The organism is Phyllobacterium sp. 628 (genome assembly GCF_014189505.1).
Lineage (GTDB): Bacteria > Pseudomonadota > Alphaproteobacteria > Rhizobiales > Rhizobiaceae > Phyllobacterium.
Genome location: NZ_CP050301.1, coordinates 1,953,199 through 2,067,478, shown reverse-complemented (window position 1 = coordinate 2,067,478; position 114,280 = coordinate 1,953,199). Strand labels below are relative to the sequence as shown.

The window sequence follows — 114,280 nt, the reverse complement described above, 5'->3', positions numbered from 1 at the left end:
AGGACGATTGTCCCGGATGGATCGACACGCAAGACGTCGAATGTCGGTACGCCGGGTTTGGCCTGGGCGGCTTCCGCTGGCGGCGTTGCAATAGCAGGCACTTGCTGAGCCGTGGTTGCATCGGCTGGCGCCGGAGCACCCGTTCCAGCAGCCGAAGTTTGCGGCTGGGCAGCAGGATTTGTTGCCGGCTCGGCAGGCTTTGCGGCGGTTGGCGCAGGCGCGTTGCCGCTCGACGTAACAACCGGAGTACCGGGAGCCGGTTTACCCGGGACGAACCCGAGATAGGCAGCAACCAGACCTACGGCGACAACAACCCCAAACCCCAGCAGTGCAAACTTATTCTTGATCATTGATCCCCGACCCTCTTGATGTTTTTGGTCTAGCGTCTTTTCTGCATTGCTACAAGAAAACCCTTTAAATTCAGCCTCATTCTTTGTCTTTATTACAGTAATCCGGCAATTTGCGACTTTTGTCGCATTCTCGCCGGGTTGACGTATCGCAGTCGAGAAGGCACCACTTCCAGAATGAGCAAGATTCGATCCATTTGTGTTTACTGCGGCTCCACGCCGGGGCGCGATCCGATTTACAAACAGAGCGGCAAGGTGCTGGGCAAATCCATCGCCGAGCACGGGCTGGAACTGGTCTATGGCGGCGGTACCAAGGGCATTATGGGCGCCGTGGCAGATGGCGTCATGTCGGCTGGCGGCAAAGTTACCGGCATCATTCCAAAGTTCCTGATGAACAAGGAAGCCACGGAACATGCCTTGGGCCAGCTTTCCGAGCTGGTTGTCACCGAAGACATGCACGAGCGCAAGCATAAGATGTTCGAGCGATCCGATGCGTTTGTCACCTTGCCCGGTGGTATCGGTACGGTCGAAGAAATCGTCGAGATCATGACCTGGGCCCAGCTAGGTCGCCACCGGAAGCCCATGGTTTTTGCCAATATTAACGGGTTCTGGAATCCGATGCTGGCGCTGATCGATCACATGAAGGCGGAAGGCTTCGTCCACACGTCACATTTGGTCAATCCGCTTGTGGTAGAACGTCCGGAAGACATTGTTCCGGCTATCCTTAGCGCAGCAGCGAGTGGCGACCGGGACGGCAACGAAGCGATCATCGAGCGGCTTTAGCCGAGAAGGAACGGGATTTCATGGGTGAAGCTTTAACCTTGGATCCCGTTGCTGACACCAAGCGGTTGCACAATGATGATTTTGTCATTGCCTACAGTTTTCAGGCCGATGGCACGCTGCTGACCGATCAGATAACAGCGGCAAAGACCGCATGGACGTGGAAGAGTTATGCTCTCGCCGATGCGCGGGCGCGCCGGAGCCTGGAAACAGACAAGAGCCTGCCGGAAAATGTGCGCGAGGCGTTTCTGTCTTCCGGCGATCAGTGCCAGATCAGCTATGAAGATGGCTGGCTCTATGGCGAATTGCCGGATTTGCAGCACGAACATTATGGCGATCCGCGCGAACTGGGCTATTTCCGCTTCGCTTTCAGCAAAGACCTGTTCATCAGCGGCCGCCGCCATCCGTTGCAATCCGTTGATGATGTGCGCCAGTCGATTCTGCGCGGCAAGATCAGGCCTACCTCACCGATTGCCCTGTTCAATGCGATCTTCCGCCGGTTTCTCGACCTGCTCAAGGCCGAGATAACACAGCTGTCGGAAACGGTGGATTCCATCGAGGACCATATTGTCGGCGAAAAATGGCAAGGCGAGCGTGAGCGGCTGGTGCCCGTGCGCCGGCAAATTGTGGTCTTTCACCGCTACCTGACCGCTGCGACCAGCCTGTTCCGCCATATCGACCATGCGGACCGTCGGGCCCTGCCAGAAGATCTGGATGATCTGATCGAAGGCCTGTCGATACGCTCTGCCACCCTGCATGCGGAAGGCGAACAATTACAGCAGCGCGCGCGGCTGCTGCAGGATGAACTGCTGGCCAAACTGACGGATCAGTCAAACCGCTTTCTCTACGTGCTTTCGGTGATGACAGCGGTTCTGCTGCCGACAAACGTGATCACCGGTCTGTTTGGTATGAACACGGAAGGCTTGCCGCTTGCCGGTAATATACACGGCTTCACCATCATCGCGCTGATCGCGCTGGTGACATCCGCTTTCGTGTATCTGATCGTGCGCAAGATGGGCGGTTCGGGCCGTTAGGCGACCAGATCCTGAAATTAAGCATAATCAAGTGCGCTGCGCCTTATCTCTCCCCTTGCGGGAGAGAAAGGATTTTCTTGGGTTTAGCTTCTTCGCTAAATCCTTAGAAAATCCAAGAGAGGGGGTAATCTTAGGTGGCATGCAAATCCCCTCTCTGGCGATTTCTAGCACTTAGCAAGAGCTAAGATGCTGAAATCGCTTTCTCCCCCGCAAGGGGGAGATAGAGGTGTGGTCTTTTGCAGCTTAAGTGTTCTGTGCTTTCACCTTGCGCGATTCATGCAGCATGGACCATGTGTAAATGGCCAAAGCTGTCCAGATCAGCGCGAATGCGGCGAACTGAGCATTCGAAAAAGGCTCTTCGAACACAAAGATGGCGCAGAGGAAAACGATAGTCGGAGCAAGATATTGCATCAGGCCAATCGTCGTATAGCGCAGGAGCTTTGCACCGAACGCATAAAGAATAAGCGGGATGGCTGTCGCGGGTCCGGCAAAGAGCAACAGGCCAATATCGTGGCCGCCGCCATTGACGAAGTGGCTTGTTCCTTGCGCGACGGTCCAGAAAATGAAGCCAAGCGAGGGAATGGACAGGATCAACACTTCCAGCATGAAGCCCTGTGTCGGACCAATCGGCAGTGTCTTGCGGAAGAAACCATAGAAACCGAAGCTGAAGGCGAGAACCAGCGAAATCCACGGCAGACCACCGGACGAAATGGTCAGCAGAATAACAGCACCGGCAGCCAGCGCCACGGCGACCATCTGCGCACGGGTCAGCTTTTCCGACAGGAAAATGCTGCCGAGCACCACGTTGACCAGCGGATTGATGTAATAGCCCAGCGCCGTATCAACCGCGTGGTTTGCGCCGATGGCCCAGACATAGGTGCCCCAGTTGATGGTGATCAAGGTCGCAGTCAGGGTTGCCATGGCCAGCATGCGCGGTGTCGTCAAGGCCGTGCGCAGGTCCTTGAACTGACCGAACCACCACAGGACAGCACCGGCAATCGGCACTGACCAGACGATACGGTGCGACACGACTTCCAGCGCGGGCATATAAGCAACAGCTTTCAGGTAGAATGGAAGGATGCCCCAGAGCAGGTAAGCGGACAGCGCGAAGAGAAAACCCTTCTTGCCATCGGACATTGCCGGCTTTGCTTCCGTTACCACTGTACCAGCGCCAAGGCCGCCTTGATTGATGTGTTCGCTCATAGGGCGATGATCTAAGGCCATCCCCCTATGACGTCCATTGAATTCGGCTGATCATTCCATCAAGGTCTTTGATGTTTTCGGGGATTTTCAGCGGAAAACTGACAAAACTCGTCTATTCAGCGGCGATTTTGCCTGCCAAATCACGATTTTTCATCAATTTATAGACGATTGAGTCCATAAGTGCCTGAAATGATGCATCGATGATGTTGTCGGAAACGCCCACTGTCCACCAGCGTACATTGCTGGAATCGGTCGATTCTGATCAGCACGCGGGTGATGGCTTCCGTGCCTCCGTTGAGGATACGCACTTTGAAGTCCGCCAATGAAAGATCGTTGATTTCGTCCTGGTAGCGGCCCATATCCTTGCGGAGCGCCAGATCGAGCGCATTGACCGGACCATGGCCTTCGGCAACCGACATGCGCTGTTCGCCATCAACCTCAACCCGAACCACAGCTTCGGAAACCGTCTTGATATTGCCATTGGCATCAAACCGGCGCTCGACCATGCATCGAAACGATTCAACCTTGAAGAACTCCGGCACAGTGCCGAGCGTCCGGCGCGCCAGAAGCTCGAAACTCGCATCAGCGCCCTCGTAGGCATAGCCTTCGGCTTCGTGTTCCTTCACCAGGGCGATCAGCGTATCGAGACGCGGATCGTTTTTGGCAACGGGTATGCCACGGCGCTCCAACTCGTTGATGAAGTTCGACTTGCCGCCCTGATCCGAGACCATGACCTTGCGCCGGTTACCGACCGTTTCGGGCGGTACATGCTCATAGGTCGCAGGTTCCTTGATCAGCGCCGAGGCATGGATACCCGCCTTGGTGGCAAAAGCCGAGGCGCCGACAAAAGCGCCCTGCGCATTGGGTGCACGGTTGAGCAATTCATCAAAGCTGCGCGACAGACGCGACAGGCCTTTCAGCTTTTCCAAACTGATCCCGGTTTCAAAGCGGCTCGACCATGCGGGCTTGAGTGCCAGCGTCGGGATGATCGTGATGAGATTGGCATTACCGCAGCGCTCGCCGATACCATTCAGCGTTCCCTGCACATGGCGCACGCCAGCGTCAATGGCCGCCAAGGAATTGGCAACCGCCTGCTCCGTATCGTTGTGCGCATGGATACCAAGATGATCGCCGGGTATGACTTTGGTGACAGCACGAACAATTTCAGCCACTTCATGGGGCTGTGTGCCGCCATTGGTATCGCACAGAACCACCCAGCGCGCTCCTGCTGCATAGGCGGTTTTGGCGCAGGCCAGTGCGTATTCCGGATTGGCCTTGTAGCCATCGAAAAAATGCTCGCAATCAACGATGGCTTCCTTACCCGCAGCGACGGCAGCTTTGACCGAAGCGTCGATGGATTCCAGATTTTCCTCATTGGTGCAGCCAAGCGCGACGCGGACGTGGTAATCCCAGCTCTTGCCGACGAAACACACAACATCGGCGTTAGCGTTGATCAGCGTTGCAAGCCCCGGATCGTTGGACGCCGAGACCCCGGCCCGCTTGGTCATGCCGAAAGCGGCGAACTTCGCCCGCTTCGTGCGTTTTTCCGCAAAGAATGCTGTATCAGTGGGATTGGCACCGGGATAGCCGCCCTCGACATAATCAAGGCCAAAGTCATCCAGCAGGTCAGCGATGACTTTCTTGTCCTCGACCGAGAAATCGATGCCGGGCGTCTGCTGACCATCGCGCAGCGTGGTGTCGAAGAGATAAACGCGTTCTTTTTTCACTTGTCCGCCTCCCCCAGCGGCCATGCATCCGTATCATGATCAGGATGCTGATAGGAGACCATCGTCTTTAAAAACTCGATTGATTCAGGATCGGAATCTGATGTGTACCCGGGCAAAGCGTGCAGATCGTCGACATAAGGCAGCTTGTCTTCCATACCCCATTGAACGACAGGCGGCAGTTCTTCCGGATGATCGAAGGTCGCGATGGCCAGCGCCACACCATCCGGCGCTTCATAGGTCAAAGGCGTACCGCAGCTTGCGCAGAAGCCGCGCTGGACGTGATTGGACGAGCGGAAACGCTTCGGCTCGCCCCGCGTCCATTGGAAAAGCGCGTTGCGGACCGAAACCAGCGGCGCAAAGAAATTGCCGAATGCCTTTTGACACATGCGGCAATGACAGATCGACGTGTCCGTCAGCGCGCCTTCAACCCGAAAACGGATCGCACCGCACTGACAGCCACCGGTATAGACGGGCTTGTTGTCAAGACTCATGGCTCTGCCTCCCATTCAGCGCAACACGAACGATATGCTGGCATACGCCCTCGATATCCCGCACAACATCGTCATTCCAGAAGCGCAAGACGGTCCAGCCGTCAGATGCCAAGCGCTCAGTTCTTTTCTGATCATAAATCAATCGATCATCATCACCATGCTGCGAACCATCAAGCTCGACAATCACACGACGTGCAGGACAAGCAAAATCAACGATATAACCCGCGATGGGCATTTGCCTTTTAAAGCTTAGTCCCATCAATCGGTGCGCACGTACCGCATTCCAGAGTTTCAGCTCGGCATCGGTCAATGCCTTGCGCATTGACTTGGCATTGCTGCGCATTTTGCGAGGGATGGGCGCATGTGACGGCATATTGCTCACCCCCCTCTGCCCTGTCGGGCATCTCCCCCCACAAGGGGGGAGATCACATTGGCATTGAATTAACCGCTCGATTTCCAATGTTTCAGAACCAGGCAAAATGGCAATGAAAGCTGATCTCCCCCCTTGTGGGGGAGATGTCCGACAGGACAGAGGGGGTGAAGCAGCGCCAATATCACCGTTTCATCTCCCACGTTGTCACGCGCTCGCCGGTCTGCGGATCCTTGCCGTCCTTCAGTTGGATGCCTTTTTCCAGCAGTTCGTCGCGAATACGATCCGCTTCAGCAAAGCTTTTGGCTGCAAGCAGCGACAGGCGGTCGCTGATCTTTGCGTCAAGCTCAACCTTGAAGGCATCGGACAGATCAGCCGCCGACGGGCCTGCGACATTGACGCCAAGCAAGGCAAATGCAGCACGGTAATCCTCCGGGCTGACTGAACCAGATTTCCGGATTGCAGCCAGCCAGTTGATCAGGCTTGGTGTTGCCAGATCGTCGGACAGGATGGTGATGGCATCATCGGGGATAACACCAATGGGTGCGTCACCGACATATTCGCGCGCCTTGACCAGAATATTCTCGGCTTCCTCAAGCCGGTTGACGGTAAAATCAATCGGTTCGCGGTAGTTGGTCATGAGCATCGCCAGACGCAGCACTTCACCGGGCCATTTGCGATCACCAAAGACTTTCGTCTCCAGCAATTCATTGATCGTGAAGAAGTTGCCCGCGCTCTTGGCCATTTTCTGGCCTTCGACCTGCAGGAAGCCATTGTGCATCCAGATATTGGCCATCCGGTCCGTGCCAAATGCGCAGCATGACTGGGCGATCTCGTTTTCATGGTGCGGAAAGACAAGATCAATGCCGCCGGCATGAATATCGAAGATGTTCTTCATCGGATCGTCGCAATAAAGCCCGCCGCCGAATGGCTCCAGCAGTTTTGCCATCGACATGGCGGAGCATTCGATATGCCAGCCGGGGCGGCCCAATCCTTCAATGCCCGCAGGCGATGGCCAGCCGGGCTCATCCACCTTGGATGGCTTCCACAGAACAAAATCCATCTCATCGCGCTTGTAGGAGGCGACATCCACCCGTGCGCCAGCCAGCATATCATCGGCCGAGCGGCGGGCGAGCAGACCATAGGGCGGCCCCTTGCGCGCATTCATGGCCGATGGCGAAAACAGCACATGACCATCAGCGACATAGGCAACGCCCTGTTCGATAAGACGGTCAATCATGGCGACCATCTCTTTGATGTAATCCGTTGCACGCGGCTGATCCGAAGGCTCAAGATTGCCCAGAGCCTTCACATCCGCCTGAAACTGCGCATTGGTCTTGTCGGTGACCACGCGGATTGCCTCGTTCAAAGGCATATCCGGATAGTCACGCGCCGCGCGGGCGTTGATCTTGTCATCGACGTCGGTGATGTTGCGCACATAGGTCACGCGCTGGTCGCCATAGATGTGACGCAGCAGCCGGAACAGCACATCGAACACGATGACAGGCCGCGCATTGCCGATATGGGCATAGTCATAAACGGTGGGACCGCAGACATACATACGCACGTTTTGGGCGTCGATCGGCACGAAGGTTTCCTTCGTGCGGGTGAGCGTGTTGTAGAGGCTCAGTGTCTGCGGCATGTCTTTGATCTCAAATTTACAGGTTTCAATCGTAAAAACGCATATTATTACGCTGGTCTGGCGACCGGTGCGTTTCACATCTTTGGATCAAATTTTGAGACGAAAACGGCCGGGCCAGCGAAGGGCTAGCTGATAATAATCCGACAGGTAATAATCGTTACGGACGACGTTTTCATGATTGCATTTATGGTTGAGCGGGAGCCGCACGTCAAGCGCCACGTGTCAGCAGACCGGTGTGACAAATTTATCGGTTTTGAATTGGTTAATGCAAATTAACCGGAAAGCCCAAAATCCTCCCGGAAAGTGCCTTTTTCCGGCCCAATTGACCGGGATTCCTGCTTCCCAGATCAACGGGGAATTGTCCCCGCTTACAGGACCGGACAAATGACCAACACTTCCGTAGCGGCCAAAGCCCGCGACACCGTTTTCGCCGATCATCTTGCTGCCCAATACCGCGCGATTGGCCCGGCAGCGGTTCAAGCTGCTGTCATGACCAAGCCACGCCAGCGCCCGCTCATGAACCTCGTTTCAAGCGTTCAGGAAACGGACTAACAGACTGAGAGCTATCCCGGCCATTACCAGGCCGATCAGAACATCAAGAACGCGCCATGCGGCCGGCTTTGCAAAAACCGGCTGCAACAGCCTTGCTCCGTAGCCGAGGCCAAAGAACCAGACGAAGGAGGCCACTGCCGCGCCGCCGCCATAGGCCACACGGTTCACGCCTTCGAAACGCGCCGACAGGCCTCCAAGCAAGACCACCGTATCCAAATAGACATGCGGATTGAGGAACGTGAGTGCGAGAACGGTGGCGATTGCCGCCTTCAGCGACCCCTCACCTGACTTTGCCGCCTGCATGGCTTCCGGCTTGAGCGCACGGCGGAACGCGACCGAGGCATACCAGAACAGGAATGCAGCACCGCCGAGTGTAACAACGGAAATGAGTGTTGGCGACCGGGCGATAAGAGTGCCGAGACCGGCCACACCGGCGGTGATCAACAACGCATCGGACAGAGCGCAAATCAGGCTCAATATGAAAACATGCTGCTGCAGGAGCCCCTGACGCAGGATGAAGGCATTTTGCGCGCCAATGGCGATAATCAGCGAGGCACCAAGAAGGAAACCGGATAGAGTGGCGGAGAACATGGGATAAATCCTGAAATGTCGAGTATGGGCGGAGGGTTATAAATCAGAAGAGTTTCATCTGATCATCAGGCTCCGGCGGCTTTTGCCGCACCGGTTTTTTGGCGTCCTGTAAGCCTTCAGCCACTCTTTCCTGAATATCAGGCCCCATATTGGCAACCTTGTTGACCTTGTCCGAAACGGGAATGGCTTCAAAGAAATCAGCCTGAGCCGGTTTCAGCAGGTCTGCCACGTGGCGCGGCTCCTGTGTCTTGCAATCAAGCCAGCGGCTGAAATCCTTCGGTTCGATGACGACCGGCATACGGTCATGGATCGGGCGCAGCGTTTCATTGGCGCTTGTGGTCAAAATAGCGCCCGTATCCATTTCCGAGCCTTCTGCATTACCCCAGGGCTCGTAAAGCCCGGCGAAGGCAATGACGCCGCCATGTTTGGGTCGAATCCAGAAGGCTTGCGACTTGTTCTTGCCGTCGCGCCGCCATTCATAAAAACCCGAGGCCGGGATCAGCGCGCGGCGGTGGCGCATGGCAGTCTTGAACGATGCTTTCTCGATGGCGGTTTCCGAACGGGCATTGATCATCAATGGATAAGTGCTGGTGTCCTTGACCCAGCCCGGAATGAAACCCCAGCGCACGAGCAGTGCCTGCCGGTCGGGACGGTTGCTGCCGGGCGGCGGCGTTTCGCCCGAGACGATCATCAGGACAGGCTGCGTCGGCGCTATATTGAAACGTGGAGGAAAGTCTTCGAGCTCCATCAAGCCCAGCAAAGCTTCGATTTCTTCCGGTGTTCCGAGAAGGGCAAAACGTCCGCACATGCAATGAGAGCCTGAATTTGATTTTGGAAGGGGCGATCATCCGCATTTGTCATGCCGGGTCAAGATCGAGTTTGCGATCTTCCATAAGCCAAAGAATCTCGCCTTAGAGGAAAATGCGGGTCATACTGGCACTGATTATCTCTCCCCCTGCGGGAGAGAACGGATTTTCTTGGATTTAGCCTCTTCGCTAAATCCTTAGAAAATCCAAGAGAGGGGGTAAACTGGTTTAACGAATTCCCCTCTCTTGCGATTTCTAGCACTTGAGCTTCGCTGCGCTCGCTAAGATGCTGAAATCGCTTTCTCCCCCGCAAGGGGGAGATAACTGGCGGCACCATCGGTCCAACCACCCGCCGTGCCCCTTGTCAAAACGTCAACCGCAACATACCCCTACCAGATGGCACAGATTCCGCTTTCCCCTGATGTTGACGGCGTTTCAGCTGTCTGTATTCGCGACGGGGCATTTTTGCTCGTCGAGCGCGGGCGTGAGCCGTCTAAGGGCTGGCTGGCCTTTCCGGGCGGGCGGCGCGAAGACGGCGAAGCGCCGCAAACAGCAGCCATTCGCGAGCTTTTTGAAGAAACCGGCATCCGGGCGACAGAGGTATCGTATCTCAACACGGTGGTCTTTGATTATTCGACACCGGAATTTCCTGCGCCTAAAGCATACCACCTTGCGGTTTTTCTCGTGCATGATGCGACCGGCGACGCTGTTGCGGCGGACGATGCAGCCGCTGTGCATTGGCTGACACTTAAGGAAATGGCTGCGTTTGACGTGACCGAAAGCGTGCTTGAAATGGCTCATCTGCTGGCAAAGCAGTTTAAAAGTTGAGGGCACAGGGTTTTGCGCCTTGAAGACGCCTTGCTTTCCAGCCACAACCATCGGTAGGGGAATCCACCGTAACAAGGCAAATTCGTGCGCTGCAAAGCATTGATATCCGCATTCGTGCTGGCAATCGCCACTGCTTTACCCGCCTATGCGGTCGATCCCCTGTATGAAACAAAACTCATTCGTCTGGCAGAAGTGATGGGATCCATTCACTCATTGCGTAACCTGTGCGGCGAGAAAAGCAGCCAGTGGCGCGACCGGATGGATTCCCTGCTGGCGGCGGAAAATCCCGACCCTGCCCGGCGGGCGCGGCTGGTGGCCAGCTTCAATAGGGGCTACCGGACTTTTACCGAGACTTATACGACCTGTACGAGCCAGGCGATTGCGGCGATTGACCGCTATCAGATCGAAGGAGAAAGGCTTTCTTCGGAGATCATATCGGGCTATGGAAATTAACCAGGCTTTAACTGTTGAAGCCAAAGGACCGCATTTTAAGCAAAACTTATGGTATTGTTTAGCGGCAGTTTAAGAATTGGCTTCGGCCAAGGATGGTATAATCATGAACATGACATCGGCAGACCTCGATAAGTTGGTTGCAGAAGAAAAAAAGCTGGTTGCGATCGAATATCAGAATGAAGTCTGGGCAGATGGCACGCTTGAGGGCATCGAGCCTGAGATTATGGCGGAAGCTGCATTTACGACCGCGTTGATCGAATTGATCCGCGATAACGGCGAAGTGTCCGCGTTGACCTTGCTTGAGGCGTTGCGTGAACGTATTTCTGCAGGTGAATTTTCCGCGAATCGCGTCCTGCAATAATTTAACTTCCAGGTGATCCTTTATATGCTCGAAAAGCTCGCTTCCGTGATCACCAGAACAGGATTTTTAGCCGCAGCCCTTTGCGTCTGCGCTGTTCCTGCCTATGCAGCCGGAATTGATACGCCGGTTCAGCTGGCGCTAAGCGAGATCAAGAAGGAAGAGCTGCCAAAGGCTGCCGAAACAGCCCCTGCCAAACCCGATGGTGAAAAAGCTCCCGTGGCTGCACCTCCGGCAACACCAGCGCCAGCCGCTTCCGAGACCAAACCAGCGGCAGCACCTGAAAAGCCTGCAGCCCCGGCCGCAACGCCAGATAAGAAAGCACCCGAGGCTCCGGCTGCCAAGCAAGACGACGCTGGTGCACGCAGCAACCCTGCATTGCCCAATGTGCCTGAAGGATCGCCGCCGCCCCATGTCGAATATGACGTCAGCAAGCTGCCCTTCCCGGTGCAGAAAATGCGCGAACTGATCCTTACTGCGGCTAAATCCGGTTCACTGGAAGCCTTGCGGCCATTGATAGGCTCGGGCGACGATATGACCATGCTGTCATTGGCCGATAATACGGACGGCGATCCGATTGCCTACCTCAAAAGCCTTGCCGGTGACACGGAAGGCCAGGAAATCCTCGCGATCGCGGTCGATATCCTGAATTCCGGTTATGTGCATCTCGACGCGGGCACGCCGGACGAGCTCTATGTCTGGCCATATTTCTTCGCCTACCCGCTCGACAAGCTTGATGCCAAGCAGCGTGTTGAACTTTTCCAGATTGTCACCGCCGGTGATTATGACGAGATGAAGCAATTCGGAACCTATGTGTTCTACCGTCTCGGCATTACGCCGAAGGGCCGCTGGCGCTTCTTCGTCAACGGCGATTAAACGGCGCTGCTACCCATATAGCGTGTGGGTGTGACACCAAACACCCGTCTGAACATGGCGATGAACGCACTGATATTGGTGTAGCCAACATCGAGCGCTATGGTGGTTACTGGAACTCCGGAAGCCAAAAGTTCCAAAGCCCGCATCAACCGGGCGCGTTGACGCCATTCCGTAAAGGTAAATCCGGTTTCAATCACAAATTTGCGTGTCAGCGTGCGGACAGGGATACCGGCCCAATCCGCCCACTCCCCGGCCTTTCGCTCATCCAGCAGATTGTCAGCAAAGGTTTGCGCTATGCGCAAAAGCCGTGGATCCATGGGCAGCGGCAAGCCCAGATTCTCCTGCGGCAGGCTGCGAATCTCATCCAGAATGACGCGCGCGATACGATCTTGCGCTGCATTCAGATCATCTCCGCTCCATACGGCAGCCCGGTTCACCGCTTCACGCAACAGCGCCGAACTGCGCAATGTGCAAGGGGATGCCGGAAGATCGGCGCATTCCGATTCTGCCACATAGACACTCCAGCCGAAATACGGCCCATGCGAGCGCAGGGCGTGCTGATGATGCGGCGGTATCCAAACCGCATGAATGGCAGGTACCACCCATTGCCCTTTCGCTGTTCCAAGGGTCAGCAGTCCGGTGCTGGCACCCAGCAATTGGCCGCGGGCATGGGCGTGAAAACCCACCTGCCGGGGAATACCTTCCTTCTGCTTGGCAGCGATAATCATTGGCCCGCTGGCTGACATAGCCCGTTCTGGACTGATCAAGGCGTTCATTTGGCCTCAACACGGTATTCATTGGCTAGGATACGATAGCAGAGCCACCAGTAAACGCATAGTCTGCTCCCATCACGTTCGAAAAGGAGATCATCATGCGTGCTCAAGACATTCTGCCAGACGATATCAATCAAGTTCACATCAACGACGTTCCGGTGCGCAAGGGCACAGTTGGTGCGTTTCTTGCCAATGCGCGGGTCTGGCTCAATCCTGATGCCCCGGCTGAGGATCAGGCTGCGGCCGAACAGGATATTATCGATGCCCTGCCCGCATTGACAGCATTGACAGCATTGGGCGTGTTCGAGTTCCTGTCCATTCGAAACTCCAAACTGAACAACCTCGTGGTCACACATCTCTAAATGATATTGGCGGCTTGCCGCCAATATTCTCCCCTTCTGAAAAAGAATTCAAAAAAATCCGGGGCGATGTCACATTCGGCTTTTCCATCTCGTCTTGTGTGCAGGCAACTGAATGCCAGACAATGGAGATGATGATGAAAGCCAGATTGAACCCATACAATTACGCTGCAACAATGAAGCCAATGTTTGCGATGGAAGAAACCGTCGTGAAAAGCGGGCTGGAACACAGCCTCATAGAGCTGGTGAAAATGCGTGCATCGCAGATCAATGGCTGTGCCTATTGTATTGATATGCATTCGAAAGATGCGATCAAAAGCGGCGAGACCGTCCAGCGTCTGGTCCTGCTTGATGCATGGCAGGAATCACCGCTTTATAGCGACCGTGAACGTGCCGCTCTCGCCTGGACCGAAGTGCTGACACTGGTTGCCGAGACACATGTTCCCGATAGCGACTTCGAGACACTGAAACAGCATTTCACCGAAGAGGAGATCGTCAAGCTCACTATGCTGATCGTGACCATCAACAGTTGGAACCGCATTTCCATCGGTTTCCGCGCTATCCATCCCGTGGAAAAAGCCAGTGCCGCAGCCTGACGCCACAGAAACGTTCAACCGTCTTCGGCCACGGCTGATCCGCATTGCATACCGCATGGTTGGATCGGTCGCCGAGGCGGAAGACATCGTTCAGGAAGGTTTCATTCGCTGGCACCAGACCGACCGGTCGCAGGTGCGCAGCGAGGAGGCCTTCCTTGTGCGCACCATATCGCGGCTTTGCCTTGACCATCTGAAGTCCGCCCGTGTGCGAAGGGAGACCTATGTGGGAAGCTGGCTGCCGGAACCGATCTTTGATCCGAGTGAAGAAGAAGCGGACAGTGATATCACGCTGACGCTGATGATGGCGCTCGAACGTCTCTCGCCGCTCGAGCGGGCTGCATTCCTCCTGCACGATGTGTTCGGGCAGGATTTCAATCAGATTTCAGAGGCCATCGGCCGCGATGCAGCGACCTGCAGGCAGCTTGCCAGCCGGGCCCGTACCCATGTGCAGCAGGCTAAACCACGTTTTCCTGTCTCGGATGAGCATGGCCAGGATATTGCGACAGCCTTCTACAATGCCTCGCGCAACGGTGACATGCAGACGCTGCAGGCTTTGCTCGCCGATGACGTTACGCTTTACACCGATGGCGGCGGTATCCGCTCGTCAGCGATCAACCCGGTCTACACGCTGGATAAGGTGTCACGCTTCTTCGATGGCATTGGCCGGCGGTTGCAATACAAGCTGTCGCCACTCGTGCACCAGGGGCTGATCGATGGTCTCCCCGGTTTTGTGACACGCGAGTCGGACGGCCTGATCCAGACGACGGCACTCGAGATCGAGGACGGCAAGATCAAAGCGATCTACATTGTTCGCAATCCGGAGAAACTTGGGCATCTGGCATTCCCGAATTGAGCGAAGAGCGCTAAACTTGCGCCTCTCCCTCAAACAGCGGAATCAACCATGCCAGAATTGACGATGTATCAGGTCGATGCTTTCACCAGTGCGCTTTTCCGCGGCAATCCGGCAGCTGTGCTCGTTCTTGACGATTGGCTGCCAGAGGCAACGATGCAGAATATCGCAGCCGAGAACAATCTGGCTGAAACCGCGTTTACCCGGCCCAATGGCAAAGGCTGGGACCTGCGCTGGTTTACGCCGGTGCATGAGGCGCCTTTCTGCGGACATGCCACACTGGCGACATCACATGTGCTGGCGCATGAAATGCGTATTGAGGGCCAATTGGTGTTTGAAACGCAGGTTGGCACATTGCGCGTTGACCGCAAAGACGGCGGCTATCAGCTTGATTTCCCTAATTTTCCACCAGAATTGCTCAATGATATTCCAGCACCGCTGACAACGATTTTCGGGACTGGCGATATAAAGGCATTTCGAAATTTCGAGAATATATTTGTCGAGCTTGCCGATGAACAGGCGGTTGTCGACTTCGTTCCCGACCACCCGGAAATTCTGAAGCTCGATCCGCTTAGCCTCGTTGTGACGGCAAAAGGCAATGAACACGATTTTGTTTCGCGCTATTTTGCACCACTTGCCGGTATCCCGGAAGACCCGGTCACTGGCTCTATTCACGCGACGCTGGTGCCCTATTGGGCGGGAAGACTCGGCAAGACCAAGCTTTCGGCATTTCAGCGTTCAAGCCGCGGCGGGCATCTCCTGTGCGGACTGAAAGGCGATCGCGTCCTGATTGCAGGATCGGCGATCACCTTCATGAAGGCGCAGATTTATCTGCCTTGACCGAGGGCTTCACCAAACAGAACCGGCTCGCCCTGTGATGGCGTGACGATTTCGCCATCCCACATGATCTTGCGGCCACGGATGATCGTGCCGACAGGCCAGCCGGTAACAATCTTGCCGTCATAGGGCGTCCAGCCTGCCTTTGAGCCGACCTGTGCATTGGTAATGGTTTCACGCCGCTTCATATCGACAATGGTCAAATCAGCGTCGTAGCCAACGGCGATGCGGCCCTTGTTGGCCATTCCGAACAGGCGGTTGGGACCATGCGAACTCAGATCAACAAACCGCTCGATTGACAGGCGGCCCGCATTCACATGATCGAGCATGATCGGCACCAGCGTCTGCACGCCGGTCATACCGGATGGCGACGCGGGATAGGGTTTCGCCTTCTCTTCCAGAGTGTGTGGGGCGTGATCAGAACCGAGCACATCGACAATCCCCTGCCCGATGCCTTTCCAGACGCCGTCGCGATGGCGCGCATCACGCACCGGCGGGTTCATCTGGATGAGTGTCCCCAGCGTGGCGTACTGGCTGGCATCCAATGTCAGATGGTGCGGTGTCGCCTCACAGCTTGCTACATCCTTGTGCCCCGCAAGAAAATCGATCTCTTCGGCTGTCGAAATATGCAGAACGTGGATGCGTGCACCGGTTTCGCGGGCGATGCGCACCAGCCGCTGGGTGCATTGCAACGCCGCGATTTCATCACGCCAGATAGGATGCGATGAGGGATCATTGGCAACGCGGAAGCTTTCGCGTTCACGCAGGCGGAATTCGTCTTCCGAATGGAAGGCTGCCCGGCGGCGGGTGTTGCGCAGGATGGAGCTGACACCCTCATCATCTTCAACCAGCAAATCACCCGTCGACGAGCCCATGAATACCTTGATACCGGCAGCGCCAGGCAAACGCTCAAGCTCGGCAACATCCTTGGCATTGTCGCGCGTGCCACCCACCCAGAAAGCAAAATCGCAATGCATGCGATGGCGGCCGCGCCGCACCTTGTCTTCCAGTGTTTCGGCTGATGTGGTCAGCGGCTTGGTGTTGGGCATTTCAAAGACGGCGGTAACGCCGCCGAGAACGGCAGAACGTGAACCGCTTTCCAGATCTTCCTTGTGTTCAAGGCCGGGCTCACGGAAATGCACCTGGCTGTCAACAACACCGGGGAGAATGTGCAGGCCAGTCGCATCGATGACTTCACCCGCATCGGCACTGCCAAGGTTACCAATGGCGGCAATCCGCCCATTGGTGATGCCGATATCACGCAGACCCACACCATCCTGATTTACAACCAGTCCACTCCTGAAAATTGTATCAAACGTCTGAGCCATTTGCTTTCCATTCCTGCCTTGCGAACCCTTCACTTGCGGCTTACGTAACAGGGACAGGAAAGGCAAGGGTGATGCGATGCCATCGGCAAACTTAAGCGGAAGAGTGATCCTCGATGTAACCGGCGAGGATGCGGAAAAGTTCCTGCAGAATCTGATTACGACCGATCTCGATACGCTTGATGAAGGCGACCTGAAACCCGGGGCACTGCTCAGCCCGCAAGGCAAGATCCTGTTCGAATTTCTTGTCTCCCGTACGGCAAAGGGCCTGCGGCTAGATACGCTGCAAACATCCGTCGATGACCTTATGAAACGGCTGACGCTCTACAAGCTGCGCGCCAAGGTGCAAATTGCTGTGCAGCCTGAATCACTTATCTGGGTTTCCTGGCAAGATGAGTCAGGTGTTTCAGAAACTGATTCAACCGTCACCGATCGCCGTTTCCCCGATGCATTGAAGGTCAAGCGCCATTATGGCGGCGATACCGGTGTGGATGCCGGAGAAGCCGAATGGATGGCGGTGCGGATTGCCCACGGGGTGGCGGAAGCGCCTTTTGATTACGCGCTTGGCGATGCCTTTCCGCACGATGTCAATCTGGACCAGACCGGCGGCGTTTCCTTCAAGAAGGGTTGTTTCATCGGTCAGGAAGTTGTCTCGCGCATGCAGCACCGTGGTACGGCGCGGCGCCGCATCCTTGTTGTGACTGGCAATAAAAATCTGCCCGATACAGGAACTGCCATTACCGCACAGGATCGCGAGATCGGCATGCTTGGTAGCGTTGTTGGCAGTGCCGGACTGGCGCATGTGCGGATAGACCGTGTGAAAGATGCAACGGATGCAGGCACGCCGATCCTGTCAGGAGATACCGTCCTTGAGCTTGCCATTCCGCCCGAACACCGCTTTACATTTCCCGTGACGACCCAAGAGGCTTAGCCTCAGGGACTGAGGAGCGATATTGACAGTGCCATGGTTCGTGGTTCGACAAGCTCACCATGGGGGAGAATGAGGATTGTAGGGGTATAATCTGCGAAGCTGCCGGTTAGCCTTGCAGCTTCACTCTCCCTCATGGTGAGCTTGTCGAACCACGAACCATACGTCATACAGCTGTAAGCAGCTATTTTCATAAGATTGACCAAGGCTTAGCGGAGATTTCATGCCGAAACCGGCAAAGCCAACCACAAAACAAACAAATGAACTGCGGGCATGGCAGCGCATGCTGTCCGGTCGCAGGCTGGATTTGCTTGATCCTTCGCCCCTCGACATTGAAATTGAAGATATAGCGCAGGGCCTGTCGCGCGTTGCCCGCTGGAATGGCCAGACCGTCGGCGATCACGCCTATTCGGTGGCGCAGCATTCCCTGCTGGTTGAGCATATTTTCGGCATGATTGTACCGGATGCGACGGCTGACCACCGTCTCGCAGCGCTTCTGCATGATGCACCGGAATACGTCATCGGCGACATGATTTCGCCGTTCAAGGCCGTGGTCGGCGGCGATTACAAGAATATCGAGTTGCGATTGCAGCACGCCATTCATCTGCGTTTCGCCCTCGCACCCAATGTTTCACAAGGGCTGCGCAGCCAGATCAAGCGCGCTGATGCCATCGCCGCCTATTTTGAAGCGACACGGCTGGCGGGATTTGCCGAGACGGAAGCAGTGCTTTTCTTTGGCCGTCCACGCGGGATTGATCCGCAGGGGCTCGACTTGACCGCCATGGCGACCCAGAATGCGCAAAATGCCTTTCTGCAGCGTTTCGCTGTATTGGAATCACAACGCGCCAGCAGCCGATAGAGAGCCGATCATGCCGCATATCATCATTTCACCGCTTTCCCGCATCGCTGAAACCGCGACGCGTTCCGGTGCGCGCGATATGGTGACGCTGATCAATATGGGCACACCGGTGGAGCGACCCGGCGAGATTGCGGCCGAACGGCATCTGTTTCTCGGCTTCAACGACATCGTAGAACCAGCCGAAGGCATGACACCGCCCGGCGCTGACCACGTGGAGAGTCTTATCGCCTTTGGCCGAGGCTGGAAGCGCGACACACCCCTGCTCATCCATTGCTATGCGGGCATATCGCGTTCCACCGCTGGGGCCTATATCACTGCACTGGCCCTCAATCCCGAGCTGGACGAAGCTCGGCTGGCACATATTTTGCGGCAGAACGCGCCATCGGCAACACCCAATAGCAGGCTCGTTGCGCTGGCCGATGATATGCTGAGCCGCAAGGGCCGTATGGTCGATGCCATCAAGTCCATCGGCCGGGGTGAAGATGCCTTTGAAGGTACGCCATTCATTTTGCCGCTTGTGGTTTAGCGATGACAGTTACCGGAGCGCCCAATGCGGTTGAAATCAATCTGAGCGCTGCGATTGCCGCAGTGGCAGACAATGACCCTTTGATATTGACGACACCTGCTGGTGACGACGCACAGCGCGATGAATTGCCGTTTGGCCCGTTCAATCCACTGGCGCACCGGACCTTTGAGACCGGTTTGCGCGAATGGGTGGCCGAGCAGACGCCCCTGCGGCTTGGCTATGTTGAACAGCTCTATACGTTCGGTGATCGCGGACGGCATAAAACGGCGGAAGACCGCGATCTGCATATCGTCTCCGTCGGCTATCTCGCACTGACACGCATTACCGACGACACCAAAGAAGCGTTGCGCAAATCCGGCGCGCGCTGGCGCAGCTGGTATTCCTTCCTGCCGTGGGAAGACTGGCGCGGCGGTAAGCCCGCCATGATTGAAGACACCATTCGCCCCGCCCTGTTCAAATGGGCCGAAACCGGCGGCGCACCGGCGCGGCTCAACCGCTTTCGTCTGGCTTTTGGCGATGACGGCATTGCCTGGGATGAAGAGCGGGTGCTGGAGCGGTATGAACTGCTTTATGAGGCCGGTCTGGTGACGGAAGCCATTCGCGACGGGCGGGCCGAACGCCCCGCCCTGTCGGGTCAGCTGGGATTGCCGATGAGCTTCGATCATCGCCGCATTCTGGCGACGGCAATCTCGCGGCTGCGGGCCAAGCTGAAATACCGGCCGGTGATTTTCGAACTGATGCCACCGACCTTCACGCTGACCGCATTGCAGGAAACCGTCGAAGCCATATCCGGCCGGCACCTGCACAAACAGAATTTCCGCCGGCTGGTGGAAGGTACGGAACTGGTCGAACCGACCGGCGCCGAGCAGACACAGGCGCGCGGCAGGCCTGCGGCGCTTTACCGGTTCAGGCACAATATTCTGGAGGAGCGCAGTGTCGCCGGCCTGCGGGTTGGCGGACGCGGATAGGAGACAGCATGACTGACAAACCAAGTGCGCTCAATGCGGATGGCATTTCCGAACCATTCGCTGTCGAGGACGTGCCATGGCAGGAATGGTCCGAAAACAAGCGTTACGGCTCGCGTTTTCGCTATCTTTCCGGCTTTGGCGGAGCTGGCCATGTTGGCGTTGCCATCGAAGAACTGGCGCCCGGCATGGAGTCGACCCTCAACTACTATCATATGCTGGAAGAGGAACAGTCGCTGATTATCGAAGGCGAGATGACCCTGAAACTCGGCGACAAGACCTACCGGGTCAAAGCGGGCGATTATGTCTGCTTTCCGGCAGGGCAGAAGGCTGGGCATTCCTTCTACAATCACAGCGATGCGCCCTGCCGCTTCCTCATGATTGGCGAAAAGAACCCCAATGACGTGATCGTCTATCCCGAGACCGGACGCGTCAGCGTTCGCCTGACCGGTGAAGGCTATGATAAATCAGCAGTCATGGAATATTGGCAAGGCGCGGATAAGGATCGGAAAGACGGAATCTGAGGTTTAATCCTATACGAATGTCGAATTGACCGGCTTTGAGTATTCAAGCAAATTCCTTGTATATTCAAAGTCATACTCGAGAGCTCGGTCATGTTAACCGCCACTCTTCGTTCAAATCGCTGCCCCTCCCATCCGGGCGCGCTTCTTGATGACATCATACCGGCTACCGGAAAGACGAAGGCGCAAATTGCCGAGCTTCTTGGTATATCGCGACAGCACTTTTATGACATTATCGGCGAGCGCAAACCCGTTTCGCCCGCCGTTGCTGCACGGCTTGGTAAGGCTTTTGGCGATGGAGCGGCTGTATGGCTTCGTATGCAGGCTGCCTATGATGCATGGCATGTAGAGCGGGAAGTGGATGTGAGCAATATTCCAACGATCCGCGCTGCGTAGCTTTATTTCAGCGGATACACATGCTCATCGCCGGGGAATGCCCGTGATCTGACGTCATCGGCATAGGCCTTCACCGCCTGATCGATACCAGCGCCGATGCTGCCATATACCTTGACGAATTTGGGCGGCTTCGGATTGTAGCCAAGCATATCCTCAAGCACGAGGATCTGCCCGTCGCATTCGCGCGAGCCGCCGATGCCAATGGTTGAAATGGGTATTTCGCGTGAAATTTCTGCGGCAAGTGGTTCGACAATGCCTTCCAGCACCACGGAAAATGCTCCGGCATCGCTGACTGCCTTCGCATCAGCCTTGATCAGCGGCCAAAGCGCGGTGTCACGGCCTTGCGTCTTGAAACCGCCCAGTGTGTTGACCGATTGCGGCGTCAAACCGATATGCGCCATGACAGGAATACCGCGATCGGCGAGGAAACGGATCGTTTCGGCCATGCGCGCACCGCCTTCGATCTTCACACCGCCACAGCCGGTTTCCTGCATGATACGTGCGGCATTGCGAAACGCCAGCGCAGGGCTTTCCTCATAACTGCCAAAAGGCATGTCGATGATAACCATGGCGCGTTTCGAGCCACGCACAACCGCACGGCCATGCATGATCATCATATCCAGGGAAACACCAAGCGTGGAATCCATTGCATAAAGCACCATGCCGAGACTGTCGCCAACGAGCAGGATATCGCAATGATTATCGGCAATACGCGCCGTGTTGGCGTGGTAAGAGGTAAGCGCAACAATGGGTTCGCCGCCTTTGCGGGCGCGAATCTCGGGCGCAGTCACCCGGCGCATGACGATTTCCTGGCTCATGACGGTTCCTCCTGCTTGTTCTCAGCCGATAACCCGCTGGTCGATCAGCCGCACCTTGCCGAAGCGAACGGTGAGCAGGATAACCACGGGCTGTTTGAACTTGCCAGAGACCGGATCAAGCGTTTGCGCATCGCGAATATCGACAGCTTCTACCTCGCCGCGCTTTTCGGTTTCCAGCATGGTGCGAACCACATTGCGGATCGCGGCCACCGAGCGCTGCCTCTTGGCAACCATGGTTTCGGCTTCCGCCAGGGATTTTGGCAGGATCACAGCCGCCTTGCGGTCTTCAGGGGTCAGCATGGCATTGCGCGATGAACAGGCGACGCCGTCTTCTTCGCGCACTGTCGCAACACCGGTGATCGTGATCGGCATATCGAGATCAATCACCATGCGGCGAATGATGGTCAATTGCTGATAATCTTTTTCACCAAAAAGGCATGATCCGGCTGAACAATATTGAAAAGCTTGGTCACAACCGTGCTGACACCACGAAAATGTCCCGGCCGGATCTTGCCGATCAAGATGCGGGAGAGCATCGGGTTTTCCACGATCGTGTTGGCACCGGCACGATAGATTTCGGCAACCTCCGGGGTGAAGACGTAATCGACACCTTCTGCCTTGAGCTTTGCCAGATCACCCGCCATGTCACGCGGATAGCTGGAAAGATCTTCATTGGGTCCGAACTGCGTCGGATTGACGAAAATCGACACGGCCGTCACGTCGCAGGCGGCGCGGGAATGACGCACCAGCGTCATGTGGCCGATATGCAGATAGCCCATGGTGGGGACCAGACCAATGGTCTTGCCCTGCAGTCGTTCAGCTTTCAGCGCTGTCCGCAATTCGGCGATTGTGGAGATGACTTTCATTTCAGTTCAATATCCAGTCCGATATCCAGCGGCGGCGCTGCCATGGTGATTTTCGAGGTGGAGATATAATCAACACCGGTTTCAGCAATAGCCTTGATCGTGTCCAATGCAATCCCGCCTGATGCTTCAAGCTTTGCCCGGCCAGCATTGATTTTGACCGCCTTTTCAAGCAGTTCCGGGCTCATATTATCAAGCAGAATCACATCGGCATTGACAGAAAGCGCTTCATCGAACTGTTCGAGGCCATCCACTTCCACTTCAATCTTCACGAGGTGCCCGGCATAGGCCTGCGCTGCAAGAATGGCCTTCGCCACACCGCCAGCAACGGCAATGTGGTTGTCCTTGATCAGAATGGCGTCGTCGAGGCCAAACCGGTGGTTGGAACCGCCACCACATTTCACCGCATATTTGGCGAAGGCGCGCATACCCGGAATGGTTTTGCGTATATCGCACACTTTGGCATTGGTGTGAGCGATCAGATCGGCAAACTTGGCCGTATAGGTGGAAATGCCACTGAGGTGCATGAGGAAGTTTAACGCTACCCGCTCGGCTGAGAGAATGGACCGGGCATTGCCTTCGACAATAGCTATGTCTTCACCGGGTTTGACCCGCGCGCCGTCCTTGACCAGGGCCGTGAATTTTACCGCCGGGTTGATCAGCGTGAAGGCCATCCGGGCAAACCCCAAACCGCAAATTATGCCTGCCTCACGGCTGGAAAGAACAGCTTTTGCAACAGCACCCTCCGGCAGTGTGGCATTGCTGGTGATGTCACCTGCCCTGCCGAGATCCTCCAGCAGCGCGTTACGCACAGCATCCTCGATCAGCAGATCTGGCAGGCTGGGCGGAAAGGCGTGTTGCATAGCTTTGGCCTTCTGCGAAACGTTCATATCTTTATTCCTTCCGCCTGCTGTCAGGCTAGTTCCATCATGGCATCGACATAGGTTTGGGCATCGTCCAGCGACAAAAATGTCCGGTGCTGCCAGTCAGGACGTTTTTCAGGATAATCCGTACGGAAATGACCGCCACGGCTTTCCTCGCGCCGCAAGGCACTGACAGCCACCAGCTTTGCCGTTGCGAGAACATTGCGGAAAGCCGGATCGCGGTTGTCTTTTTCCAACGTCAGGATGGTTTTCAACCCATCGACCATGTCATCACGATTGCGGATAACACCAAAACTGGCACTCATGGTCTTGCGCAATGTTGTCATTGCTGCCGTGTCACCTTCAGCCTCCAGATCATCGCGATCGACCGAACCCGACGACCAGTTGTCTACGGGCTTGCCATCGCCTTTACCAAGCTTCGCGGCTATGCGGGCGGAGAAAACCACGGCTTCCAGCAATGAGTTGGATGCCAGCCGGTTTGCGCCATGGGCGCCGGTGGATGTGCATTCACCGCAGGCCCACAGACCGTCAAGCGACGTGCGGCCATCCGCGTCGGTCAGGATACCGCCCATGAAATAATGTGCGGCTGGTATAACCGGGATTGGCTGGGTGACCGGATCGATTCCGGCATCGCGGCAATAGCGATAGACCGTTGGAAATTCCTCGGCAAAACTAGCGCCGACGGCCTTGGTACAATCAAGCCAAGCACCACGCCCGGCCATGACCTCGGCATAGATACCCCGTGCCACCACATCGCGGGGTGCAAGCTCGCCATCCGGATCGATCTTCAGCATGAACCGCTCGCCATCGCGGTTGATCAGCGTTGCACCGTGCCCGCGCAGGGCCTCTGTCGCCAGCGGTGCAGGGTCTTTGTGCACATCAAGCGCGGTGGGGTGGAACTGGACAAACTCCATGTCTGCCATTGTAGCACCGGCACGAGCGGCCATGCCGATACCTTCGCCACGCGCTTCAGACGGATTGGTTGTCACGGCATAGAGATGGCCAATACCACCGGTGGCGATAACAACGGCATGCGATGCAAGCCGGACTTTTTCGCCGCGTCCAGCTTCGGTCCGGGCAATGACGCCGGTGACGGCGCCGTTTTCCGTGGTGATATCCTCAACCACATAGCCTTCAAGCACGCGGATGGACGGCGTATTTTCCACCGTCTTGACCAGAGCCTGCATGATGGCGCGGCCCGCCATATCGCCGCGTACGCGGACAATACGGCTTTCGGAGTGTGCGGCTTCCCGCGATACCTGCAACCTGCCTTCGAGATCACGATCAAACGGCACGCCGTAACCCAGCAGGTCATGGACACGGGCCGCAGCCTCCGACGCCATCAGCCGGGCGATGCTCTCGTCAACAATACCATCCCCCGCACTAACCGTATCGGCAACGTGCTTTTCGATCGTATCGCCTTCCGACACCGCTGCCGCAATACCAGCCTGCGCCCAAGCCGACGAAGCGCCACGCCCGATCGGCGCAGCCGCCAGAACCGTGACAGGACGCGGTGCCAGTTTGAGCGCGCAAAAAAGCCCCGCCAATCCTCCACCGATAATGATAACCGGCTCAATCTGTGCCGAAGCTCCGGAAAATGTAGCATTCATCTGATGTTACCCCCTGTTGCCCGATGAGGCAGTTGGGTTGAAGGTCAGTTCTTCAGGTTCACCATGCGCTCGACAGCCAGCCGTGCCCGTTCGCCAATCAGTGGATCGACGTGGATTTCCTCACGCATGTAAAGCAGGCTCTCGAGGATGTTCGGCAGCGTGATGCGCTTCATGTGCGGGCAGAGATTGCATGGCTTGATGAACTTCACGTCAGGCACTTCGGACTCGATATTCGAAGCCATCGAGCATTCGGTAACAAGGAGTACCTTGGCCGGACGATTGTCTTTCACGTAGTTGATCATGCCGCTCGTGGAACCGGTATAGTCAGCAATGGCAACAACTTCCGGCGGACACTCGGGATGCGCAATGATCTGGATATCCGGATCTGCCGCCCTGTAAGCGAGCAGTTCATCCGCTGTGAAGCGTTCATGCACCTCGCAATGACCCTTCCAGGTCAAAATCTTGACGTCAGTCTGGGCGGCAACGTTCTGCGCCAGAAATTCATCAGGAATGCACAGGACACGATCAACACCGAAGCTTTCCACCACCTGCACCGCGTTGGCCGAGGTGCAGCAGATATCACTTTCAGCCTTCACCTCAGCCGACGTGTTGACATAGGTGACAATCGGCACGCCGGGATAGGTTTCACGCAGCAGGCGCACATCGGCGCCGGTAATAGATTCTGCCAGCGAACAGCCTGCCCGCATATCCGGGATCAGAACGGTTTTCTGCGGATTGAGCAGTTTCGACGTCTCCGCCATGAAATGCACGCCGCATTGGACGATGATTTCAGCGTCAACACGGGTTGCTTCGCGGGCGAGCTGCAGCGAGTCGCCGACGATGTCCGCGACGCAGTGGAAAATCTCGGGCGTCTGGTAGTTATGCGCAAGAATGACGGCATTACGCTGCTTCTTGACGCGATTGATCGCCGCGACATAGGGCGCATAAACCGGCCATTCAATGCGCGGAATATGATGGGCGACACGCTGATAGAGATGCTCGGTTTCAGCTGCCACTTCCGGGGTAAAAGACAGATCCGGCATTTCGAGAACACCAAAACGTTCTGCTGCGGTCTGGCCCGAGATCCGGCCCTTTGTGGCGCGTGCAATGCTGGTCATCGTCTTTTCCTCCTTCGGCAACCTCCTCAGATTGCCTGCTATCGATCATTTATACTCAATATGAGCATATTTACGATCAAAAGAAAAACGGCAAGGCCGTCGGGTAACTACATAGGGGAATATTTCCCCGGCTTCAAGAGGGAGATTTTCAACAATCGGCTAAAGATTAGCGCCGGGGCAGCCGCATCGGAGATCATCCGGCACGCAACTTTGCCCGCTATACAACAGCTGGAGAGTGATCAATCTTCCTGCTTCAAGAGCATTTCCTTGATTGACGTCACAGGCTTAATCAGTAAGTCGTACCCCGGTGACGATAAAAATTCCTGGCTTCCCGATCACGTTTTGCAGGGCTGTCGCCACCGAGACGCGGAGAGCAATTGGTGAATACTTTCGCGTCCATGTCGGACGGACGATCGCAAAAGACCAGCGGACTAATGCGGTCCGAATTGGCACATCCAGCAAGAGTTACGATACCAAGAGCCAGTACTGGCAAGACAAACCGCATGCAATAATCCTTCATTCTTTTATCAAGGGATGCCTGTTGCGTCCCGCGACTCATCAAATGTCTTGAAGAGCCAATTCACATCTATTCAATTGATTGAGACTACAAATAGGATAATCCTCCCCGGCATATAAGGGGGAAGAGGCGATGTCTGCGATTCAGTCGAACACAAAGAAGTCAACGGACATACCGTGGCTGATCATCATTGCCGGTTGTCTCATCGCGCTCATGACGTTTGGTCCGCGATCTGCCATGGGACTGTTTCAGCTGCCGCTCCTTCAGGATAGGGGCTGGGATCGCACGACATTCGGCATGGCCATCGCCCTGCAAAATCTCTTCTGGGGTATCGGGCAGCCATTTTTTGGCGCCATAGCCGACAAATACGGGACATGGCGGGTTTTGCTCATGTCGGCAATTCTCTATAGCGCCGGGCTTATCCTGATGGCATGGGCTACCTCCCCCGGTCTGCTCTATCTTGGCGGCGGCCTGCTTATCGGTCTTGGCATTGCCTCCGGATCGTTCGGGACAATCCTGTCCGCATTTGCACGCAACGTTTCAGCTGAAAAACGCTCGTTCGTCTTTGGTATCGGCACGGCGGCCGGCTCTGCCGGCATGTTCGTTTTTTCGCCACTCAGTCTTGCGCTGATCGACCGCTTCGGCTGGTCTGATGCATTGGTTTATCTTGGCATCGCCATGCTGATCGTCCCGCTCCTTGCCATCCCGTTGCGCGGTAATTCTTCCAGCGGACGGATCAGCGAAGCACAATACAAGCAATCGATGCGCGAAGCTTTGCGGGAGGCACTCGGCCACAAAAGCTACGTGCTGCTGACGACAGGCTTTTTTGTTTGCGGATTTCAGCTGGCGTTCATCACCGCCCATTTCCCCGCCTATATCAACGATATCGGTATCGATGCCCGCTACGCAGTTCTGGCACTTGCCCTGATCGGTTTTTTCAATGTGATCGGTTCGCTGGCCTCCGGCGTTATCAGTCAGCGCTACTCCAAGCCAAAATTTCTCACCTATCTCTATATCGGCCGTTCGGTACTGGTGGCAGCATTTTTGCTCCTGCCGCAGACCGGCACGTCAGTCGTCATTTTTGCCGTTCTGATGGGTTTGATGTGGCTTTCAACCGTGCCGCCAACCAATGCGCTGGTAGCCATCATGTTCGGTACACGTTATCTCGCCATGCTGGGCGGTATCGTGTTCTTTTCACACCAGCTCGGTTCGTTCCTCGGCGTCTGGCTTGGAGGCTATCTCTACGTTCATTTCGGCAGCTACAACCCCGTATGGTGGCTGAGCGTTGTCCTTGGCCTATTCGCTGCAATCGTTCATTGGCCGATTGAGGAGCGGGAGGCGGACCGCCCTCTCCTGCAACCGGCCGAATAATAGCTTATGGCTGCAGGCGCTTACGAATGGGCTCGAATTCCGGCGTTGCCTTGCGCTTGACCGGATCGGGCTCATTGGCATCAATGGCCTCCCAATACTTCCAGTTTACCTTCTGCGAGCCCAACACGTAGTCCATGCCATCCCAGCTATCCTCGCGGAAACTGTAGAAGGCCCAATGCAGTTGGTCCTTGTCGAGCACGGTCAGCACATCATCGAGATAGGTCTTGCAGCCGGCAAGCATGCGCATACAGCCGAATTCGCCTGCAACCATGCGGTTAAGCGGGATGCTGTGCGCTTTGGCCCAATCCACCGGTTGAGCCAGATAATCCGCAACTTTCCTGGCATTCCAGTTCACGGTTGAACCGGCAAACGGCACCTCGCCCGGATAGAGATAAGGCTTCTTGCGCTTGATGTTCGGTGCGCTTGTCGCATCATATGGTTCATACATGTGAAAGCTGTAGAGGACTTTCTCATCATCAAGCGGCTTCGGCCAATAATTGAAGGCGTCCGCAGCCGCATACCAGCCTGCATCGGCCATGACAGGCGTGACCGGATCAACCTTTCTGATCTCAGCGATGACGGTGTTATAAAACGCAATCAGATCGCGTGATCCACCCTGCTGTTTTTTGTACCAAGCCTGAAGGTCGGCTGCACTGGCATGTTCGGCAACGCCGCCCATCTTTTCCGGCGCAGGTTCGTTGATGATATTGTATGCCGCCACCGCCGGATGATCTTTCAGCGCCAGAGCCAGATCATGCCAGAACTGCACGGCTTGCTGCCACTTCGCCTTGTCCTGCCAAAGCCGGTCATCAAATTTGCCGTTGTTGTTTTGCGCCCAGCGCATCGACGGCAGGGAAAGCGGTGCAATGACAACCTTCAGGCCCGCCTTGTCGGCACGATCCAACGCAGCTTTCAGCGTGGCAAGATCCGAGGCCGGAATGCCTTCGTAGTGATCGGCATCGCCCATCAGGAAATCCCGTTTCGCCGGTTTCCACTTATCATAGGAGAGACGCACCCAGCTCGCACCATAGCTTTTCAAAGCATCGAAATAGGCCTGATCCGGCGGCAGGCGATTGAAGCTGTTGCCGCCATGCTGCGGCGTATCCCAGAAACGCATCAGATCAGCGGCATTGGCCGCGCAGGTCATGGTCAGGGATAGAAACAAGGTGGTGGCGATACGCATGGGCACTCCGTAAAATCATTCGGCAATGCGCCGATTGCGCGAGCAACAAGGCAATATTGGGCCAATTTTGGCACTTGCCTGTGACTATAAACAAAAACCGCCGCTTGAGGTTAACAAGCGGCGGGATCATTATCTGGATCAGATAATGTGCGGATCAATCGCGCAAGGCGGCTTCGATTTTGTCCAGTACATCGGCCTTGCCGATGCCCGTCAGAAAAGCCAGCGTGGTAATTACGGGCTTACCGAGATCTTTCGGCAATTGCGTGGTGGAAATCACCAGATCGACATCGTCGATCTGTCCGGCGACTTCTGTTGCCTTGCATTGCCGCGCGTTAAAACGGATCCCGCGTTCCTTCAGTGCATCCTCGACCGCATGGGCGACGACGGTTGACGTGGCGATGCCGGTTCCACAGGCGAAAAGTACGGTTTTCAGTTTGGTCATTGGTTCCCCTTCGTCCAGCAGCTTAACCAAGAAGCCGGGATACGTCTTCAACGGAGTCGGATTGTATCAGCGCGGTGATCGTATCGGCGGATTGAATGGTCAAAGCAATTTCCTGCAGCATTTCGATCTGCTGATCCTTGTCATTCAACGCCATCAGGAACACCACGCTGACCTGAAGTTTTTCGTCCGGATCTTCCATGTTTGAGAAGGCAACCGGTTTGCATAAGGTTGCCATCGCCAGACCTGATTTGAGGACATGTTCCGGGTCCGTATGGGGAATGGCAACATTGTTGTCCAATCCCAGGGGCAAACCGGTCGGCAAAGCCGCCTCCCGGGCCAGAACTGCCGCGGCAAAGCTCGCCTTCACATATCCCAGATCATGCAAACGATCGGACAATATCTGGATGACTTCCTGGTCATTTCCAGCCTCGATCCCGAGGATAATCGCTCCAGGATCGAGGTAACGCATCAAGGCTTGCGCCATTCACTTACTCCAGTCTGTGCCTGTGATCAGGCAGTCTTGTCCGCACTGTCATCGGCACCGGCAGCACGTTCCCAAGCCGCCGTATTGCGATGGTAGGCCCAGAATGCACCGGCGATGATGACGGCAATGACGCCGAGACCAGCCATACCAAGACCCCGAATCGCGGCAATCACCGCATAGGACACCCAGAGGAATCCATCAACGACGCTGGTGATCTGCACTGCATTGGCAGGCATCTTGAAGCCTGACGACTGGGCCGCGCTGGTGAATAGCGGCGCAAGCGCATTGGCAACATAGAAGCCGACAGCCAGCGTAAACGTGCCGACGATGACCATGCGGAAGACATTCCCCTTCAACAGCGGCGCTGTCATGGCGACGATGAAAGGAATAACCGCGAGGTCGGCAAAAAGAATGACGCGGTTGCCCGGCAGGATAATCGACAGGATGATGGCAATCGGCACAAGGATCAGTGACGAGGAAATCGCTGCGGGATGGCCAATCAGGATCGCAGAATCAAGGCCAACCAGCAATTCACGATCACCCGTCCGCTTTTTCACAAAGGCTTGCGCCGCGTCGGAAACCGGCAGCAGGCCTTCCATCAGGATTTTCACCATACGCGGCAAGAGCAGCATCACCGCCGCCAATGTCATGCCGGTCTGCAGGACCTTGCTGAAAACAACACCAAAATCACCGGCATTGTAATAGGCGATGACACCAAGGACGAGACCGATGATCAGGCCGAGAATGACCGGTTCACCAAAGACCCCAAAGCGCTTTTCAAACGTCTCAGTGTTGATCTCGATCTTGTTGATCCCCGGAATGCGGTCGATGATCCAGTTGAGCACAATGGCAATCGGCAGGATTTGTGCTGAAGCCAGATGCGGCACTGAAATGCCCGGAATGCCATAGAACTGCTGCACGGCCTTGGCTGACCAATCGGCGAACAGCAGACAGAGGGCAACCATCAGGGCAGCAACGATCAGGCCGTAAACCAGACTGTCAGTTGCCGCGACGGCCAGCGAGCCGATGAAGGCAAAGTGCCAGAAATTCCATACGTCCACGTTGAGTGTGCGGGTCAGGCGCGTGAGAAGCAGGACGATGTTGACGGCGATACCAATGGGTATAACCCAAAGACCAACCGAGGAGCCGAACGCGATGGCGGCGGCGGAGGGCCAGCCCACATCGACGATGTCGCGCTGGATGCCGGTATTGGTGACAATCGCCTTGGCCACGTCGCCGATTGAAGTCAGCATCAGTCCAAGCACGAGATTGATACCGATAAAGGCAACCCCGATGGTCACCGCAGCACGGAACGCGCGGCCAACCTTGGCGCCAAGGACGACCGCGATAATGAAAATCACGATCGGCAACAGGACCGTTGGCCCCATCGTATCGACGGCAGCCTTCAGGCCCGCCAAGAAACTGTCCATTTCAACCTCCCTAGCGGCCCTTTTGGGCCGCACACCCCTAAACGCGCATGTCGTGCGTCATGCCAATGTTTGACAGGATATGTGGGAAAAACTAGCGGAATATTGGGAAACTCAACCGGAATTCACACTTGTACGCTGCGATTTTGATGTAATTTCGAAATATCCGAGCAAAATTTCATGCGATGCGAAAAAACGCGCAAATCAGGTACTCAGGAAACACTGGGAACAGGCTGTTCCTGCGCATCGCCTGACTGGACCCACCAGCAGTGAAACTCAACGCGCTATTTCCGCATCATCTGCGAAAGATCGCAGATCGCGGCGTGAACGGATTGATGACCCGAGCCCGGCGTCGACAGCGCATGACCGAGATAGGTCCAATTGAGAATTTGCGCCCGGGTTTCCGCCAGAACAGGCTCTATGCCAGATTCTACCAGCAGTTTGCGCAGATAGCTTACCCGTTCGATATCGACTGAATCGACTATTGATTTGGCCAGAGGATCTGCTGTTGCCCATGCCCGGACAGCTACTTCGCGACGCGTATCCGCCAGAAATGCCCGTTCCAGCAATGCCTCAAGCCGATCTGCGTTCGTGTGCCCGATTTCATTGACCACTCCTTCCAGCGCAACAGCGCGCCAATGGCGCAGCACAGCGGTATGAAACGCCGCCACATCGGCAAAATGCCAATAGAAGCTGCCACGGGAGACGTTTAAAACCTTTGCCAGCTTGTCAGCTTTCAGCGCGGTAAAACCTGAAGATTCGAGTGCCGCCAGGCCTGCACTCACCCATTCTGCCGGACCTAAATGATTGTCTGCCATAAACCATACACCACTGCATTGACTCGTTCATCATTGCATCGTTAACTCCACCATACATAAGTGTATGGAGAGCGCAATGCATGACCTGCTTGTTCCTACCGCCGGTATTCTGGCTATGGCTGCTGCCATTATCCATGGAGTTCTTGGAGAAACAAAAATCTTCACCAAGGCACGCATCGAACCTCAATCACTGCGACTATTGATACGGTTGGTCTGGCAATGCAGTGCAGTTGCGTGGTTCAGCTTGGGCGGACTGCTCGTCGCCTCGCCGTGGATCGCGTCGCAAAGTGCCTCGCGCTGGATTATCGCAGCAAGTGCCCTGACATTCGGCTTCGCCGCCATCGCCAATGCCTGGGCCACTCGCGGCCGGCATTTCGGCTGGATCGTCCTGCTGGCCGTGACCGGCCTTTCGCTTGCTGGACTCTAAAAAACCTCAGCCCCGCCGGACAAAGCTATCAAACGGAAAGATCGCGCAGGTTTCGGTGCCGTGGGCGAGAAGTTTGCCGTTCTGATCCCTGAGAAATGCTTCTGACGTCGCCAGCGTTTTGCCGCGATGAACAACTTTGCCTTCGCAGGTCACAACTCCCATGCCGGCAGTCAAAGGCCGGACGAGATTCACTTTAAACTCGACCGTCGTATAGGCTTCGCCGGGTTTCAGGGTGGTCATGACGCAGCACGCCAAGGCAGAATCCATCAAGGTTGCGATCCAGCCGCCATGGATGCCGCCAAGTGGATTGAGGTGCTCCTGCAATGGCTCGCCCTTGAAGATCACCCGGTTCAATTCAGCCTCATACAGATTGAACGAAAGTGTCCGGGAAATGGGCGGCGCGGGATATTCACCGCGCAACATGGCCTGCAACACCTCAAGGCCGCCGCGCGTGGCAAGATCGGCAAGCGGTACCAGACCGATACCACCGGGAAATTCGATGGCTGAAACAGGGGCTGAATTCATGGAAGCACGGGCCTTTCCTCTGCGGCAAGGCCCTGCCCTGCGGTCTTTGATACGGAGCGCGAAACAGCGGTCAGAAAGCCGTCGCGGGATTCCGGCGCTTTGAGTGCGCGCGGCTCCCAGACGTGACGGGTGAAGAAGAAGCTGGTGAGACGAAAGGCATCGACAAGCTCTGTCAGGGATGCGGCACGCACCTTCGAACTGAGCATGAAGGGTGGCATGGCGAGAAGCTTGTCGGCCCATGGTGCACCGGCATCACGCGACACGGCCCGGCCCGACTTCGGCGACACATAGGCGAGATTATCTTCGCTGCCCGTTGCCGCACAGCGCTTCAGATCAAGGCCGAAACCCAATTCCTCCAGCATCATGATCTCAAAGCGCAACAGGAGTTCGCCCGAGATAAGCGGATCTTCGCAATGTTCAAGGATAATGGCGAGCGTTTCGAAGAGGCCCTGATGCGGATCGCGTTCAGGCAGCAGACGCAGGTGGGCGGCCGCCAATTGCAGGGCGTAAAGCCCAACCGGCTGTTCGAACAGCCGCGCTGCCGCAAAGGAAACCGGCTCGATCTGCATCATGCCGAGATGTTCATCGATCCGAGCCCGCCAGATCACATCGACCCGATTTCCCGGCTGCAACAGTGGCTGCATACGACGGGAACGGCCGCCGCGCACCAGCCCCATATGGCGGCCGTGCTCGCGCGTCATCAGCTCGAGAATGGCGCTGGTTTCACCATGCCGTCTCGTGCCGAGGATGATTCCTTCGTCCCGCCATTCCATGAGAGGGAAGGTCGCGCTATCCGTGCGGGAATTCAAGGCCCATTTCGCGGTAACGCTCGGGATCATTGCCCCAATTGTCACGAACCTTGACGAACAGGAACAGGTGAACCTTCTGTTCCAGGATTTCCATCAGTTCCTTGCGGGCAGCCTGGCCGATGGACTTGATCGCCTGACCTTCGTGACCAAGCACAATTTTCTTCTGGCTGTCGCGCTCGACATAGATCACCTGCTGGATGCGGACAGAACCGTCCGGCTTCTCTTCCCAGCTCTCGGTTTCAATCGTCGAGGAATAGGGCAGCTCGTTGTGCAGGCGCAGATACAGCTTTTCCCGGGTGATTTCCGCCGCCAGCATACGCATGGGCATGTCGGAAATCTGGTCCTCCGGGTAATACCATGGACCCTCCGGCAAATTATCGGCAAGATATTTCAGCAAATCTTTGCAGCCGTAGCCCTTCAGAGCCGAAATCATGAACGTCTTGTCGAAATGCATCATTTCATTGGCCCGCTGCGCCAATTCCAGAAGCTTCGGCGCTTCGATACGATCAACCTTGTTGAGAACGAGGATCGCCTTGCGCTTCTTTTCATGGAAAGTGCTGAGGATGGCCTCGGCTTCTTCGTTGATGCCCTCTTCCACGTCGATCAGTACAAGAATGAGATCGGCATCCTTGGCACCGCCCCAAGCGGTCGTCACCATGGCGCGGTCAAGGCGGCGCTTCGGCTTGAAAATACCCGGCGTGTCAACCAGCACCATCTGTGTACGATCGTGAATGACAATGCCGCGCACCAGCGCCCGCGTTGTCTGCACCTTGTGGGTAACGATGGAAACCTTGCTGCCAACGAGCTGGTTAACCAGCGTCGACTTGCCAGCATTGGGTGCGCCAATCAAAGCAATAAAGCCCGAGCGTGTCGGGCCTTCTGGCTGGGTCACCTCCGGTGTCACATCCTGATCGGTCATTTTTGTCCCTCTTCCTGCGTCTTCTCACGGACGCCTTCGCGGTAAAGCAAGGCAACGGCGGCTTCCTGCTCGGCAATACGCTTGGAACGTCCCATGCCGGTTGCAGGCGAAAAGCCTTTTACCTCTACCTTCACCGTAAACTGTGGATCGTGGTCCGGGCCGGTGCGCTCGACCACGCTGTATAAAGGCTGAGCTCCATCCTGCTGATGGGCCCATTCCTGTAATTCTGTTTTGGGATCACGCTGCGCTGAATTGATCTCACGCGAACGGGCATCCCAGTAACGCTGGATGAAAGGTTGCGCCGCTTCCAGCCCGCCGTCCAGATAAATCGTTGCAATCAGTGATTCCACCACGTCGGCACGCAGGCTTTTCAGTCGCTTGTCAGCCAGTCCTTTAACGTCGGAACCGGTGCGAATGAACTCGTGCAGACCAATTTCATCGGCGACTGCCGCACATGTATCGGCATTGACGAGCGAATTCAGCCGCAAGGACAACTCGCCTTCACTGGCTGTCGGATAGACGCGAAACAACATTTCAGCGATGACCAGCCCGAGGACGCGGTCGCCCAGAAACTCAAGCCGCTCATAATCCGATCCAACGGATTGGCGGGCACTGGCATGGGTCAGCGCACGCTCAAGCCGGGCAAGATCGCGAAATGTGTGGCTTGTCTGTTCCTCCAGTCTGCGAACGACATCTGCGGACAGGTTCATGGGCGGCTCATTGGCTCTTCGGGGTGAAAGATGTTCCATTCACACTGTGGAACAGCCGGTCGAAGCGCAATTCCGAAGGCCAGCGCCACAGTTCCAGCGGGCTTGCTTTCCCGGCAATGGAGAAGAAAATGATGTTGGCGCGGCCGATGAAGTTTTCGAATGGCACGTAACCAACGTCAAAGCGGCTGTCGGCGGAATTATCGCGATTGTCACCCATCATGAAATAGTTACCGGCAGGAACCACGAACTCGCGTGTATCATCGCCAAGGCCATTGGGTGTCAGATCAAGCGTGTCATAGGTGACGCCGTTCGGCAGCGTTTCGCGATAGACATCAACAGGACGATTGACCTCGGTGATGTCAGGATTGTTGATCTGCCCGACCTTCACACGCGGCACCGCCACATCGTTGATGTAAAGCACTCCGCCACGCATCTGCACGCGATCACCGGGCAGACCAACCACACGTTTGATGAAGTCCAGCGAGGTATCATTCGGCTTGCGGAATACGGCAACATCGCCGCGCTGCGGCTCGCTGCCCCAAATACGGCCCGAAAACAGGTCAGGAGCGAATGGGATCGAAAACTTGGAAAAACCGTAGGAGAATTTCGACACGAAGAGATAATCGCCTTCAAGCAACGTCGGGCGCATCGAGCCGGACGGAATGTTGAACGGCTGAAACAGCACGGTACGAATAACCAATGCGAGCAGCAGAGCCTGCACGATAACGCTGATTGTCTCGCCGAGACCACCAGATTTCTTCACAACAGATTTGTCGCTCACGCTCGTCATATCTCCAAAATTTGTAACGTGCCCCCTCTTAGCGGCTGAAACCGCAGGGAGCAATGCCGCTTAATGCCGTTTGATTAAGGCTAATCTTCGATTTTGAGGGCTTCAATAATCACGAATGCTTGTGCAAGCGGAAAATCGTCAGTGATGGTCACATGAATGCGCGCGGTGTGGCCAGCTGGCAGAATCGCATCAAGACGCTTTGCAGCACCATTGGTCAGCCGCATGGTCGGCGCACCGCTGGGCAGATTGACAACGCCCATATCGCGCCAGAAAACACCCTGCGCCAAACCTGTGCCCAGCGCCTTGGCGCAGGCTTCTTTGGCTGCAAACCTCTTGGCATAAGATGCGGCACGCAGCTTGCGGCGTTCGGATTTGGCTTTTTCTACCGGCGTATAGACCCGCTCAATGAAGCGATCGCCATGCCGCTCCAAGGTCTTTTCGATACGCCTGATATCGATCAGATCACTGCCTATGCCGATGATCATGAGGTTTCAGCGACTTTTTCCAGACGAAAGCCTGCCTTTCGCCTGTTCTGGAAGCTCGCAACGAGCCAGCGCGTGGGGAAATAGACAACAAGCGCAGCAATCAGGCCGAGCGGAATAGCGCCGATCAACATGGGTTTGACAATCGGACCCCATAATTCGGCAAAATCCAGATGCCGCAACATGTGTCCGAGATGATGCGGGAAAGGCTCATCGCTGGGGCCGCCGCTGAGGACAAAGCGCCCCGCTTCCAGGGTTGCACCCCAGATGAAAGGCAGAAAAAGCGGATTGCCCAGCGTCGTGCCAAGAATAGCGGCAGCGATATTGCCGCCAATGACCCAGGCAATAGCCAAGGCAACCGCGATGTGCACACCGAGAATAGGGATAAACGAGGAAAAGATGCCTGCAGCAAGACCAGCCGCAATGGCATGAGGCGTTGCACGCAAGCGCAGGACGCGTTTGCCGAAATAGCGCAGCGACCGGCCAACGGAGCGGCGGGGCCACAGCGCGACACGCATGCGTTCGCGAAGGCCCGGTTTTGTGCGCCGTTTAAATAGCATTGTCGTCAAGTCCCTCAGCGCGGCAGGCCGATGTATGCGTACAACCGGCCGGGCGCTCTTCTCGAAAGTGGATCAAATATTACGACTACCGGGCTTAACAGGCGGAATTGCGGCAAGCTCGGGAGGCAATTGATCGGCAGGATATGCCGGTACTTCATATTCCGCCAGTGCAATCAGTGGCACGCCGACATTTGTTTTGCCAGCTGACCGGTCGATGATGCATGCAGCGGCCACAACCTCGGCACCGAGTTCCTGCAGGGTCGTCACCGTCTCGCGGATCGACAGGCCTGTGGATACAATATCCTCAACGATGACGACACGTGCGCCCTTGGCAATTTCAAAGCGGCGAAGCCGGAATACACCATTTTCACGCTCGACCCAGATGGCTGGGACGCCAAGATGCCGCGACGTTTCATAGGCCGGGATGATGCCACCGATGGCAGGTCCGACAACATAGTCGATATGGCCGAGACCGGCAGACCGGATCTTGTCAGCAAGCGCGCGGCACACGCGCTCGGTCTTGTCTGCATGCATGAAAACACGGGCTTTTTGCAGGAATGTCGGGCTCCGCAAGCCCGAAGTCAGGATAAAGTGCCCTTCCAGAACGGCACCGGCTTCGCGAAATACATCCAGCACTTCATCAGTGTTCATCTTCAGTCCTTCATTATCCGTTGACGCGCTGCGCATCGCTCACGCATTTGCTTTCCTTGAGTTTCGACAATATCCGGTTGAGATGCTTCAGATCCCAAACCTCCAGATCAACGATCATCTGGGTAAAATCAGGTTCCGTGCGAACCATCGAGAGATTGTGAATATTCGTTTCATTTGCCGCAATGATCTGGGCGATTTCCGCCAATGAGCCCGGCGCATTGATGGCCGAGATGTTGATGCGGGCCGGGAAACGATCACGCCTGCTCTCGTCTATATCCCAGCGCACGTCGATCCAGCGTTCCGGCTGATCGTCATAGGCCATCAGCGCCGATGACTGGATCGGATAGATGGTCATGCCGGAGCCCGGCTGCAGAATACCGACAATGCGGTCGCCCGGCACGGCGCCTTCCGGCGAGAAATGCACCGGCATGTCAGGGCTTGTGCCACGGATCGGAAGAGCCTGCGGCCCACCGGGCTCCCAGCCCTTGCCCTCACTTCCATCGGGCATTTTGAAGATCATGCCTGATGTATTACGGAAATTGACCCACCCCTCCTCACGCTCGCTTGGAGTCGGCTTGGGTTTTGAATCCTGATATTCCGGATAGACCGCCTTCATCACATCAGACGATGGCAATTCACCCCGGCCGACAGCGGCCAGCACATCGTCGATTTCCTTGCGGGCAAGACGTGGCAGGCCCTTCTTCAATTCCTCACGCGAATAGACTTTTCCGGCGCGCTCAAAGGCCCGCTCGAGAATCTGCATGCCGAGGCCGGAATATTGCTTGCGCACGGCAAGCCGTGTGGCACGGCGGATGGCCGCGCGGGCCTTTCCCGTTACAACCACGGATTCCCAGGCGGCAGGCGGCGTCTGCGCCTTGGAGCGGATGATTTCCACCTCATCGCCATTATGCAACTCGGTCATCAGCGGCATGATACGGCCATTGACCTTGGCGCCAACGCAGCTGTCGCCGATGTTCGTATGCACCGCATAGGCAAAATCAATCGGCGTCGCACCGCGCGGCAAGGCGATGAGACGGCCTTTCGGGGTAAAGCAGAAAACCTGATCCTGAAACAGTTCAAGCTTGGTGTGCTCGAGGAACTCTTCCGGATTATCGCCTTCTGCCAGCGCTTCAATGGTCTGCCTCAGCCATGCATAGGCATTGGTTTCAGTCGAAATGACATGCGGATTCTGGGCGCTGCCGCGATCCTTGTAGATTGAATGGGCGGCAACGCCGTATTCGGCAATGTCGTTCATTTCGCGGGTGCGAATCTGCAGTTCAACGCGCTGGCGCGACGGACCGACAATCGTCGTATGGATGGAGCGATAATCGTTCTGCTTCGGCGTCGAGATATAGTCCTTGAACCGGCCGGGAACCATCGACCACGTCGTATGGATGATGCCGAGTGCGTTATAACAGTCTGCAACCGTGTCCACGACGACGCGGAACCCGAAAATATCGGAAAGCTGTTCGAACGAGAGGCCTTTGCTTTCCATCTTGCGGAAAACTGACCAGGCCTTCTTCTGCCGGCTTTTGACACCCGCCTTGATACCGTGTTTCTCAAAGAGGCTCGAAAGGTCCGTCTCGATCTGCGCCAGTGTCGTCCGGTTCTTTTCCAGAAGCTCGGCCAGACGATTCGTCACCGCATTGAAAGCTTCAGGGTTGATATAGCGGAATGCCAGCCCTTCCAGCTCTTCGCGCATGTCCTGCATACCCATGCGGCCAGCGAGCGGCGCATAAATATCCATGGTCTCTTCGGAGATACGCAGGCGTTTATCCGGCGGCACATGGTGCAGCGTGCGCATATTGTGCAGACGGTCAGCCAGTTTGACCAGCAGAACCCGAACGTCATCGGAAATCGCCAGAAGCAGCTTGCGCAGATTTTCGGCCTGCACAGCCTTTTTGGAGACGAGATCGAGCTTCTTCAGCTTGGTCAGACCCTCGACAAGCTTGCCGATATCAGGGCCGAACAGTGTATCGATCTCCTGCCGCGTGGCGGATGTGTCCTCAATCGTGTCATGCAGCAGCGCGATGGCAATCGTTGCCTCGTCGAGGTGCATATCGGTGAGAATCGCGGCGACTTCCAACGGATGCGAGAAATAAGGATCGCCCGAAGCGCGCTTCTGATGGCCATGCTTCTGCATGGCATAGACGTAGGCCTTGTTAAGCAGCGCCTCATTGACGTCAGGCTTGTAACGCTGAACACGCTCAACAAGCTCATACTGACGCATCATGGACGAAAGCCTCCAACCTTAAACATCTAATTATCGGGCGATATATGGTACGCGATATATGGTGATTGCGTTACCAAGACGCAAAAATAATGCGCCGCAGAAAGGCTGCGACGCATCAAATAGCCTGAATGGCAATCAATCGCGCTGAAAGCGCGACATTTGACTTAGTAGTCGTCGCTTTTTTCCGGAGCTACCAAGCCCTCGATACCAGCCAGCAATTCTTCTTCCGACATGCTGTCGAAGGAAACATTGTCGTCCGCATCGGCTTCAGCAACTTCGCCACCTTCGCTGTCACCGGACGTGACCTGCGCCAGCGGTACAGCAACGGCTTCCGGCTCATCCACTTCAACATGCTTCTGCAGCGAGTGGATCAGATCTTCCTTCAGATCACCCGGGGACAATGTTTCGTCTGCGATTTCACGCAGCGCAACAACCGGGTTCTTATCATTGTCGCGATCGATCGTGATCGCCGCACCTTGCGAAATCAGACGCGCACGGTGACTGGCGAGCAAAACCAGTTCAAACCGGTTTTCGACCTTGTCAACGCAATCTTCAACAGTGACGCGGGCCATAGACTGCCCCTTTCATTTTTAACTGAATTAACGGATTAAGCCGGACATAACGCGGTTGCGCAGAAAAAACAAGCAAAAGCCGTCGATCTCCTCGAGATGTCCCAACGTGTCTTTCAAAACCGATCACCATACTTTGAACACTCCTGTCCAAATTTTAGACTAATTTTCCTTCGAGCTATTGGCTTTTGGCCGAACCCGACGTAGTAAATATGCTACTTTCGTATAAGATCAGATCCGGCTTTATTACCTTCAAGCTGATTTGAAATTGAAGCTCACCTTTTTGAAATGGAACCTTATTATGTTTGATCCACGTGAAAAGATCGTCTTGTTTATCGATGGTGCAAATCTCTACGCAGCCTCAAAGGTTTTGGGATTTGATATTGATTACCGCAAGCTTCTCTCAGCTTTTCAAAAGCGGGGTTATTTGCTTCGCGCGTATTACTACACCGCGCTTGTTGAAGACCAGGAATACTCTTCCATTCGTCCGCTGATCGATTGGCTAGACTATAACGGATACAAGGTCGTTACCAAGCCAGCAAAAGAATTCACTGATTCTGCCGGACGCCGTAAGATTAAAGGCAATATGGACATTGAACTTGCTGTCGACGCCATGCAGTTGACCGACACAGTTGACCATTTTGTTATTTTCTCCGGCGACGGAGATTTCCGCTCTCTGGTTGAAGCTTTGCAGCGCAAGGGCCGTAAGGTCAGCGTTGTTTCGACGCTCTCGACCCAGCCACCAATGATTTCTGATGAATTGCGCCGTCAGGCCGACCATTTCATCGATCTGACGTCGTTGCGTTCGGAAATCGGCCGCGAGCCTTCCGAGCGTGCACCGCGCCGGGTTGAAGTCGAAGAAGAACAAGTCGACTATTGATAATCATGGCTGAGCATTGATATGCCGCATGGAAATCCGTGCGGCATTATGCTTTTAAAGCCCTATGAGTGTCGAACCCTCCCGCGATTGCCCCATCTGTCCCCGCCTGCATGATTTCATCGCCGAATGGCGTGTGAAGGAGCCTTCCTGGCATAATGCGCCGGTGCCGACATTTCTGCCTGCGGGCGGGAATCAACTCAGTTCAACTATTGATTGTGGGACTGGCGCCTGGCTTGCGCGGTGCCAACCGGACGGGACGCCCGTTCACCGGCGATTACGCCGGTGACCTGCTCTACGGCACGCTGTCAGAGTTCGGTTTTTCGCGCGGAAGCTTCAAGGCGCGTCCGGATGACGGGCTGGAATTGCTCAATACCGCTATCACCAATGCGGTGCGCTGTGTGCCACCGGAAAACAAACCGGTTGGTGCCGAGATCAACAATTGCAGGCAGTTTCTGACGCCCACAATGCAGCAGTTCAAAAACCTGCACGCCATCGTGACGCTGGGAACGATCGCGCATCAATCGGCGGTGCGCGCCCTGAAACAACCCGTGGCCAAGCACCCGTTCAGCCATGGTGGCCAGTCGGATGTCGGCAATATCCGGATTTTTTCCAGCTATCATTGCTCACGCTACAACACGAATACCGGGCGTTTGACCGAGGCGATGTTCAAGAGCGTGTTTGCCGAGGTGCGCAAGTATCTGGATTCGTTAGCTTAAAAGAGACGCTCTCCCACCGCGCTAATCTCCCTTATGGTGAGCTTGGCACTGATGATCTCTCCCCTTGCGGGAGAGAAAGGATTTTCTTGGATTTAGCCTTTTTGCTAAATCCTTAGAAAATCCAAGAGAGGGGATTTACATGTTATCAAAAATTATCCCCTCTCTGGCGATTTCTAGCACTTAGCTAAGAGGCTAAGATGCTGAAATCGCTTTCTCCCCCGCAAGGGGGAGATAGAGCGGCAACATTTGAACTTAACCGCGGTCGCGCAGCAGGCGAGATTTTTCACGGTTCCAGTCGCGCTGCTTTTCCGTCTCGCGCTTGTCATGCAGCTTCTTGCCGCGTGCAACGGCGAGTTCGAGCTTCGCCTTGCCCTTGTCATTGAAATAGAGCTTGAGCGGGACGACGGTCATGCCTTCACGGTCAACCGACTGGCCCAACCGTGCCATTTCACGTTTGCTGACCAGAAGTTTGCGATGGCGCCGTGGTGCATGGTTGAAACGGTTGGCCTGCAGATATTCCGGAATATAGGAATTGATCAGCCAGAACTCGCCATTCTCGAGGCTGGCATAGCTTTCGGCTATGTTTGACTGGTTGATGCGCAAGGACTTCACTTCCGTCCCTTCCAGCACAATGCCAGCCTCCAGCGTGTCGAGAATCTCGAAATTGAAGCGCGCTCGACGGTTCTCAGCAATAATCTTGCTAACCGTTATGGGTCTTTTGGCAGCTTTGGGCTTGTTCATCAGGATTATATAGTGCTTTCCAACTGATTTTTCAGTTGATCAGCCCCGCATGTTTCATCGCCTGATCGATACGGTCCGCCGTTGCGGCTTCAATCGGGACGAGCGGGGAACGAAGCGAATTGTTCATCTTACCGAGCTTGGCGAGGGCGTATTTCGGGCCTGTCGGATTTGGCTCGATAAACAGTGCCTTGTGGAGCGGCATCAAGCGATCCTGAATCTTCAGCGCAGCGGGATAATCACCACGAAGCGTTGCAGCCTGGAATTCCGCACAAAGACGCGGTGCGATGTTGGAGGTTACGGAAATGCAACCGACGCCGCCATGAGCATTGAAACCAAGCGCAGTTGCGTCTTCGCCCGAGAGCTGGATGAAATCATGTCCACAGGTGATGCGCTGTTCCGAAACACGCTCGATCTTGCCGGTCGCATCCTTGACGCCAGCAATATTCTTGAAATCGTTAGCGAGCTGTCCCATCGTCTCCGGCGTCATGTCGATGACAGAACGGCCCGGAATGTTATAGATGATGATCGGCAGCGAAACAGCTTCGGCGACAGCCTTGTAATGGGCGTAAAGGCCACGCTGGTTCGGCTTGTTGTAATAGGGCGTCACAACGAGGATAGCGTCAGCGCCTGCCTTTTCAGCATGCTCTGCCAGCTCGATAGCCTCGCGGGTGTTGTTAGAACCGGCACCGGCGATAACCGGAACCTTGCCCTTGGCCTCCTCGATGCAAACTTCGACGACACGCTTGTGTTCGGCATGCGAGAGGGTCGGCGATTCGCCGGTAGTGCCAACAGGAACGAAACCGTTTGTGCCTTCGGCAGTCTGCCAGTTCAGGAACGCACGAAAGGCTTTCTCGTCAAACGACCCGTTTTGGTCGAATGGCGTGACGAGAGCGGTGATTGAGCCTTTCAGCATAGTGAACTCCAAGGAAACAAGATTAAATCATGAGCGAACCAGTATGGTGCCGATCATAAGGTGGCGCACCATAGTCGGCCATGCTTCGCCGGGCAAGATGATTTCCTTGATGAAAATCAGCAAAGCAATTGATGTTTCGCTCAAAAGCAACAGGTCATGATAACCTTTCGTTAAGAGTGCCTTCACACGTCCGCCATTATTATCTGATCCAACAGTTCTGGATCGCCGGGGCTGTGGTGTGATCCCTTTCGAATAAATTGGTTACTGTATGCTGAGAACTTCTGTTTTGCGTCATGTTCTTCTCGCGTCATCTTTGCTTATGACGACGGTTGCGCTTGCCCAAAATTCAACGCCGCCAGTACCAACACTGAAACCATTCGCACCCACGCAGACACGCAGCAGCCCCGCAGCGAAGATTCTGGCACGCCCGGATCCGGTAACGACTTCCGGTATTGCTCAGCCGTCAAAACCATCAGCAATTGCCGGCAGCCTGAAAACCGGGCTCGATGCCCTATCCAGCGGTGATGTGCAGCGTGCGCTTGGCATCCGCAATGGGCTGCCTGCCGATGCTCTGGACCGCCATATTCTGACATGGGCCATTGGACTATCCAATGCACCTGGTGTTCCCAGCTCGGAAATTGCCCATGCTGCTGCAGAACTGCCGGGCTGGCCGGGTATGGCAACATTCCGCAGCAATTCGGAGCGGGCACTTTTCAAAGAAAACCCAGCTCCCGCCACCGTAATCAATGCGTTTGGTGGGACACCGCCACAAACCGCCGAAGGCACAATCATTCTTGCCAGAGCCTTTGTTGCGACCGGCAATATGGCCCGTGCGCGTCAGGTCCTCGGGCCTTTCTGGCGAACGAAGAAGCTGGATGATGCGCAGGAAGCTGCGATCCTGAAGGAATTTGCTCAGGTTATTCCGCGCGAAGACCACCTCGTTCGTATGCTGACCATGCTTTACGAAGGCAAGGCAAAGTCTGCCGGCCGCGTTGCCAAGCTCGCCAATGCCGAATCGCTGTATGATGCCTTTGCTGCCGTGCTGCAAAAGTCGCCGGATGCCGCCAAGAAACTGGCTGCCATCAATGGCACATGGCAGTCAAACCCCGCCTATATCTTCGCCAAGGCGCAGTATTTGCGCCGTGCCGAGCGCTTCAAGGAAGCTGCAGACGTGATGGCGACAGCACCGCGCGATGCCGCATCTCTAATCGACCCAGATGCATGGTGGGTGGAGCGGCGCGTGCTGTCGCGCGAACTGCTCGATATTGGCGATGCCAAACGTGCCTACAAGATCGCGGCCACGCATAGCGCGGAAACGCCCGCTGTGGCTGCCGAAGCAGAATTTCATGCCGGCTGGTACGCACTGCGTGCGTTGAAAGACCCGCAGACCGCCCAAAAGCATTTTGCCCGTATTGCAGAAATTTCATCGCGTCCGATGTCGGCTTCACGCGCCTGTTACTGGCTTGGCCGTTCGGCAGAAGCGGGCGCCGGGGGCAATGCGCGCGACTATTATAACCGCGCAGCACGCTATGGCACGACATTCTATGGCCAGTTGGCCGCAGCAAAGCTTGGACAAGCTGCGCTGCAACTGCCCTACCCGCGCCCGAGCGATGCGGATCGCGCCAGATTTTCGCAGCGTGAAGCTGTGCGCGCTATTCAGCGACTGGAAGATACCGGTTACGCGCCGCGCGCCGCTGTTCTCTATGCCAGCCTCAGCCAGGAACTCGACAGTCCGGGCGAACTTGCACTTCTGGCTGTGATGGCAGAGCGCAAGAGCAACCACTTTATGGCCTTGCGCGTCGGCAAGACTGCCGCCCAGCGCGGCATTGATGTCGGGGCGCTCTCACATCCGATCGGTGCCATTCCGGACAATGCGAATATTTCCGGCTCCGGTGCGGCCCTCGCCTATGCCATTGCGCGGCAGGAAAGCGAGTTCAACGTTGGTGCCGTTTCCAGCGCCGGCGCGCGCGGCTTGCTGCAGTTGCTGCCGGGCACTGCGAAGGATGTTGCCAAGCGTGCTGGCATTTCCTATTCGCAGGACAGGCTGACGGGCGACGCGGCTTACAACGCGACACTCGGAGCCCGCTTCCTTGGCGAGCAGATTGCCAAGTTTGACGGTTCCTACGTCCTTACCTTCGCCGGTTATAATGCCGGGCCCAGCCGCGCTAATGAATGGGTCTCCCGTTATGGCGACCCGCGTGGCAAATCTGTCGACGAAGTTGTCGACTGGATCGAACGCATTCCCTACACGGAAACGCGCAACTATGTGCAGCGGGTGATGGAAAACTACGAAGTCTACAAATCCCGGCTTTACGGCAAGGCGCAGATTGAAAGCGATCTGACCGCCGGAAGGCGCTAACTCCCAGCAACAGGACTTTAGATTGGCCGATTCATTTCGCGAGATTCGTTTTGACGCTTCCGATGGCTTGCATCTTTACGGGCGGCTGTACGAACCTGATGTAAAAACAGATAATTTGCCGGTTATCTGCCTGCCTGGGCTTACCCGCAACAGCCGGGATTTTCATGAACTGGCGGTGTTTTTATCCCAGCACCCGCAAACACCACGCCGGGTCATTACCTTCGATTATCGCGGCCGTGGCCAATCCGATTATGATCCTGACTGGTCACATTATAATATCGGCATCGAAGCAGGCGATGTGCTTGCGGGGCTCGCCCACCTCCAGATTGCACGGGCTATCTTTCTCGGAACATCACGCGGTGGACTGATCACGCATATTCTAGCAGCCATAGCGCCGCATGTACTGGCCGGTGTCATATTCAACGATATTGGACCAGAGATCGCCGTCGAAGGATTGCAGCAGATTGGCAGTTACCTGAAGGGCGCGAAGCAACCTCGGAACTGGGCAGATGCAGCTGAACTGCAGCGCTCGGTTCACGGCCCGGCCTTCCCTGCTTTGACCAATGAAGATTGGGACCGGTTTGCCCGCGCCATCTATCGCGAAGACAATGGCACCATCCTGTCGGATTACGATCCAAATCTTTTGAAAACCATGGAAAATGTCGATTTCAGCCAGAAGCTGCCGGATCTTTGGGTGCAATTTGATTTGTTGAAGGATTTGCCGCTTCTGGTTATCCGCGGGGAAAACACCAAACTGCTGGCACAGGAAACCGTCGATGGAATGGCCCGGCGGCACAGCGCCTTGCAAGTGTTCAATGTTGCCGGACAAGGCCACGCCCCGCTTGTGGAAACGGGGCGCTTGCCAGATCTGATCGCAGCCTTTGCCGAAGGCGCGGATATCCGGACCGCTTAACTTTTCCGGGGCCTTTTCACGACAGGTTTGGTCGCCGGCTTTGTTTTCTCGGCCGCATCGGGTGCAGGTTTTGCCAAGGCCGTAGCCTGCTTCATCCAGTTTTCGCGATAAGCCCGTCCTGGAAAACCGATTTCCCGGCTGATCCATGCCGCCTGATCAGCGTCCCAAGCGGCTATCTGATCGAAATGAAAGACGCCAAGGCCAAAAAGCTTTGATTCAATAACATTTCCGATACCCTCGATATCCGATAAATGGTCCGGTTTTCCCCGCCGGGCATTTTTCAATGTGGTGGGGCGATTCTGGGTATCTTCATCTGCCTTGGATACGGTGCCCGTAGACGATTTCGCCGCCGTTTTTCTTGCCGGAGATTTGGTCTTTTCAGCCGGTTCTGCACGTTTTCCATCAACACCATTCACTTTTGCCGCCGCTATTGCGGGCACAGGCTCGGCTGGCGGTATCGGCGTAACGGCTTGTGCCGGCTTGCTCACATCATCATTGGCCGGCGTTGCAACAGCAGCGGCAAGGCGTGCATCCGCCGCGCGCGTCGATTCTTCTGAAGCAGAATCAGTTTTAGGCGACAAACCTTTGAAAACACGCCCTAAAACTGCGCCGATGACAAAGGCGGCCGCAATAAGCAAAAAGGATTGAACGAGAAAGATAATCATGACTTTACCCTCTTACCAGAGATCAGTTCCGCTTCTCGCTGTAGGTTGACCAGCCGACATAAAACCCGACAAGTGCAGCGACCAGCAGGAAAAGCCATAGTTTGCTGACGAGGTATAACATCGGTCACGCTCCCATTATCCAAGCCCGTCACAAACGGGCAAGAGGTTCAGCCTCCACTGCTGACGGGCGAAGGCGTCAGATTTATCTCACCAACTTTACCATTGCCGGGAAGCTGTGTCTTTAGTGCGGAGGTGAGCGATTCATAATCCGCCGCATTCGCGGCCGTTCCGTTCAAGCTGTAGGTTTCGCCTGCAAGACTGGTTTCACCACCAATCAGTTGCGACGCCTGCTGCAAGGCAAAATTGGCAAGATCGAAAAAACCTTGCGGAGCACCACGAGCGACAGCCATTTCATCAATAATATCAATTCCGGGCATGGCATTTTCAGCGGCAGCGAGAAGCCTGGCGCGTGTATCGCCATAGGGAACATTGCCCGACAGAAGAATGCCCTGATCCGACTTTGTAACGACAAAGCTGAAAGGCTGCACCAATGGCAGCAGCGTTGCGGCGTTTTCAACCACGCGAATGCCGAACGTATCGTCAGCAATTTTGAGTGCCGAGGCCAAAGCCTCTTCAGAAGGCGCCACGCCTTTGAGCGTCAGATCGCGGCCTTCAACTTCTATACTGGCCCAGCCATTGTCCACTTCCAGCGCCGTGCTGACCGCTTCGGTCAGTTGTTTGTCCACAGGATCAGCAAGGAACCAGCCTGCAAGCGTCGTGAGGCATGCGATGGTTATCACACCCGGCCAGAACCAGCTTTTGACAATGTGCATGCTTGGCAATTTCCCTCGGCGACAATTGGACAAATGTTGTCTTGCCCCATGTCAGCTGCAAGATCAACACGCGCATGTATCATCCGCCATGAAATGACATCGCATAAAGAAAAACCCGGCAGCTTGCGCTGCCGGGTCTTAAACACCCTAATCCTAAGAAGGATTAGAAGTTACGCTGGAAGCGGATCATCGCACCAAATGCGTCGTCGCTGCCGCCAACTTTGGCTTCGGAGAATGTCTTACGAGCGCCGTCAAACTTGGTGTATGTGATTTCTGGCGTGATGGTGAAGCCAGGAACCAGTTCGTAAGCAACGTTCAAAGTACCAGAATATGTACCTTCTTCTTCGTAAGCGAGCTGTGCGTTAACAGTTGCCTTGTCGGAAACTTTAGCGGACAGACCACCCCAAACAGCCCAGTCACCTTCCCAAGTACCAAACCAGTTGCGCTGGGTACCACGGGCGTCATAGTTGGACTGATATCCACCCATAACGAAGGCTTTAACAGTGTCTGTGAACTTCACGTCCAAACGAACCTTACCAGCCCATTCTTCAACCACTGAGTCGTAACCGACAACACCGGAGATACCGCCCCAAGCCTGCTCGAACTTTGCACCAGCAAGAACGTGTGGCATGTAGTCATCAATGCGGTAGTCGTAGTTGTAGTAGTTGTTGTCCATCTGCTGGCCCTGTTCAGCAGCGATAATCGCTGAGAAACCGTTGCCGCCAGTGAACGTGTAGCTGACCTGATTGCTCTGGCCCGACTGATAGTTGATCACGTCGTCGTTGAAAACGTCGCCAGCATAACCAGTCCACGAACCGAAGAGTTCGTCAGCAGTACCGATACGGAAACCACCGAGTTCGATGTATGCCTGAGGAATCAGGCCACCGCTGTTGGAACCGTTCGTGTAGTTGAAACGTGTTTCGATGTACGAACGCAATGTGCCGAGTTCGGTTTCCGAACGGGCGTCAAAACGAACTGTCGCACGTGTCTGGAAGTTGTATGTGCCATCACCGAGTGGATCGGAACCCTGGTTAACGTGACCGCCGCCATAAACGTCATCGCCACCCTTGATGTCAACGCGCAGATAGCCGCCGATCTTCAAGCAGGTTTCGGTACCAGGGATGTAGAAGAAGCCTGCGCCGTATGCATCGCAAACGCGAACATATTCGACAGCTTCTGGTTCAGCGACGACAACTGCATCGGCAGCGCGTGCGCCAGTTACTGCAACGAGGGCTGCAGCGGAGCCGAGTAGAAGGCTCTTGATGTTCATTTCTGACCTCCAGTCAAAGTTAAAAATGGGTCTGGGCATTCCAATTTGGCTGAAGGACAACCTGTCCCCATCCCCTAAGTCCAAGAAGAAATGCGAACGAACGCCCTTCCTCGAGACCGAACATACTCGCCATCTCATGGGTTTCAACCACGAATGTCGGCATCCACACCTTGCCAGGGCTCTATGCCAACGGCCTGTTGCACAAATGACACGAAATCGCCGCGAGCCCGGCAAAATCTTTACCACTCATTAATATAGGTAACCCGATTTTAATAAAATCAGTCACGCCGATGGCGGAATTGGAATGGCATTTTGGTCTGCAAACTGGCCATGATTGCCGCAATACGGCCTGCGCATGCATCGAATCAACGGGGTTTGCGCCGAATCTCATGGATGATTTGAAATGACCTACTTTTACCTGGTTATTGCCATACTGTTTGAAGTGGCGGCCACATCTGCGCTGAAGCAAGCGGATGGTTTTACGAGACTTTGGCCTTCGCTGATCTGCCTGATCGGTTATGCCCTGGCATTTTACTGTCTATCCATTCCGATCAAAACGATGCCTGTGGGCATCGTTTATGCGATCTGGTCAGGCGCAGGAATTGTTCTCATTGCCGCCATCGGCTGGTTCTGGTTTAAACAACCACTTGATATCCCTGCCATAATTGGGCTGTCGTTCATTATTGCCGGTGTTTTCATCGTCAACTTGTTTTCCAATACCGTCGGACATTGAGCGCGCAACCGTTCTCTATTCACCTATGACCCGCGCTGATTGCGAGCCGCCTCCTGTCAAACTTTGACTGGAGGTCAGAAATGAACATCAAGAGCCTTCTACTCGGCTCCGCTGCAGCCCTCGTTGCAGTAACTGGCGCACGCGCTGCCGATGCAGTTGTCGTCGCTGAACCAGAAGCTGTCGAATATGTTCGCGTTTGCGATGCATACGGCGCAGGCTTCTTCTACATCCCTGGTACCGAAACCTGCCTGAAGATCAGCGGCTATGTGCGCAATGATCTGAAGGGCGGAGACGACGCCGAGAAGGGCATTGCCCGCGGTAAGTGGGCTGATACCAGCCGTGCAACACTTCGTTTCGATGCCCGCTCGGATACCGAGCTCGGTACGTTGAAATCCTATGCGGAAACCCGCTTCGATTACACCGATGGTGCAAGCGCCGTGAAAATCGTTGCCGGTTATATTCAGCTGGGCGGTTTCCAGGTCGGCTTGTCGGATTCGCAATTCAATGCATGGGTTGGTTATGCCGGCGATATCATCAGCGATGATGTTGTGTCCGACGGCCCTTATGAAAACAACCAGATCAGCTACACCTTTACCGGCGGCAACGGGTTTTCAGCCGTGGTGGCTGTTGAACAGGGCAGCGGTGACTACCTCATCGACAATTATGTACCGCATGTGGTTGCGGGTGTGAAAATCGAGCAGGCCTGGGGTGGCATTGCTGTCGTTGGCGCTTATGATTCTGTCATCGACGACTTTGCCGGAAAAGTCCGTCTGGATCTCAAGGCATCGGATGCGCTGTCGTTTTTTGTCATGGGTGGCTACAAAGCTCACGGCGATGTTCCCGGCTATTATGGCTCATGGAATGGTGATTGGGCTGTCTGGGGCGGTGGCGCCTTTAAAGCCTCCGACAAAGCAACTATCAATGCCCAGGTCGCTTACGAAGACGGCGGCAAATACGCAGCAGCTTTGAATGTCGGCTATGAATTGGTTCCAGGCTTCCAGATCAAGCCAGAAATAAATTACACCCACTTCACCGACGATTATGACGGCGTTGAAAAGAAGGACGCTTATCAGGGCATCCTGCGCTTCCAGCGCAATTTCTGATCCTTCGATAACCTGACACATTCCCAACGCCGGTTTTTTCTCCGGCGTTGGTCATTTTATCAAAATCCATTTTTAACAATCAATTTTTAGCGTTCGGCTTTAGCGGCGCACAGACATTTAACGGAGAAAGGATTCCAGCCGGTCGCGGACCGAGGAGATATTGAAATGTTTGGACAGTACCACCGGGGTTTGTTGATTGGTGAGGCCGCACAAGGCTTCAGCAAGCGATGTTGTATTATCCTAAGGTGTAATAGTCCCAGCGATTGCGCTTTTCAGAAAGACGATTACAACTCGTCATATATTTTACCTAAGTATATTTTACTGATTAGAGCGCAATCATTATGACAGTCACACCTTTGGGCATGACACGGCCGGATGCGGACTTTTCCGTTCGTTTTCAATACGATCTCACCTACGCATCGGCAGATCAGGCAAGCCGGCGCCTGGTCCGGGAACATTCTCTTGGCGAATTGACTGCGCAATATATCAGCATCCTCTGGGATGAAGGCTCGCACAAAGGCAACGTGCGGTCATTTCTTGGAGAAATGAGTAAGATGTTGGGTAGCGAGCGTTTCAGTGTCTTTACACAGGAAATGCTCGATTCTGTGATCGGCGAGCTACGCGAACGCGGCAACAGCAATGCAACCATCAATCGAAAAATGGCGGCGTTGAGCAAATTGCTTCGGAAAGCGTGCAAGATGGGCGACATTTACAATTTACCGGAGTTCCGCCGCCAGAAAGAACGTCAGGGTCGAATCCGATTTCTCGAGGCGGAAGAAGAAGCGCGCCTGTTTCTAGCCATCAAGGCGAAATGTGAAGATAGCTATCGGCTGAGTATTTTCCTTGTCGATACGGGCTGCCGCCTTGGCGAAGCCATCGGGTTGAACTGGAATGACCTGCAAGGCACCAAATCGACCTTCTGGCTGACAAAGTCCGGCCGAAGCCGGACGGTTCCCCTGACAAGGCGGGCGTCCGAAGTTGTACAGATCCCGCGCGGGCGGCTGAAAGGCCCCTTCTCCATGCACAAACAGGTGCGGTTTCGCGCCATATGGAACGAGGCCAAGTCTGAAGTGGGCTTGGGTAGCGATGATCAGGTTGTTCCACATATCCTGCGCCATACCTGTGCGTCACGGCTGGTGCGTGGCGGCATCGATATCCGGCGGGTGCAGATGTGGCTGGGGCATCAAACCCTGCAGATGACCATGCGCTACGCCCATCTGGCGACAAATGATCTCGATTCATGCGTTGTCGTTCTGGAACAACATTGAGGCGGCTTCACCGCGGAATGTCCTGCGCGCCATAATGCAGGAATTGCTAAACGTGAGCTATGAGCCAAATGGAAATGCTGGTGACACCCGGAGCTTGTGACAATGGGTTTGGGGCAAAGCTATCAATAGGTACGCGCTTCATCTATCGGCCGAGTCAAAATACGATCTCATTTGCGGACCGGCTTTCTTGCTATGGAAATTCTATCTTTGGTCGACTGTGTACGAATAGATGTTGTCGATGGGCCAAGTCCCATTCGCATGGGCAAAACGGTTCTATTTCCGGTCAAAACACGTGGTTCGACTCACATCGGAAGGCGGATGGAATCAATGGAATGAGAGCTAAGCCCAATCGGCAGGCTCAAGTCTAAGCGCAATGGTGCCGAGTTTTGGCTTTGCATTTACCGATGGGAACGAACTGAGATCAAACTTTGCAGATATTTTGCCAAAATGACAGCAAACTGGCATTTGTTCCCGTTTATTGGCGTTTCGAGGGGGCTCATTTTGCATTTACAGAATTTTCGAAGAACCCGCATAAAGTCCTTGCCAACAAAGGGTTTCATCTTTAGTCAGCGTCCTTGGAGAGGTGGCCGAGTGGTCGAAGGCGCTCCCCTGCTAAGGGAGTAGACCCGTTAAACGGTCTCGAGGGTTCGGATCCCTTCCTCTCCGCCATTCCACAAATGTTTTAATTGTTTGCAGGCGCTTAAACCCATGCTTCGATAGGCGTATGGACTGCTCGCATCTATTGCCTGCCAATGTCAAACGGCAGGATAGTGACAAGCCGCACAGGGCATCTTCTCCGGCGACACATGGTGCACGGCAGCAGCCGAATCAAAACCACACCCATCGAATCGCCGCATCCCATGCCAGCCCGCGCAAATTTGCGGGCAGCGCCAACAAGCGCCTTAAAACACGCATCAAGTTCCACCGTTCTGATGACGCAAAAGGATTCATCGAGCTTGGTTTGGAATCATGCGCGTCGAAGAATATGTCCGACAATTGCAGCCCTGCCGCGCCTCAGTTAGTGTCCCGCGCGCATACAGAATTTGGAGGACGCCATGTCATCGAAACAACGCCCGCCTTATATAGCGCACTGGGCGGAAATCGAAGAACCGGACAATTCACATTACAGGAATGATGATGAATTGCTGGGTATCGGCGCACCTTACGGCAAACATTTCGGTCTCGATGCGTTGGGAATTCATCACGTGCGGCTCTTGCCCGGGCGGCGCACCTCTTTTCCGCATGCGGAGAGTGCTGAAGAAGAGTTTGTCTATGTGATCGAAGGCAAGCCTGAGGTCTGGCTTGACGGTGAATTACATCTCTTGCAACCCGGTGATGGCGTCGGCTTTCCCGCGGGCACCGGCATCGCCCATAGTTTCCTGAACAATACCGATGAGGAAGTACGGCTTCTTGTCGTCGGTGAAACGGCAAAACCCCACAATCGTATTTACTATCCACGCAATCTCGATCGAAAGCCGCTGCGCGACGATTGGTGGGACAATCCGCCCGAACGATTGCTGGGTGAGCATGATGGAATGACTGACAGAGTCCGCGCCGCGAAAAAGGCCAAGCGCGGAATTGTTGAATAATGCTTTATCGGGCTACCCGCCCAAGGTCGCTTCATTCATCCCAGGAACAGGCCGAGGTATAGATCGCAGCAAGACTCTCCACGCCAGCCTGATCGACACCATCAAACCGACCCGGAAGCGGGCTATCCAGATCGAGAACACCAAGAATCCGGCCCTCGTGAAGGAGCGGAACCACAAGCTCGGAACGCGATGCGGCATCGCAGGCGATATGACCGGGAAAGGCTTGAACATCTTCAACAAGAATGGAGCTGCCCTGTGCAACGGCTGATCCACAGACGCCCCTGCCGACGGGAATGCGGACACAGGCTGGCTTGCCCTGAAACGGCCCAACGACAAGTTCGTCTTCGGAATAAAGAAAATAGAAGCCGGCCCAATTGAGATCGGGCATCATCTGAAAAATCAGCGCTGATGTATTGGCAGCATTGGCGATTGCATCACTCTCGCCTTCCAGCAATGCACTGAGCTGACCGGCAAGTTCACGATAAAATTCGGCCTTGTCGGTTTGATCAATGGCTTTTTCCGCAAACATGGAGGTCCCTTTCTTGTCGATCATCGCAGCACCAATTTATGCGCCACCAAACGCTTCTACCGAACCTGAAGCCGTAGACAAAGCCATGATGGCAGACATGGTGCAAAATGATGTCTTGGATATTGTATCCGGCCAGCAAAAGGCTAATAGCTTTTACGAAGCACAGATTGAGGAAAGCCATTGTCCCGAGATGCGTTTCCACCAGAACTCGCTGAAATTACAATCCCGGTTCGAACGGATGAAACAATCGTCTATCAAAATCCCTATCTGACGGTCAAACATATCAGACAGCTTATGCCAGCGGGTAATATTGCATCGTTTTTCCTTCGCGATGAGCCGGACGAGGCAGTTTGCTTGCCTGTCGATAGAGACAAACATTTTATTTTACTCGAGGAATACAGGCCGGGACCAGCACGGTTCCTGATGAAAATACCCGGCGGATGCGTTGATCCGCGCGAAGCACCGACAGATGCTGCACAGCGGGAGGTTCTGGAAGAAGTTGGCTATGGCGGAGAGCTTGTCCACCTCGCGTCGACCTACATTTCGGCCTATTCTAACGCGCGCAAACACATCTACCTAATGCTCAACGCCGTAAAAATTGCCGATCCCGTTCAGGAACCACAAGACCTCGCCCGCACGATTCGGGTGAATTACGAGACATTCGAGGCAATCGTCAGCGAGGGAAATATGACCGATCTGGACGCGGCTCTGGCAGCGCTTCGTTATCTGTCGAATGCCAGCCAAGTCGCAAACTCATCTATCTAGCTGTATTGGTTCGAGCCTTGCTTGAGCTCAGCCGCTGTAGCCGCCAAACCGGCAAGAGCAAAGCGCTGGAAATGTGCAACAATATCATCCTGAACAAGCGGCTCTGGAGAACCCAGTTCCGGCAGAATCTTGGACAGCAATTGCCGGTTTCCAACGAGAAGCAAGGCGAAGGGAGCCATGATGTTGAGCAGGCAGCGTCCAACAGCCGGATCATCGGAAGGCACGCCGAGAATGTTGCCAACGAGCCCGGTAATGACCTCTTTCTTGGGCAGTATTTCCTGATTTAAGAGGACCGGAAAAGCCGGCGACGGCGCCAAAATTTCGCGGCTGAGCACCCGTAATATCCAGTTGGACGATGCCGGAGCAGTAATGGTCCGGGCAATCAGGCCTATCAGGATTTTCAGCTTGTCGACAGGAGCCCCCGGCCCCTCGACCAGCGCAACAAGTTTGTCCAGAGTCAGCAAACGCCGATGCGCTTCGACAAGCACCTCTGCATAGAGACCTTCGATTCCGCCGTAGTAATAATTGACGGCTGCGGAATTGCTCCCTGCCCGCTCGGCAATTTCCTTGCCGGTGGCGCGATCAAAGCCCTTCTCGGCAAAAATTACGCCCGCCGCCTCAAGTATTTGGGCTTTGGTGGAGGCGCCGTCTTCACGCCGGCCGGGAAGTTTTCGAGGAGTTTTGCGTACCATAACAAGACTGTAGCTTAGATTTGAAATGAATGAAAGTTAAAATTGAAATTCAAATTTGACATAATGCATGGACAGCGCCTATGATGCGGGCATGAGCAAGATATTCCGCATTCTCGTCCCGTTGATCATTGTGGCCGCTCTTGGCGGCGGCGCATGGTGGTTTTTTCATCGTCAACCTACTGACGATGCGCTTGTTCTTTATGGCAATGTTGATCTGCGTCAGGCATCCCTTGCTTTCAATGGCGCCGAACGTATCGCTGAAGTGCTGGTTGAGGAGGGCGATATGGTGCGCAAGGGCCAGGTTCTCGCGCGGCTTGATACAAGCCGCCTCGCCCCGCAGGTTGAGCAAGCGGAGGCAACAGTTGCCTCGCAGCAAGCTGCTCTGCTGCAGTTGAAAAACGGCAGCCGCCCCGAAGAAATCGCACAATCCCGCGCCAATCTGGTTTCAGCGCAAGCCGATGCGCTCAACGCCAAGGCACAGTTTGAACGTCAGCGCCTGCTTACAGCCAGCGCCACCGCCAGCAAACAAGATCTCGACACGGCCAAAGCGGCCGCCGCAGTGGCCGATGCCAAAGTGGATGTTGCGCAAAGTGCACTGGCTCTTTCCGTTGCCGGACCGCGCATTGAAGAAATCAGCCAAAGCGAAGCTCAGCTTCGCGGCAGTCAGGCACAGCTCGCGCTTGTCCATCAGCAGTTGATCGATGCGGAACTTCTGGCTCCATTCGATGGCGTGATCCGCTCGCGGTTGATGGAGCCAGGCGAAATGGCAGCCACCAGCAAACCGGTATTTTCGCTGGCCACACGCGGCATCAAGTGGGTTCGCGCCTATGTATCGGAAACCAATCTTGGCCACCTGCGCCCCGGGATGCGCGCAACGATCGCTACTGACAGCTTCCCGGATCAGCCTCTTGATGCCTGGATTGGCTTCATTTCGCCGGTGGCAGAATTCACCCCTAAAAGCGTTGAGACCACAGATTTGCGCACCAGCCTGGTCTATGAGGTTCGGATCTTCGTTGACGACGCCAAAGACGTGTTGCGGCTTGGTATGCCCGCCACCGTCCAGTTGTTGCCCGATGCCGAGCCTCACAAGATTGACGTAAAGCCATGACCGGCGCCGCGCCAGCTTCCCCCGTCACGGCGCGGTCCCTGCACAAGACGTTCCACCGCGATACCGGCGAGATCGTCAAAGCGCTGGATGATGTCTCGTTCGAAGCAAAGCATGGAACGGTAACAGCGCTCGTCGGGCCGGACGGTGCCGGAAAGACGACCATCCTGCGGCTGATGGCCGGACTGATGGCTGCCGATAGCGGCGAGCTTGATGTGCTCGACATCAATGTTGCTGCCGATCCGCAAGCTGTACAGAACCGCATTGGTTATATGCCGCAGAAATTCGGCCTGTATGAAGACCTGAGCGTTCAGCAGAATCTCGATCTTTATGCGGACCTGCATGGCATTACCCATGACCAGCGCAAGGAAATTTATCCCCGGCTGATGGAGATGACCAATCTCGGCCGTTTTACCGAGCGGCTGGCCGGAAAACTCTCAGGCGGCATGAAACAGAAACTCGGCCTCGCCTGCACGCTGGTGCGCTCGCCCGAATTGCTGCTGCTGGACGAACCGACGGTGGGTGTCGATCCCCTGTCGAGGCGTGAGCTTTGGGAAATCGTGCTGAAGCTTGTGCGTGAAGACGGGCTGACAGTGATGGTCAGCACCTCCTATCTCGATGAAGCGGAATTTTGCGACCATGCCGTCGTCATGCATCTGGGCAAAGTTTTGGCACAGGGCAAGCCGGATGACATCACCGCCCATGCCAAAGGCAGCGTTTTTGTTGCCACTCCGCAAAAGGGAATGAATGCCCGCTCGCTGCAGGCCCGGTTGTTCCGGCATGAAGGTGTTGTTGACGCCGTGCCGGAGGCCGGCAAGGTTCGAGTCGTCAAAGACGCCACGTTCAAAGGTGTGATCGAAGTCGATGACAAGCCTGTTGAACTGAAAGCCGCGACAGCACGCTTTGAAGACGGTTTCATGGTGCTGTTCAGCGCAGTCGCAGGGGAAAGCCGTTCAAGCAGTATCGAACTCGCACGATCCGACAGGCCGGGCAACGGCGAAATCTCTGTCGAAGTGCATGATCTTGTTCGCATGTTCGGGGATTTCGCTGCGGTCAATCACGTCAGCTTTCAGGTCAAACGCGGCGAAATATATGGACTTCTTGGCCCGAATGGCGCCGGCAAAAGCACGACATTCAGGATGCTTTGCGGACTCATTCCTGCAACCAGCGGCACATTGCGCGTCGCGGGCGCCGATTTGCGCACAGCCCGGGCCGAGGCACGCGAAAAGCTCGGCTATGTCGCGCAAAAATTCTCGCTCTATGGCGATCTCTCCGTCGATGAGAATCTCGATTTCTTCGCCAGTGCCTACGGGCTGCGCGGCGCTAAAAAGCGCGAACGGATCGACTGGTCCAAGCAGCAATTCGAACTCGGTGAACTGGCGACCCTCCCAAGCGGCCAGCTTCCCGGCGGTTTTAAGCAACGGCTGGCCATGGCGGCGGCACTGTTGCATGAACCGGATATCCTCTTCCTCGATGAAGCCACAAGCGGGGCTGATCCCCTCGCCCGGCGCGAATTCTGGGGCCGGATCACCGCGCTTTCCGAGCAGGGTGTGACCGTGATCGTCACAACGCATTTCATGGAAGAGGCGGAATATTGCGACCGGATCATGATCATGGATGCCGGACGCAATCTTGCCGAGGGAACGCCCGCCGATATTCGCGGCCATGCCCAGGCAAAAGACGGGCGCGAACCCAATATGGAAGATGCCTTTATCGCCATTGTCGAGGAATCCCGCCGCGACCGTGCCGATGAGACCAAGGGCAAAGCGGCATGAACGCTCCCGCCACTCGGCAGCACTATGGCAGCCTGCGGCGCATTCTCGCCCTCGTGCGCAAAGAATCCTGGCAGGTCATCCGCGACCCCAGCAGCATCGCCGTTGGCATCGTGATGCCGATGATGCTGCTCATTCTGTTTGGCTATGGCCTGTCATTTGATCTGAAAAACCTGCCGGTTGCCTTGGTAATGGAGGAAAATTCGGCCGAGGCGCGCGGGGCAGTTTCCGGTTTCGAACTGTCCGAATATTTCAAAACGTATCCGGTAAAAACCATGGCGGAAGCCGACAGGCTTTTGCGCAACAAGACCGTCAGCGGCATTGTGCGCATCCCGCCGCAATTTGCCCGCGACGTTGCGCTCGGTGACGGCGAAATTCAGGTTGTCGTCAACGGCACCGATGCCAATACGGCGCGTATTTCCCTTGCTTATGCGCAAGGTGCCGTGGCCACATGGCTGGCGCGGGAGGCAGCCGAGGGCAAGATTTTAAGTTCGGGTGCTTCGGTCAATGTACAGTCGCGGTTATGGTTCAATGAAGCCAATGAAAGCAGCTATTTCCTTGTGCCGGGGCTTATCGTTCTGGTGATGACACTGATCGGGGCATTGCTGACCGCACTCGTCATGGCGCGTGAATGGGAGCGCGGCACCTTTGAAGCGCTGTTCGTCACACCTGTCCGGCCGGTGGAAATCCTGCTCGGCAAGGTCATTCCGTACTTTGTTCTCGGGATGCTCGGCCTTGCCCTCTCCATCATCGGCAGCCAGATCCTCTTCCACGTGCCTTTGCGCGGATCATTGTGGATACTCGTTATCGTCTCGATGCTCTATCTGATCGTAGCGCTCGGCATTGGCCTGCTTATTTCTTCGGTGACCAAGAGCCAGTTCGTTGCCAGCCAGATAACGGTCGTCGCCACGTTTCTGCCCGCTATGATGCTGTCCGGCTTCATGTTCGATATTCGCAGCATGCCGCCAGTCATCCAGGTCATCACCTATATTTTCCCCGGCCGCTATTTCGTCAGCGTCCTGCAGACGCTGTTTCTGGCGGGCGACATCTGGAGTGTCATCCTGCCCAACGCTGCAGTGCTCGCTGTTATGGCTACGGTGCTGATGACAATCTCGGTCTTCGCCACGCGCAAGAAACTCGGATGAGGCAGCCATGATTCAATCCCTCTTCCGCATCATTGCCCTGATCCGCAAGGAATTGCTGGCAATGCTGAAAGATCCCAAAGCCCGCATTGTGCTGATCCTGCCGCCGATTATGCAATGCCTGATCTTCGGCTATGCAGCGAGCTACGATCTCAACAATGTGCCCTATGCCATTCTCGATCATGATCATAGCGCCGCATCCATTGCACTCGCCGCCAAGCTTGACGGTTCCGGCATTTTTACGCGCGTGGCGACCCTGCACCGAACCAGCGACATTGATGATTATATCAACAATGGCCGGGCGCTCCTCGTCGTTGTGGTTGATCAGGATTTCGAGAAAAACATGATGGCTGGCATACCTGCAAAATTGCAGGTGATCGCGGACGGCCGCAATTCCAACACCGCTGGCACGGCGCAAGGTTATGTCGGCACCATCGTCAACGATTTCACCACCCGCTGGCGCGAGGAGAACGGGCAGGCAGCCAATGCCGGAATCAAGGTGACGACACGTTCCTGGTATAATCCAAGCCTCGAAACCCGCTGGAACATGATCCCCTCCCTGATCGGCACCATCACCATGATGATGACAATGATGCTGACAGCCATGTCCGTAGCGCGTGAACGGGAGGCCGGGACCTTGGATCAGTTGCTAGTGACGCCGTTCCGGCCTTCGGAGATCATGGTTGGCAAAGCCCTGCCCTCGATGATGGTCGGGACAACACAGGCCACGCTAATTCTGCTGGTTGCCCAGCTGTGGTTCCAGATCCCCTTCGCCGGATCCTATCTGATCCTTTATATGGGGCTGGTCCTGTTTCTGGCGGCGGCTGTCGGTATCGGGCTGTTCCTGTCATCGCTGGCCGCGAATATGCAGCAGGCAATGATTTTTTCCTTCGTGCTGCTGATGCCGTTCATGCTGCTGTCGGGCCTCACTGCACCCATCGGCAATATGCCTGATATTCTGCAATATTTCACGCTGATCAATCCACTGCGCTATGCGATCAGCATTACGCATCAGGTCTATCTGGAAGGGGCCGGTGTGCGGCAGCTTTTACCGGAAATGCTGGCGCTTATCGCTATTTCAGCCGTGACACTGCCATTGGCATCGTGGCTCTTCCGCCACCGGCTGGTGTAAAGCAGGCTGCACGATGATTGTGCGTGGTTCGACAAGCTCACCATGAGGGAGATGGATAATTGCAGGGAGCTAGATTCTGCAACGCTGCCGATTGGCTTGCAACCCATCCCTATCCCTCATGGTGAGCTTGTCGAACCACGCACCACAGGGCATGCCAAGCTTTGGGCTCAGCTCGGCCAGCATCGCATGGCGATGTCAATCAGCCGGTAGAGTTCCTCACGCTCGGTTCCACTTGAGGCCTGAACCGCCGTACCTTGGGAAATGGTCATGATAAACCGGGCAATATCTTCGGGATCACAATCGGTTTTCAAATCACCTTCCCGTTTGGCGCGGGCAAAGCGGCGGGCCAGCGCCTTCTGTCCCATCGTGCGCTTTTCAATGATGGTTTTCTGAATTTCCGCTGCCGCATCGCTGCAACCCATTGCCGCATTGATACCCATACACCCGGACGGATTGCAATCGCAGGTCTGCGCATTGGCAAAGCCATGTAGTATATCCATGGCAACGGTGCGCGCGTCGGGCTGCTCCAATGCTTTCCAGAAAAACGCCATGTAATTCTGCTCATAGCGCTCCAGCGCCATGCGAAACAGCTCTTCCTTGTTTCCGAAAGCGCCATAGAGGCTTGGCTTGGTGATTCCCATGCTATCGGTCAGGTCGGTGATGGATGTGCCTTCGTAGCCCTTGCGCCAAAAAAGTTCGAGCGCAGTCTGCAATGCCTCATCAGCATCAAATTCCCTTGGCCGTCCCATAGACAGAACTCCCTAAAAGAATTATACCGACCGGTATAAAATCCAATTGACAGCCGCTGTACCGCAGCCTTATATCACACTTCTATACCGATCGGTATGGATCGTCAACGATCGAATTCAGTTTAGCCACTCCCAATGGCTACACAACCTTCAAAGCAGGATGACCACGATGTCAATCAGCACTTATAGAAGAAAACTCTATGTCGGCGGCTTTATTGTGGCTCTGGCGGCTGCCGGCTCCACCCAGTTGTTCAACCGCAGCGAAAGCCATGCAGAAGCAGCCAAGGCGGCAGCCCCGGTTCAGGCTACGCCGGTTTCCGTCGCGGTCGTCCAGCCCAAGCTTATCACCCAGTGGAGCGAATTCTCGGGACGGCTTGAAGCGATAGATCAGGTGGAACTGCGCTCACGCGTTGCCGGTGCGATCCAGTCGGTGGCTTTCAAGGAAGGCGCTCTGGTCAAACAGGGCGATCTTCTCGTCAAGATCGATCCGGCGCCCTACGAGGCTGAAGTTGCACGGGCGAAAGCCGCTGTCAGCGCTGCCGAATCAAAGCTGTCCTTTGCCAAGAACGAACTGGAACGCGGCAAGCGGCTGATTGATTCCCGTACCGTCTCGCAGAGCGACTATGACCAGCGTATCAATGTCCAGAGCGGCGCCCAGGCAGATCTGCAGGCAGCACAAGCCAGTCTGCAGACAGCGATGCTCAATCTCGGTTACACGGAAATCCGTGCGCCCATCAGCGGCCGCGTTGGCCGGATCGAGATCACAGCAGGCAATCTGATTGCCGCCGGTCCAAGTTCCCCGCTCCTGACCACGCTGGTTTCGATCAGCCCGATCTACGGAAGCTTCGAGGCCAATGAAAACGTGGTGGCACAGGCTTTGGCCGATCTTCCACAGGGGCTCAACAGCCGCGATTTCTCTGATCGTATTCCAGTGACAATGGATGTTTACGGACAGGCCAACGTCAAGGGCAAGTTGCAGCTGATCAACAACAGCGTTGATACGGCCAGCGGCACGGTCAAGGTTCGTGCGGTGTTTGATAATACGGACGGCAAGTTGATGCCGGGCCAGTTTGCTAAACTGCGCATGGGCACAGCCAATGAAAAGCAGGAACTGCTTGTCGATGAAAAGGCTGTCGGCACCGATCAGAACAAGAAGTTCGTCATGGTGGTGAATGACAAGAATATCGCGGAATACCGCGAGATTTCGCTCGGCGCACCGGCTGAAGGTTTGCGGATCGTGACAAGCGGCCTGCAGCCCGAAGAAAAGATTGTCGTCAACGGCTTGCAGCGTATTCGTCCAGGTTCCCTCCTCGCTCCTGAAATGGTGGCCATGGGCGGCGCGGCGCATAATTTGCAGGCGGCGGCAACCGATCAGGCCAAGACGCAACAGTAATCGCATAGAAGCCCCACGACGGGCAGGCGGATAGTGATATGAATATCTCCAATTTCTTCATCGACCGCCCGGTCTTCGCGGGCGTTCTTTCTTTTGTGATTTTCCTTGGTGGCCTTATTGCCCTGACCGCAATGCCGGTTTCGGAATATCCTGATGTTGTGCCCCCATCCATTGTGGTGCGGGCGCAATATCCGGGCGCCAACCCGAAAGTCATCGCTGAAACTGTAGCGACGCCCATTGAAGAACAGATCAACGGCGTCGAAGGCATGCTTTACATGGGCAGCCAGGCAACGACTGACGGCCAGATGACTTTGACCGTGACCTTTGCCATCGGTACAGACCCTGACAAGGCACAGCAGCTGGTGCAGAACCGCGTTTCGCAGGCCGAACCCCGCCTGCCGGAAGAAGTGCGCAGCCTCGGCATCACCACGGTGAAAAGCTCACCCGACCTGATGCTGGTGGTCAATCTGATTTCACCGAACAATCGCTATGACATCACCTATCTGCGCAACTATGCCCTGATCAACATCAAGGACCGACTCGCCCGCATCAATGGTGTTGGCGACGTACAGCTGTTTGGTTCGGGTGACTATTCCATGCGCGTATGGCTCGATCCGCAGAAGACAGCGGAACTTGGCCTTTCGGCAACGGATGTGCTGGCTGAAATCCGCGGACAGAATGTGCAGGCGGCGGCTGGTGTTATTGGCGCCTCGCCCAATCCCAACGGTGTTGACCTGCAATTGTCGGTCAATGCCCAGGGCCGCTTGCAGACCGAGGAAGAATTTGGCGAGATCATCGTCAAAACAGCGCCGAACGGGGCCATCACGCATCTGCGTGACATTGCCCGTATCGAACTCGGCGCAGCGCAATATTCGCTGCGTTCACTCCTCGACAATCAGCCTGCTGTGGCTATCCCCGTGTTCCAGGCACCCGGTTCTAACGCCATCCAGATCGCCGATCAGGTTCGTGCCGTCATGGACGAGATGAAGCTGACCATGCCGGAAGGTGTCAGCTACGAGATCGTCTATGATACGACGCAGTTCGTGCGTGCCTCCATCGAAGCCGTCGTGCATACGCTGCTTGAAGCGGTCGTGCTGGTCGTGCTCGTGGTTATTCTGTTTCTGCAGACATGGCGTGCATCGATCATCCCGTTGATCGCGGTTCCGATTTCGATCGTCGGTACATTTGCCGTCATGCATCTCTTCGGCTTTTCCATCAACGCACTCAGTCTGTTCGGTCTCGTGCTTGCCATCGGCATTGTGGTGGATGACGCGATCGTCGTGGTGGAAAACGTCGAGCGTAACATCGAGAACGGCCTCGCGCCGCGTGCGGCGACCATTCAGGCCATGCGCGAAGTGTCGGGCCCCATCATCGCGATTGCGCTGGTGCTGGTGGCAGTGTTCGTGCCGCTCGCCTTCATTAGCGGTTTGACCGGGCAGTTCTATCGCCAGTTTGCGCTGACGATTGCCATTTCGACGGTCATCTCCGCCTTCAACTCGCTGACCCTGTCTCCTGCCCTCGCCGCCCTGCTCCTGAAAGGGCATGACCAGCCAAAGGATGCATTGACGCGGTTTATGGACAAGACGCTCGGCTGGTTGTTCCGAGGCTTCAACGCCGTGTTCACACGCGGCGCCAATGGTTACAGCAAGGGCGTGCGCACCGTCATCTCGCGCAAGACCGTGATGATGGCGATCTACCTCGTGCTGATCGGCGCGACAGCCTTCATGTTCAAGAGTGTTCCCGGTGGTTTCGTGCCGCCGCAGGACAAGCAATATCTGGTTGGCTTCACGCAGCTGCCGGATGGTGCGACGCTTGACCGTACGGAAGCCGTTGTCCGCCGCATTGGTGATATTGCCTTGAAGATTCCGGGTGTCCAGAGCACCATCGCCTTCCCGGGTCTGTCGATCAACGGCTTCACCAACAGCTCCAATGCCGGCATTGTATTCGTCTCGCTGAAGCCGTTCGAAGAACGCAAGACGCCGGACCTAAGCGCCGGTGCGATTGCCAAATCGTTGAACATGCAGTTGTTCGGCATCAAGGAATCGTTCAGCGCCGTCTTCCCGCCTCCCCCTGTCCAGGGTCTGGGCGCAATCGGTGGCTTCAAGTTCCAGATCGAAGACCGCAATGGTTTGGGCTATCAGGCGCTTGATGATGCAACCAAGGCATTCCTTGCCAAGGCCGCAACTGCACCGGAACTGACGGGGCTGTTCTCCAGTTATCAGATCAATGTTCCGCAGCTCTACGCCGATGTGGACCGTGCCAAGGCACGCCAGCTCAACGTATCGCTGCCCGAGATTTTCAATACGCTGCAGATCTATCTCGGTTCGGTTTACGTCAATGACTTCAACAAGTTTGGCCGCACCTATTCTGTCCGCATGCAGGCAGATTCCGGGTTCAGGGCCAAGGCTGAAGATATTGGCGACCTGAAGGTGCGCTCCGGTTCGGGTGACATGATCCCGCTTTCGGCTTTGCTCAAAGTGACATCGACCGCAGGGCCGGACCGCGCCATGCGCTACAACGGCTTCCTGGCCGCTGACGTGAATGGCAATGCGGCTCCCGGCTATTCCTCCGGTCAGGCACGGGCAGCAGTTGAACGGATTGCCGCCGAGACCTTCCCGGCTGGTATCGGCTATGAATGGACCGAGCTCACCTATCAGGAAATCATCGCGGGCAACTCTGCCTATCTGATTTTCCCGCTATCGATCCTGCTGGTGTTCCTGGTTTTGTCGGCACAGTATGAAAGCCTGTCGCTGCCCCTGTCGATCATCATGATTGTACCTCTTGGCTTGCTGGCCGCCCTTTTCGGCGTCTGGCTGACGGCCGGTGACAACAATGTCTTCACGCAGATCGGTCTCATCGTGCTTGTGGGTCTGTCGGCCAAGAACGCGATCCTGATCGTGGAGTTTGCGCGAGAGCTGGAGTTTGCCGGAGCCACGCCGTTCAAGGCAGTGGTTGATGCCAGCCGGTTGCGTCTGCGCCCGATCCTGATGACGTCTCTGGCGTTCATCATGGGCGTGGTGCCGCTGGTTACATCCACCGGTGCCGGTTCGGAAATGCGCAGCGCCATGGGTGTTGCGGTGTTTGCCGGCATGATTGGCGTGACGTTGTTTGGTCTGTTCATGACACCGGTATTTTACGTGCTGGTGCGTGCGCTGACAGGGAATCGCCCGCTGAAGCATTCCAGCCAAGGCAGCCATTTCGACACGGAACCAAGCCACAATTCTGGCGCAGTTCACCCGGCACCAATGCCAGCGGAATGAAAAAAACGGGTGGCGCATGCATTTTTTCTCGGCATGCGCCTCCCGAATCAACATGCTGAATCAACACTGTTTTTTGTGCATTTCGCCCCACTTGACCGGATGTTCACAGACAAGTTGATCGGTAAAATGCACTTTTTTGAGTGACAATAAGTTTCAAACTGTTACAGTTACGTGACTAGCCGAGTTTCGGCACTGACGAGCATGACCGGGTTTCGCGTTTGGCGAAGGTCGTTTAAATCAGGAGCAGACTTTGACAAGCGTCGCACCAGCAAATGACAACCGCAAGATCAGCGATGGGTTTATCCCTCTCGTCGTGTTTCTCGTCGTGACCGAAATCGCAGCGACTGTGCTGCTAACTCTGCCGAACTGGTATTGAGGCCCGAACCCGCTCAGGCGAATATTTCGCTCCTGCCAGTGCTGGCCGGAGTGGTTATTCTTTTCATGATAGCAGGCGTCTGGATCATCTAAGACGCCCGTTTTCCGGGCATTTTCGCCTGCAACCTCTCCTCCATCAACTATAGTATCAAGCAATTGGGATAACGCAGTGTCGGACACTGTGATATTGTCCCAAGGTGATTTGATATTGCCGTCCGGAACTGAACCGGAGGCATGGAGGGCATGATGAAATTTGTAACGCGTTCAGTGCTGCTTGCCGTTCTTTTTGTTGCCGGGTGCCAGACCATGACACCCGAAGAGCGCCGGGCAATTGATGGTCAGACCTGCTCGTCTTATGGTTTCAAACGGGGCACTGATTCCTTCTCCAAATGCCTCCTCGACCTTGAGCTTGATCGCCGCGCCACCAGCCGTGCCCAGTTCGACGACATGCGATTCAACACTCCGCCGCTGATTATTTACGGCGGCAGGCGCCATTATGGCTGGTGATCCCGATTAGGGGACAGCGCTGTCCCTTGACGGGTTTTCATACTTCACGAAAAGGTCTTGAAAAATCTTCGGCTCGTCAATGCACGGGCCATTCATGAGGGACACAATTAATGCGAAGCCTGTTTCTTGTCGCACTGGTAGCAGTGGGACTGATTGCGACTGACAGTCACGCGCAGCAAGCGCCTTCCGTTGGAGCCGCAACGCCGAATGCCAATACGCAGACTGCGCCGCGCCAACCCGACCAGGACGCGCGGTTGAGACGAAATCGCCCGCCGCGCAAAGCCTATGCGCGCGGGGAAAATCGCATACAGCTGACAGCGGAATACAATAGGCGTGCGCGCGTTTTCGGCCGGGCAAGTGCTGACCGGTGGCTCGCCACCCAGCGCCAGTAAGACGCAAACCTATCTCTGATCAACGCAAAACCCGCCCGGCATGGCCCGGCGGGTTTGTTTATGGATTTGACGGCAGACCTAACGCACCCAAATGACGCGCCGTGTGCGGGTATCCACCAGTGCCGGAGCACCATCCACATACACATAGGCGTAACGCGGTTGCGACGGCACCGGGGCCAAATCAATGTCATCGGGAATGACCGAGCCTGTTGTAACGTCATCGATCGTGACCGCATCAACGGGATTTTTCTCGACATAGGTAATCACGTCATCAGGAACGGCTGCATCGGGATTATCGGATAGATACACGACCTGACGATTTTCCATCGATACGATAACCGGACGGCCTTCCACATAGATGTAACCATATCCCGGACTTTCAGGAATTGGCCGAACCTCTACCGTCTCCGGAACGACATAGCCTTGCGACAATTCCCCATCAATCACGACAGGGTCGGAAGGATGCGCAATGACATAATCACGCGCGGGTTGCGGGACTTCAACAATCACCTTGTCCTGCGCGAATGCAAAACCGCTTGCGGCGATAAATGTCGATGCGGTGAGTATAAGAACCTTGTTCATTGTTCTGCCTCTCTCTGTGTTTCTTTCACGCCCCAATGGGAGGAAAACCCTACCGAAGTGGCTTTGTTCCACCAGAAAGACTTGGAAAGGCTTCTGCGTGGCGTCAAATTACGGTTCAATCTGTCCGGTTTTCACGGCATGTTGTTTTGTAACTTTCCGTGTGCTGTGGCCGTAAAGGATTGTGTGATCAGCGAAAATGAGTGGTGCGATGAAATTTCCGTGGAATGACCGGGCAGGCAAACTGTCGGCCATAAAAATTATTGCGCTGATTGCCGCTTTTATCCCGCTTGTGCTGATCACAACGGGCTACAAGGTGAATATTCTCGGGCCGAGGCCGATCACTGAAGCCATTCACCAGACCGGGGATTGGGCAATCCGGTTTTTCATCATTTCGCTTGCTGTTTCTCCGCTTCGTTACATTACACGCTGGTCAAAACTTATCCTGATCCGGCGCATTCTGGGGCTGACAGCCCTCGCCTATGCCCTCCTGCATTTCACGCTCTATATCGTCGATCAGAACTGGAACCTGCTGCGGGTCGCCGGCGAAATCTGGCTGCGCATCTATTTGCTGATCGGCTTTACGACGTTGCTGGGGCTGATTGCGCTCGGTGTAACCTCCACCGATGCAATGATCCGCAGAATGGGAAAGAACTGGAACAGACTGCATACACTCGCCTATCCGCTGGCGGCGTTGGGCGTGCTGCATTTCTTCATGCAATCGAAAGCGGACGTCACCCAAGCGACGTTGATGGCGGGCTTTTTCATTGCCCTGTTGCTCTATCGCTTTGCCCATGCCCGTGGTTTGCGTCTTTCGTCAGTCTGGACGCTTATAGGTGTGGCGATATTGGCAGCGCTCGGCACCGCACTTGCTGAATATGCCTGGTTTGCATTGGCCACAAAAATTCCGCCCATGCGGGTATTGCTGGCTAATCTGTCCTTCTCCTATTCAATCCGGCCAACGTGGTGGGTTCTTGGCGCAGCGCTGGTTCCCGCCGTGTGGATTGCGATAAAGTCTGTGACAAATCCGGAAAGCCGCAACATCCATCCCGTAACGGCAAAATAAGAGACAGGTTTTGCTTTTCACCGGCGGAAAAACTGATATCGCTGTGGCCATGGAACCGCAGCTTATTCCCCTGATTGAATCGCTCCCTTCGACCGTGCCTTTTGTCGGGCCTGAAACACTCGAGCGCAAGCGCAACCGGCTGTTTCGCGCACGTCTTGGCGCCAATGAGAACGGGTTTGGCCCCGCCCCTTCTGTCATCGCAGCGATGCAGGCAACGGCGCACGAGGTGTGGAAATATTGCGACCCTGAGAATTTTGACCTGAAGACAGCGCTGGCTACCCATCTGGCCGTTGCGCCCCGTAATGTGGTTGTCGGCGAAGGCGTCGATACTTTGCTTGGTCTTGCTGTACGGCAATATGTGCGTGAGGGCACGCCTGTTGTGACCTCACTTGGCGCTTACCCGACTTTCAATTTTCATGTGGCCGGATTTGGCGGACGCTTGGTCACGGTCCCCTATCGAGACGATCATGAGGATCTCGATGCGCTGCTCGATGCTGTGCACCGCGAAAAAGCCCCACTGGTGTATTTTTCCAACCCTGACAACCCGATGGGTACATGGCATGAAGCGGCCGCTATCGAGGCGTTCATCGCTGCGCTGCCCGAAACGACCATGCTGATCCTTGATGAAGCCTATGGCGAGACTGCACCGGCATCAGCCCTGCCTTCGATTGACATCTCCCGGCCCAACGTTTTGCGCATGCGCACATTCTCCAAGGCCTATGGACTGGCGGGGATGCGCTGCGGCTACGCCATCGGCGCGGAAAGCCAGATCACCGCTTTTGACAAGATCCGCAATCATTTCGGCATGAACCGCATGGTGCAGATCGCGGCTCTGGCCGCACTGAAAGATCAGAACTATCTCCAGGAAGTCGTCGCACGCATTATTGCAGGGCGTGTCCGGATTGCCGCCATTGCGGCGCAGAACGGTATGCATGCAATTCCATCTGCCACGAATTTTGTCACGATCGATTGCGGACGCGATGGCGCCTATGCCGCCAATGTTCTCAATGGCCTGATCGAGCGCGATATATTCGTTCGCAAGCCGATGGCGCCTGTGCTCGACCGTTGTATTCGCGTTAGTGTTGGACTCGACCAAGAGCTGGACCTGTTTGAAGAAAAGCTTGCCGAGACTTTGGCTGCGGTGCAATAGAACTGTGCTCACACGCCCCTGATTGGTGCAATGCAGATGGAGAGAACATTGGAAATCAACCGCGTATTTGCGGGCCTTGGCGGCCTGATCGGTGCAGCGGGCATCGCCGCCTATGCAGGAGCGGCGCACAGCGCCAGCCCGCATCTTGGCACGATCGCTCCCATTCTGCTGATCCATGCGCCGGCATTTCTCGCGCTGTCGCTCCTCGCAAAAATCAACCGCGCGGCCTATTTGGGCGGATTGACCCTCCTGCTTGGCCTGATGCTGTTTATCGGCGACCTCGCCTCGCGCGACATTGGCGGCGACCGCCTGTTTCCCGGTGCGGCCCCTATAGGCGGGACGCTGCTCATTGCCGGCTGGCTGCTCATTGCAGCAACGGCGTTTCGAGCACTCGACTTCAGGAAATAAAACTTAACGGGCTGCTCCAGAGGATTGACGCAAGCCGTTTACTCCTTGCCTTTCAGCTTGGCATTGCAAAGTTTGTAATAGCCGCCGCCTTTCTCAATCCAGCGCATGCCGCCCAGCGTGTTGGCGTCTTTATTGACATGATACTGCTCGACGCATGTGTGCATGCGGGCTTTGGCTGGTTTTTCACCGGCAAATTTCTGGGAGATCGATGACGGAAAAGTCATTTTTGCGAAATCGGATTTGTGCTCTGTTTTGGCATCCACCGCATCCTTGACGCCGTCTGCATCCGCCCCGCCGCTTTTCTTTTCACTCATTTTGAGTTCAGATGGCGCTTCTCCCGACGCCTCATCAGCCGCATGGGAGCATTGCTGTTTTCGAAATTCGCTCCAGCTCGTGTCCCCAGCCGTGCCATCTGCTTGTGCAGCTTTATATTTTACGCTGCATTCTTTCATGGACAATGCCTGCGCTGACGTCCCTCCCGTCAGCACAATGATCGCGGCCGCTAGCGCAGGCATGACATGCTTGAATTCTCTACCAACCATGATTTTTTCTCTGAAAAGAAACAAAAACACCACTGAACCAAATGCTTATTGGGGACTGGTAATAAAAAGAATCTAGCGCATCCGGCGGTTCAAGACCATGCGGCCCACCTCATCACTTCGTTTAAGACACCTCGCTTCCAAGTTGCATAAATCAATGCTGAAGATCGAATTTCTCGCTTGAATGAATTGAACGTTCGTTTTATTAACAGTGAATGGCACGCACGATTGGCTCAGATGGCGAAAAGACACAGGCAGCGATTCACCTCGCGGCGCGTCGGCTGATTGCCAAGGTCGGCTACGAGGCCATGTCGATGCGCCAGCTGGCCGAAAAGGTCGGTGTGCAGGCTGCAGCGCTTTATCGTTATCACCCGACCAAGCAGGACCTGCTTTTTGCCGTCATGCGCGATCATATGGACCGGCTGCTGGCCGCATGGAATGCGGAAAGCCAGAGCCTTGCCGATCCGCTGGACAGGCTTGGAGCCTTCATCCGTTTCCACATCCGCTACCACGTGGAGCGCCGGGATGATGTTCACATCGCCAATATGGAACTGCGCAGCCTGCAGAATGACAAGCTTGCCATTCTTGTGGACCTGCGCGCGATCTATGAAAACGAGTTGCGCCTCATTCTCGAAGATGGAGCCAAGGCACGGCAATTTGATATTGATGACATTCCGCTGACCACACGCGCCATCATCGCGATGACCACGGGTGTGAATGTCTGGTTTCGCCCCGATGACAGGCTTACTGTCACGCAGATTGCGGAAAAATACGTCACTATGGGACTGCGCCTTGTTGGCGCCAAGAATTTCGCGACAAAGGACATGGGAGAGTAAAATGTATCACTCAGCTCTGAAGTTTGGACTTTCGGAGGATATCGAAGCGCTGCGTGAGACAGTGCACCGGTTCGCGCAGGAACGTATCGCGCCACTGGCTGCCGAAACCGACCGGACGAACCATTTTCCTATGCATCTCTGGCAGGAAATGGGCGCGCTTGGCCTGCTCGGCATGACTGTGGACCCGGATTTCGGCGGCTCCGGTCTTGGCTATCTGGCCCATGCTGTGGCCGTGGAAGAGATTTCCCGCGCTTCTGCCTCGATCGGCCTGTCCTACGGCGCGCACTCAAATCTTTGTGTCAATCAGATCAACCGCTGGGGTACAGACGAGCAGAAAGCAAAATATCTGCCAAAGCTCTGCTCTGGCGAACATGTCGGCGCACTGGCCATGTCCGAGCCGGGTGCCGGTTCCGATGTCGTGTCGATGAAGCTGCGCGCCGACAAGAAGAATGACCGCTATGTGCTGAATGGCAACAAGATGTGGATCACCAATGGTCCCGACGCCAATACGCTGGTTGTTTATGCCAAGACCGATCTGGCGGCTGGTTCACGCGGCATGACAGCCTTCCTCATCGAGAAAGATTTCAAGGGCTTTTCGACAGCACAAAAACTCGACAAGCTCGGTATGCGCGGCTCCAACACCTGTGAACTGGTGTTCGAGGATTGCGAAGTGCCGTTTGAGAATGTGCTGGGCGAAGAAGGCAAAGGCGTGCGCATTCTGATGTCGGGTCTGGACTACGAACGCGTGGTGCTGGCTGGTGGTCCATTGGGCATTATGGCCGCTTGCCTCGATGTTGTGGTTCCCTACGTGCATGAGCGCAAACAATTCGGCCAGCCCATTGGCGAATTCCAGCTGATGCAGGGCAAGCTTGCCGACATGTACACAACCATGAATGCGTCGCGTGCTTACGTCTATGCGGTGGCGGCTGCCTGTGATCGGGGCGAGACCACGCGCAAGGATGCTGCCGGCTGCATTCTTTACGCGGCGGAAAAAGCCACATGGTGTGCGCTCGAGGCCATTCAAGCGCTGGGCGGCAATGGCTACATCAACGATTATCCGACGGGCCGCCTCCTGCGCGACGCCAAGCTTTACGAGATTGGCGCGGGTACCAGCGAAATCCGGCGCATGCTCATTGGCCGTGAAATGTTCAGCGAGAGTGCGTAACTGCCATATTTTTGGATTATTGCCATAAATCTAGAAAAATGACATAATATCACCTTCCAACCAGAGAAAGGCGTATCATGAACAAGACAAGTAAAACGAAAGGCCTTTCCGAGGAAAAGAGTCCGTTCGCGTATGAGACTTCAGCTCCAAAACGGCACGCCGGTCCAGCGCGGATCACTATTGGCGATGGTGGCCGTCTTGTCATTCCGGCAGAGTTTCGATCTGCCATGAACATAAAGCCGGGTGACAGCATCATGGCGGAAGTTGTTGATGGAGAACTCCACGCCATGACACATGATGTGGCTGTTTTGAGAATGCAGGCTGAAGCACGCAATCAGATCCCCGCCGGAACATCGATGGTGGATGAGTTCATCGCGGAAAAACGGCTTGAGGCGGCGAAAGAGGATGCGGAACTCAAGCAATCTCATGGCAAAGCCACCCAATGAGTATTGCTGTTCTTGATTCATCCGCTTTTCTGGCTCTCGTCTACGGCGAAACCGGAGGCGAGATTGTTGCCGAACGTTGCCGCAACGGCCTCATGAGCACAGTCAATTATTCGGAAGTTTTGACCAAACAGGTCGAACGTTCCCAGCTTGGCGGCGCAGTTACTCGATATGCAAAATTTCTTGAAATCGCGATTGTCGATTTCGACCGGGAACTTGCAGAAGCCACTGCGCAGCTCCGGCGGATCACCAGAGATAGAGGATTATCATTTGGCGACCGCGCATGCCTTGCTCTTGCAATACGCGAGAAAGGGTATGTCCTTACCGCCGATCAAGCCTGGAAGGGCTTGGACGTCGGCTGTGATATTGAAATGATCCGATAGGAGACCGCATGACCGTACTTCAGTCCCAGATCAGCACCACGTCCGAAGCCTTTGCCGCCAATACCGAGCGTATGCGTGCGCTCGTCGCCGATATCCAGGCCAAGGCTGGGCTGGTGACAAAGGGCGGGACTGACGAGGCACGCGAACGGCATACATCGCGAGGCAAGCTCCTGCCGCGTGACCGGCTGGCGCAATTGCTTGATCCCGGCTCGCCGTTTCTCGAGGTTGGCCAGTTCGCCGCCTGGGATATGTATGGCGACAATATCGCCTCCGCTGGTTTGATCGCAGGCATTGGCCGCGTGTCCGGCAAGGAAGTGATGATCGTCGTCAATGACGCCACCGTTAAAGGCGGCACCTATTATCCCCTGACGGTGAAGAAGCATTTGCGGGCGCAGGAAATCGCCATGCAGAACAATCTGCCCTGCATCTATCTGGTCGATTCAGGCGGCGCGAACCTGCCCAATCAGGACGAGGTTTTCCCGGATCGCGAGCATTTCGGCCGCATCTTCTACAATCAGGCCAATATGTCTGCCGCCGGTATTCCGCAGATTGCCGTGGTTATGGGCTCGTGCACGGCAGGCGGTGCCTATGTCCCTGCCATGTCGGAAGAGACCATCATGGTAAAGGGTCAGGCGACGATCTTTCTCGCCGGTCCGCCGCTGGTCAAGGCGGCGACAGGAGAAGAGGTTTCCGCCGAGGATTTGGGCGGTGCAGAAGTGCACACGCGCGAGTCAGGCGTTGCCGATCACTACGCGATGGATGATGCCCATGCGCTCGCCATTGCCCGGCGCATTGTGGGAAACCTGAATCGAAAGAAAGAGATAGGCCTTGATCTTCGTAAAGTGAGTCCGCCGCTTTATGATCCACATGAACTCTATGGCATTGTGCCCACCGATCTGCGCCAGCCCTATGATGTGCGCGAAGTGATCGCCCGTGTGGTGGATGGTTCTGAATTTGACGAGTTCAAGCAGAATTACGGAACGTCGCTCATCACCGGTTTTGCCCATCTCTACGGCATGCCGGTCGGCATTATCGCTAACAATGGCGTGCTGTTTTCGGAAAGCGCGCTGAAGGGCACGCATTTCATTGAACTGTGTACCCAGCGCGGTATTCCGCTGGTATTCCTGCAGAATATTACTGGCTTCATGGTCGGACGCTCTTACGAGGCGCGCGGGATCGCCAAGGATGGGGCAAAACTGGTCACGGCGGTTGCCACTGCGCGCGTCCCGAAAGTCACCATGATTCTCGGTGGCTCCTTTGGTGCGGGCAATTACGGCATGTGCGGCCGTGCATTTTCTCCGCGCTTCCTGTGGATGTGGCCTAATGCCCGCATCTCCGTCATGGGCGGTGAACAGGCGGCAACAGTTCTGGCACTGGTCAAGCGTGAGGGCATCGAGCGCAAAGGGGGTGATTGGCCCGCAGCCGATGAAGCAGCCTTCCGTGCGCCGATTCTTGAAAAATATGAACGCGAAGGCCATCCGCTCTATTCCTCGGCCCGTCTATGGGATGACGGGATCATCGATCCGGCCAAAACCCGCGAGGTTCTCGCGCTTTCGCTTTCCGCCGCCCTGAATGCACCTGTGGAGGACACCAAATTCGGTGTCTTCAGGATGTAAGGAGAAAAATCATGACAAAAATGTTCTCCAGAATCCTCATAGCCAATCGTGGTGAAATTGCCTGCCGGGTGATCCGGACAGCGCAGAAGATGGGTGTAGGCACAGTTGCCGTTTATTCCGATGCAGATGCCAACTCCTTGCATGTGGCAATGGCAGATGAAGCCGTTCACATCGGTGGTTCATCTGTCTCCGACAGCTATTTGCGGGCAGACCGCATTATTGAAGCTGCACTGAAGACCGGGGCTGAAGCTATCCATCCCGGTTACGGATTCCTTTCGGAAAACCCCGGATTTATTGATGCGGTGGTCAAGGCCGGGCTGGTGTTCATCGGACCCTCGGCGGACTCCATCCGCGCCATGGGGCTGAAAGATGCCGCCAAGCGGCTGATGGAAAAGGCGGGCGTGCCTGTCGTCCCCGGCTATCACGGAGAAGCACAGGAACTTGTGGTTCTCGCCTCCAAGGCGCGTGAGATCGGCTATCCCGTTCTGATCAAGGCCCGCGCCGGTGGCGGTGGCAAGGGCATGCGCAAGGTCGATCATCCCGATGATTTCGCCGAAGCTCTCGGCAGTGCGCGGCGCGAAGCCAAGAGTGCTTTCGGGGATGACCGCGTGCTGGTTGAAAAATATGTCTCCAAGCCGCGTCATATCGAAGTGCAGGTGTTTGGCGACAATCACGGCAATGCCGTGCACCTTTACGAGCGCGACTGCTCGCTGCAGCGCCGTCACCAGAAGGTGATCGAAGAAGCCCCTGCCCCTGATATCAGCGCAGAAATGCGCGCGGCGATGACTGACGCTGCCGTGAAGGCAGCCAAGGCCATCAATTATTCCGGCGCAGGCACGATCGAGTTCATCGTTGACGCGACGCAGGGTCTACGGCCGGATGGCTTCTGGTTCATGGAAATGAACACGCGCCTGCAGGTCGAACACCCGGTCACAGAGATGATTACCGGGCTGGATTTGGTCGAATGGCAATTGCGGGTAGCGGCTGGCGAAAAACTGCCCTTGACGCAGGAACAAATTCCGCTGAATGGCCATGCAATCGAGGCACGCCTGTATGCGGAAGACCCGTCAAAGGGCTTTCTACCTGCCATCGGAACGCTGCATCATCTTGCTTTCCCCGTGAGCGTCAAAGAAGGAACGGTGCGCATCGAGACCGGTGTTCGCGCGGGCGATACGATTTCACCGTTCTATGATCCGATGATTGCCAAGGTTGTGGTGCATGCCAACGACCGTGCAAGCGCATTGCGCGCCATGGAAGATGCGCTGCTGCAGACAGAAATTGCTGGCACTGTGACAAACACCGCTTTTCTGGCGGCGCTGATCCGGCATCAGGGGTTTGCGGCAGGTGATGTGGACACAGCACTGATCGACCGCGACCTTGCCGGACTGATCGTTCCAGTGGCAATGCCAGTGGGCGCCAAAGAGCTTGCAGTGCTCTATGCCAGCGGTTTGCTGACCAAGGTCACATCCGACGATCCCTGGACTGCACTGCGCGGTTACGGCCATCATGCGCCGTCGCACTATCCGGTCACGCTTGGGGAAGCCGCCAGTTCGGTACGCTATGGCGTTGCAGTCCTTGATAGTGACCGCTTTGAGATATCCAACTCTAAAGACGCCATGGAACTGCGGGTACGGCAGGACGGCAGCGGCTGGCACATCACCGGCAAGGGCATCAACTTGAAGGCAAAGATTGCGGCAATACCGCAAGGTGTTGCCATCATAGCCAAGGGAACGGTGGCTGTATTCGCGTTTCCCGATCCGTTGCTTCGCGCCGATGAGGCAGGGGCTTCCGGCGACAGACTGACTGCACCCATGCCGGGACTGGTGAAATCGGTTCGTGCCAGCGCAGGTGATACCGTCAAGAAAGGACAGATCCTTCTGGTGCTGGAAGCAATGAAGATGGAGCATTCCATCACTGCTCCGCATGACGGCAGGATCGCAGAGATTGTTGCGGAGGGTGCGCAGGTGAAGGAGAAAACTGCTCTGGTTCGCTTTGAAGACCCTGCGCTGGCAGAGTTGACCAAGAATTGAAGCATAAATGACAAATAGCCGTGCTAGTCATATATTTCCGGGTACCGCCCTGGCCTGAATTCGAAAGCCGGAAGCGTTTCCCGTCGATGTAGAGGAGTTCGACTTATGTCCACCAAATCATTACAGACGATCAAACGCGCACCAACCGCAACACCCAGCGATCTCGGGGCGGATGCGACGCGTGATATTGCAGCAGCCGTCAATGCGCTGCTGGCTGATACGTTTGCACTCTATATGAAGACCAAGAACTTTCACTGGCATATGAGCGGTCCTCATTTCCGCGACTATCATCTGATGCTGGATGAACAGGGCGAACAAATTTTCGACATGACCGACGTTCTTGCCGAACGTGTCCGCAAGATAGGCGGCACGACATTGCGTTCCATCGGGCAGATCTCCGCCCAGCAACGTCTGCTCGACAATGACGCAAATTTCGTCACGCCGGAGGATATGCTGGCTGAACTGCGCGACGATACGAAGAGTTTTATCGGCTATTTGCGACAGGTGCATGAGTTGTGCAGCGAATATAATGACAGCGCCACCACCAGCATCATCGAAAACTACATCGATGAATCCGAACGCCGCCACTGGTTCCTGTTTGAAGCCACACGCACCGGACCGGCTGGAGTTTGATTATCTGAAAAACTTGGGGAGGCTGGTATGATCTCCAGCCTCACCCGGACTTCACATCAGCTGTGTTTGTTAGATCACACCGCTCTAATCATTGGCTTTGGTCATCTTGGCGCGCTTGGCGCGATTTTGAGTGTCGGCAATCAAAGCTTCAACGGCGGAGATATTCAGCGACAGTGTGGCGATTTTTCTCAATGTATTATTATCAGGAAATGCATTGGTCTTTGCAGTCAAGATTATCAACTCTTTCTGAGCATCGCTCAGTTTTGATAATAACTCTCCAAGCTCGTCCTGCATAACTTCCCCGTCATCCTTAAGAATCAGAAATTCCTACAAACCGTTTACTTAACTGATATCCCAGTCTTCGCAACCCCTAAGAGTTGTGAAATATTCTCTGAAAAAGCCAATTTATCTGTATCAACATCATAATTTTCATCTCCAATTTAATCATGGCCATTTCCATTATTTGTTGACAACACAGAGCACGGTCATACTTCTCAGGGAATTTATTTTATAAAACTTTTTCTTGTGAAAATTTCAGTCAATAATTCTTGAGTTATATTTAATGTAGTTCATCTTATATTTTGATTAATTACAACCAAGAACATCTATACAGGGCCACGCTATCTTATACCTGACTGACTGACAGCAAATCCCATATAGCGCCATCAAAATTTGATGGCGGAGATCATATGCGAACGTTCAACAATCTAACCGCTAGGTTGTAATTGTAACAAGTATCTCGTTCTGATTGCGTCAATAATGTGAAATTGTCGAGGGCGGGCCGTGCTTTTCTGCACGGCTGCGCAAATTACCCACGCGATATACGCTTTGCCAGCACCCGGCCTATGCGCTTCAAGCGGTACCAGCGCAACATGGCTTCGACTTGTTCCCGGGTTATCCCGGCATCGCACGGGAGATGCGTATCAGGCTTGTCAGCCAAGAGAGCGAGCTGGCGTGCCTCCTCGTCAGCAATCCGCCAGATTGCGGCAAGCTTTGAAAACAAACGAAGAATGAGCATCGGATAATTCCATGTGACGGCAACCGCGATGCTTGATCAATTGTTGACATACATCAAACGAATAGAAATTATGCCTGTCATTCGAAACTTTAATGACTGGCGCTCCGATGAAACTTCCTCTCGACAGCGATTTGCTGCGTACGTTTCTGGCGGTTGCAACCACCCGCAATGTTACCCGTGCGGCCGAGAAAATTGGCCGAACGCAATCGGCGGTGAGTATCCAGATCAAACGGCTGGAAGAAATTCTGGGAGAAAGTGTTTTCGAACGCGGCTCACGCGGTGTAACGCTAACGGCGCAAGGCCAGGCGCTTCTTGTGAACGCCAATCGCATTGTCGGCTTGCTTGATGAGACCATGGCATCGATCAGAGCCAAGCCGCTTGACGGCCCTGTGCGGATCGGGCTTCCGGAGGAATATGGTTATACGGTCTTGCCGCGCGCGCTCGCGGCCTTTGCCAGCCAGCATCCGCAGGTGCAGGTTACCGTCAAATGCGGTTACTCGGCACAGCAGATGACCGCAATTGATGCAGACGAGCTTGATCTTGCTGTCATTTTTGAACAGGAATCCCCTGCAACCAGCGAAGTCCTCTTTGTTGATCCAACTGTGTGGGTGACGTCGGAAGTCCATTGCGTGCACGAGAATACACCTGTGCCGGTTGCCGTTTACGAGCGATCGGACTGGTGCAAGAAGTTTGCTATCGGTTCGCTGGACAAGAACAAGGTCAATTATCGTCTTGCCTATAGCTGCGATACGGGGGGTGGTTTAAAAATTGCTGCCGTCTCGGGTCTCGCCATAGCACCGCTGGCCCGGAGCAATATTCCGCAGGGTTGCCGCGAATTGACCGAAGCGGAGGGCTTTCCGCCGATTGATTCATCGAATGTCGTACTCATACGCAATCCGCGTAAGAAAAGTCTGGCAATTGATGGCATGGCGAAGGTTATCCGCGATGCATTCCAGCCCATGGGGACAGTGGCCTTATAACGCGGCCCCATGCATGGTTTTAGGTCGTACACTCATAAATCTGATTGAAATGGTATGAGGCCATTTGTTCGGATACAAGGAGCAAAGGCGATGGGAATGTTTATCCATTCTCGAGCCTTTGCGACGCTGTAGCCGGGCAAATGGACCATATCCTCTGGACGCCAAAACGGCTGCAAGCTGCAGTGTCGAGCCGCTCAGCCGGGGGAAAGGCCCCGCCCTTCGCGTCTCTCCTCGCATCTTCTTGCCGTTTCAGGCGCCATTTCAGCCAGATTTATGTGTGTACGACCTAGTGTGACGTCATCCACTCGCGGGCTTCACGCAACGCTGTTGCCAAATCGGATTTGGACATGGACTTCGTCAATTCAGCCCGCAACTCTGCGGCTCGGTCACTGCCTTTGATGGCGGCAATATTAAACCATTTATGGGCGGCGACATGATCAACCGCGCAATCGCGGCCGGTCGCATACATGATGCCCATTTCGAAGAGGATGTCCGTTTCTGCGGCGCCGCCGACATGTCCGGCATCGATATTCTGAAGATCAAAGCGTGCCATTTTACCGTGTCCCTATTTAAACCGATAAGCCCTGTTAGACTTCTGAGAACCGCCTGATTTGTTTGTTTTGGCGTGCTCTTTCGATGCTTTCGAGAATGCCACACAGCTTTGAAATTGCTGTTAAGGGGCATACTTAACTGAAGCCAAACAAAACAAAAACAACTCGTAAACTTCGGAATTCATTAAATATATCGATCCAGCAATTGCAGGCATTTGGGACAAATTTGCCTAAAATGCGATCTTTCAATTTCAAGCCTTTGCTAACCAAAGATCAGTTTCCCGTTGCTCGTCCTGCTAATTTGCGCGGCGGCAAGCACGTGAAAAACCTCGTGCCAAAGTGCAAAATCCCTAGCCGAAGTTGCGCAAAAGGCTTTTATTTATGGTTTTTTTGAATTACGTTTACGTAAGGGACATGCAAACGGGCGAGGAGAGATCCCGTTTGCCGCACAACCCTTATCGGGAGGAACATATGAATCGCAAATTTCTGTTGGCATGCGCCGGCTTCGTACTCATGGCGGGCCCTGCCCTGGCCGAAGAACCAATCGTTGGTTCGTGGAAGCGGCCAACTGGCACGATCATCCAATACTCAGCCTGCGGCGCGGACAAGTATTGCGGCACCGTCTTGACGGGCGAATACAAGGGCAAGTCGATCGGCCAGATGTCCGGCAAAGACGGATCATACAAGGGCCAGGTCAACAAGCTGGATGAAGGCAAGACCTATAATGGCAAGGCCAGCGTCAGCGGCAACACGATGTCATTGTCCGGTTGCGTTCTGGGCGGCCTGATCTGCAAGAGTGAGAGCCTGACCCGTCAATAATTTCGGGCGGCATGCAAACCCGCGTGACCTTGTTGTCTCGCGGGTTTTCATTTGCCGTGTTACAGGTGTTCCGCGACGAGGCTTGCGACCTTTTGGTGGATCGCATTGCGGCTGTCAGCAGTGCCTTTCGGATCATAGAGGTAAACCGTCAGAACGATAGGTTTGCGTTCCGGCGGCCAGATCACCGCTACATCGTTGGCCATGCCGCTATCGCTTGTCCCCGTCTTGTCACCAACCTTCCAATTCTTGGGCAAGCCTGCCCGCAAGCGTTTGTCACCAACCTTGTTACCGATCAGCCAATCCGCCAACTGCCGGCGCGATTGTTCCGACAGGGCAGTGCCAAGCACCGTCTTCTCCATATTCTCGCGCATGGCCGCCGGTGTCGTTGTGTCTCGTGGATCGCCGGGCTTGGCTTCATTCAACTCGGTTTCACGCCGATCCAGCCGGGTAATCTTGTCACCCAGTTCACGGGCATAGGCTGTCAGGCCTTTCGGTCCGCCCAGAGCATCAAGCATGAGATTGCCCGCCGTGTTGTCGCTATAGGTAATGGCTGCTTCGCAAATGGCAGCCAGAGACATCCCCCTCCTCCACATGCTTTTCAGTCACAGGCGAATATTCGACAAGATCAGACTTTTTATACGTGATGACGCGATCCAGCTGTTCTTTCTTCCGATCAACCCGGGAAAGAATGGCCGCAGCGGCGAAGAACTTGAACGTGCTGCACATGGCAAACAGCTCGGTAGCGCGGTAATCAATGCGTTTACCGCTGCCCGTATCGAGCGCCGAGACCCCAAGGCGCGCACCGGTTGCCTTCTCCAGGTCTTTGAACAGGGCTTCGAGATTCTGACCAGCGGCTGGGACGGCCGTTGCTGACCTGATCGACAATGCGAGTGCTGGAACAACCAGCATGGACCCAGCAAGCGCAACGCGGCGCGTAATACGAACTGACATGTCTCATCTCCATCTCCGGCAACATGAATCGCAAGACTGTCCTTGCTGGCGGGCAAACTGATGTTAGATGTGGCGCTTTCCAAGGAAAATTTGTGACCCAAAAAAGTACAAACAGGTAATGTTGACCTATGCCGGGGCTCCGTGTATTTAACTAATAAGTTATTTAACCTTCGTGTTATGCAAATCACGCCAAATGACTTGAGGAGGAAACCATGGTCGCCGCAACGAGCCCAAAGGGTAATGATCGGGAATTGACGATCACGCGAATCGTAGACGCGCCAATCGGCCTCGTGTTTAAAGCATGGAGCCAACCGGAACATATCGTGCGGTGGTGGGGCCCAAAAGATTTTACCTGTCCGAGCTGCGAAATGGATTTCAGGACGGGCGGCGCTTATCGCAATTCCATTCGATCCCCTGATGGCGAAGATGCGTGGATGGTGGGGCTTTATCAGGAAATCATCGAGCCCAGCAGGATCGCCTTCACATTCGCCTGGGAAGACACCGACGGGCAATGCGGGCCGCAATCTCTTGTCACCCTTACGCTCAATGAAGAAGGTAATCGAACCAAGCTTGTCTTCCATCAGGCAGCCTTTGCGACTGTCGAAGACCGCGATTCCCATCAGAACGGATGGACGGAATGCATGGAGCGTCTGGAGGACTACGTGGAACTACTGGCGCGAAACCCTGCTCCATCGCATGCCCAGCAACCCTTGAACTGACTGTTTCGATCAATAACCATACCGGGAGGCGTTATGAAAAAGACTTATCACGGCAGTTGTCACTGCCAGTCCGTGCGCTTTGAGTGCGATATCGACCTGCAGAATGGCACGAGCAAATGCAACTGCTCATCATGTTCCAAAGGCCGGTTCTGGAAAGCCTTTGTCGGGCGCGACGCGATGCGGATTGTTGCCGGTGCAGACAATCTCGCCGAGTACCGTTTCGGCAGCAAGACGATTGCTCACTTCTTTTGCAAAACATGCGGTGTGAAGCCATTTGGCCGGGGCGAGATGGAAGCTATGGGCGGCGTGTTTTATGCGGTGAATCTCGTTTGCCTCGACGACCTGACAACCGAGGAGTTGCTTGCAGCACCGGTGGACTATCAGGATGGGCTTCACAATCAGTGGGAACAGACGCCGTCAGAAACCCGTCATCTCTGACGCAATCATTTAGTGCCATTCAAATCCGTTCGCTCTTGCTGTGTCTTTTATGCAGCAGTGAAGCTTGGTCACTCAGGAGGTTAGACTAAGGTCTAATTGTGAGAGTTACACTATTGAACTAAGGATAAATTGTTTTTTGAAATGCTTCTAATATTGAAACCATTTATCCTGCAACCGCTTGATATTAGTTCTGATATCAGTCGTTTGCGCACATCCTCCAGCGAACGGGGGTAAGCGAAAGTCCAGGGGTGCAGGGAACAAAGCAATGGCTGATTGCTTTGTGTAACTGGGCCATACCAAGCAGTTTATGGCTTGGCCTGAGCGGTTGCAGGACCAATATTATTTTGTTTGAGAATAGTGCAGAATAGCCCAACCTGAAAAGAGCATCAAAGCCCTGAAATACTGAAATGGCCGGAGCGTCTCTCCGGCTATTTCATTTTGGCCAGTCAATGAACCCTGCTGAATTCGCTGGCGTCTGTTTACTGACGCTCAGCTTGCCCCGTGGACGAACAATAATCACCTCTTGAGCACGAGGGGCCGTTCATTGGAGGAAACAGATTGTCGTCGGGTGGTGATTTGATTAGGTCGTACACTCATAAATCTGATTGAAATGGTATGAGGCCATTTGTTCGGATACAAGGAGCAAAGGCGATGGGAATGTTTATCCGTTCTCGAGCCTTTGCGACGCTGTAGCCGGGCAAATGGACCATATCCCTCGGCGCCAAAACGGCTGCAAGCTGCAGTGTCGAGCCGCTCAGTCGGGGGAATAGCCCCGCCCTTCACGTCTCTCCTCGCATCTTCTTGCCGTTTCAGGCGCCATTTCAGCCAGATTTACGAGTTTACGACCTAGAGCGCCTTCTGCCCGAACAGGATTTTCTGAGCTTCCTTGTCATCGGCCAGATTGCGGCGTTCGGCCTTACCAAGCTCACGCCCGCGCTCCACGGCAGGGCGAGCACTGATGGCTTCAAACCAGCGCTTCAGGTTAGGAGAGTCGTTCAAATCCTGCCCCTGATTGGCATAGGAAACAACCCATCCGAACGAAGCCATATCAGCAATGGAATATTCGCCGGCCAGATAATCGCGGCCTTCAAGACGCCGGTTCATTACCCCGTAAAGCCGGTTGACCTCGTTGGTATAGCGGTTGATGCCGTATTCGATCTTTTCCGGAGCATACTGACGGAAATGATGCGCCTGACCAGCCATCGGCCCAAGACCACCCACCTGCCAGAACAGCCATTCTTCAACAGCAACGCGTGTACGTTCGTCCTGTGGGTAGAACTTGCCGAATTTACGGCCGAGATATTGCAGGATAGCACCGGATTCGAACACCGAAATCGGCTCGCCGCCAGGCCCTTCAGGGTCCACGATGGCAGGCATGCGGTTGTTGGGGGCAATCTTGAGGAATGACGGTTCGAACTGTTCGCCCTTGCCGATATTGATCAACTTAAGAACATAGGGAACACCAAGCTCTTCCAGCATAATGGAAATCTTCCAGCCGTTTGGTGTCGGCCAATAATAAAGTTCGATCGGCTTCGTCTGCTTTGTCATGTCATTCTCCTGGAAAGGGGATTCTATCCTGTCAAACATAGGTGTCTAAGGACCGATCACAAGAGCGAAAACTGAATCCTCGCAGCGGATTCAAACCGTGATACCTGACACTTTTTACAGACCTGCAAAGGAATTGAAATTTCTACGCTTTTACCATCTCCCAACTGACATGGGATTTCACTATATTAGGGTGCATGAACAATCGAATCGGAACCAAAAAACCCGTCGCTATCAGCATGCCACCCCATGTTGAACCTGAAGAATACACGGATGCAAAGGCAGCCGTTCAAGCGCTGATCGTGCTGTATGAGCGAAATACGCAGTTTTTGCGGGATAGCTTTGACAAAGTGGCAAAGGGTGAAGTGCGCGATACCACGCATTTTCGCGCCTTTTACCCGGAAGTGCGCTTGACCACATCAAGCTATGCGCAGATCGACTCGCGGCTGGCCTTTGGCCACGTCTCGGCGCCGGGCCAGTATTCGGCGAACATCACCCGCCCGGATCTTTTCGAGAATTATCTGGAAGAGCAGATCAGGCTGCTGATCCGCAATCATGGCGGACCGGTTACCGTACAGGAATCCACCACACCCATTCCCATCCACTTTGCTTTCCTTGAGGGCACCTATGTGGAGTCTTCGGTCGCCGACGCGTTTCAAGTTCCACTGAGGGATATGTTCGACGTGCCGGATTTGAATGCCACTGATGACAGGATCGTCAACGGCGAATATGAGAGCGACGATATTGACGGCATCATGCCGCTATCGCCATTCACTGCCCAGCGTGTTGATTACTCGTTGCACCGGCTATCGCATTACACCGCGACGCGCCCGATGCATTTCCAGAATTATGTTCTCTTCACAAACTATCAGTTTTACATCGACGAGTTCTGCGCACTGGCGCGGCAATTGATGGCCGATGGCGGCGGCGGCTACGAGCGGTTCATTGAACCGGGCAATTTGATCACCGAGGCTGGGCACGATGCTCCGACATCCGGCGTGCCGATTGGCAGGCTGCCGCAAATGCCGGCCTATCATCTTGCCAAGAAGGACAATGCCGGTATCACTATGGTCAATATTGGCGTCGGTCCATCCAATGCCAAGACCATAACCGATCATATTGCCGTCCTGCGCCCGCATGCCTGGCTCATGCTCGGTCACTGTGCTGGTTTGCGCAACACACAGGCACTTGGCGATTATGTCCTTGCCCACGCCTATGTGCGCGAAGATCACGTGCTTGATGATGACTTGCCGGTCTGGGTGCCGATTCCGGCGCTGGCCGAGGTGCAGGTTGCCCTGGAGCAGGCTGTCGCGGAAATTACCGGTCTCGAAGGCTATGATCTTAAACGCATCATGCGTACGGGAACGGTTGCGACCATTGACAATCGCAATTGGGAACTGCGCGACCAGCGCGGTCCGGTGAAACGTTTGTCACAGTCCCGTGCCATAGCGCTTGATATGGAATCCGCGACCATCGCTGCAAATGGCTTCCGTTTCCGTGTGCCTTACGGAACGCTCCTGTGTGTATCAGACAAGCCGCTGCACGGCGAACTGAAACTCCCCGGTATGGCAACTGAATTCTACAAACGGCAGGTTGCCCAGCATTTACAGATCGGCATTCGCGCACTGGAAAAGCTTGCGGAGATGCCACCGGAAAAACTCCACTCGCGCAAGTTGCGAAGCTTCTTTGAAATGGCCTTCCAGTAGAGATTTTAGGCCGTTTTCTGTCATTCAACTGCCAAAAGTGAGAATTTCGGCTGGAAAATACGGGCGAAATATCATATCTTCCTGAAGTGGAGGCGGGCTTTCGCCCACCCCCTTTTCCTAGAAGATGAATCGAACCCGGATGACCAGCGTCCAGCTAGTCCGGGTTCTTTTCATTTCCAGGGTGACACTCAGTGGTAGATACCACATCATTTCACCATCAGGTTTGAGAGCAAGGCCTTTGCCAAGGTCGGGAAGCCCATCGCCCCGATACACCGGCTGGCTCGGTGTATGCTGCTTCGCTCTCAAAACTCAATCGGACAAGAATGCCCGGTTCCAATCGACCCGCAACGCATGCAGAGTTGTATCTCTCTGGCCATCTGCATTTGACGGTTGCTGTCGGAGCCATCTTGATTGCGTCGCAATTCATCGGTTAATGCGTTGGTATGACGACAACGACGAAAACATCCTGGTTGAAGCTTGCCGCCGTGCTTGTGCCGGTTTTGTTATCTGTCCCGCTGGTTCTCGGGTTCTTCGGTTCGGTTCACCCGGTCTTTGATGCCTTCGCGCATTTCCGCATGCATATTGCTGGCTTGATGATTGTCACCGCCCTCCCGGCGCTCTTCCTTGGACTGTGGCGCGAAGGTTTGATGGCCATCGTTTTGGCCGTTATGGCCTTGGCGAGTGTTTTGAGCCCCGCCGCTGCCCCTGCGGCGGCCGAGACGGCCCGTGCCGGCCAGCAATCATCCGTGCCGGGCGCTCCGCCCGAATACAAGCTGCTGCAATTGAACTTGCGCTATGACAATGCCGAACAGGTGGATGTGATCCGTTTAATCGCGGAGCAAACACCTGACGTCATTACCCTGCAGGAAGTTTCAGACAGTTGGCGGCCAAGGCTCAAGGCAATCGAGGCGCGTTATCCCTACAATCTCTATTGCCCGAGTACCAAACGCATAGGCGGTGTCGCCATTCTCTCCCGCCGACCATTTGCACTGGGAACAGCACCGCAGTGCATTGGCAACGCCCTCGTTGGTTTGGCGCGTATCGATTTCGGCGGGCGCAGCGCGCTCATCGCGGCGCTGCATCTCGGATGGCCCTGGCCATTTGAGCAGGCGCAGAACATCGAAGAAATGCGCCCCTATTTTGAACTGTTGCAAGGGCCCATGATTATCGCTGGAGATTTCAACGCTGCACCTTGGAGCCAGACGGTTCGGCAATTATCCGCGATGAGCAAAACACAGTCAGCAGACGGTCTGCGCCCAAGCTGGCTTGTCAACGGCACACTGGCCCGTGCCGCACGGTGGATTGGCCTGCCTCTTGATCATATTCTTGTCTCAAACCGTGTAGCGGGAGCGCGCGTGCAAACACTCGCACCCGTTGGTTCAGATCACTTGCCATTGCTCCTTAAATTCAAGATCACCGGCAACGACGATGGCAACCCTGACTTGCAGACTGTCATGCTGAACTGATTATTCGAGCACGGGCCGCAGGAAGCTCCGCTCATAGCTGATGATGCTACGATTGCTTTTTTCAATTTCAAGCAATTCCTGACATTCCGGATCTTGCGCCATGCGATGGCGATAATCCTCATAGGCCGCAAAGCTTGGAAAGCTGAACATGGCATAAGCGATATTGCTGGCACCCTCGCTGGGCAGGAAATATCCGTGATGATTGCCGCCCAGCCGCGTCACAAGCGCGATCCAGCGGCGGCCATACTCTTCGAACTCCGCTATCTTGTAAGGATCAATGACATATTTCAGATAGCAGGTGATCATCGGAAACTCCTGTGAAGATTATGGCCCCGGATAAACCTTCAAGCTGGTGCGGGCATTGCACCGGCGCAGGTCATTATCCCGAAAGAAAAACCCGGCATTTTGCCGGGCTTTCCTGTTACATATTGGTATAGACCGGCCCCTCGCCGCCCTGAGGCGGTATCCAGTTAATATTCTGGTTCGGGTCCTTGATATCGCAGGTCTTGCAGTGAACGCAGTTCTGGGCACTGATCACGAACTTCGGCCCGGTGCTTTCCTCTACCCACTCATAAACTCCAGCCGGGCAATAGCGCGTGGACGGTCCCGCGTAGATATCATGCTCCGATGACTTCTGCAGAGCCGGATCCTTGACGATCAGATGAACCGGTTCGTTTTCCTCATGATTGGTATTCGACAGGAATACCGAGGACAAACGATCAAAGGTCAACACTCCGTCAGGTTTTGGATAGGCAATCGGCTTGTGCTTGGCTGCGGGTTCGAGCGATGCCGCATCATTCTTGCCATGTTTCCATGTGCCGAACGGTGACCAGCCGCCGAAAATGGTGTTCAGCCACATATCGATGCCGCCGAGCATGATACCGCCGATAGTCCCAAGCTTGGACCACATCGGCTTGACGTTGCGCACGCACTTCAAATCCTTGCCGATCTCGCTCGAACGCCAAGCGTTTTCATAGCCGATAAGCTCATCATTGGCACGCCCGCCCGCCAGTGCTTCCGCCGCATGTTCTGCAGCCAGCATACCCGAGAGCATGGCATTGTGTGAGCCCTTGATACGCGGCACGTTGACGAAACCCGCCGAACAACCGATCAGCACACCGCCTGGGAAGGAAAGCTTCGGGACAGACTGCCAGCCGCCTTCGGTGATCGCACGCGCGCCATAGCCAAGACGTTTGCCGCCTTCAAAGATGCCACGAATGGATGGATGGGTTTTGAAGCGCTGGAATTCCTCGAATGGCGAAAGATAGGGATTCTTGTAGTTGAGGTGCATGACGAAACCGACTGCGACGGTGTTGTCCTCAAGATGATAGAGGAACGATCCGCCGCCTGTCTTCATGTCGAGCGGCCAGCCGAACGAGTGCTGGACCAGTCCCAATTTGTGCTTGGCGGGATCGATCTGCCAGAGCTCTTTCAGGCCGATACCGAACTTCGCCGGTTCCTTGCCCTCGTCGAGCTTGAACTTGCTGATAAGTTGCTTGGCAAGCGATCCGCGCGCGCCTTCGGCGATGAGCGTATATTTGCCGAGGAGTGCCATACCGCGTGTATAGGCTGGACCGTGTGATCCGTCCTTTTCGATGCCCATGTCGCCGGTGGCGACACCGATGACCGCGCCGCTATCATTGTAGAGAACTTCCGACCCGGCAAATCCCGGATAAATCTCGACTCCGAGTTCTTCCGCCTTGGTGCCAAGCCACCGGCAGACATTGCCGAGGGAGACGATGAAATTGCCGTGATTGTTCATCAATGGCGGCATAGCGATATTGGGCAGACGAACCGAGCCAGCCGGTCCGAGAACAAGGAAATGATCCGCCGTTACCGGTGTCTTGAAGGGATGCCCCTCTTCCTCGCGCCAGCCTGGCAACAGCTTGTCTACACCAATCGGATCGACCACCGCGCCGGACAGGATATGGGCACCGACTTCGCCGCCCTTTTCAAGAACGACGACCGAAAGTTCAGGATTGATCTGCTTGAGCCTGATAGCTGCGGAAAGGCCCGAGGGGCCGCCGCCAACAATAACGACATCAAACTCCATGCTCTCGCGCTCTGGAAGTTCGGTTGTCTCGCTCATGAAGTCCTCCTGAATGCTCTGCCCCGCAAACACTTTGGCTGTGTTTTTCCCATTAGTAGCGCAACAATAGCCGTATGACAGAGGGTTGCATCCATACAAGATGCGGCCAATTGCCCTCATCCTACGACCATTGCGCGATTTTATATTTTACCTTGACGTAAACGTCAATAATTTGGAATGCCCTGCGACAGAATTGTTGAGATGCAAACGACGAGATAGAGGGCTCGCAAAGGGTTCCTTACCCTGAGCTTCGCCGTTGGCTCTGGGAAATTCATTTGACCCCCGTGGTGCGTGGTTCGACAAGCTCACCATGGAGATGCAATTAATATACACATTCATCGCGCTGGACGTTGCGAGCAAATCTAACCCTGCGGCTTCCCCCTTCTCCCCTGTTGCGCCTTTACACATTTCGTTCATACTCTCTGCAAATGTATTGTCTCGAATAATAAACTGCTGGGAATTGGGGATAACCAACAAGCGGAGACGAGATGAGGTCACTTCGGATGATCTGGACACTGAGCGGCTTTTTGGCCATCAGCATGATTTTCAATCAATCCTCCGCAGACGAACACAAAATATGGGCCGCAGGACAATATACGTTCTCCGACGAACTTGGCGGATTCACCATTCGCGCCATCAGCGGCAGCGGTACGCAGACCGATCCGTTCACCATCACTGAAGAGTTCAACGATGTCGCTCCGACAACCCTGATCATTCGAACCGACAAGACCACGCAACTCAGCCCTACCACTGAAAATGCCATGCTCTTTCACTTAAGGATTGTTGCGATCAATGGCAGCGGTCATTCGTGGACGGAATTCGGCTTTGAATTGCAGGAACAGCTGGGCAAGGCCAGCGATTATAGCGATGGGCTTTCTTTCTATCAGCCGGGCGACAAGACAGGCATGATCCATTCCAATCTCTTCGCAACCTATGACGATAACTTTGAACCCTATGACCGCATGATCTTCCGCGAAGGAAAAGTTGATCCCAAGGCCAATGCCAGTTTTGATTTTCCAATTGGCGACTTCACGCCCAAGCGGACATTTTATCTGGTGCAGGAGCCGCGCATTCCATCCACCTGACCTTGCAATCACGCCAGCAATTTGCGACTTGAAGCACAGGTCCATTCAAATCCGGGTCAAAGCCGGATTCAAGGAATATCCATTGCCCAACCTGCGCGAACTGTTGCACTTTTATGCCGAGGCCGGTGTTGATACGCCGCTTGAGGATGTGCCGGTTGATCGCTTTGCGGCCGTGGAGCCAGCGCGTGCGCCTGCACAGACTTCCGCTCCAGCCGTCGCAACACGGGCGCCAGCGCCGCAAGCCGAGCGGCCACAGGATGCATCTCCAAACGCGGCCCCAGCATCACCCGCATTGAACAAAACCTCTGTTCCTGATGATACCAAGATTGCGATGGCCCGGCAGCTGGCTTCCAGTGCTTCGACCCTTGAAGAACTGCGCACCCAGCTGGCGGCTTTCGACGGCTGCAATCTCAAATTCACGGCCAAGAATCTTGTCTTCGCCGATGGCAATCCAAATGCTCCGATCATGTTTGTCGGTGAGGCACCCGGTCGCGAAGAAGATCTGGAAGGCGTACCGTTCATCGGCCGCTCCGGCCAGTTGCTCGACCGTATGCTGGCCGCCATCGGCCTCGACCGCACCGGCGTCTATATCGCCAACACCATCCCGTGGCGCCCGCCGGGAAACCGGACGCCAACGCCGCTGGAAACCGAAATTTGCCGGCCGTTTTTTGAACGGCAGATCGAGCTTGCCAATCCAAAGCTGCTGGTCGCGCTTGGCGGTCCGTCGGCCAAGGCGCTGACCCATGCAACTGAAGGCATTTTGCGCTTGCGTGGCAATTGGAAAGTGCACAGGACGGTTTCGGGTATCGAAATTCCTGTTATGCCAACGCTGCATCCCGCTTATCTCCTGCGCAACTCCGCACAGAAGCGCTTTGCCTGGCGCGATTTCATCGCCGTCAAAATGCAGTTGCGCACGCTGACACAGCTATAGGTGCGTGGTTCGACAAGCTCACAATGAGGGAGATGGGTGGCTGTAAAGCCAATGGGGACATTGCAGAATATGGCTCCCTGCAATCCTCTCTCTCCCTCATGGTGAGCTTGTCGAACCACGCACATTCGTGCCGCAAAACTAGAATTGCAATGTCGTAATTTTTGGCTCTAAAGCCTTGCGAACACTGTAGTTTCGGTTGTGAAAACGCAGGGTACCCAAATGTTTCGCCAGCTCTTGCCGATAACGGCGCTATTGACCAGCACCTTCCTGATGCTGACGGCCGGAGGTTTGGCTGGCATTCTGCTGCCCTTGCGCGCCGGAATGGAAGGCTGGTCGCCAACAACCGTTGGCTGGCTCGGCACCGGCTATGCTCTTGCATTCACCGGCGGCTGCATTGTCGTTCCGCGGCTTGTGCGCCGTGTCGGCCATGTCCGGGTGTTTGCGGTGCTTCTGACACTGCTCAGCATGTCGATGTTGATGCATGGTTTGATCATTGATCCATGGGCATGGACGCTGTTCCGCGCACTGGCCGGTTTTTCATTGGCAGGCAGCTACATGGTTATCGAAAGCTGGCTCAACGAGCGCGTGACCAACGCCACACGTGGTATGGTGTTTTCGATTTACATGATTGTCTCGATGATCGGGCTTCTCGTTGGGCAGTACATCCTGCCCTTCGGCAATCCGGCAACGCAGGCCTTGTTCATGATTGGCGCGCTGATTTATGCCGCTGCCCTTGTGCCGACCGCGCTTTCCAATGCGCAGTCGCCGCGCCCGCTCACGCAGGTTTCGCTTGATCTGTCTGGCCTGTACCGCAAGTCGCCAGCCGCCATGATCGGATCGCTGATTGCCGGGATTATCGCAGGCGCATGGAACTTTCTTTCGGCGATTTATGGCCGTGAGATCGGTCTTTCCACCTTTGATATTGCCACGATGATAGCAAGTTCAATGATCGGCGGAGCCATTTTCCAGTATCCCATCGGCCGTATTTCGGATTTCGTTGACCGGCGCTATGTCATGGTGGCTGCAGGAATTGTCGGCGCGGCACTGTCTGTGACGATGATCATTGTTCAGCCGACAACTCCATGGGTCATTTATTCCCTGATGTTTGCTTTCGGCACGGTGCTGTTTCCAATCTATTCGCTCAATGTTGCCCACGCCAATGACTTTGCTGAGCCGAGCGAATTCGTCAAAGTGTCCAGCGGCCTGCTGATTGTCTATGGTATCGGCAGCATGATCGGCCCGCAGATTGCCGGACGTCTGATGGATGTCAGCGGCCCCTCAGGCTTCTTCATGACCATGGCAGGCTGTTATGCCGCCTATGGTGCCTATGCCTTCTGGCGCAGCCTGCGCCGCGCCCGGCAGGTTCCATCCGAACGCCCGGATTTTGTCTACCATCCGCAGGAACGTCCACAGACACCGGAAACCTTGCAGCTCAATCCGGCAATCGGCACCGACGACTGATCAGCCCTGCGGCGTCGATGCCTTGCGTGCCCTCGCCCGGGCAAGGCCCAGCTGGTGTTCACGGTAAATGATGAAAATCCCGGCGCTGATTACAATCACTGCTCCAGTCATCATCTCATTGGATGGCGTATCGCCGAAGAGCAGATAGCCGATCGCGAGCCCAAGCAGCATGGATGTGTATTCGAAAGGCGCGATGGTCGACATATCGGCATGGCGGTAACTTTCGGTCAAAAGAATCTGCGCCACGCCACCCGCTATACCCGCCATAATCAGGAAGGTTGCCTGCATGGGTGTTGGCCAAACCCAGCCAAAGGGCAAGCTAACCAGTGCGATCACACTGGAAGCAATGGAGAAATAGACAACAATGGTCGGCGTACGTTCCGTCTGCACCAGCCGCCGCACCAAAAGCATGGCAATGGCTGCGAGCCCGGCCCCAGTCAACGTTGCCAGAGCACCGATAGCCTGGTCACCGCCAAATTCACTGTCGCCAGTAAAAAAGCTCATACGTGGCCAAAGAATGATCAGCACGCCAATAAGCCCAATGAACACTGCCGTCCATCGATAGAGCCGCACGGTTTCCCGCAGAAAAACAGCACTGCACAGCACCGTGAGCAGCGGTGTTGCGTAGCTGATGGCAATGGCTTCCGGCAAAGGCAGTTTGGTCAGTCCGTAAAAGCTCATGCTCATAGCGCTGACGCCGACAAATCCGCGCCAGAAATGGCTGAAAGGCTCGCTGGTCTTGAACGCCACCTTCAACTGACCTTGCCAAGCGATAAACAGAATGACCGGAAAGATGGCGAAGAAGGAACGGAAGAAAACCAGCTGTCCGGCGGGAACGCCATCCGACGCCTTGAGCAGGCTGGACATACAGACAAAGACGCAGACCGAAGCGACCTTAAGGCCAATTCCGAGCATCACATTGGTGCTGCGCACCTTATCCGCAAGCGGTGGTCCACCGTCTTTCTGGTGAACAATAGTCGTCACGATGGGTATTCCTTGAGGGAGCAGATGACCCGAAGATCGAAGAAACAGGAATTGATATATTTGTATAGGCCGGTTCGCGGATTCGTGCCAGATACCGCGACGATCACGTTGCATGTTTCAAACACAGGTGAAGTGAACAAAAGCAAAGGCATAAAGCAAAAAACCAACCGCTTTTGTTGTGTGCCGGGGCAAAGACGGTTACGGTCCGGCACCACAAAAAGGACAGTTCCCCAATGCGTACCGATACCGGCCAAGTCTTTCATCTCGAAGATTACAAGCCAACCGATTTTCTTATTCCTGAAACCCACCTCGAATTCTCGCTGCATCCCGAGCAGACCATCGTCAAATCGACATTGCACATCGAGCGCCGGCCGGGCGTTGCTGTTGATGCACCGCTTGTCCTTGATGGTGATGAACTGAAGCTTATCGATATCCGTATTGACGGCGTTGCACTGGGTGACAATGCCTATGTCGCAACACCCGACCGTCTGGAAATCAGCGCCCTGCCCGAGAGCGGCACCTTCAAATTGCAGATCACCACGGAAGTTAATCCAACGACCAACCGCCAGCTTACCGGCCTCTACCGGTCGAGCGGTGTTTATTGCACCCAATGTGAAGCTGAAGGTTTCCGCCGTATCACCTATTACTATGACCGGCCCGATCTTCTGTCGGTTTATACGGTGCGCGTTGAGGCCGGAGAAAAAGAAGCGCCGCTGCTTCTAGCCAACGGCAATCCGCAGGAAAAAGGCCCGCTTGCCGATGGCAGGCATTTCGCCGTCTGGCATGATCCGCATCCCAAGCCTGCCTATCTGTTCGCCTTGGTTGCAGGCGATCTTGGTGTGATCACCGACAGTTTCACCACGGCGTCCGGCCGCCATGTTGATCTCGGCATTTATGTCGAGCAGGGCAAGGAGCCCCGCGCCCTCTATGCCATGGATGCGCTCAAGCGTTCGATGAAGTGGGACGAGGACGTGTTCGGGCGCGAATATGATCTTGATGTCTTCAACGTTGTTGCCGTGTCCGATTTCAACATGGGCGCGATGGAGAACAAGGGCCTTAACGTTTTCAACGACAAATACGTGCTGGCCGATCAGCAGACCGCCACTGATACGGATTATGCCGGTATCGAAGCGGTGATCGCGCATGAATATTTCCACAATTGGACAGGAAACAGAATCACTTGCCGTGACTGGTTCCAGCTGTGCCTCAAGGAAGGTCTGACCGTTTATCGCGACCACGAATTCTCAGCCGATATGCGTTCGCGTGCGGTCAAACGCATTGCCGAGGTCAAGGGATTGAAAGCACATCAGTTCCCTGAAGATGCCGGTCCACTCGCCCACCCCGTGCGCCCGCGCCAGTTTCGTGAGATCAACAATTTCTACACGGCAACGGTCTATGAAAAGGGCTCGGAAGTCGTACGGATGATCCATACTATTCTGGGAGCAGAGCTGTTCCGCAAAGGAATGGATCTTTATTTCGAGCGCCATGACGGCGATGCCGCGACGATCGAAGATTTTATCAAGGTGTTCGAAGATGCTTCCGGCGAGGATTTAAGCCAGTTTTCCCTATGGTATGAGCAGGCTGGCACACCCAATCTCGCGATTACCTACGACTATGATCAAGCGACGCAGACTTTCGAGATTGAAATCGAACAGTCGCTGAAGGCCACGCCGGGCCAGTCCTCGAAGAAGCCGATGCATATTCCGGTTCAGTTTGCGCTGCTCGGCACCAAGGGCCGCGAAATCAAGCCGAAGTCGGTCAAGGGCGGCACCGTCAAGGGAGATGTCATTCATCTCTTCAAACGCAAGGAACGGTTGAGCTTTTCCGGCATTACCGAGCGCCCGGTACCATCCTTGCTGCGCGGCTTCTCTGCACCGGTCACATTGACCAGCGAACTGACCCGTTCCGATCTGGCCTTTCTGGCCCGGCATGATGGTGATGCCGTCAATCGCTGGCAGGCCCTCACCCAGCTTCTGACAGCAAAGCTGACCAGCAATGCCAAGCGCGTGCGGGGCGGCAAGCCAGCGACCATTGAAAGTTCGTCAATCAAGCTGCTTGGTGAAATTGCTTTCAACAGCACCTTGGATGAAGCGTTCCGGGCACTGTGCCTGAGCCTGCCTTCCGAAAGCGATATTGCGCGGGAACTCGGAGCAAATATCGATCCCGATGCCATTCTTGGCAGTCGCGAAGCGTTCATTCTGGCCGTGGCCGAGGCACATGCGGCAAAGTTCGCCGAGCTTTATGACGACCTCGATCATACCGGCCCATTCCAGCCGGATGCGGCGAGTGCCGGACGGCGCGCCTTGCGCAATGTTCTGCTCGATTATCTGAGTGTCGCCGAGGGCAATCCAAAGCGCGCGGCCGCTCAGTTCAAGCACGCGGACAATATGACAGACCGCGTTGCTGCGCTTGGTGTCCTCGTCCAGCGCTTCGGTGACAGTGACGCAACAAAGAACGCGTTGAAGGCATTCGAGGCGCAATTTGGCAGCGATCCCCTGGTCATGGACAAATGGTTCATTGTGCAGGCGGCACAACCTGGCGCCGGTGCATTGGCAAGAGTGCGCCAATTGATGACCCATGCGCTGTTCTCGCTCGACAATCCAAACCGCACACGTGCCCTCATCGGCGCGTTCTCCAGCGGCAACCAGACCGGCTTCAACCGCGCCGATGGTGAAGGATATCGCTTCTTTGCAGAAACGATCCTTGTCATCGACAAGAAGAATCCGCAACTGGCTGCCCGGCTTCTGACGGCCATGCGCTCATGGCGTTCATTTGAAGCGGTCCGGCGGGAACATGCGCGGGAGGCTCTGGCCTCCATTGCCACGGTCAAGGGCCTGTCCGCTGACGTGCGGGACATCGTCGAACGGACGCTTGCATAGGCAAATCAGCACTGCTTCGCGCCGGTTTTTGCGTGAAGTTCGACGTCCATTTTGCCGCGATGGCAGCCCCGGCAGGTTATCCACCGGCCGGGGCACAATTTTACCTCCCGGCACGTTTTGTGGGCGATGGAGTCTTTTCAAAGACTTAGCAGAATCAGCTTCCGAATTGATTCATGCCTGCCACAATGATTGCTAAATATTTAACAAAAACACTGGACATGGCGAATCAGTTTTGATTCACTACAGGTGCTTCGGATGTGCGGCGTGGCGAAGCAAACCACTGAATACAAAGACAAATGAGGGGGCCATTCGATGGCAAATGCGGACGCGTATCGCGCGCCGACGGGGAAGGTTTATGCCGAGAAGCGGGAGACTGCGCGGGGGCGCACCCGTCTTTCCGGACATATCAAACTTCTCGCTGACCCTACCTACGGCAAGCTGCTCGCTGCGGAACCATATCTGCGCCGCGCCATTCCGCCACTAATCATCATTTTCCTGCTTATACTGGCAACGGCACGCGCCATGTCGCTCCTGTCCTGGCGCGATGATACGGAACGCACAGCCCGCGCAACCCTCTCGCTCGCCGCAAGCCATATGGCCAGCGTCATCGATAATCGCATGAAGGCCGGTCAGAAGCCTGATGGTGGTGAGCTGCAAAATATCATTGCCGAGATGCGTTCCAATGACCTGATCCCGCAGGGCATGTGGATTGCCATTGCTTCAGATGAATCCAAGATTGTCGCATCGTCCGACGGCGGTGATCGCTGGCGCGATAAAAATCTTGAAAGCTTCGTCGCTGACGGCCAGCCGCTGTTTCTGTTTGGCGAGCGTGCCGGTGTGATGGAAATACGGATGAACGGCATAGCTGCTCTGGCCGCATTCAGCCGTTCGGCCAAAAGCGGCTACTCGGTGTTTGTCATGCATCCGGTCGAGGCCGTCTTCGCCGAATGGCGGCGGATGATCTCGGTCAATGTCACCTTGTTTGCCGGCACAGCCGCAATCATGCTGGTGGTGCTCTACGCCTATTTCAGCCAATCGGCGCGGGCGCAGGATGCGGACGCGCTGTATCAACACACGCAAGCGCGGGTGGATACGGCTCTGGCACGCGGCCGTTGCGGCCTGTGGGACTGGGATATGGCACGCGGCCGTGTCTATTGGTCCCGCTCCATGTATGAAATGCTCGGCTATGAAGCTTATGACGCGATCCTGTCGCTGGGCGATATCTCGTCGATCATTCACGAAGATGACGACAAGCTGTACGGTCTTGCGGCACAGGTTGCAGCAGGCGAGATCAGCCAGATCGACCGTGTATTCCGCATGCGCCACGCCGAAGGCCACTGGGTCTGGATGCGGGTGCGTGCGCAGGTTGCCGATGCCGCCGTTGGCGATGTGCATCTCGTCGGGGTGGCCGTCGATGTCAGCGAACAGCACCGTTTTGCCCAGCAGACCGCACAGGCCGACCAACGCATCCGTGAAGCCATTGAGAGCATTTCCGAGACCTTCGTGCTCTGGGATGCCGACAATCGGCTCGTTATGTCGAACGGCAAATTCAACGAATATTCAGGCCTTGCCAATGAATGTCTGCTGCCGGGTATTGGCAAAGATGAATTGGAGCCGCGTATCCGTGCAGTTGCGTTCGAAAAGCGCATGGCCAATGAACATGGCCGCAATGGCGCACTGACCTTTGAACGCCAATTGGCTGACGGCCGCTGGCTGCAGGTCAATGAGCGCCGCACGCAGGATGGCGGGCTGGTGTCGGTCGGTACCGACATTACACAACTCAAGGTGCACGAAGAACGGCTGGTCGACAGCGAGCGCCGCCTGATGGCGACGATCCACGACCTCAGCCTTGCGCGCAAATCCGAAATTGAGCGCACGCTTGAACTCACTGAACTCAACAGCAAATATGTGGTGGAAAAGGAACGCGCCGAGGCTGCCAATCAAGCCAAATCCGAATTCCTTGCCAATATGTCCCATGAATTGCGCACGCCGCTCAACGCCATTATCGGCTTCTCGGAGATCATGCATTCCGGAACGTTCGGGCCACTCGGTTCCGACCGCTACGAGGAATATGTGCAGGACATTCACACCAGCGGCAACTATCTGCTCAACGTTATCAATGACATTCTCGATATGTCGAAGATCGAAGCCGGTCATTTCTCCCTGGACCGTGAAGAGATCGATCTTTGCCCGCTGATCCGCGAGACGGTGCGTGTCGTCTCGCTGCAGGCACAGGGCAAGGACGTCAAAGTCGAGACCAAGATTGCCGAAAGCGTCACGCTCAATGCGGACCGGCGTGCCATCAAGCAAATCCTGATCAATCTTCTGTCCAATGCGGTGAAGTTTACCGATACTGGCGGGCGTATCTCGGTTCGCGCCCGCAAAGTGTCAGGCGCGCTGGTGTTCACCATCGAGGATACCGGTTGCGGCATCCCCAAATCGGCACTGAAGAAGATCGGACAGCCGTTCGAACAGGTGGAAAACCAGTTCACCAAGTCACATGCAGGTTCCGGGCTTGGGCTTGCCATCTCCCGCTCGCTCACTGAACTGCATGGCGGTGCGCTAAAGATCCGGTCAACGGAAGGTGTCGGAACCATCGTCTCGGTCCGAATCCCGACCCGCAGCATCGGACCGGTTCGCGAAGAATGGCACGTATAGTTTTACCTGCCTGACGATTTGCTCCGTGCGTCCTTCAGCAAGCTCGTGAATGTCTTGCGTACTGCCTTTGGCGTATCTTCCAAATGGGTTTCAACCCGCGCGAGATCAGGCAGATCGCAGGCGCGGCAGAGCAGATCACCCAAGCCGGGTGGAAAATCTTCGCGCGGCGTGTCGCCGTTAAGGCAAAGCCGGATGATTTGTGTCAGGCCGGTATAGAGATTGGCCGCCTCGGCAAGCTGGTCCGTGACGACAGGTTCGGCAAAGCCGGGTTTCAATTTTGCCAAAACCTCAGCGGTTGAATGGGCAATAATCGGCCCATCGACATTGCCCGTCAGCACGGCAAACTGGGCGATGAATTCCAGATCGATAATACCGCCGGGAACCAGCTTCATGTCCCAGGCATCGCGCGGTGGCTTTTCGGTTTCGAGCAATGCGCGCATCTCGGCCACATCCTTGGCAATCTTGGCCGTATCGCGCGGCAAGGCGAGAATGTCAGTGATTTCAGTCTCGATCTCGCCAAAGAACGCCGGATCACCTGCCACCGGCCGGGCGCGAGTCAGCGCCATATGCTCCCACGTCCATGCCTCGCTGCGCTGATACTTGCGAAATGAGTCAATGTGCGTGGCCACTGGCCCTTTGTTCCCCGATGGGCGCAGGCGGAAATCCACTTCGTAGAGTACGCCTTCCGCCGTGGGTGCCGAAAGGGCGGCAATGAGGCGCTGGGTCAACCGCATATAGTATTGCGATGGTGCCAGGCCCTTTTCCCCATCGGATTCATCCGCTTCCTCATCGTGATCATAGAGAAGGATGAGATCAATGTCGGAGCCAGCGGTCAATTCACGGCTGCCAAGCTTGCCCATACCCAAAATAGCAATCCGCCCGCCAGCGACGAGACCATGTTTGCTGGCAAATTCGTTGATGACAGCCGTCAGTGCCCCGTCAATCACCAGATCGGCAAGATCTGAAAAGGCTTTGCCTGCACGCACACCGTCAATCGCGCCGGTCAGCAGCCGGATGCCGATGAGAAACCGATGCTCCGCCGCAAAGATGCGCAGACGGTCGAGAATATCCTCATAGACTTTCGATGGTCCGAGGAAGCTTTCCAGGCGCTCCGCCAGATAGGTACGGGTTGGAATGTCGGCAAAGATCGCCGGGTCCAGCATGCCGTCAAACACATGTGGTTTACGTGTGATGATGTCAGCGAGACGCGGCGCGGCGCCCATGATCAAAACCAGCAGATCAAGCAGGCGCGGATTGGATTGCAGCAGGCTGAACAATTGGATACCCGCAGGCAGCCCCTTGATCATCTCGTCGAAACGCATCAGCGCCTCGTCAGCGCGGCTGGTTGCGCCGAAGGCTTTGAGCAGGACCGGCGTCAATTCGGTCAGGCGTTCGCGCGATTCCGCCGATTGCGTCGCGCGATAGCGGCCGAAATGCCATGTGCGGATGACACGGCAGATATCGCTTGGCCGTTCAAAGCCAAATTTCGCCAGCGTTTCCAGTGTATCAGGATCATCCACGTCGCCGGTAAAAACCAGATTTCCCGCCTCGCCCGCCAGTTCCTGCGCCTGCTCGAACAGAGCGGCATAATGGGTTTCCACCGTCTTTAAGGTTTGGCGGAAATCCTTGGCGAAGGCTTCACCATCGCGATATCCCATCATATGCGCTACGCGCACAAAATTCTCATCGTCTTCCGGCAGCATATGCGTCTGCTCGTCGGCAATCATCTGGATGCGATGTTCAACGTCGCGCAGAAAAGCGTATTTCTCGATCAGCGTGTCGCGCGCCTCTTCGCTGATCCAGCCAAGACCGTTGAGCGCACCGAGCATCTCCACCGTGCGGGAGCCGCGCAATTGCGGGAAGCGGCCACCGGCGATCAGTTGCTGGGTCTGGACGAAGAATTCGATCTCGCGGATGCCACCGCGCCCAAGCTTGACATTGTGTCCGCGCACAGCGATTTCGCCGTGCCCCTTATGGGCGTGGATTTGCCGCTTGATCGAATGCACATCGGCGATGGCCGCGTAGTCGAGATATTTGCGCCAGACGTAAGGCGCGAGTTCAGCCAGCACCTGCTTGCCCGCCGCGATATCGCCAGCGACAGGCCGGGCCTTGATCATCGCCGCGCGTTCCCAGTTCTGCCCCCGCCCTTCGTAATAATTGAGCGCAGCACCAACCGGAATTGCCAGCGGCGTCGAACCCGGATCAGGCCGCAGGCGCAAATCGGTGCGGAAGACATACCCATCCGCTGTGCGGTCTTGCAAAATGCGAACGAGACGGCGCGTTAGCCGCGAAAAAGTTTCAACGCACTCATAAGGATCGGGGATGGCCGGGCTGTGCTCGTCGATAAAGACGATCAGATCAATATCGGAGGAATAATTCAGCTCGAATGCGCCGAACTTGCCCATGGCAAGGATGATCCAGCCCGAGTTTTTCTCCGGGTGTCCGGGATCGGGGAGTTTCAGTTTTCCGGACTCGTGTGCGTCGCGCAGCAGAAACCGTACTGCAGCGCCGACACTTTCTTCGGCCAGCCGCGACAGCCATTTCGTCGTTGCTGTTGTATCAAACACACCGGAGAGATCACCCAGCGCAATAAGAACGTGGCATTCCAGCTTCAACTGCCGCAGCACGGCCATCAGGCCGGTTTCGGTGATGCTCTCGCCTTCAGAACTTGCTGCAATCTCCTGCATCAGCGTTTCAAGCCGCTGCGGCAAAGGCATGACGAGCAATGGCTCGAGGACGGCGGGGCGGCGTGTTAGCACGTTGCGCAAATAGGGCGAGAGATCAAGAACAGCTGACAGGAAGGCTGCCGCAGGTACATTGCTCTTTATAGCGGCGATGCCCGCGCATTCTTTTTCCGCGGCGTTTTCAATGAGATCACTGAGAAAGGCAGCAGCGCTCTTCTTGTCCAGCGGCGTCAGAGAACGCAGATCATGCGCAAAAAACGACGCTTTTTCATTCATTTAGTCTCCTCCCCCACCGGGAAAGCGAGCACAGCACGCAGCCCCGGAGCATTGTCTTGCAATTCCAGAGTGCCACCGTGCAATTTCATCACTGCCTTGGCAAGACTGAGACCCAGTCCTGACCCCGGTTGCGAACGGCTTTCCTCAAGACGCACAAAACGCTCCGTTGCCCGATCAACCTGATCAGGTGGGATGCCCGGACCGTTGTCGGTGACAATGGCCCGGATCATGTGATCCTGCTTTTCCACAGCGAGGGAAATTTCCACCGGCTTTTCAGCACCGCCGGCATATTTGATGGCATTATCGACCAGATTGGAGATGGTCTGGCCGACAAGCTCGCGATTTATCCTGACCGGCGTTGCATCGACGGAACCGAGCGTAAATGTGATGCCTGCATCCTCTGCCGTCGGTTCATACAACTCGAACACATCCTGTACGACGGTCGATAGCGGCAAGAGCTCCATGGTCTCGGACGAATAACCGGATTCAAGCCGGGAGATCATGAGAATAGCGTTGAATGTTCGTATCAGCTGGTCGGAATCGCCGATCATACCGTCGAGCGCCGCCCGATAGGCCTTGGTGGTCTTGGCGTTGGCAAGGGCCGATTCCGCCCGGTTGTGCATGCGCGTCAGCGGGGTTTTCAGATCATGAGCAATGTTATCTGAAACGTGGCGCACACCTTCGTTCAACTCCTGGATACGCGCCAGCATGCCGTTCAGATTGGCCGCAAGGCGGTCGAACTCATCACCGGAACCGCTGACCGGCAGGCGTCCAGCAAGATCGCCGCCCATAATGCGCTGCGAGGCCACTGAAACTTCATCGATGCGGTGGAGCGCCCGCCGCCCAACGAAGAACCAGATCAGAAACGCGCCAATGCCCATAATACCGAGGGCAGCACCAAGAGACCGCCGGACGACCAGCCGAATCTTCTCCGGCTCGCCAAGGTCGCGGCCAACCATGACACGGATACCATTGGGCATGACAATCACACGCGCAATGGCCCTGTGCACCTCGGGGTCGTTGTTTTCGCCGTAACGCTCATAGCTGATCGGCCGTTCGATCCAGCCGTCAGTTTGCAGCACGCCCGCCTCAATGCTTTGAACGTTACCGGCAACAATACGACCAGCGGGATCTGTGACGAGATAGAGATAGGCACCCGGCTGGCGGCCGCGCCGTTCAATGGAACGAACAAGGCCTGCAATGCCGGCTCGCTGATAGGATTGACCAACGCTCTCGATTTCCTCGTTCACAGCCGCTTCGGTCTGCGACGTCAGGAGATTGACCGAGAGGCTGGTCATGTAAAAGACCAGACCGATGGCGCAAACGGTAAAAAGAAGCAGGTAAAGAGCTGACAGCCGGACGGCTGTCATTTTCATCATGGCCGAAAAGCGGTTCATGCATCGATTCCGCCGGCCTTGAGCATATAGCCGGCACCGCGCACCGTGTGCAGCAGAGGTGTTTCAAAACCTTTTTCGATCTTGCCGCGCAGACGCGAGACATGCACATCGATCACATTGGTCTGGGGGTCGAAATGATAGTCCCAGACATGTTCAAGCAGCATGGTGCGGGTAACAACCTGCCCGGAATGACGCATCAGATATTCGAGCAGGCGAAACTCACGCGGCTGGAGAATAATGCCCTGCCCCGCCCGCTTTGCCGTGTGGGACAAACGGTCGAGTTCAAGATCACCAACGCGATAAACCGTTTCGGCCTCTTTCGGGCTGGCCCGGCGCTGCAGAACTTCAATGCGCGCCAGCAGCTCGGAGAATGCATAGGGCTTGGTCAGATAATCGTCGCCACCGGCGCGCAGGCCCGTGACGCGATCATCAACCTGGCCAAGAGCCGACAATATCAGTGCCGGGGTATCGATCCCTTGTGCACGCAATGCAGCAACAACGGAAAGGCCGTCACGCCGCGGCAGCATGCGATCGACGATAAGGGCATCATAGCTGCCCTGTTCGGCCAGCGTATAGCCAGTTTCGCCATCACCAGCAACGTCGGCCGAGTGGCCCGCCTCGGCGAAAGCTTTCTCCAGATAACGGGCCGCTTCGCGGTCATCTTCAATAACGAGAATCTTCATGGCGATATACTAAGCCGGTTTTGAGACAGAGGTAAGCACCATATCAGCGGCGCTTTGCATGGCAGACGGGCAGCAGATCAGTCAATAATCTGCTGCCCTGTCGATTTGGGTTATGACTGCAGCGAAGTGCAATCCAACCCTTCATTATCAGCCTTGACCGATAGGCAGAGCCACGAACCGCGACTGGTCATTGGTCTGGACCTGGAGAAGAACGGCCTTGCGACCACCCTTCTTGGCTTCGGTAATGGCGCTGTCGATATCGCCGCCGCTCTTCACCGGCTTGTTGTTGACCGAGATGATGATGTCGCCGGTCGTAATGCCCTTGTCGGCGGCATCGCCGGAACGGTCAACATCCGTCACAACAACACCCTTGCCGTCATCCGATGGAACAACTGTCAGGCCATAATCATCGAGTGCCGAAGATGGCTCCTGCGACTTGCTGGAGTCGTCGCTCTTGGACGCCTGCTTGTCATCGCCCGGCATGGACTTGATCGACACATTGACCGACTTGGCCTCGCCCTTGCGCCAGACGGTGAGCTCTGCATCCTTGCCCGGGTTGACCGCAGCAATTTTCTTGGCAAGGTCACGCGGATCGGAAACAGTGTCACCATTGACCGCAGTGATCACGTCGCCAGCCTGAATGCCAGCCTTGGCGGCAGGACCGTCAGCCTGAGGTTCGGCAACCAGTGCGCCCTTCTCTTCGGAAAGACCGAGGGATTCGGCAATCTCCTTGCTCACCGGCTGAATCTGCACACCAATCCAGCCGCGCGACACGGTACCTGTCTTGATCAGCTGATCGACAACCAGCTTGGCTGTTGTGGCAGGGATAGCAAAGGCAATACCGACGCTGCCGCCCGATGGCGAATAGATGGCAGTGTTGATGCCGACAACTTCACCGTTCAGATTGAAGGCTGGACCACCGGAATTGCCCTTGTTGACGGCCGCATCAATCTGCAGGAAGTCGTCATAAGGACCGGCACCGATATCGCGGCCGCGAGCCGATATAATACCGGCAGTGACGGTACCGCCGAGGCCGAACGGGTTGCCAACGGCAACGACCCACTGGCCAACGCGCATCTTGTTGTCATCGCCGAAGGAAACATAGGTGAACTTGCGCTTGTCATCGACCTTGAGCACGGCCAGATCCGTCCGCTTGTCCTTGCCGATCAGCTTGGCATCGAGCTCGGTACCATCGTTGAGAACAACGGTGTAGGTGCTGCCGTCTTCGACAACGTGATCATTGGTGACGAGGTAGCCGTCTTCGGAAATGAAGAAGCCTGAACCCTGAGCTGACGGACGGGCACGTTCCGCACGGTTCTGGTGATCGCGCGGACCTTTGCGCTGCTGCATCCCGCGCTGGCCGTTCGGGCCACCAAATTCATAGAAGAAGCGCTTGAGGGGATGATTGTCCGGCAACTGGTCAAAGCCTGGAATGCCCGAACCATCATCGGCGGTCTGCTGAACAGCACTTTTGACGCGAACGCTGACAACCGCTGGGCTGACCTTTTCAACAACATCCGCAAAGCCCGGCTGCTGGGCGCCATCAACGCGAACTGCTTCGGCCTGTGCCGGCGCAATGGCTGCAAGCGGCCCAGTCGCCAGAAATCCTCCGACAAGCGCTGAAGTCAGAAGCGCAGCGGCAATACCCTTACGGTAACGGGAGGATGGACGATTAGTAGACATGAAACTTTCTCCTTGGACGCTCGACCGGAAATCCGATCGCTTTATAACCAACAGTGATACAGATAAGAACGTTACGCCGCCATTTCCGTAACATGACAAATTTGTAAGATAACCCCTCTGGCATTATGAGTCGTCAGTCACTGGAGAAAGCCCAAATGCCAACAAAGCCGCCGCTCGGTTCAACAATGCGTGTGCATCAGCCTTATAAGGGCGTTTATGCATTTTATGACGGCCGGATTGACGGTGTTCGAGCTTACTCCGAAGAACCCAACTGGCTGGATGACGGTGCCTATGCGCTGGGCGTCTGCTCCTATGCCATCGTTTCCGGTGAGGAAGCGCTTGTCTATGACACGAGCATATCCAATCCGCATGCGGCCCTTATCCGCAATGCACTGGAAGAGGCGGGCGGGCGCCACATTCGCGTCGTGCTCAGTCATTGGCATGTGGATCACGTGGCAGGAAACGCAGTCTTTGCCGATTGCGAAATCATCGCCAATGATCTGACTGCACAAGCTCTCATCGACAATAAGGAACGGCTGGAAAACGATACGCCGCCGATTCGGCCTTTGGTCATGCCAAACAGCATTTTTAAGGACCAGCGCAGCCTCATGATCGGAGAAATCGAGGTGGAACTGCGCCATGTCGACATTCACAGCCATGACGGCACGGTGATGATCCTGCCGCATCTGAAGCTGCTGTTTGCCGGAGATGCACTGGAAGAACCGATCACCTACGTGGCCGAGCCCAAGCGGCTTGGAAACCACCTTTTGGATCTTGAACGCATTTCGACCTGGGATATCGAAAAAATCCTGCCCAATCACGGCGCGGAAAACGTTATTATTGCTGGCGGATACGGGCCGGAACTGATTGCGGCAACAGCGCGCTATGTCAGCAAACTCATGCGCCTGCGCAATGAACCCGCACTGGCCGATGACGATTTGCAGACGTTTACAGTGGAGGATTTTCGCTCGGGCGTGCTGACCTACTACGCACCTTATGAGCCAGTACACCGCCAGAACGTGGAGTTCGTTCTCAAGGCGCAGGGCAAATAGCCGAAGCTATTCGTTGGAAGCAGCCAGAATTTTCCTGAGCTGCTTCGTCTCACTGTCCGAGAGCGGGACCGTGTCGACGGGTGATCTGCGACGACGGCGTATAGCGGCGACAATGGCAATTGCGCCACCAATCAGCGCGGCAACCGGAAAGCCCCAAAGCAGAATTGTGCTCAGCATCAATCGGGGCTTCAGCAGCACGAACTCGCCATAACGGGCAACGATGAAATCCAGAACCTGCGTGTCGCTGTCGCCCGCTGTCAGCCGTTCACGCACCAGAACGCGCAAATCCTTGGCGAGATCTGCATTGGAATCGTCAATCGACTGATTCTGACACACCATACAGCGCAACTCGGACGAAATGGTCCGGGCCCGGGTTTCGAGCGCCGGATTGGCCAGCATTTCGTCCGGAGAAACCGCCCGCGCGCTGAAAATACCCAAACCGAGCATCAGCAGCACAAGGAACGAGGCAGAAAAGGAACGCATCATGCCATCGCGCCTTTGGCCTGACGTGGTTTTGGTGCCTTTGCCTTATTGGGAGCGCCAACGCGCAAGCGCCGATCAGCCAGAGACATTGCACCGCCCGCCATCATGACCAGCGCACCGAGCCAGATGAGCGTAACAAATGGCTTCCACCAGATACGCACAACAACCCCGCCATCCTTGGTCGCGTCGCCAAGCGAAATATAAAGCTGGCTGAATACGAACGTTTTGATGCCCGCCTCCGTCGTCTGCATTTTGCGCACAGGATAGAAGCGCTTGGCCGAGATGAGCGTGTCTACTTCACGCGCCGCGCTGTCGAGAATAGTGAATTTGCCCTGATCTTCAGTGAAGTTTGAATCCTTGACCGGATCAATACGGTCGAAACGAAGTGTGTAATCTGAAACTTTGACGGTCTCTCCCGGCTTCATGACCATCACATCTTCCGTCGCAAAAGTCGTAACGGATACGATACCAAGCAATGTCACGCCGAGACCGAAATGAGCAAAGGCTGTGCCGAACACCGATTTTGGCAAACCGGTCAAACGCCTGAGCACAACACTCGACTTCCCTTTGCCAATACCAGCTTTCAGCGAAAGATCAGTCAACGCACCGAGCATCAGCCAGAAAGCCAGACCTATACCGAATGCCGAGAAAACAGCCGTGCCGGATGTTTTGTAAAGCACGACGGCAACGACCAGCAGCGCAATGAAGAACGCCATCATCAGGCGCTGTGCCACGGCAAGGATATCACCGCGTTTCCACGCCAGCAGCGGACCGAATGGCACCGCGGCAAGCAAGGGAATCATCAATGGCCCAAAGGTCAGGTTGAAGAACGGTGCGCCGACGGAAATCTTCTCGCCGGTCAGCGTTTCCAAGAGCAACGGATAGAGCGTTCCAATCAGAACAGTTGCGGCGGCGGTCGTCAGGAACAGGTTATTGAAAACCAGCGCACCCTCGCGGGAGATCGGCTGGAACAGGCCGCCGGGTGCCAGCGTCTGTGCACGCCGGGCAAACAGAGCCAGCGATCCACCAATGAAAAACACCAGAATGGCGAGGATGAAGAGCCCGCGTCCCGGATCGGTTGCGAAGGTGTGAACCGAGGTGAGCACGCCCGAGCGCACGAGGAACGTGCCGAGCAGCGACAGGGAGAAAGTGAGGATCGCCAGCAAGACGGTCCAGATTTTCAGCGCCGAGCGCTTTTCCATCACCAGCGCCGAATGCAGCAGCGCGGTGCCGGCCAGCCAAGGCATGAACGAGGCATTTTCAACCGGGTCCCAGAACCACCAGCCGCCCCAGCCAAGTTCGTAATAGGCCCAGTAAGACCCCATAGCGATGCCGCCGGTCAGAAACATCCATGCCGTCAGCGTCCAAGGACGCACCCAGCGCGCCCATGCAGCATCAATGCGCCCGTCAATCAACGCGGCCACAGCAAAGGAAAAACACACGGAGAAACCGACATAGCCGAGATAAAGCAGCGGCGGATGAATCGCCAAGCCAATATCCTGCAGGATCGGGTTCAGGTCCTGCCCTTCAATGGGAGCCGGACTGATACGGGTGAAAGGATTGGATGTGGCAACGATAAACAGCAGGAAGGCCGAGCCGATCCATGCCTGCACGCCCAGCACATTGGCTTTAAGCGACGGTGGCAGATTGTTGCCGAAGAAAGCCACCAGGGCGCTGAAAAATGTCAGGATCAACACCCAAAGGAGCATTGAGCCTTCGTGGTTGCCCCAGACACCGGTGATTTTATAGAGCAGCGGCTTTTGTGAATGCGAATTTTCCCAGACGTTCTGCAGCGAAAAATCCGAATCAACATACGCAGATGTCAGAGCGACAAAAGCAAGTGCGATCAGCGCAAAGACAGTAAAAGCGGCGGGAGTGGCAACGGCCATCATCCGGTCATCATTGCGGCGCGCACCCCAAACTGGAACCACCGCCTGTATGATCGAGAGTGCGAGCGCGAGAACCAGCGCAAAATGTCCGAGTTCAACCATCATGGCTGCTTGGTCTCCGCTTTCCACACGCCTTTGGCCTTCAGACTGTCGGCAACTTCTTTCGGCATATAGTTCTCGTCATGTTTGGCAAGCACGCTGTCGGCGTGAAAGGCGCCACCCGGCGTAAACTTGCCTTCAATGACAACACCCTGATCCTCGCGGAAAAGGTCCGGCAGGATGCCGTCATAGGTCACGGGGACACTTTTAATATGATCGGTAACAGCAAACGTGATCTTCGTGCCCTCGCCGCGCACCACACTGCCCTTTTCAACCAGCCCGCCCAACCGGAAACGTGATTCCGATTGCAAATCGGTTGCCGCAATATCGGAGGGCATACGGAAAAAAGCGATACGCTGCTGCAGAGCGAACAGCACCAGCGCAGCGGCGCATGCCAATACCAGCAATGCTCCACCGATCACCGAAAGCCGCTTCTGTTTGCGCGTCATCAATTTTTCTCCGACCGGGTATCCCCCGGCTGCTCGGCCAAGCCGAGATCATCTGCGACAGCGTTGAGCTGTGCAAGCTTGTCCCCGCTCAACACTTTGCGAGCATTTGCCAAAGTTTCGAGCGCATCATTCGGCCGGTTGAGAACAACATAGGAGCGGACCAGCTTTTCCCAGCCTTCCACATCATCGGGTGATTGCTTGAGCTTTTCGGCAAGGCTTGCAACCATGCCCTCGATCATCGCGGCGCGGTCGTGGTCGTTCATCGATGCGGCCGCTTCCACTTGCGACGCGTCTGGGCCCGTCGCCCTGTCGATGTCACTAACATCGGGTGCATCGCCGGCGATTTCCTTGTCAAGGCGGGTCAAGGCAGCCTGAGCCTCACCGTGCCACGGCACATCGCTCGGCGCGTCTTCCAGTAATTTACGGATCAGATCACGGGCTTGAGTAAGCTTGCCCTGCTGCATCCAGCCATTGATGATGAAAAATTGCGGGCGCATATCGCCGGGATTGAGGGCAAGAGCCTGATTAAAGCTGGCTTCGGCTTCCGGCGTCATCGTACCACCCGCTGCGGCGGCAATCGCTTCGCCGAGGCCAAGCTGGCGCGGGCCGCTGTCGCCATTCAGGCGGATCGCATTGCGGTAGGCAGTCACGGCATCGGCTGGACGGCCTGTGCGCAGATAGATCGGCGCAAGCACTTCCCATCCCTGCCCGTCGTCCGGATTGAGTGTCAGATGCGCTTCGGCGCGGGCAATCAGCTCGGCAGGGGTGGCCTGATCCGGCGGGCGGGACAACCGTTCGGCCAATGGCTGGGCGGGCAGATCCGGCGATCCTGTCTTGGCATAAATGCTCCACGACAGAAGCGGAATCGCCAAAACCGTTGCCAGCGTCACCCATTCCCGAATTGCACTCTTTTGCGGCCGGAAAAATTTTGTATCGGCTTCCGCCAGCGCCGCCGATTTCAGCAGTCGGCGGCTGATTTCCGCGCGCGCCTGTTCGCTGCCAGCTGCATCGATCAGGCCACGTTTTTCGTCAGCCTCAAGTTCCCGCAGCTGATCGCGGTAGACTTCGACGTCATATATATTGTCCGACACGCCGGTCTTGACGCGCCGTGTCAGCGGTAAAAGCACGACGAGCGTTGCGGCAACGGTCAGAAGTGCTGCGGAAATCCAGAAAATCATGGCCTGAGACATAGTCTGCCGTCACGGCAAAATCCAAATGGATTTCGCGGATAGGGCAATTCGCCGCAAAGCGGGCAAATAATCAGGTTAAAGGTGTCCAGCTGCCGTCTTCATTGCGACAGGCAGTTCCCCGTGCGGTCTGCGGCGTGCCATCAATACGCACTGTATGGGTGTACTGGCGGCAATTTTGCGAGCCGACCTGATAGGGCTGCGCAGCGACGACTTCACCGCTGCGGCTTCCCGAGCTGTTTTTCCACTCGATTGCCTTACCCGCCGGAGA

At 55.5% G+C, this 114,280-nt stretch carries 113 protein-coding genes, 1 tRNA gene and 4 pseudogenes (2 of these 118 running past the window's edge); 61 read left to right on the top strand and 57 right to left on the bottom strand.

Annotated features, from left to right (window positions below):
* On the bottom strand, positions 1-350 hold the beginning of the coding sequence (locus HB779_RS11760; protein ID WP_188342590.1) for a LysM peptidoglycan-binding domain-containing protein. It extends 931 nt beyond the left edge of the window; 350 of the gene's 1,281 nt are visible here — the first part of the coding sequence; it begins with the start codon at positions 348-350; its stop codon lies off the left edge, out of view.
* A gap of 174 nt (positions 351-524) precedes the next feature.
* On the opposite strand from HB779_RS11760, the gene HB779_RS11755 reads away from it, so the two are divergent.
* Together HB779_RS11755 and HB779_RS11750 are read left to right on the top strand one after the other, a co-directional pair.
* The gene (locus HB779_RS11755; RefSeq protein ID WP_188342589.1) at positions 525-1,130 is read left to right on the top strand and encodes a TIGR00730 family Rossman fold protein; all 606 of its coding nucleotides are present in this window, start codon (positions 525-527) and stop codon (positions 1,128-1,130) included.
* 20 nt (positions 1,131-1,150) lie between these two features.
* A complete protein-coding gene (locus HB779_RS11750) occupies positions 1,151-2,161 on the top strand; it encodes a CorA family divalent cation transporter (protein ID WP_188342588.1) in 1,011 nt (336 codons plus the stop codon).
* Between the two features lie 243 nt (positions 2,162-2,404).
* On the opposite strand, the gene rarD is transcribed toward HB779_RS11750, so the two are convergent.
* The 5 genes and pseudogenes from rarD to cysS all read right to left on the bottom strand — a co-directional run bounded on the left by rarD (position 2,405) and on the right by cysS (position 7,594).
* Positions 2,405-3,364 carry an EamA family transporter RarD gene (rarD, locus tag HB779_RS11745; protein ID WP_188342587.1) on the bottom strand — a complete coding sequence of 320 codons (960 nt, stop codon included), beginning with the start codon at positions 3,362-3,364 and terminating at the stop codon, positions 2,405-2,407.
* Between the two features lie 112 nt (positions 3,365-3,476).
* A pseudogene (cimA, locus tag HB779_RS11740) lies at positions 3,477-5,115 on the bottom strand (citramalate synthase).
* On the bottom strand, positions 5,088-5,582 hold the full coding sequence (locus HB779_RS11735) for a GFA family protein (protein ID WP_188342586.1): 495 nt from the start codon (positions 5,580-5,582) through the stop codon (positions 5,088-5,090). The pseudogene cimA and the gene HB779_RS11735 overlap by 28 nt, the downstream one beginning before the upstream one ends.
* Positions 5,572-5,955, bottom strand: coding sequence for an endonuclease domain-containing protein (locus HB779_RS11730; protein WP_188342585.1), 384 nt, complete (start codon positions 5,953-5,955; stop codon positions 5,572-5,574). Before HB779_RS11730 ends, HB779_RS11735 begins: the two co-directional genes overlap by 11 nt.
* A gap of 181 nt (positions 5,956-6,136) precedes the next feature.
* Complete coding sequence (gene cysS, locus HB779_RS11725) at positions 6,137-7,594, bottom strand: cysteine--tRNA ligase (protein WP_188342584.1); 1,458 nt, start codon at positions 7,592-7,594, stop codon at positions 6,137-6,139.
* 384 nt (positions 7,595-7,978) lie between these two features.
* On the opposite strand from cysS, the gene HB779_RS11720 reads away from it, so the two are divergent.
* Positions 7,979-8,146: a hypothetical protein gene (locus HB779_RS11720; RefSeq protein ID WP_188342583.1), complete on the top strand. Its 168-nt coding sequence runs from the start codon at positions 7,979-7,981 to the stop codon at positions 8,144-8,146.
* On the opposite strand, the gene HB779_RS11715 is transcribed toward HB779_RS11720, so the two are convergent.
* Positions 8,123-8,737 carry a LysE/ArgO family amino acid transporter gene (locus HB779_RS11715; protein WP_188342582.1) on the bottom strand — a complete coding sequence of 205 codons (615 nt, stop codon included), beginning with the start codon at positions 8,735-8,737 and terminating at the stop codon, positions 8,123-8,125. The two genes, HB779_RS11720 and HB779_RS11715, sit on opposite strands and share 24 nt — an antisense overlap.
* Positions 8,738-8,780: 43 nt before the next feature.
* Positions 8,781-9,545 carry an SOS response-associated peptidase gene (locus HB779_RS11710; RefSeq protein WP_188342581.1) on the bottom strand — a complete coding sequence of 255 codons (765 nt, stop codon included), beginning with the start codon at positions 9,543-9,545 and terminating at the stop codon, positions 8,781-8,783.
* A gap of 394 nt (positions 9,546-9,939) precedes the next feature.
* Between HB779_RS11710 and HB779_RS11705 the strand changes: the two genes are divergently transcribed.
* From HB779_RS11705 to HB779_RS11690, 4 genes are all read left to right on the top strand, one after another.
* Complete coding sequence (locus HB779_RS11705) at positions 9,940-10,371, top strand: NUDIX hydrolase (RefSeq protein ID WP_188342580.1); 432 nt, start codon at positions 9,940-9,942, stop codon at positions 10,369-10,371.
* A gap of 117 nt (positions 10,372-10,488) precedes the next feature.
* Positions 10,489-10,824: a TIGR02301 family protein gene (locus tag HB779_RS11700; protein ID WP_244642616.1), complete on the top strand. Its 336-nt coding sequence runs from the start codon at positions 10,489-10,491 to the stop codon at positions 10,822-10,824.
* Positions 10,825-10,927: 103 nt separating this feature from the next.
* Complete coding sequence (locus HB779_RS11695; protein ID WP_188342578.1) at positions 10,928-11,185, top strand: hypothetical protein; 258 nt, start codon at positions 10,928-10,930, stop codon at positions 11,183-11,185.
* Positions 11,186-11,209: 24 nt separating this feature from the next.
* Complete coding sequence (locus HB779_RS11690; protein ID WP_188342577.1) at positions 11,210-12,058, top strand: hypothetical protein; 849 nt, start codon at positions 11,210-11,212, stop codon at positions 12,056-12,058.
* On the opposite strand, the gene HB779_RS11685 is transcribed toward HB779_RS11690, so the two are convergent.
* Positions 12,055-12,834: a helix-turn-helix transcriptional regulator gene (locus tag HB779_RS11685; protein ID WP_188342576.1), complete on the bottom strand. Its 780-nt coding sequence runs from the start codon at positions 12,832-12,834 to the stop codon at positions 12,055-12,057. The two genes, HB779_RS11690 and HB779_RS11685, sit on opposite strands and share 4 nt — an antisense overlap.
* Positions 12,835-12,929: 95 nt before the next feature.
* Here HB779_RS11685 and HB779_RS11680 point away from each other — a divergent pair, with 95 nt between their 5' ends.
* The 4 genes from HB779_RS11680 (at position 12,930) to HB779_RS11665 (ending at position 15,476) form a co-directional block, all read left to right on the top strand.
* Positions 12,930-13,193, top strand: a complete 264-nt coding sequence (locus HB779_RS11680; protein ID WP_188342575.1) for a hypothetical protein — start codon at positions 12,930-12,932, stop codon at positions 13,191-13,193.
* Positions 13,194-13,327: 134 nt separating this feature from the next.
* Entirely contained in the window at positions 13,328-13,786 is a 459-nt protein-coding gene (locus HB779_RS11675; RefSeq protein ID WP_188342574.1) for a carboxymuconolactone decarboxylase family protein, read from the top strand.
* A complete protein-coding gene (locus tag HB779_RS11670; RefSeq protein ID WP_188342573.1) occupies positions 13,773-14,639 on the top strand; it encodes a sigma-70 family RNA polymerase sigma factor in 867 nt (288 codons plus the stop codon). The genes HB779_RS11675 and HB779_RS11670 overlap by 14 nt, the downstream gene beginning before the upstream one ends.
* Before the next feature lie 48 nt (positions 14,640-14,687).
* A complete protein-coding gene (locus HB779_RS11665) occupies positions 14,688-15,476 on the top strand; it encodes a PhzF family phenazine biosynthesis protein (protein WP_188342572.1) in 789 nt (262 codons plus the stop codon).
* Here the strand turns inward: HB779_RS11665 and HB779_RS11660 are convergent.
* On the bottom strand, positions 15,464-16,801 hold the full coding sequence (locus tag HB779_RS11660) for a dihydroorotase (RefSeq protein ID WP_188342571.1): 1,338 nt from the start codon (positions 16,799-16,801) through the stop codon (positions 15,464-15,466). The genes HB779_RS11665 and HB779_RS11660 overlap by 13 nt on opposite strands.
* Before the next feature lie 76 nt (positions 16,802-16,877).
* On the opposite strand from HB779_RS11660, the gene HB779_RS11655 reads away from it, so the two are divergent.
* The 6 genes from HB779_RS11655 (at position 16,878) to HB779_RS11630 (ending at position 20,993) form a co-directional block, all read left to right on the top strand.
* Positions 16,878-17,729, top strand: a complete 852-nt coding sequence (locus HB779_RS11655) for a folate-binding protein YgfZ (RefSeq protein WP_188342570.1) — start codon at positions 16,878-16,880, stop codon at positions 17,727-17,729.
* A gap of 220 nt (positions 17,730-17,949) precedes the next feature.
* Positions 17,950-18,585 carry an HD family hydrolase gene (locus tag HB779_RS11650; RefSeq protein WP_188342569.1) on the top strand — a complete coding sequence of 212 codons (636 nt, stop codon included), beginning with the start codon at positions 17,950-17,952 and terminating at the stop codon, positions 18,583-18,585.
* A 10-nt stretch (positions 18,586-18,595) separates the two neighbouring features.
* Positions 18,596-19,111 (top strand): tyrosine phosphatase family protein, encoded by a 516-nt coding sequence (locus HB779_RS11645; protein ID WP_188342568.1) that lies wholly within the window; start codon positions 18,596-18,598, stop codon positions 19,109-19,111.
* A gap of 2 nt (positions 19,112-19,113) precedes the next feature.
* On the top strand, positions 19,114-20,079 hold the full coding sequence (locus HB779_RS11640) for an NAD regulator (RefSeq protein WP_188342567.1): 966 nt from the start codon (positions 19,114-19,116) through the stop codon (positions 20,077-20,079).
* Positions 20,080-20,087: 8 nt separating this feature from the next.
* Positions 20,088-20,600, top strand: coding sequence for a cupin domain-containing protein (locus HB779_RS11635; protein ID WP_188342566.1), 513 nt, complete (start codon positions 20,088-20,090; stop codon positions 20,598-20,600).
* Positions 20,601-20,690: 90 nt separating this feature from the next.
* Positions 20,691-20,993: a HigA family addiction module antitoxin gene (locus HB779_RS11630; RefSeq protein ID WP_188342565.1), complete on the top strand. Its 303-nt coding sequence runs from the start codon at positions 20,691-20,693 to the stop codon at positions 20,991-20,993.
* A gap of 2 nt (positions 20,994-20,995) precedes the next feature.
* Here HB779_RS11630 and panB read toward each other — a convergent pair whose 3' ends face one another.
* The 5 genes and pseudogenes from panB to nadA all read right to left on the bottom strand — a co-directional run bounded on the left by panB (position 20,996) and on the right by nadA (position 26,286).
* On the bottom strand, positions 20,996-21,811 hold the full coding sequence (gene panB, locus HB779_RS11625) for a 3-methyl-2-oxobutanoate hydroxymethyltransferase (protein ID WP_188342564.1): 816 nt from the start codon (positions 21,809-21,811) through the stop codon (positions 20,996-20,998).
* 21 nt (positions 21,812-21,832) lie between these two features.
* Positions 21,833-22,677: pseudogene (gene panC / locus HB779_RS11620) on the bottom strand (pantoate--beta-alanine ligase).
* Positions 22,674-23,537: a carboxylating nicotinate-nucleotide diphosphorylase gene (nadC, locus tag HB779_RS11615; protein WP_188345895.1), complete on the bottom strand. Its 864-nt coding sequence runs from the start codon at positions 23,535-23,537 to the stop codon at positions 22,674-22,676. Before nadC ends, panC begins: the two are co-directional and overlap by 4 nt.
* 50 nt (positions 23,538-23,587) lie before the next feature.
* Positions 23,588-25,168, bottom strand: a complete 1,581-nt coding sequence (locus HB779_RS11610; protein ID WP_188342563.1) for an L-aspartate oxidase — start codon at positions 25,166-25,168, stop codon at positions 23,588-23,590.
* A gap of 44 nt (positions 25,169-25,212) precedes the next feature.
* Positions 25,213-26,286, bottom strand: coding sequence for a quinolinate synthase NadA (gene nadA / locus HB779_RS11605; RefSeq protein ID WP_188342562.1), 1,074 nt, complete (start codon positions 26,284-26,286; stop codon positions 25,213-25,215).
* A gap of 649 nt (positions 26,287-26,935) precedes the next feature.
* Here nadA and HB779_RS11600 point away from each other — a divergent pair.
* Positions 26,936-28,174 (top strand): MFS transporter, encoded by a 1,239-nt coding sequence (locus tag HB779_RS11600; RefSeq protein ID WP_188342561.1) that lies wholly within the window; start codon positions 26,936-26,938, stop codon positions 28,172-28,174.
* 4 nt (positions 28,175-28,178) lie between these two features.
* On the opposite strand, the gene HB779_RS11595 is transcribed toward HB779_RS11600, so the two are convergent.
* The 5 genes from HB779_RS11595 to HB779_RS11575 form a co-directional block, all read right to left on the bottom strand.
* Positions 28,179-29,357 carry a glycoside hydrolase family 5 protein gene (locus HB779_RS11595; protein WP_188342560.1) on the bottom strand — a complete coding sequence of 393 codons (1,179 nt, stop codon included), beginning with the start codon at positions 29,355-29,357 and terminating at the stop codon, positions 28,179-28,181.
* 154 nt (positions 29,358-29,511) lie between these two features.
* On the bottom strand, positions 29,512-29,799 hold the full coding sequence (locus HB779_RS11590; protein ID WP_188342559.1) for a PTS sugar transporter subunit IIB: 288 nt from the start codon (positions 29,797-29,799) through the stop codon (positions 29,512-29,514).
* A 22-nt stretch (positions 29,800-29,821) separates the two neighbouring features.
* Positions 29,822-30,283, bottom strand: coding sequence for a PTS sugar transporter subunit IIA (locus HB779_RS11585; RefSeq protein ID WP_188342558.1), 462 nt, complete (start codon positions 30,281-30,283; stop codon positions 29,822-29,824).
* Between the two features lie 26 nt (positions 30,284-30,309).
* The gene (locus HB779_RS11580; RefSeq protein ID WP_188342557.1) at positions 30,310-31,713 is read right to left on the bottom strand and encodes a PTS galactitol transporter subunit IIC; all 1,404 of its coding nucleotides are present in this window, start codon (positions 31,711-31,713) and stop codon (positions 30,310-30,312) included.
* Between the two features lie 281 nt (positions 31,714-31,994).
* Complete coding sequence (locus HB779_RS11575; protein WP_188342556.1) at positions 31,995-32,528, bottom strand: TetR/AcrR family transcriptional regulator; 534 nt, start codon at positions 32,526-32,528, stop codon at positions 31,995-31,997.
* Positions 32,529-32,604: 76 nt separating this feature from the next.
* Here HB779_RS11575 and HB779_RS11570 point away from each other — a divergent pair, with 76 nt between their 5' ends.
* Positions 32,605-32,955 (top strand): hypothetical protein, encoded by a 351-nt coding sequence (locus HB779_RS11570; protein ID WP_188342555.1) that lies wholly within the window; start codon positions 32,605-32,607, stop codon positions 32,953-32,955.
* A 6-nt stretch (positions 32,956-32,961) separates the two neighbouring features.
* On the opposite strand, the gene HB779_RS11565 is transcribed toward HB779_RS11570, so the two are convergent.
* From HB779_RS11565 to rpoZ, 10 genes are all read right to left on the bottom strand, one after another.
* Complete coding sequence (locus HB779_RS11565) at positions 32,962-33,480, bottom strand: PaaI family thioesterase (RefSeq protein ID WP_188342554.1); 519 nt, start codon at positions 33,478-33,480, stop codon at positions 32,962-32,964.
* On the bottom strand, positions 33,477-34,253 hold the full coding sequence (gene recO, locus HB779_RS11560; protein ID WP_188345894.1) for a DNA repair protein RecO: 777 nt from the start codon (positions 34,251-34,253) through the stop codon (positions 33,477-33,479). Before recO ends, HB779_RS11565 begins: the two co-directional genes overlap by 4 nt.
* Before the next feature lie 16 nt (positions 34,254-34,269).
* Positions 34,270-35,208 (bottom strand): GTPase Era, encoded by a 939-nt coding sequence (gene era, locus HB779_RS11555; RefSeq protein ID WP_188342553.1) that lies wholly within the window; start codon positions 35,206-35,208, stop codon positions 34,270-34,272.
* The gene (gene rnc / locus HB779_RS11550; protein ID WP_188342552.1) at positions 35,205-35,918 is read right to left on the bottom strand and encodes a ribonuclease III; all 714 of its coding nucleotides are present in this window, start codon (positions 35,916-35,918) and stop codon (positions 35,205-35,207) included. The genes era and rnc overlap by 4 nt, the downstream gene beginning before the upstream one ends.
* Before the next feature lie 7 nt (positions 35,919-35,925).
* Positions 35,926-36,708 carry a signal peptidase I gene (gene lepB / locus HB779_RS11545; protein ID WP_188342551.1) on the bottom strand — a complete coding sequence of 261 codons (783 nt, stop codon included), beginning with the start codon at positions 36,706-36,708 and terminating at the stop codon, positions 35,926-35,928.
* 80 nt (positions 36,709-36,788) lie between these two features.
* On the bottom strand, positions 36,789-37,193 hold the full coding sequence (gene acpS / locus HB779_RS11540; RefSeq protein WP_188342550.1) for a holo-ACP synthase: 405 nt from the start codon (positions 37,191-37,193) through the stop codon (positions 36,789-36,791).
* Positions 37,190-37,750: a DUF2062 domain-containing protein gene (locus tag HB779_RS11535; RefSeq protein ID WP_188342549.1), complete on the bottom strand. Its 561-nt coding sequence runs from the start codon at positions 37,748-37,750 to the stop codon at positions 37,190-37,192. Before HB779_RS11535 ends, acpS begins: the two co-directional genes overlap by 4 nt.
* A gap of 72 nt (positions 37,751-37,822) precedes the next feature.
* A complete protein-coding gene (gene pyrE, locus HB779_RS11530; protein ID WP_188342548.1) occupies positions 37,823-38,401 on the bottom strand; it encodes an orotate phosphoribosyltransferase in 579 nt (192 codons plus the stop codon).
* A gap of 13 nt (positions 38,402-38,414) precedes the next feature.
* Positions 38,415-40,634: a bifunctional (p)ppGpp synthetase/guanosine-3',5'-bis(diphosphate) 3'-pyrophosphohydrolase gene (locus HB779_RS11525; protein WP_188342547.1), complete on the bottom strand. Its 2,220-nt coding sequence runs from the start codon at positions 40,632-40,634 to the stop codon at positions 38,415-38,417.
* A gap of 164 nt (positions 40,635-40,798) precedes the next feature.
* Positions 40,799-41,206: a DNA-directed RNA polymerase subunit omega gene (gene rpoZ / locus HB779_RS11520; RefSeq protein ID WP_188342546.1), complete on the bottom strand. Its 408-nt coding sequence runs from the start codon at positions 41,204-41,206 to the stop codon at positions 40,799-40,801.
* Between the two features lie 298 nt (positions 41,207-41,504).
* Here rpoZ and HB779_RS11515 point away from each other — a divergent pair, with 298 nt between their 5' ends.
* Together HB779_RS11515 and HB779_RS11510 are read left to right on the top strand one after the other, a co-directional pair.
* Complete coding sequence (locus tag HB779_RS11515; protein ID WP_188342545.1) at positions 41,505-42,083, top strand: NYN domain-containing protein; 579 nt, start codon at positions 41,505-41,507, stop codon at positions 42,081-42,083.
* 64 nt (positions 42,084-42,147) lie between these two features.
* Positions 42,148-42,799: pseudogene (locus HB779_RS11510) on the top strand (uracil-DNA glycosylase).
* 252 nt (positions 42,800-43,051) lie between these two features.
* Here HB779_RS11510 and smpB read toward each other — a convergent pair.
* A complete protein-coding gene (gene smpB, locus HB779_RS11505) occupies positions 43,052-43,540 on the bottom strand; it encodes an SsrA-binding protein SmpB (protein WP_188342544.1) in 489 nt (162 codons plus the stop codon).
* Between the two features lie 31 nt (positions 43,541-43,571).
* Positions 43,572-44,453: a 4-hydroxy-tetrahydrodipicolinate synthase gene (gene dapA, locus HB779_RS11500; RefSeq protein WP_188342543.1), complete on the bottom strand. Its 882-nt coding sequence runs from the start codon at positions 44,451-44,453 to the stop codon at positions 43,572-43,574.
* A gap of 319 nt (positions 44,454-44,772) precedes the next feature.
* On the opposite strand from dapA, the gene HB779_RS11495 reads away from it, so the two are divergent.
* Complete coding sequence (locus HB779_RS11495; RefSeq protein ID WP_244642348.1) at positions 44,773-46,812, top strand: lytic transglycosylase domain-containing protein; 2,040 nt, start codon at positions 44,773-44,775, stop codon at positions 46,810-46,812.
* A gap of 22 nt (positions 46,813-46,834) precedes the next feature.
* Positions 46,835-47,725: an alpha/beta fold hydrolase gene (locus HB779_RS11490; protein ID WP_188342541.1), complete on the top strand. Its 891-nt coding sequence runs from the start codon at positions 46,835-46,837 to the stop codon at positions 47,723-47,725.
* Here the strand turns inward: HB779_RS11490 and HB779_RS11485 are convergent.
* The 3 genes from HB779_RS11485 to HB779_RS11475 all read right to left on the bottom strand — a co-directional run bounded on the left by HB779_RS11485 (position 47,722) and on the right by HB779_RS11475 (position 50,493).
* Positions 47,722-48,390, bottom strand: a complete 669-nt coding sequence (locus HB779_RS11485; RefSeq protein WP_188342540.1) for an endonuclease — start codon at positions 48,388-48,390, stop codon at positions 47,722-47,724. The two genes, HB779_RS11490 and HB779_RS11485, sit on opposite strands and share 4 nt — an antisense overlap.
* A gap of 167 nt (positions 48,391-48,557) precedes the next feature.
* Positions 48,558-49,223, bottom strand: a complete 666-nt coding sequence (locus HB779_RS11480) for a BON domain-containing protein (RefSeq protein ID WP_188342539.1) — start codon at positions 49,221-49,223, stop codon at positions 48,558-48,560.
* Positions 49,224-49,386: 163 nt separating this feature from the next.
* Entirely contained in the window at positions 49,387-50,493 is a 1,107-nt protein-coding gene (locus tag HB779_RS11475) for a porin (RefSeq protein WP_188342538.1), read from the bottom strand.
* 403 nt (positions 50,494-50,896) lie between these two features.
* Here HB779_RS11475 and HB779_RS11470 point away from each other — a divergent pair, with 403 nt between their 5' ends.
* The 5 genes from HB779_RS11470 (at position 50,897) to HB779_RS11450 (ending at position 55,186) form a co-directional block, all read left to right on the top strand.
* Entirely contained in the window at positions 50,897-51,226 is a 330-nt protein-coding gene (locus tag HB779_RS11470; RefSeq protein WP_188342537.1) for a multidrug efflux SMR transporter, read from the top strand.
* Between the two features lie 80 nt (positions 51,227-51,306).
* Positions 51,307-52,329 (top strand): porin, encoded by a 1,023-nt coding sequence (locus HB779_RS11465; protein ID WP_188342536.1) that lies wholly within the window; start codon positions 51,307-51,309, stop codon positions 52,327-52,329.
* A gap of 341 nt (positions 52,330-52,670) precedes the next feature.
* The gene (locus tag HB779_RS11460; RefSeq protein WP_188342535.1) at positions 52,671-53,597 is read left to right on the top strand and encodes a site-specific integrase; all 927 of its coding nucleotides are present in this window, start codon (positions 52,671-52,673) and stop codon (positions 53,595-53,597) included.
* Between the two features lie 577 nt (positions 53,598-54,174).
* Positions 54,175-54,266, top strand: a tRNA-Ser gene (locus HB779_RS11455).
* Between the two features lie 386 nt (positions 54,267-54,652).
* The gene (locus HB779_RS11450) at positions 54,653-55,186 is read left to right on the top strand and encodes a cupin domain-containing protein (protein WP_188342534.1); all 534 of its coding nucleotides are present in this window, start codon (positions 54,653-54,655) and stop codon (positions 55,184-55,186) included.
* 31 nt (positions 55,187-55,217) lie between these two features.
* Here the strand turns inward: HB779_RS11450 and HB779_RS11445 are convergent, their stop codons facing one another.
* The gene (locus HB779_RS11445) at positions 55,218-55,715 is read right to left on the bottom strand and encodes a GAF domain-containing protein (RefSeq protein ID WP_188345893.1); all 498 of its coding nucleotides are present in this window, start codon (positions 55,713-55,715) and stop codon (positions 55,218-55,220) included.
* A 13-nt stretch (positions 55,716-55,728) separates the two neighbouring features.
* Between HB779_RS11445 and HB779_RS11440 the strand changes: the two genes are divergently transcribed.
* Together HB779_RS11440 and HB779_RS11435 are read left to right on the top strand one after the other, a co-directional pair.
* Complete coding sequence (locus HB779_RS11440; RefSeq protein WP_188342533.1) at positions 55,729-55,986, top strand: hypothetical protein; 258 nt, start codon at positions 55,729-55,731, stop codon at positions 55,984-55,986.
* Positions 55,987-56,009: 23 nt separating this feature from the next.
* Positions 56,010-56,480 carry an NUDIX hydrolase gene (locus tag HB779_RS11435; protein ID WP_188342532.1) on the top strand — a complete coding sequence of 157 codons (471 nt, stop codon included), beginning with the start codon at positions 56,010-56,012 and terminating at the stop codon, positions 56,478-56,480.
* On the opposite strand, the gene HB779_RS11430 is transcribed toward HB779_RS11435, so the two are convergent.
* Entirely contained in the window at positions 56,477-57,172 is a 696-nt protein-coding gene (locus tag HB779_RS11430) for a CerR family C-terminal domain-containing protein (protein WP_188342531.1), read from the bottom strand. The two genes, HB779_RS11435 and HB779_RS11430, sit on opposite strands and share 4 nt — an antisense overlap.
* 67 nt (positions 57,173-57,239) lie before the next feature.
* On the opposite strand from HB779_RS11430, the gene HB779_RS11425 reads away from it, so the two are divergent.
* From HB779_RS11425 to HB779_RS11410, 4 genes are read left to right on the top strand one after another with little or no spacing between them, the layout of a single operon-like run.
* Positions 57,240-58,280, top strand: a complete 1,041-nt coding sequence (locus HB779_RS11425) for an HlyD family efflux transporter periplasmic adaptor subunit (protein ID WP_244642347.1) — start codon at positions 57,240-57,242, stop codon at positions 58,278-58,280.
* Positions 58,277-60,052, top strand: coding sequence for an ATP-binding cassette domain-containing protein (locus HB779_RS11420; RefSeq protein ID WP_188342530.1), 1,776 nt, complete (start codon positions 58,277-58,279; stop codon positions 60,050-60,052). The genes HB779_RS11425 and HB779_RS11420 overlap by 4 nt, the downstream gene beginning before the upstream one ends.
* Positions 60,049-61,194: an ABC transporter permease gene (locus HB779_RS11415; protein WP_188342529.1), complete on the top strand. Its 1,146-nt coding sequence runs from the start codon at positions 60,049-60,051 to the stop codon at positions 61,192-61,194. Before HB779_RS11420 ends, HB779_RS11415 begins: the two co-directional genes overlap by 4 nt.
* 7 nt (positions 61,195-61,201) lie before the next feature.
* Complete coding sequence (locus HB779_RS11410; protein WP_188342528.1) at positions 61,202-62,323, top strand: ABC transporter permease; 1,122 nt, start codon at positions 61,202-61,204, stop codon at positions 62,321-62,323.
* 167 nt (positions 62,324-62,490) lie between these two features.
* Here HB779_RS11410 and HB779_RS11405 read toward each other — a convergent pair whose 3' ends face one another.
* Positions 62,491-63,072 carry a TetR/AcrR family transcriptional regulator gene (locus HB779_RS11405; protein ID WP_188342527.1) on the bottom strand — a complete coding sequence of 194 codons (582 nt, stop codon included), beginning with the start codon at positions 63,070-63,072 and terminating at the stop codon, positions 62,491-62,493.
* Between the two features lie 169 nt (positions 63,073-63,241).
* On the opposite strand from HB779_RS11405, the gene HB779_RS11400 reads away from it, so the two are divergent.
* The 5 genes from HB779_RS11400 to HB779_RS11385 all read left to right on the top strand — a co-directional run bounded on the left by HB779_RS11400 (position 63,242) and on the right by HB779_RS11385 (position 68,999).
* Positions 63,242-64,465, top strand: coding sequence for an efflux RND transporter periplasmic adaptor subunit (locus HB779_RS11400; protein WP_188342526.1), 1,224 nt, complete (start codon positions 63,242-63,244; stop codon positions 64,463-64,465).
* A gap of 38 nt (positions 64,466-64,503) precedes the next feature.
* Complete coding sequence (locus tag HB779_RS11395; protein WP_188342525.1) at positions 64,504-67,725, top strand: efflux RND transporter permease subunit; 3,222 nt, start codon at positions 64,504-64,506, stop codon at positions 67,723-67,725.
* Between the two features lie 250 nt (positions 67,726-67,975).
* Positions 67,976-68,101, top strand: coding sequence for a hypothetical protein (locus HB779_RS25590; RefSeq protein ID WP_256440549.1), 126 nt, complete (start codon positions 67,976-67,978; stop codon positions 68,099-68,101).
* 242 nt (positions 68,102-68,343) lie between these two features.
* Positions 68,344-68,607 (top strand): hypothetical protein, encoded by a 264-nt coding sequence (locus HB779_RS11390; protein ID WP_188342524.1) that lies wholly within the window; start codon positions 68,344-68,346, stop codon positions 68,605-68,607.
* Positions 68,608-68,717: 110 nt separating this feature from the next.
* Positions 68,718-68,999, top strand: coding sequence for a hypothetical protein (locus HB779_RS11385; RefSeq protein ID WP_188342523.1), 282 nt, complete (start codon positions 68,718-68,720; stop codon positions 68,997-68,999).
* 78 nt (positions 69,000-69,077) lie between these two features.
* On the opposite strand, the gene HB779_RS11380 is transcribed toward HB779_RS11385, so the two are convergent.
* Positions 69,078-69,581, bottom strand: a complete 504-nt coding sequence (locus HB779_RS11380; RefSeq protein ID WP_188342522.1) for a DUF1236 domain-containing protein — start codon at positions 69,579-69,581, stop codon at positions 69,078-69,080.
* Between the two features lie 208 nt (positions 69,582-69,789).
* Here HB779_RS11380 and HB779_RS11375 point away from each other — a divergent pair, with 208 nt between their 5' ends.
* From HB779_RS11375 to HB779_RS11365, 3 genes are read left to right on the top strand one after another with little or no spacing between them, the layout of a single operon-like run.
* Positions 69,790-70,644, top strand: coding sequence for a sulfite oxidase heme-binding subunit YedZ (locus tag HB779_RS11375; protein WP_188342521.1), 855 nt, complete (start codon positions 69,790-69,792; stop codon positions 70,642-70,644).
* A gap of 49 nt (positions 70,645-70,693) precedes the next feature.
* The gene (locus tag HB779_RS11370; RefSeq protein WP_371823922.1) at positions 70,694-71,794 is read left to right on the top strand and encodes a pyridoxal phosphate-dependent aminotransferase; all 1,101 of its coding nucleotides are present in this window, start codon (positions 70,694-70,696) and stop codon (positions 71,792-71,794) included.
* A 48-nt stretch (positions 71,795-71,842) separates the two neighbouring features.
* Entirely contained in the window at positions 71,843-72,202 is a 360-nt protein-coding gene (locus HB779_RS11365; protein ID WP_371823845.1) for a DUF423 domain-containing protein, read from the top strand.
* A 38-nt stretch (positions 72,203-72,240) separates the two neighbouring features.
* Here the strand turns inward: HB779_RS11365 and HB779_RS11360 are convergent, their stop codons facing one another.
* Positions 72,241-72,774 (bottom strand): hypothetical protein, encoded by a 534-nt coding sequence (locus HB779_RS11360; RefSeq protein ID WP_244642345.1) that lies wholly within the window; start codon positions 72,772-72,774, stop codon positions 72,241-72,243.
* Positions 72,775-72,956: 182 nt separating this feature from the next.
* Between HB779_RS11360 and HB779_RS11355 the strand changes: the two genes are divergently transcribed.
* From HB779_RS11355 to HB779_RS11325, 7 genes are all read left to right on the top strand, one after another.
* On the top strand, positions 72,957-73,577 hold the full coding sequence (locus HB779_RS11355) for a TetR/AcrR family transcriptional regulator (protein WP_188342519.1): 621 nt from the start codon (positions 72,957-72,959) through the stop codon (positions 73,575-73,577).
* 1 nt (position 73,578) lies between these two features.
* A complete protein-coding gene (locus HB779_RS11350) occupies positions 73,579-74,742 on the top strand; it encodes an isovaleryl-CoA dehydrogenase (RefSeq protein WP_188342518.1) in 1,164 nt (387 codons plus the stop codon).
* A 77-nt stretch (positions 74,743-74,819) separates the two neighbouring features.
* Positions 74,820-75,188, top strand: a complete 369-nt coding sequence (locus HB779_RS11345) for an AbrB/MazE/SpoVT family DNA-binding domain-containing protein (RefSeq protein ID WP_188342517.1) — start codon at positions 74,820-74,822, stop codon at positions 75,186-75,188.
* Positions 75,185-75,568: a type II toxin-antitoxin system VapC family toxin gene (locus HB779_RS11340; RefSeq protein ID WP_188342516.1), complete on the top strand. Its 384-nt coding sequence runs from the start codon at positions 75,185-75,187 to the stop codon at positions 75,566-75,568. Before HB779_RS11345 ends, HB779_RS11340 begins: the two co-directional genes overlap by 4 nt.
* An 8-nt stretch (positions 75,569-75,576) precedes the next feature.
* Positions 75,577-77,184, top strand: a complete 1,608-nt coding sequence (locus HB779_RS11335) for a carboxyl transferase domain-containing protein (RefSeq protein ID WP_188342515.1) — start codon at positions 75,577-75,579, stop codon at positions 77,182-77,184.
* Positions 77,185-77,204: 20 nt separating this feature from the next.
* Positions 77,205-79,214, top strand: coding sequence for an acetyl/propionyl/methylcrotonyl-CoA carboxylase subunit alpha (locus HB779_RS11330; RefSeq protein WP_188345889.1), 2,010 nt, complete (start codon positions 77,205-77,207; stop codon positions 79,212-79,214).
* 105 nt (positions 79,215-79,319) lie between these two features.
* On the top strand, positions 79,320-79,847 hold the full coding sequence (locus HB779_RS11325) for a Dps family protein (RefSeq protein ID WP_188342514.1): 528 nt from the start codon (positions 79,320-79,322) through the stop codon (positions 79,845-79,847).
* An 84-nt stretch (positions 79,848-79,931) separates the two neighbouring features.
* On the opposite strand, the gene HB779_RS11320 is transcribed toward HB779_RS11325, so the two are convergent.
* Positions 79,932-80,141, bottom strand: a complete 210-nt coding sequence (locus tag HB779_RS11320; protein WP_188342513.1) for a hypothetical protein — start codon at positions 80,139-80,141, stop codon at positions 79,932-79,934.
* Positions 80,142-80,655: 514 nt separating this feature from the next.
* On the bottom strand, positions 80,656-80,865 hold the full coding sequence (locus tag HB779_RS11315; protein WP_188342512.1) for a hypothetical protein: 210 nt from the start codon (positions 80,863-80,865) through the stop codon (positions 80,656-80,658).
* A gap of 107 nt (positions 80,866-80,972) precedes the next feature.
* Here HB779_RS11315 and HB779_RS11310 point away from each other — a divergent pair, with 107 nt between their 5' ends.
* Positions 80,973-81,845 carry a LysR family transcriptional regulator gene (locus tag HB779_RS11310; protein WP_188342511.1) on the top strand — a complete coding sequence of 291 codons (873 nt, stop codon included), beginning with the start codon at positions 80,973-80,975 and terminating at the stop codon, positions 81,843-81,845.
* Positions 81,846-82,131: 286 nt separating this feature from the next.
* Here HB779_RS11310 and HB779_RS11305 read toward each other — a convergent pair whose 3' ends face one another.
* Positions 82,132-82,398: a sel1 repeat family protein gene (locus HB779_RS11305; protein ID WP_188342510.1), complete on the bottom strand. Its 267-nt coding sequence runs from the start codon at positions 82,396-82,398 to the stop codon at positions 82,132-82,134.
* A gap of 469 nt (positions 82,399-82,867) precedes the next feature.
* On the opposite strand from HB779_RS11305, the gene HB779_RS11300 reads away from it, so the two are divergent.
* Positions 82,868-83,215 carry a DUF2147 domain-containing protein gene (locus HB779_RS11300; protein ID WP_188342509.1) on the top strand — a complete coding sequence of 116 codons (348 nt, stop codon included), beginning with the start codon at positions 82,868-82,870 and terminating at the stop codon, positions 83,213-83,215.
* Positions 83,216-83,274: 59 nt separating this feature from the next.
* Here the strand turns inward: HB779_RS11300 and bla are convergent.
* A pseudogene (bla, locus tag HB779_RS25725) lies at positions 83,275-84,166 on the bottom strand (class A beta-lactamase).
* A 212-nt stretch (positions 84,167-84,378) separates the two neighbouring features.
* Between bla and HB779_RS11290 the strand changes: the two are divergent.
* Both HB779_RS11290 and HB779_RS11285 read left to right on the top strand, forming a co-directional pair.
* Positions 84,379-84,885 carry an SRPBCC domain-containing protein gene (locus tag HB779_RS11290; protein WP_188342508.1) on the top strand — a complete coding sequence of 169 codons (507 nt, stop codon included), beginning with the start codon at positions 84,379-84,381 and terminating at the stop codon, positions 84,883-84,885.
* Between the two features lie 33 nt (positions 84,886-84,918).
* Complete coding sequence (locus HB779_RS11285) at positions 84,919-85,323, top strand: GFA family protein (protein ID WP_188342507.1); 405 nt, start codon at positions 84,919-84,921, stop codon at positions 85,321-85,323.
* Positions 85,324-86,169: 846 nt separating this feature from the next.
* Here the strand turns inward: HB779_RS11285 and HB779_RS11280 are convergent.
* Complete coding sequence (locus HB779_RS11280) at positions 86,170-86,871, bottom strand: glutathione S-transferase N-terminal domain-containing protein (protein ID WP_188342506.1); 702 nt, start codon at positions 86,869-86,871, stop codon at positions 86,170-86,172.
* 194 nt (positions 86,872-87,065) lie between these two features.
* On the opposite strand from HB779_RS11280, the gene HB779_RS11275 reads away from it, so the two are divergent.
* Both HB779_RS11275 and HB779_RS11270 read left to right on the top strand, forming a co-directional pair.
* Complete coding sequence (locus HB779_RS11275) at positions 87,066-88,574, top strand: AMP nucleosidase (RefSeq protein ID WP_188342505.1); 1,509 nt, start codon at positions 87,066-87,068, stop codon at positions 88,572-88,574.
* 443 nt (positions 88,575-89,017) lie between these two features.
* Positions 89,018-90,040, top strand: a complete 1,023-nt coding sequence (locus HB779_RS11270) for an endonuclease/exonuclease/phosphatase family protein (protein WP_188342504.1) — start codon at positions 89,018-89,020, stop codon at positions 90,038-90,040.
* Here the strand turns inward: HB779_RS11270 and HB779_RS11265 are convergent, their stop codons facing one another.
* Both HB779_RS11265 and HB779_RS11260 read right to left on the bottom strand, forming a co-directional pair.
* Complete coding sequence (locus tag HB779_RS11265) at positions 90,041-90,346, bottom strand: NIPSNAP family protein (protein ID WP_188342503.1); 306 nt, start codon at positions 90,344-90,346, stop codon at positions 90,041-90,043. It abuts the gene before it with no gap.
* A 115-nt stretch (positions 90,347-90,461) separates the two neighbouring features.
* On the bottom strand, positions 90,462-92,129 hold the full coding sequence (locus tag HB779_RS11260; protein WP_188342502.1) for an electron transfer flavoprotein-ubiquinone oxidoreductase: 1,668 nt from the start codon (positions 92,127-92,129) through the stop codon (positions 90,462-90,464).
* Between the two features lie 488 nt (positions 92,130-92,617).
* Here HB779_RS11260 and HB779_RS11255 point away from each other — a divergent pair, with 488 nt between their 5' ends.
* The 3 genes from HB779_RS11255 to HB779_RS11245 all read left to right on the top strand — a co-directional run bounded on the left by HB779_RS11255 (position 92,618) and on the right by HB779_RS11245 (position 95,606).
* Positions 92,618-93,214, top strand: a complete 597-nt coding sequence (locus HB779_RS11255) for a hypothetical protein (protein ID WP_188342501.1) — start codon at positions 92,618-92,620, stop codon at positions 93,212-93,214.
* A gap of 82 nt (positions 93,215-93,296) precedes the next feature.
* A complete protein-coding gene (locus tag HB779_RS11250; protein WP_244642611.1) occupies positions 93,297-94,145 on the top strand; it encodes a uracil-DNA glycosylase family protein in 849 nt (282 codons plus the stop codon).
* A gap of 219 nt (positions 94,146-94,364) precedes the next feature.
* Positions 94,365-95,606 carry an MFS transporter gene (locus tag HB779_RS11245; RefSeq protein WP_188342499.1) on the top strand — a complete coding sequence of 414 codons (1,242 nt, stop codon included), beginning with the start codon at positions 94,365-94,367 and terminating at the stop codon, positions 95,604-95,606.
* On the opposite strand, the gene HB779_RS11240 is transcribed toward HB779_RS11245, so the two are convergent.
* A complete protein-coding gene (locus HB779_RS11240; protein ID WP_188345888.1) occupies positions 95,607-96,521 on the bottom strand; it encodes a DMT family transporter in 915 nt (304 codons plus the stop codon).
* Positions 96,522-96,823: 302 nt separating this feature from the next.
* Between HB779_RS11240 and pepN the strand changes: the two genes are divergently transcribed.
* The gene (gene pepN, locus HB779_RS11235) at positions 96,824-99,469 is read left to right on the top strand and encodes an aminopeptidase N (protein WP_188342498.1); all 2,646 of its coding nucleotides are present in this window, start codon (positions 96,824-96,826) and stop codon (positions 99,467-99,469) included.
* Between the two features lie 312 nt (positions 99,470-99,781).
* A complete protein-coding gene (locus HB779_RS11230) occupies positions 99,782-102,127 on the top strand; it encodes a PAS domain-containing sensor histidine kinase (protein WP_188342497.1) in 2,346 nt (781 codons plus the stop codon).
* Between the two features lie 2 nt (positions 102,128-102,129).
* On the opposite strand, the gene HB779_RS11225 is transcribed toward HB779_RS11230, so the two are convergent.
* The 4 genes from HB779_RS11225 to HB779_RS11210 all read right to left on the bottom strand — a co-directional run bounded on the left by HB779_RS11225 (position 102,130) and on the right by HB779_RS11210 (position 108,850).
* Positions 102,130-105,087, bottom strand: a complete 2,958-nt coding sequence (locus tag HB779_RS11225) for a bifunctional [glutamine synthetase] adenylyltransferase/[glutamine synthetase]-adenylyl-L-tyrosine phosphorylase (protein ID WP_188342496.1) — start codon at positions 105,085-105,087, stop codon at positions 102,130-102,132.
* A complete protein-coding gene (locus HB779_RS11220; protein ID WP_188342495.1) occupies positions 105,084-106,484 on the bottom strand; it encodes a HAMP domain-containing sensor histidine kinase in 1,401 nt (466 codons plus the stop codon). The genes HB779_RS11225 and HB779_RS11220 overlap by 4 nt, the downstream gene beginning before the upstream one ends.
* Positions 106,481-107,167, bottom strand: coding sequence for a response regulator transcription factor (locus HB779_RS11215; protein ID WP_188342494.1), 687 nt, complete (start codon positions 107,165-107,167; stop codon positions 106,481-106,483). The genes HB779_RS11220 and HB779_RS11215 overlap by 4 nt, the downstream gene beginning before the upstream one ends.
* A 147-nt stretch (positions 107,168-107,314) precedes the next feature.
* Positions 107,315-108,850 (bottom strand): Do family serine endopeptidase, encoded by a 1,536-nt coding sequence (locus tag HB779_RS11210; RefSeq protein ID WP_188342493.1) that lies wholly within the window; start codon positions 108,848-108,850, stop codon positions 107,315-107,317.
* Between the two features lie 155 nt (positions 108,851-109,005).
* On the opposite strand from HB779_RS11210, the gene HB779_RS11205 reads away from it, so the two are divergent.
* Positions 109,006-109,902, top strand: a complete 897-nt coding sequence (locus tag HB779_RS11205) for an MBL fold metallo-hydrolase (protein ID WP_188342492.1) — start codon at positions 109,006-109,008, stop codon at positions 109,900-109,902.
* A gap of 6 nt (positions 109,903-109,908) precedes the next feature.
* Here HB779_RS11205 and HB779_RS11200 read toward each other — a convergent pair whose 3' ends face one another.
* The 5 genes from HB779_RS11200 to HB779_RS11180 all read right to left on the bottom strand — a co-directional run.
* Entirely contained in the window at positions 109,909-110,385 is a 477-nt protein-coding gene (locus tag HB779_RS11200) for a cytochrome c-type biogenesis protein (protein WP_188345887.1), read from the bottom strand.
* On the bottom strand, positions 110,385-112,379 hold the full coding sequence (locus HB779_RS11195) for a heme lyase CcmF/NrfE family subunit (protein ID WP_188342491.1): 1,995 nt from the start codon (positions 112,377-112,379) through the stop codon (positions 110,385-110,387). The genes HB779_RS11200 and HB779_RS11195 overlap by 1 nt, the downstream gene beginning before the upstream one ends.
* The gene (ccmE, locus tag HB779_RS11190) at positions 112,376-112,822 is read right to left on the bottom strand and encodes a cytochrome c maturation protein CcmE (RefSeq protein ID WP_188342490.1); all 447 of its coding nucleotides are present in this window, start codon (positions 112,820-112,822) and stop codon (positions 112,376-112,378) included. Before ccmE ends, HB779_RS11195 begins: the two co-directional genes overlap by 4 nt.
* Positions 112,822-114,012, bottom strand: a complete 1,191-nt coding sequence (gene ccmI / locus HB779_RS11185) for a c-type cytochrome biogenesis protein CcmI (RefSeq protein ID WP_244642344.1) — start codon at positions 114,010-114,012, stop codon at positions 112,822-112,824. Before ccmI ends, ccmE begins: the two co-directional genes overlap by 1 nt.
* A 70-nt stretch (positions 114,013-114,082) precedes the next feature.
* Positions 114,083-114,280, bottom strand: partial view of a hypothetical protein gene (locus tag HB779_RS11180; protein ID WP_371823921.1) — the end only. It continues 282 nt past the right edge of the window; 198 of the gene's 480 nt are visible here — the last part of the coding sequence; the start codon falls outside the window, past its right edge — the gene reads right to left on this strand; it ends in the stop codon at positions 114,083-114,085.

Coding starts and splice junctions, on each gene's coding strand:
- HB779_RS11755 (WP_188342589.1), top strand. CDS start 525: ATGAGCAAGATTCGATCCATTTGTGTTTACTGCGGCTCCACGCCGGGG.
- HB779_RS11750 (WP_188342588.1), top strand. CDS start 1,151: ATGGGTGAAGCTTTAACCTTGGATCCCGTTGCTGACACCAAGCGGTTG.
- rarD (WP_188342587.1), bottom strand. CDS start 3,364: ATGAGCGAACACATCAATCAAGGCGGCCTTGGCGCTGGTACAGTGGTA.
- HB779_RS11735 (WP_188342586.1), bottom strand. CDS start 5,582: ATGAGTCTTGACAACAAGCCCGTCTATACCGGTGGCTGTCAGTGCGGT.
- HB779_RS11730 (WP_188342585.1), bottom strand. CDS start 5,955: ATGCCGTCACATGCGCCCATCCCTCGCAAAATGCGCAGCAATGCCAAG.
- cysS (WP_188342584.1), bottom strand. CDS start 7,594: ATGCCGCAGACACTGAGCCTCTACAACACGCTCACCCGCACGAAGGAA.
- HB779_RS11720 (WP_188342583.1), top strand. CDS start 7,979: ATGACCAACACTTCCGTAGCGGCCAAAGCCCGCGACACCGTTTTCGCC.
- HB779_RS11715 (WP_188342582.1), bottom strand. CDS start 8,737: ATGTTCTCCGCCACTCTATCCGGTTTCCTTCTTGGTGCCTCGCTGATT.
- HB779_RS11710 (WP_188342581.1), bottom strand. CDS start 9,545: ATGTGCGGACGTTTTGCCCTTCTCGGAACACCGGAAGAAATCGAAGCT.
- HB779_RS11705 (WP_188342580.1), top strand. CDS start 9,940: ATGGCACAGATTCCGCTTTCCCCTGATGTTGACGGCGTTTCAGCTGTC.
- HB779_RS11695 (WP_188342578.1), top strand. CDS start 10,928: ATGAACATGACATCGGCAGACCTCGATAAGTTGGTTGCAGAAGAAAAA.
- HB779_RS11690 (WP_188342577.1), top strand. CDS start 11,210: ATGCTCGAAAAGCTCGCTTCCGTGATCACCAGAACAGGATTTTTAGCC.
- HB779_RS11685 (WP_188342576.1), bottom strand. CDS start 12,834: ATGAACGCCTTGATCAGTCCAGAACGGGCTATGTCAGCCAGCGGGCCA.
- HB779_RS11680 (WP_188342575.1), top strand. CDS start 12,930: ATGCGTGCTCAAGACATTCTGCCAGACGATATCAATCAAGTTCACATC.
- HB779_RS11675 (WP_188342574.1), top strand. CDS start 13,328: ATGAAAGCCAGATTGAACCCATACAATTACGCTGCAACAATGAAGCCA.
- HB779_RS11665 (WP_188342572.1), top strand. CDS start 14,688: ATGCCAGAATTGACGATGTATCAGGTCGATGCTTTCACCAGTGCGCTT.
- HB779_RS11660 (WP_188342571.1), bottom strand. CDS start 16,801: ATGGCTCAGACGTTTGATACAATTTTCAGGAGTGGACTGGTTGTAAAT.
- HB779_RS11655 (WP_188342570.1), top strand. CDS start 16,878: ATGCCATCGGCAAACTTAAGCGGAAGAGTGATCCTCGATGTAACCGGC.
- HB779_RS11650 (WP_188342569.1), top strand. CDS start 17,950: ATGCCGAAACCGGCAAAGCCAACCACAAAACAAACAAATGAACTGCGG.
- HB779_RS11645 (WP_188342568.1), top strand. CDS start 18,596: ATGCCGCATATCATCATTTCACCGCTTTCCCGCATCGCTGAAACCGCG.
- HB779_RS11640 (WP_188342567.1), top strand. CDS start 19,114: ATGACAGTTACCGGAGCGCCCAATGCGGTTGAAATCAATCTGAGCGCT.
- HB779_RS11635 (WP_188342566.1), top strand. CDS start 20,088: ATGACTGACAAACCAAGTGCGCTCAATGCGGATGGCATTTCCGAACCA.
- HB779_RS11630 (WP_188342565.1), top strand. CDS start 20,691: ATGTTAACCGCCACTCTTCGTTCAAATCGCTGCCCCTCCCATCCGGGC.
- panB (WP_188342564.1), bottom strand. CDS start 21,811: ATGAGCCAGGAAATCGTCATGCGCCGGGTGACTGCGCCCGAGATTCGC.
- nadC (WP_188345895.1), bottom strand. CDS start 23,537: ATGCAACACGCCTTTCCGCCCAGCCTGCCAGATCTGCTGATCGAGGAT.
- HB779_RS11610 (WP_188342563.1), bottom strand. CDS start 25,168: ATGAATGCTACATTTTCCGGAGCTTCGGCACAGATTGAGCCGGTTATC.
- nadA (WP_188342562.1), bottom strand. CDS start 26,286: ATGACCAGCATTGCACGCGCCACAAAGGGCCGGATCTCGGGCCAGACC.
- HB779_RS11600 (WP_188342561.1), top strand. CDS start 26,936: ATGTCTGCGATTCAGTCGAACACAAAGAAGTCAACGGACATACCGTGG.
- HB779_RS11595 (WP_188342560.1), bottom strand. CDS start 29,357: ATGCGTATCGCCACCACCTTGTTTCTATCCCTGACCATGACCTGCGCG.
- HB779_RS11590 (WP_188342559.1), bottom strand. CDS start 29,799: ATGACCAAACTGAAAACCGTACTTTTCGCCTGTGGAACCGGCATCGCC.
- HB779_RS11585 (WP_188342558.1), bottom strand. CDS start 30,283: ATGGCGCAAGCCTTGATGCGTTACCTCGATCCTGGAGCGATTATCCTC.
- HB779_RS11580 (WP_188342557.1), bottom strand. CDS start 31,713: ATGGACAGTTTCTTGGCGGGCCTGAAGGCTGCCGTCGATACGATGGGG.
- HB779_RS11575 (WP_188342556.1), bottom strand. CDS start 32,528: ATGGCAGACAATCATTTAGGTCCGGCAGAATGGGTGAGTGCAGGCCTG.
- HB779_RS11570 (WP_188342555.1), top strand. CDS start 32,605: ATGCATGACCTGCTTGTTCCTACCGCCGGTATTCTGGCTATGGCTGCT.
- HB779_RS11565 (WP_188342554.1), bottom strand. CDS start 33,480: ATGAATTCAGCCCCTGTTTCAGCCATCGAATTTCCCGGTGGTATCGGT.
- recO (WP_188345894.1), bottom strand. CDS start 34,253: ATGGAATGGCGGGACGAAGGAATCATCCTCGGCACGAGACGGCATGGT.
- era (WP_188342553.1), bottom strand. CDS start 35,208: ATGACCGATCAGGATGTGACACCGGAGGTGACCCAGCCAGAAGGCCCG.
- rnc (WP_188342552.1), bottom strand. CDS start 35,918: ATGAACCTGTCCGCAGATGTCGTTCGCAGACTGGAGGAACAGACAAGC.
- lepB (WP_188342551.1), bottom strand. CDS start 36,708: ATGACGAGCGTGAGCGACAAATCTGTTGTGAAGAAATCTGGTGGTCTC.
- acpS (WP_188342550.1), bottom strand. CDS start 37,193: ATGATCATCGGCATAGGCAGTGATCTGATCGATATCAGGCGTATCGAA.
- HB779_RS11535 (WP_188342549.1), bottom strand. CDS start 37,750: ATGCTATTTAAACGGCGCACAAAACCGGGCCTTCGCGAACGCATGCGT.
- pyrE (WP_188342548.1), bottom strand. CDS start 38,401: ATGAACACTGATGAAGTGCTGGATGTATTTCGCGAAGCCGGTGCCGTT.
- HB779_RS11525 (WP_188342547.1), bottom strand. CDS start 40,634: ATGATGCGTCAGTATGAGCTTGTTGAGCGTGTTCAGCGTTACAAGCCT.
- rpoZ (WP_188342546.1), bottom strand. CDS start 41,206: ATGGCCCGCGTCACTGTTGAAGATTGCGTTGACAAGGTCGAAAACCGG.
- HB779_RS11515 (WP_188342545.1), top strand. CDS start 41,505: ATGTTTGATCCACGTGAAAAGATCGTCTTGTTTATCGATGGTGCAAAT.
- smpB (WP_188342544.1), bottom strand. CDS start 43,540: ATGAACAAGCCCAAAGCTGCCAAAAGACCCATAACGGTTAGCAAGATT.
- dapA (WP_188342543.1), bottom strand. CDS start 44,453: ATGCTGAAAGGCTCAATCACCGCTCTCGTCACGCCATTCGACCAAAAC.
- HB779_RS11495 (WP_244642348.1), top strand. CDS start 44,773: ATGACGACGGTTGCGCTTGCCCAAAATTCAACGCCGCCAGTACCAACA.
- HB779_RS11485 (WP_188342540.1), bottom strand. CDS start 48,390: ATGATTATCTTTCTCGTTCAATCCTTTTTGCTTATTGCGGCCGCCTTT.
- HB779_RS11480 (WP_188342539.1), bottom strand. CDS start 49,223: ATGCACATTGTCAAAAGCTGGTTCTGGCCGGGTGTGATAACCATCGCA.
- HB779_RS11475 (WP_188342538.1), bottom strand. CDS start 50,493: ATGAACATCAAGAGCCTTCTACTCGGCTCCGCTGCAGCCCTCGTTGCA.
- HB779_RS11470 (WP_188342537.1), top strand. CDS start 50,897: ATGACCTACTTTTACCTGGTTATTGCCATACTGTTTGAAGTGGCGGCC.
- HB779_RS11465 (WP_188342536.1), top strand. CDS start 51,307: ATGAACATCAAGAGCCTTCTACTCGGCTCCGCTGCAGCCCTCGTTGCA.
- HB779_RS11460 (WP_188342535.1), top strand. CDS start 52,671: ATGACAGTCACACCTTTGGGCATGACACGGCCGGATGCGGACTTTTCC.
- HB779_RS11450 (WP_188342534.1), top strand. CDS start 54,653: ATGTCATCGAAACAACGCCCGCCTTATATAGCGCACTGGGCGGAAATC.
- HB779_RS11445 (WP_188345893.1), bottom strand. CDS start 55,715: ATGTTTGCGGAAAAAGCCATTGATCAAACCGACAAGGCCGAATTTTAT.
- HB779_RS11435 (WP_188342532.1), top strand. CDS start 56,010: ATGCCAGCGGGTAATATTGCATCGTTTTTCCTTCGCGATGAGCCGGAC.
- HB779_RS11430 (WP_188342531.1), bottom strand. CDS start 57,172: ATGGTACGCAAAACTCCTCGAAAACTTCCCGGCCGGCGTGAAGACGGC.
- HB779_RS11425 (WP_244642347.1), top strand. CDS start 57,240: ATGGACAGCGCCTATGATGCGGGCATGAGCAAGATATTCCGCATTCTC.
- HB779_RS11420 (WP_188342530.1), top strand. CDS start 58,277: ATGACCGGCGCCGCGCCAGCTTCCCCCGTCACGGCGCGGTCCCTGCAC.
- HB779_RS11415 (WP_188342529.1), top strand. CDS start 60,049: ATGAACGCTCCCGCCACTCGGCAGCACTATGGCAGCCTGCGGCGCATT.
- HB779_RS11410 (WP_188342528.1), top strand. CDS start 61,202: ATGATTCAATCCCTCTTCCGCATCATTGCCCTGATCCGCAAGGAATTG.
- HB779_RS11405 (WP_188342527.1), bottom strand. CDS start 63,072: ATGGGACGGCCAAGGGAATTTGATGCTGATGAGGCATTGCAGACTGCG.
- HB779_RS11400 (WP_188342526.1), top strand. CDS start 63,242: ATGTCAATCAGCACTTATAGAAGAAAACTCTATGTCGGCGGCTTTATT.
- HB779_RS11395 (WP_188342525.1), top strand. CDS start 64,504: ATGAATATCTCCAATTTCTTCATCGACCGCCCGGTCTTCGCGGGCGTT.
- HB779_RS11390 (WP_188342524.1), top strand. CDS start 68,344: ATGATGAAATTTGTAACGCGTTCAGTGCTGCTTGCCGTTCTTTTTGTT.
- HB779_RS11385 (WP_188342523.1), top strand. CDS start 68,718: ATGCGAAGCCTGTTTCTTGTCGCACTGGTAGCAGTGGGACTGATTGCG.
- HB779_RS11380 (WP_188342522.1), bottom strand. CDS start 69,581: ATGAACAAGGTTCTTATACTCACCGCATCGACATTTATCGCCGCAAGC.
- HB779_RS11375 (WP_188342521.1), top strand. CDS start 69,790: ATGAAATTTCCGTGGAATGACCGGGCAGGCAAACTGTCGGCCATAAAA.
- HB779_RS11370 (WP_371823922.1), top strand. CDS start 70,694: ATGGAACCGCAGCTTATTCCCCTGATTGAATCGCTCCCTTCGACCGTG.
- HB779_RS11355 (WP_188342519.1), top strand. CDS start 72,957: ATGGCACGCACGATTGGCTCAGATGGCGAAAAGACACAGGCAGCGATT.
- HB779_RS11350 (WP_188342518.1), top strand. CDS start 73,579: ATGTATCACTCAGCTCTGAAGTTTGGACTTTCGGAGGATATCGAAGCG.
- HB779_RS11345 (WP_188342517.1), top strand. CDS start 74,820: ATGAACAAGACAAGTAAAACGAAAGGCCTTTCCGAGGAAAAGAGTCCG.
- HB779_RS11340 (WP_188342516.1), top strand. CDS start 75,185: ATGAGTATTGCTGTTCTTGATTCATCCGCTTTTCTGGCTCTCGTCTAC.
- HB779_RS11335 (WP_188342515.1), top strand. CDS start 75,577: ATGACCGTACTTCAGTCCCAGATCAGCACCACGTCCGAAGCCTTTGCC.
- HB779_RS11330 (WP_188345889.1), top strand. CDS start 77,205: ATGTTCTCCAGAATCCTCATAGCCAATCGTGGTGAAATTGCCTGCCGG.
- HB779_RS11325 (WP_188342514.1), top strand. CDS start 79,320: ATGTCCACCAAATCATTACAGACGATCAAACGCGCACCAACCGCAACA.
- HB779_RS11320 (WP_188342513.1), bottom strand. CDS start 80,141: ATGCAGGACGAGCTTGGAGAGTTATTATCAAAACTGAGCGATGCTCAG.
- HB779_RS11315 (WP_188342512.1), bottom strand. CDS start 80,865: ATGCTCATTCTTCGTTTGTTTTCAAAGCTTGCCGCAATCTGGCGGATT.
- HB779_RS11310 (WP_188342511.1), top strand. CDS start 80,973: ATGAAACTTCCTCTCGACAGCGATTTGCTGCGTACGTTTCTGGCGGTT.
- HB779_RS11305 (WP_188342510.1), bottom strand. CDS start 82,398: ATGGCACGCTTTGATCTTCAGAATATCGATGCCGGACATGTCGGCGGC.
- HB779_RS11300 (WP_188342509.1), top strand. CDS start 82,868: ATGAATCGCAAATTTCTGTTGGCATGCGCCGGCTTCGTACTCATGGCG.
- HB779_RS11290 (WP_188342508.1), top strand. CDS start 84,379: ATGGTCGCCGCAACGAGCCCAAAGGGTAATGATCGGGAATTGACGATC.
- HB779_RS11285 (WP_188342507.1), top strand. CDS start 84,919: ATGAAAAAGACTTATCACGGCAGTTGTCACTGCCAGTCCGTGCGCTTT.
- HB779_RS11280 (WP_188342506.1), bottom strand. CDS start 86,871: ATGACAAAGCAGACGAAGCCGATCGAACTTTATTATTGGCCGACACCA.
- HB779_RS11275 (WP_188342505.1), top strand. CDS start 87,066: ATGAACAATCGAATCGGAACCAAAAAACCCGTCGCTATCAGCATGCCA.
- HB779_RS11270 (WP_188342504.1), top strand. CDS start 89,018: ATGACGACAACGACGAAAACATCCTGGTTGAAGCTTGCCGCCGTGCTT.
- HB779_RS11265 (WP_188342503.1), bottom strand. CDS start 90,346: ATGATCACCTGCTATCTGAAATATGTCATTGATCCTTACAAGATAGCG.
- HB779_RS11260 (WP_188342502.1), bottom strand. CDS start 92,129: ATGAGCGAGACAACCGAACTTCCAGAGCGCGAGAGCATGGAGTTTGAT.
- HB779_RS11255 (WP_188342501.1), top strand. CDS start 92,618: ATGAGGTCACTTCGGATGATCTGGACACTGAGCGGCTTTTTGGCCATC.
- HB779_RS11245 (WP_188342499.1), top strand. CDS start 94,365: ATGTTTCGCCAGCTCTTGCCGATAACGGCGCTATTGACCAGCACCTTC.
- HB779_RS11240 (WP_188345888.1), bottom strand. CDS start 96,521: ATGCTCGGAATTGGCCTTAAGGTCGCTTCGGTCTGCGTCTTTGTCTGT.
- pepN (WP_188342498.1), top strand. CDS start 96,824: ATGCGTACCGATACCGGCCAAGTCTTTCATCTCGAAGATTACAAGCCA.
- HB779_RS11230 (WP_188342497.1), top strand. CDS start 99,782: ATGGCAAATGCGGACGCGTATCGCGCGCCGACGGGGAAGGTTTATGCC.
- HB779_RS11225 (WP_188342496.1), bottom strand. CDS start 105,087: ATGAATGAAAAAGCGTCGTTTTTTGCGCATGATCTGCGTTCTCTGACG.
- HB779_RS11220 (WP_188342495.1), bottom strand. CDS start 106,484: ATGAACCGCTTTTCGGCCATGATGAAAATGACAGCCGTCCGGCTGTCA.
- HB779_RS11215 (WP_188342494.1), bottom strand. CDS start 107,167: ATGAAGATTCTCGTTATTGAAGATGACCGCGAAGCGGCCCGTTATCTG.
- HB779_RS11210 (WP_188342493.1), bottom strand. CDS start 108,850: ATGTCTACTAATCGTCCATCCTCCCGTTACCGTAAGGGTATTGCCGCT.
- HB779_RS11205 (WP_188342492.1), top strand. CDS start 109,006: ATGCCAACAAAGCCGCCGCTCGGTTCAACAATGCGTGTGCATCAGCCT.
- HB779_RS11200 (WP_188345887.1), bottom strand. CDS start 110,385: ATGCGTTCCTTTTCTGCCTCGTTCCTTGTGCTGCTGATGCTCGGTTTG.
- HB779_RS11195 (WP_188342491.1), bottom strand. CDS start 112,379: ATGATGGTTGAACTCGGACATTTTGCGCTGGTTCTCGCGCTCGCACTC.
- ccmE (WP_188342490.1), bottom strand. CDS start 112,822: ATGACGCGCAAACAGAAGCGGCTTTCGGTGATCGGTGGAGCATTGCTG.
- ccmI (WP_244642344.1), bottom strand. CDS start 114,012: ATGTCTCAGGCCATGATTTTCTGGATTTCCGCAGCACTTCTGACCGTT.